The organism is Chitinophaga parva, from assembly GCF_003071345.1.
In the GTDB taxonomy this organism is placed as follows: domain Bacteria; phylum Bacteroidota; class Bacteroidia; order Chitinophagales; family Chitinophagaceae; genus Chitinophaga; species Chitinophaga parva.
This window is the reverse complement of record NZ_QCYK01000002.1, coordinates 1-115,343: the sequence shown is the minus strand read 5'-3', so window position 1 is coordinate 115,343 and position 115,343 is coordinate 1. Positions and strand designations below refer to the sequence as shown.

Genomic DNA, 115,343 nt, shown 5'->3' with positions numbered 1-115,343 from the left:
GCTAAGCGGCGGCAAATATATTCCCGATTTGGTTGAAAAATGTCGTTTCGATCGTTACGAAATCATTAATAAATGCTCACATACAGGGGAAGTAATAAAGTGCGAAAATAATGAGCCGGGTCTAATTGGTGAATGGTCAAAGCAAATTAATAGATATATATTTTATCACAATGTTTATTGGGAAATGACTGGAATTCCTATGAACAGGACGTCTTCCCACGTTTTTATTGAGAATAGCCGTTTAAGAACCTATCCAGTTAGGATTAAAAAGTATACATGTTAAAATATTTAAATAAAAAAGCGGCTGCCTTCGGCAACCGCTCATATGTTTTGTATTTTAAATATTATTACGCTACCACTACGAGGTAATAATTGCGTTTCCCTTTTTGTACAAGTATGTATTTACCATTTAACAAGTGCGCTTCCGTAACGGTGGTCTCAATGGCCTCCACCTTCTGTTTATTGATGCTCACGCCTCCGTTCTGCACCATCTTGCGCGCTTCTCCTTTGCTGGGAAAAATGCCGCTATCCGCCGCAAAACTTACAATGTCTTTACCCAGGTCTGCGCGGGCCACTTTTACCTGCTCCACACCTTCCAGTACCTCCAGCAGCTGCGCTTCGTCCAGGCTATTGAGCAGTTCAGCGGTATTGTTGCCAAACAGCATTTCACTGGCTTTCACTGCAAATTCATAGTCACCTTCTCCATGCACAAACACGGTGACCTGTTTGGCCAGTTCCTTCTGCAACAGGCGCTGGTGGGGCGCTTCCGCGTGTCGGGTGATCATATCGCTGATGGTGGCTTCATCCAGGAAAGTGAAGATCTTGATGAAGCGGGCCGCGTCCTCGTCTGTTACATTCAGCCAGAACTGGTAGAATTTATATGGGGAGGTTTTGTTGCGGTCCAGCCACACATTGCCGCCTTCAGATTTGCCAAACTTGGAGCCGTCTGATTTTGTAAGCAGCTTGCAGGTGAAGGCAAATGCTTCCCCCGCACCAGCTGTGCGGCGGCGGATCAGTTCCGTGCCGGTCACAATATTACCCCACTGGTCGGAGCCGCCCATTTGCAGCTTCACGTTCTTATGGGAAAACAGGTGGTAGAAGTCGTGCCCCTGGATCAGTTGGTAGGTAAATTCGGTAAAGGACATGCCATTGTCGCCCTCCAGGCGTTTCCGCACGGAATCCTTTGCCATCATATAATTCACGGTGATATGCTTACCCACCTCGCGGATAAAATCCAGGAAAGTGAAGTTCCGGAACCAGTCGTAATTGTTCACGATCTCTGCCGCATTGGGCCTGGAAACGTCAAAATCCAGGAAACGTTCCAGCTGGGCGCGGATGCCGGCCAGGTTATGGGCCAGGGTGGCTTCGTCCAGCATTTTGCGCTCTTCCGCTTTGAATGAGGGGTCGCCCACCATACCGGTGGCGCCGCCTACCAGGGCAATGGGCTTGTGCCCCGCCCTCTGCAGGTGCACTAACAGGAGAATAGGCACCAGGCTGCCGATGTGCAGGGAATCTGCCGTGGGGTCAAAACCAATATAACCGCTGGTCATTTCCTTTTGCAACTGCTCCTCGGTACCAGGCATGATGTCTTGCAGCATGCCCCGCCAGCGCAGTTCTTCTATCAGATTCATTTCTTTTTCAAATTTGTGCAAACCTAAGGAATAATGGGCAGGCTTCTATGATAAGCCCCAAAGGAATTTCCCGGTTTCAATTTGTTAATTCTCTGTTGTACATATCAGACTGCAGCCGCTATACCAGTTTTTTATTGTAAATTAATAGACCCAACCCATTTGTGTTGGTGTAAAGTTTGATGATCGTTCCACGGCCCTGCACCATTCTACGCAGCTGAGTTGAAGCAAGGCATTTGTTCCATTTTAGTAAACTTACCTTTTTATGCAACAGTCCCAGTCATCCGGTATTATGGCCATTGATTTTGGCAACGCTTTCTGCCGGGCCGCTATCCTCCAGAAAAACGGGCCTCCCGTGTGTGTTCCTACGGTGATGCCTTCCGTTGTATATATTCCTGAGCGCGGACCTGCCGTAGCCGGTGTAGCCGCACTGGCGGAAGCCGCACAGCATCCAGCCCGTACACTGTCGCACATCAAAAGGCTGCTGGGAGCTGATTTTAAAGCCCTGGGCGCGGAAGCAAACTGGTTCACTTTCCCCTTAAAAGCAGATGCCGCCGGGCATGCCAATTTCCTGGCGGACGATAAATTATATCATCCAGCGGCCATCATTTCCCTGCTGTTCCTCCGGCTGCGGGAAGAAATGGAGGCCGCCACCGGCCAGCCGGTTACACAAGCCGTAATTGCTGTACCGGCCCTCTTTGACGAGGCCGAACGCCGGGCCATCCGCCAGGCAGGGCGCCTGGCCGGACTGGAAGTGGTACGCCTGGTAAACGGGCCCGCTGTGGCAGCCCTCCCCTATGCCCGCAGCCTCCCTGCAGGCACCCGCAAGCAGGTGGCCGTGTACGACCTGGGCGCGGGCAGTTTTGAAATGGTAGTACTGCGCCTGGAACATGGCCAGGTAAAAGTACTGGGCAGCACCGGCAACCTCCACCTGGGTGGCTTCAACATCGATGAGCAGATCGTGCAGCACTGGGCCAAACAGAATGGGCTGGACAAACAGGCCATCTGGAGCAACAAAGCGGTACTGCAAGGCCTGCTCCAAAAAGCTGCCGCCGCCAAAGAATACCTTTCCACGAACGATATTTACAGCGGCCAGTTTGAGAACCTGCCGTTGCAGCTTTCCGCGGATGAATTGAACAACATGGTGCAGCCCATCATTGCCCAAACCCTCTCCCACTGCGCAGATGCGCTGCAGGACGCGGGCCTGCAACCCGCCGGCCTGGATGAGGTGTGGCTGATAGGTGGCACCTCCCAATTGCCCCTGGTTAAGGCCCAGGTGAGCAGTTATTTTAACCACCTGGTGAAGGATGAACTGCACCCGGACAATGCCACCATCCTGGGCGCCGCCCTGCTGGGCAGCCTCCTGGAAAGTGATACTGCCCACGAAGCGGTGCAGGATGTAACACCCCTTTCCCTCGGTGTGGAGACCATGGGTGGTGTGATGGACGTGCTGATAGCCCGCAATGCCCGCCTGCCGGTAACCGTAGGCCATCAGTACACCACGCAGAAAGACGGGCAACGCAGCATGAAAATAGCGGTGTACCAGGGCGAGCGTGACCTGGTGCGCGACAACCGCAGCCTGGGTTGCTTTACCCTGCACGGCATTCCCTGCATGCCTGCCGGCATGCCGGAAGTGATCGTATCTTTCCACCTGGACCAGGATGGACTGCTCACGGTAAAAGCAACAGAGCAGAACACCGGCGTGGAACAGGAAGTAGAGATCCATCCCGGCTATGGCCTTACCGCCGCGGAAGTAGCAGATATGGTGGAAAACTCCCGCCTGCACGCCCGCGAAGATGATGTAGCCCGCATGCTGGTGGTAGCCCAATCAGAAGCCCAGCAACTGATAGACGCTGTGCGCGATTTTATAGACAAACACCAGGACCAGCTTACCGCATCAGAGCAAGATGCCTTGCAATCCGCATCAGACGCGCTGGAACGGGTATCTCACACGGATAATACCAGCGAGATCAATACACATATTCATGCGTTGTCAAAAGTGTTCAAGCCTTTTTCAAGGCAGGTGTTACTGGGGTGAACTTAATTGTGCACGAAGGATAATAAATGAGTAATATAAAATGAAAAGGGCCGCATCGTTGTTGATGCGGCCCTTTTCCATGGGAGCTTTCGCTACCGGCTACTTCAAACCATATTTGTACTTGTACCGCTCATAGAGTTGTTTCTGTTTGTTATCCAGGTTCAATTCGCGGCCCTGGATGTAGGCGTGGGTGATGTTGTTGGTGCGCATGTCCAGGATGTCGCCGGCACTTACTACCATGTTAGCGTCCTTGCCCACTTCCAGGGAGCCGGTGATTTTATCCACGCCCAGGATCTTAGCGGCATTCAGGGTAATAGCACTGAGCGCTTCTTCTTTGGAAAGGCCGTAAGCCGCGGCGGTACCGGCGTTAAACGCCAGGTTGCGTTGCTGCCAGAAGCCTTCGTTGCCTATGCAGAACAACACGCCTGCTTTTTGCAGCATGGCCGGTGTTTTATAAGGCTGGTCCACGTCATCATCCTGTGAAACCGGCAGGCTATGTGGCTGGTTCAGGATCACGGGGATGTTCTTTTGTTTCAGCAGGTCAGCGATCTGCCAGGCATCTGTACCACCTACGATCACCACGTCAAATCCAAATTCGTCTGCAAACTCAGTAGCCACCAGCATTTCCTTTACCAGCTCACAGTGGATGAAGAGTTTTTCTTCTTTGGAAAACAGGCGGCGTACCGCTTCAAATTTCAGGTTGGTCTCTTCGTGCTTTTCTTCCGCCAGGTAAGCCTTGGCTTCCCGGAAGAATTTTTTCAGGCTCTCAATACGCTCCAGGGAAGATTTGATAGCGTCATCGCCAATGCCGGCCCCACGGCCAAACGGGTTGCTGCGCACCACGAGGCGGGGCAGGTACACATGCAGGCCATTGTCTGTTCTTACGGCCGCATCTTCCCAGTTCCATGCATCCAGCTGCACTACGGAAGAAGAGCCGGACAGGATGCCACCTTCCGGCACAATGTTCGCCAGCAGGACGCCATTCACGCGCAGCGTGTTGATCACTTTTGAATCCGTATTGTAAGAAACGATGGAACGCACACTGGGATTGATCTCCCCTACTTCATTATCATCCACCGTGGCACGCACAGCTTCTACCTCCACGAGGCCCAGGTTTGTATTGGGAGCAATGATGCCCGGGTACACGTGCTGGCCCTGCAGGTCAAACACTTTTATGTCTGCCGGAACAGGCGTACTTGCGCCACCCACCACGGTGATCTTGCCCTGGGAAAACCCAATGGTGCCATGTTCTATCACGTTCCCATTGCCCACGTGGATGGTGGCGTTTTTCAAAAATATTACGGATTGCTGGGCCGGGGCGGGATATACCGTTTCCTGCGCGTAGAGCGTGTTGCCGGCCAGCAGTATGCTTATTGCTATGAGAATTTTTTTCATGTTATGTTTCAGCATTCAATGAGGAAATTATTTGCCGGCCTGCGCTACGGCGTCGTCACCCAGGATGTCGCCCTGGTGGCCACCCTGCAGGTCTTCACAGTGATTGAAATCATCACGTGTGGGCACTGCTTTCTGGGTACTGCCGCCTTTCTTTTTCTCAGCCAGCATCTTTTGCACCAGGCGGTTCCTTTCTGCAGCCACCCGCTGGTGCAGCTGGGTATCCACATCGCGGTCAAAGTACACGATACCGTCTACAATGGTCTTTTCTGCCTTGGCGTAAATGCTCAACGGATCATCGCTCCAGAGCACCACGTCTGCGTCTTTGCCCACTTTGATGCTGCCCACGCGGTCTGCCACATGCAGCAATTTAGCCGGGTTGAGGGTTACCATTTTCCAGGCGTCGGCTTCTGTGTTGCCACCGTACTTCACGGTCTTGGCAGCTTCCTGGTTCAGGCGGCGGGCCATTTCCGCATCGTCTGAGTTGATGGCTACCGTAATGCCTTCCTGCTGCATCAACATGGCGTTGTAAGGAATAGCATCCTGCACTTCCATTTTATATGCCCACCAGTCTGCAAAAGTGCCTGCACCGGCGCCATGGGCCTTCATCTTGTCGGCCACCTTGTAGCCTTCCAGGATGTGGGTGAAGGTATTTACCGTAAAACCAAAATGATCCGCTGTATGCATCAGCATATTGATCTCGCTCTGCACATAAGAGTGGCAGGTAATAAAGCGCTTGTGGTGCAGGATTTCTACCAGCGCATCCAGTTCCAGGTCGCGGCGCTTGCCGGGGCCCTGCTTTTCGTAATCTTCCGCACGGGTAAAGGCATCCCACAGCACCTGTTCCACGCCCATACGGGTTTGCGGGAAACGCTCGCGCTGGCGCTCACCCCAGTTGGACTGCTTCACATTCTCACCCAGTGCAAACTTGATAAAGCCATCCCAGTTGGCAAACTTCATCTCCTCTGCATTGGCGCCCCAGCGCAGCTTCACGAGTTGCGACTGGCCTCCGATGGTATTGGCAGAACCGTGCAGCAGGTGGGATGCAGTAACGCCCCCGCTCAGCTGCCGGTAAATATTGATGTCTTCGGGATTGATCACATCTGCAATGCGCACTTCAGAAGTCACAGACTGGGTACCTTCATTTACACCGTGTGCAATGGCAATATGGGAGTGCTCGTCAATAATACCGGCGGTCAGGTATTTACCGGTACCGTCTATCACGCGGGCATTGCCGGCAGGCAGGCCTTTGCCCACCTGGGCTATCTTACCACTACGCAGCAGCACATCCGTATGTTCCAGCACGCCTTCGCTTTCGTTGGTCCACACCGTGGCATTGCGGATCAGGATATCCTCCTGTTTAGGCTGGGTCTCAAAACCATCGCCCACAAAAGGATAGTACAGTTTACCGAGGTCAGAGGCGGGATGTTTCTTTTTAGTGGTATCGGCCGGTGGCGTATAGGCGTTAGCGTAAGTAGCCGTCCAGCGCAGGGGATTGCCGCTGGTATCTACGCCTGTACCACTCCAGCCATTGGCCCCCGCCACGCCGGAAAGGCGCAGGGTGCGGGTGGCGTTTTTACCCGGCGGGAAGGCCAGCTTCACAAACGGCTCGTCCATGCTGAAGGTGCCATTGAGGCTGTCTTTCTGCAGCAATACCAATGAAGGTGCGCTGGCGCTGCCTTTGAGCAGTACGGTGTATTTGCTTACACCCTGCGCGTTGCTTACATTTACGATGTAAGTACCGCGGATATCTTTCCAGCCTTCGTCTTTCAGCACATAGCGGTTGCCCTGCACCCAGTTCTGGAACAACACGGTGTTCTCATTGAAAATGGGACCGGATGTAATGAGGAAATTAGCCAGCTTACCAGCATCCAGGGTGCCTACCTTATCATTGATCTTCAGCACAGCGGCTGGGGTGCGGGTAAGGGCATCCAGGGCTTTTTCCGGGGTAAGGCCATACTCCATGGCCTTACGCACATTAGCCAGGAAAGATTTTACGTCTTTCAGGTCGGCTGCGGTAAGGCAGAAAGGAATATTGGCTTTTTCAAAAGCGCCTGGCTCCGTGGGCGCCAGTTCCCAGTGCTTCATGTCACTGAGGGCCAGGAAGCGGGCGTCATTAGGATCTTCCACGTCATATGCCGCGGGGAAGTTTACCGGGATGATGAAAGTGCCTTTGGTGGCGGCCATTTCAGGCATGCGCTGGTATTCATTGCCGGAGGCCTTGAAGATATATTGTACACCAAATTCATCACCTACTTTGTCTGCCCGCAGCACGTTCCATTTATCTTCTGCTTCAAAGATCTGGGGCAGGTTCTGGTTGTCGTTCCAGGCCTGCAGGGTGAGGTTTTCGCCTTCTTTGGCAGGTTGGGTCCTGTACCACTGCGCATCCAGGTAAGTCTGGCGCAGCAGGGCAATGCAGCCCATGAGCGACCCCGGATAGTCCTGGGTGGAGCTGCCTTTCAGGAAAGAATAATGCGCGGAGGCACGGGGCTTCAGCATTACTTTATTTTCCCGTTCGGAAGCCAGGGTTACCACGGTGCCGGTGCCGCGTGCAATGCCGTCTTCCACGTGGGTGAGCACCGTGCCAAAACCCGCTTCCCGCAGGGTGCCGGCCTTGCCATTGTCTACCGCAAATACCTCGCTGGCATTCACTTCTGAGCGGATGGCCTGGTTCCAGTTGTACGCACCTTTGGTAGCGGAGATAAATTGTGGACCTGCGCCAAAGGAGCGCCCTGCACGGGGTGCGGCGCTGGTACCATAATCACTATAAATGTCGATGAAAGAAGGATAGATGTATTTTCCTTTACAATCCACTACCACCGCGTCTTTGGGCACAGGTGCACCCGGAGCGGCGGCCACGATCTTTCCATCACGGATCACCAGGGTGGCATCTGCGAGGGTGGTCTGTGGGTCCTTTACCAGGGTAGCATGGGTAAAGGCATAGCAATTGGTCCGCGGGTCAGCAACACCGTTGACGGGGAAAGTTTGCTGGGCCAGGAGGGCAGCCGGGAAAAGTAACCCGCACAAGGCCCCGATGGCGCCAGGCCGCAGCAATACAGGCTTCCGGCGGCGCGGCTGTGGGCCGGCCGGAGCAAAAAATGAAAACCCCTTCTTCATGAAGTGCAAATTTTTAAAGTAAAAGCGGTATTAGATTGAAGTTGATCGCCTAAAATTAGGGGTTTGCAGCGCGGTCCGCTAAAATTTCCTTGTTTTTTTTATGAATGGTTAAAAAGCGGGGGCGCAGTGTTTAGGCCACCTGTTTTTTACGAAAACGTTTTCACTACCGGCCAGCCCTTTTCCCCTGGGAGCTAATGGTTTTGCGGAGTGGATAACGGCGTTACTAACCAGTAGTCCGAATTATTTCTGCGCCGGGGTATCGTAAAATTTCTATTTTTGGCGTCTTAAAAAAATACGACTACTGATATGAATATGCTCCGTATGGAACAAACATGGCGCTGGTTTGGCCCTTCAGACCCCGTAAGCCTGGCCGATATACGGCAGGCCGGCGCCACGGGCATTGTAACCGCCTTGCACCACATTCCAAACGGCGCCGTGTGGCCGGTGGCTGAAATTGAAAAACGCAAACAGGAAATTGAAAACGCCGGCCTCACCTGGTCTGTAGTAGAAAGCCTGCCCGTGCATGAAGCCATTAAAACACAAAGTGGCCGCTTCCGCGAATACATTGCCAACTACCAGCAAAGCCTGCGCAACCTGGCTGCCTGCGGCGTCAAAACCGTTACCTATAACTTTATGCCGGTGCTGGACTGGACCCGCACGGACCTGGGCCATGCCCTGCCCGACGGGAGCAGGGTACTGCGCTTTGACAAGACCGCCTTCTCCGCTTTTGATCTTTTTATCCTGAGCCGGGAAAACGCGCATAACGATTATGCACCGGAAGAAATAGACCGTGCCAAGGAATATTTTGACAGCATGACGCCCGCAGAAAAAACACAGGTACAGCAAAACATCATGGCCGGCCTGCCCGGCGCAGAGGAAAGCTGGACCGTGGAACAACTGCGCGCGCAGCTGGCCACCTATAAAGATATTGACGCCACCCAGCTGAAACTGCACCTGTACTACTTCCTGCAGCAGGTAGCCCCCGTGGCGGACGAGGTGGGCGTGCGCCTGGCCATCCACCCGGACGATCCCCCCTTCCCCATCCTGGGCCTGCCCCGCATTGTGAGCACGGAACAGGATGTGCGGGAGCTGCTCACCGGCGCTCCCTATGCCTCCAATGGCCTCTGTTTCTGCACCGGCTCCTTTGGGGTAAACCCGGACAATGACCTGCCCGGCATGATAGCACGCCTGGGGCACCGTATTTACTTCCTGCACCTGCGCAGCACCAAGCGCGATGAGTGGGGCAATTTCTACGAAGCGCCCCACCTGGAAGGCGATGTGGATATGGCCTCCGTGGTACGCAACATCCTGGCCCTCATGATGAAGCGCAATGAAAGCATCCCCATGCGCCCGGACCATGGTGCGCAGATGCTGGACGACCTGGGAAAGAAAGTAAATCCCGGCTATAGCGCCATAGGCCGTTTAAAGGGCCTGGCAGAACTGAGAGGCCTGGAACTGGGCCTGAAGGAAGGGGTGAAATGGGAGGTGAAATAAACAAGCAACAGATCTTAAATAGAAAACGGAGGCCGTACAATACGGTCTCCGTTTTTATTTATACCATGCTCATCAATATAAGTACCCGCAAAAAAATATCCCCGATGCGAAAGCACCGGGGATCAAAACACACTACGAAAACAAATAAATCCTATCACTTAAACTTCTTGCTCCCAATCCTGGCAATTATGTGTTCCACCAGGTGCGGCTTTCGAATTTCAATCAGGGCAAATCTCTTTCACGGGGCTATCATTCATCACCGTCTGCGTTCATTTTGTTGATTCATTCATTCTTACCTATTGATCAACAGACTTTTACATCATCTCTAGCCATCAACTTCACTATCTTAACGGCAGCTTTGCAGCGCCTGGTTTGATGTGTTTTTCTTAATACAAAGGTAAACCAAGTTTACCAAAAAAAGTCACATTAGTTGACCTTTTTGCCTAAATTTAACTTTCAACAAAGAAAATGGTCTCAGTATAATAGAAACCTTACTTTTGAGCCCGTTTCCTTTCAAAAAAAGTAAAAAGGACATTTATTAATCTGCAAGATGAGCGCGCAATCAAATGACACTACTTTAGACCAGCAACTGGCCGACGTATGCCTGCTCCGCCCTAAAAGCCTTGCAAGGCTTACCAACCTGCTGAAAAAGGATATAGACCTGCGCCTGGGCGAGGCCCTGGAGCAGCGTGGCTATACCGATTTTAAACTGGGCGATATGGCCCTGGTGGCCAATATTGATGTACATGGCACTATCAACAATGAGCTGGCCCGCAAGGCCCGCATCACCAAACAGGCCATGAGCAAAGTGGTAAAAAGCCTGGAAACTGCCGGCTACATTTACACCAGCAAAGACGCTTCCGATGCCCGCGCCAGCATCGTGTACCTCACGGACAAAGGCAAACACCTCCTCCTAGATACTAATGCCTGCCTGGCGGAAATACGCCGCCACTACACCAGCCTGATGGGCGAAAAAGACATGGAGAAACTGGTAGCCCTGCTTTGCAAACTAAACAGTGCCCTGCATACTTTCTAAACAAACCATACCTTTGTAGCGCCACCTGTCCTTGGCGGCATTTTTGCAGCATTTTTCCCTGGAACCTATAACAGCCCATTGTATGCTACAAAAAGCAGACTACTTAGAAATAGACCGGTACCTGAATGGCCTGATGACAACTGACGAACTGATCGCTTTTGAGATCAGGGTAAAAGAGAGCGAAGCCTTGCGCGCAGCGCTGGCAAGGCAACAGGCCAAACAACTGGCACACCGTAGTGCTTTCGAAAAACGGACGATGCACCGCCCTAAAGAGCCCGACCGCCGCAATGACCGCCTCATGCCCCGTTTGATGCTCACCATTGCCGTCGGGGCCTGTGTTGTGGCCATGCTCCTGTTTATCAGCCCCTGGAAAAAAAATATTTACCTGCAGTTCTCTTCCAAGGAAATGCCCCTGCCGGATAGCGCTACTCCCCTGCAACAGCAAGCCGCCCACGCCTTTAACCGCCGCCATTTTGAAGCCGCCATCACCCTGCTGGACCAGCAACTGGCGCAGCAACCCACCGATACCCTCAGCATGCTGCACAAAGGCATCAGCCTGATGGAAGTGGGCAAGGTTACAGACGCACGCGCCGTATTGGAAAAGATAGCCAACGGCCAGTCCGACCAGCGGTATGAAGCAGCATTTTACGTGGCCCTCACCTATGAGCAGCAGCACGACCGGCCCAATGCCATGGTGTGGCTGGCAAAGATCCCCGAAGGCAGTTCCAGCTATGAAAAGGCCCAACAGATGATGCGGGAAATACGGTAAGGGTTAAGCATAAATGGTTACCCGTGAGTGAACGGGGTATGGGTTAATAAATAAGTGATCGTTAACGATTAACTATTAAAGGTTAACCACTAACGATCACAAAGGAAGTGCCTGCAGCCGCAGGGAACTTATAAGCAACGATTAATTCAGGTAGATCTGGTTTGCACCGTACCGGATGATGTTTTCTGCTTCCGGTTGTATGAGGGCATAGGCAGATGCCTTTTCCTTCTTAATCTTCAAAAGCTGCTGCAATACGAGAAAATATATTTCACCGCCACTGCAACCATTCAATTGTGCTTTAACGATCTCTTTTTTCACTTCGCGCCATTCACTGGCTTCTAATTTCTGGTAGATCACATACAGATCTTCAATCCAACGTTTCATAGGTCTAAATTTAACTTCAACCGCACTGGGTTCTATTGCAATATAAGCAATATATTATTCAATTCATAATATGTAACAATAGTTTAACAATAGCCCGCCGGGGGGAAAACGCACCGGCCAGGAGCCTTTACCATGGCTTATTCCGGATACATAACACATTCGTATTAGGTCGCATCTTCATGCACACATGGGAGGGTTTAGCCCAACCGGCAAGGGCTACACGCGGGCATCCAGCCCCGTCCCGGGAAAAAATTTTTTCTCTGCCTAAAATATCCGCGTTCCCCGTTCGTCTTCTTCCATAAGCCGGTATTCCAATTAAACCTTTTTCCGCGATCCGGGAACATCTTCCCACGATCCGCGATCATTTAAAAAAAAGCGGGATGCGCTTGCTTGCATCACGTAAGGGAAAACCGGCCGGAATACCGCTATTATAAACCATTTCCGACTGCACCCAGACCCTTGTCGCACGCGCGGCCGAACTGCTTATTTTACTCTCTAAACGCTTTGTTGAACATGCCCAATATTAAAGAAAGAGCTACCGCATTTTTGATGAACCGCATGGCCCAGCATGCATTGGTTACACAGGTTGAAAACCTCACCCCGGTGCTTACCCGTATCACTTTCACTACGGAAAACCACCTGGCGTGGCGCAGTGGTCAGCACCTCAAAGTGGAAGTAGCGCCTTACACGTTCCGCGACTACACCCTGGCTAGTTGGGACACCCTGGCGCAATCTGCCACCCTGCTGGTGCACACCGGCCACCAGGGCGCCGGTGCCGACTGGGCCAGCCAATTGCTGCCCGGTGACACCTTCCGCTTTGCAGGCCCTGCCGGCGGTCAGCACCAGCCCAGCACCGCGCCACACCTGGTATGCCTGGGCGACACCACCGCCCTGGGGCACTTCCACTCCCTCTTCCTGCATTGCGACCTGGAACAATACTTTACCGTAGCAATAGACGTTTCCAGGCAGGAAGCGCGGGAACTCACGGACACCCTGGAAATGCCCGTACTACCGGCGCCCGCTGCGGATAACTTACGGTCATGGCTAAACGAAAACAAGCTTTCCATCATGAACACCACCTTCTACCTGGCCGGCGAAACCACCATGGTACTGGACTACCGCAATAAACTCAGGAGCATGGGCGTGCAAGGCGCCAATGTAAAAGCTGTGGGTTTCTGGGATTGAACGCTACGAGATACATCCGCATAAAAAAGGCTGCCCCGTTTATGGAGACAGCCTTTTTGGTTTTTGGTACGCTTCGCGCAACATTATTTTTCCAGGAGGGTAAAATCAGCGCTGCTTACATCGCGGCTGTTGCCTCCTACAAACACCGTGAAATCGCCAGGCTCGCTGGTCCATTTCATGTCTTTGTCGTAGAATTTCAGGTCTTCCGGAGTGATGTTAAAGTGAAGGGTTTTGCTTTCCCCTTTGCGCAGCATCACTTTCTGGAAGCCTTTCAGTTCTTTTACCGGGCGGGTTACGCTGCCCACCAGGTCGCGGAGGTAGAGCTGTGCTACTTCTTCTCCATCGTAGCTGCCACTGTTAGTCACGGTAACGGTTACGCCTAAAGTCTTGCCAGGCGCCAGTTTGGTCGCATCCAACTGCAGGTTGCTGTACGTGAAGGTGGTGTAGCTCAGGCCATAGCCGAAGGGATATAGCGGGTCATTGGCAACGTCCAGGTATTTCGAAGAATATTTATTGGCCTCGTTGAACGGGCGGCCGGTGTTCTTGTGATTATAGTACACGGGGATCTGGCCTACCACACGGGGGAAGCTCATGGTGAGCTTTCCGGCGGGGTTGTAATCGCCAAAGAGCACGTCTGCGATGGCATTACCGGCTTCCGTGCCCAGGAACCAGGTTTCCAGGATGGCCGGTACATGCGCGTCTTCCCAGGTGAGGGTAAGTGGGTGGCCGTTGCTCAGCAGCAGTACTACCGGCTTACCGGTCTTCAGCATGGCTTCCAGCAGCGGGCGTTGGTTCTCCGGGATGTCCAGATCAGAACGGCTGGCGGCTTCCCCGCTCATGCCGCAGGTTTCGCCCAGGGCCACCACCACTACGTCTGCTTTACTGGCAGTGGCTATAGCTTCGTCTATCAACTGCTGGGGTGTCCTGGGGTCCAGTTCAATGTTGCCGCCAAATGCGTTCAATTTTTTGATCAGTACGGAATCCCCCAGGATGTTGCAGCCTTTTGCGTACAGCACCGTGGCATTGCCGGCCTGGGCCTTCACACCATCCAGGATGCTTACGGCTTTGTGCCAGTCGCCGGCGGCGCTCCAGGTGCCTATCATATCGCGCTGGTCATTGGCCAGGGGGCCTACCACTGCAATGGTGCCGCTCTTTTTCAGGGGCAGTACCTGCTGTTCATTTTTCAGCAGTACAATGGAACGTTTGGCAATATCGCGGGAGGCGGCACGGTTTTCCGCGTTCAAGATCTCTTTGGCCGCGCGGGCGCTGTCGGAAAATTTGAAGGGATCATCAAAGAGGCCCAGCTTGTACTTTGCTTCCAGCACGCGTGCTACGGCCGTGTTGATCTGTGCGATCGTGATCTTTTTATCGTCCAGTAATTTCTTTCCTTCGCTGATATACACACTGCCCTGCATATCCATGTCCACACCGGCATTGAGGGCCAGGTTGCCTACATCATAAGTATTGGCGCCCACGCCATGGTTGATCATTTCATTGATGGCGGTGTAATCTGTTACCACAAAGCCTTTGAAGCCCCACTCCTTGCGCAGCAGGTCTGTCATGAGCCATTTATTGGCCGTAGCGGGTATACCGTCCACTTCGTTGAAAGACGTCATTACAGATGCCACCCCTGCATCCACCGCGGCTTTGTAGGGAGGCAGGTAGAACTGGTACATCTGGCGGCGGCTCATGTCTACCGTGTTATAGTCACGGCCGGCTTCCACAGCGCCATACAGGGCAAAGTGCTTTACGCATGCCAGCACCGCGTTATTGGCCCCCAGCTGGGTGCCCTGGTAGCCTTTTACTTTTGCTTTGGCCACCTGCACGCCGTACCAGGTATCTTCACCCACACCTTCTGCGACCCGGCCCCAGCGCGGGTCACGGGCGATGTCCACCATGGGGGAATAGGTCCAGTGCAGGCCATCTGCCGCGGCTTCCGCAGCCGCTACGTGCGCACTTTTTTCCAGCAGGGCCATATCCCAGGTACAGGCTTCGCCCAGTGGAATGGGGAAGATGGTCTTATGCCCATGGATCACGTCAAAACCGAAGAGCAAGGGTATTTTCAGGCGGGTTTGCATGGCCAGTTCCTGCAGCTGGCGGGTGTATTGCGGCGTATAGGCGTTGAAGATATTGCCGCAGCGGCCAGCCAGGATGTCCTGCTTGTAACTGGCCCGGATGCTGGGGCCTGTTACATCCATATCGCTGGTAAGCAGGTTCAGTTGCCCCAGCTTTTCATCCAGGGTCATTTTTGCCAGCAGGCTGCTCACAAAGGCGTTCATCTTTGCATCAGCTGCCGTAGTGCTCATCCTGGCAGTGACATTGGTACTTTTCGTTTTCGGCAACTGGGCCAGGGCAGGCATGCTCAAACAAAGGCCCATGGCCAGTAAGCCGGCTCTCAACGTGGAAGAAAGTTTCATCATCTTTTAACGTGTTTTTTTTATTGCTGCGGTATAGCGGGGCTGGTAAAACCCAGCTTTTTAAGTCCCTGTTGTACTTCCGGGCACGACATAAATAATTTCCAGAGCAACCCACTGCGGTAGTTCTCTATCATCACCACGATAGGCCCCTGGTCTATGGCCAGGTACTGGTAGTCGTACCAATTGCGGCTTTCGTTGAAGGCATCGGTAAAACCATATTCTTTCCAGAGCTGGTCCTTTTTCTGCGTATAAAAGTAGTTCAAAGCCTGCATAGAATATGCGGGTGTGTATGGAAAGGCAGATAATGCGGCAGAAGGGGTAATGGTGCCATGATCATTGGTGGGTGAAAAGGCGTCGTAACCATTATCCGGTGCATCGCTGGCGGTGAGGCCCCAGCAATCCGGCCCGTAGTTAGGATAATGGTGAGGATTTTCAATGCAGTACTGCCGGTTAATGAGGGTATGATGCAGGTTCTGTTCCCAATAGTCTGCATATTGGTCCTTCAGTCCCCGCGGGTCCAGGCCCAGGAAAGAGTATTGCGAAAAGAACAGCGGCCCGCCGTAAGGGAAGCCCAGTGGCAGTTTGATGCCGTAATATTCATGCCCGTTCAGGAAAAAATTGCTCATAGCCCAGCCCAGGTGGTACACACGGGGCGTGATGGGATAGTTCTGGGAAGATGCCGCCAGCACGTAAGCAATGAGGCACTCGTTATAACCACGGATAGGATGGTTCATGCTCCACCCGTTGTTGGGCGACCAGTGCCAGTACAGCACATCCTGCCCGTCATGGGTGTACCAGTTCCATTCGGCATCGCCCCAGAGCCAGCCTATTTTGGTGCGCAGCTCCTGTTCCTTGCGGCTGTTGCCGGTGAAATACTGGCGCACGGCCAGCAGGCCCTGGAACATATAGGCCGTTTCCACCACATCGCCTCCATCATCTTTCCGGGAAAAGGGAATGGTCTTGCCGGTAGTACCATTGAGCCAATGCGCCCATATGCCGTGGTAATGGTCTGCCCGCACCAGGAAGTTCACGATCTTCAGTAAGCGGTCCAGGCCTTCTTCCCGGGTGATGAACCTGCGCTCAATGCCTACCAGGATGGCCATTACCCCAAAGCCGGAACCGCCTATGGTCACAGTGTCCGGCGTGGTGCTACGTTCCGGGGCCAGGCCGCTTACCGGGTGGCCAAATTTCCAGAAATAGTCAAACGTGCGGTGCTGCACCAGGGTAAGCAACGCAGTGTCTATTGCCACCTCCGTACCCTTCATTTTTTTCAGGCCGGTACTCCCCTTCTTACGGTTGATCTGTGCGGTGCCTGCGGTAATGCAGCAGGCCACCAACAGGATGGTGGCCATGCTTTTTTGAATGAATGCCTTCATAAGATTTATTGATAATTCGGGTTCTGCTCCAGGTTACCATTACTCAGCTGTATTTGCGCGGCGGGAATGGGGAACACCTCGTTCTTGTTGGCCGTCCACACTTTGTTGCCATCTGCCTTAAACGCGGCAGCAGCGCGGCCCGGCACAATGGCATTCTGGCGCACCAGGTCAAAATAACGATCATGCTCCATGGCCATTTCTACGCGGCGCTCATGCCAGATCTGTTCCTGCGTTACACCGGTGATGCCCGTAAGGCCGGCGCGGGTGCGCAGGCGCAGGATGTCTGCATCTGCCTCCGCCCCCTTACCTAGTGCCAGCGCGGCTTCTGCGTGAATGAGCAATATTTCTCCATAGCGCAGGATCTTCATGTTCTTGGGCAGGTAATCTGTGCTGCCGCAAAACTGCTCCTGGGTGCGGCTGTGGTAAGCCTTGTAATTGTACGTGCTGTTCTGCACAGAGTCCTGGCCGGGTATGCGGAAGCCGTCAAACAACACGGTGCCGGTTTTTGTAATGAAGATCACGGTACCGGCTTCGCGTTTATCACCTGGCTCGTATGCATTGAGCAGGCTTTGGGAAGGCGTGTTAAAGCCCCAACCCAGGTCTGCCCAGCCGCCTTTGCCTCCCTGGCGCGGCCCCTGGCACTGCACGTAATTGATGATGGTGGCCTGGCAGGCCGTGTTAATACCGGTTTGCACCTCAAAAATAGATTCCACGCTGTTGTTTCCTTTCTCCCGCCAGATGTCTGCATAATTATCCAGGAGATCGTAGCTGCCCACCAGCTGCTTTACAATAGAATCTGTAAGCTGATACGCCATCTGGTAGTTTTTCTGGTAGAGATATACCTTGGCCAAAAGTCCCATGGCAGCGGCTTTGGTGGCACGGCCCACATTGGTATTACCCTTGATGGGCAGGTGGTCTGCAGCGTAGCGCAGGTCTGTGATGATAGCGGTATATAACTGTGGTGCGGGTGTGCGGGTCTGGTATTTAGGATTGTTCAGTTCTTCATTGGGCGGCAGGGTATCGATGAGGGGCACGCCCCCAAACAGGCGCACCATGTTGAAATAAAGATAGCCGCGCAGGAAACGTACTTCCCCTTCCAGCTGCTGCTTCACCTGGTCTGTGGCAGGACTGAGCGGCAGCACCGCCAGCACCTGGTTGCCCCGCGCAATTACGCGGTAGTAGGCAGACCACACGTTGTTGATGCTGCCCACGTGCGAGTCCATGGTAAGCTGGTCCAGGGCGCCCTTATCGGGTTTGGAATCATCCGGGTTACTGCCTTTGTCTCCATCGTCTGATGCAATGTTGGTCATGCCGATATAATCAAATCCATGCAGACTTTCTGTCCAGAGGCCGTTGTAAAGGCCCGTCACCAGGTCTGTGGCGGCTTTCGGGTCTGACTCAATTTCATCCTTGGTGATAGCGCCTTGTGGCGGCACGTCCAGGAACTTTTTACAGGCCGGGAGCAGTGTGCAGGCCAGCAGGAAAATGAAGGCGCTGCGGTATGTGAATGTTACAAATTGTTTCATGATCAGGTGTATTAAAAGCTAAGGTTTACACCAAACGCATACGTGCGGGTGGTGGGGTACGCATTCAGGTCCACGCCGGCTTCCAGCGGGTTGGTACCAAACACTTCGGGGCTGAATCCTGTATACTTTTTAATAGTAAAGAGGTTCTGGGAAGTGAGGTACACGCGCAGGTTGTTAATGTGTGCACGTTGCAGCCATTCCTTCGGGAATGTATAGCCCAGGGTCAGGTTATTGAGCCGCAGGAAATTGCCTTTCTCTATAAAATAATCAGAGGCCGGTGTGCTTTGCGTGATCAGTGCCGGGTTGCTGTTTGACGGGTGGGCTGTGGTCCAGCGGTCGTTTGCAAAGGCCGATTCAATGTTGTCGCGCGTGTCTGCGCGGTTGGCTTTGCGGCCGTTATAGATCTTATTGCCGGCATTGCCATAAAAATTAGCTCCCAGGTCAAAGCCCATGTAGCCTAAGCCTACATTGAAACCATAATAACATTTGGGCTGGTAAGAGCCTGCGTAGTATTTATCATTGTCGTCAATGGTACCACTGCCATCCAGGTCGGCGTACTTAAAATCGCCGGGGGCGGCGCCAGGCTGTAACAGGTCTCCGTTCTTATTCACATACTGGTTTATCTCCTGTTGGTTCTGGAAAATGCCGATCACTTTTCGCACGTAGTAGCTGCCCACCGGCTGCCCGTTATCCGTGCGGGTTACGTATCCTTGCTGGCCTACACCGCCTGCCAGCAGGGCCTGTCCGCCGTTGAGCCCTACTACCTTGTTGGTATTGAAAGTGATGTTGCCGCCCACGCTGTAGGTAAAGTCTTTTCCTATTTTATCGCTCCAGTTGGCAGAAAATTCAAAGCCTTTATTCGTATAGGTGGCAGCGTTAGTTACATATTGATTATCCGGGTCGCCAAAGATGGCGGGAATGGTCACAAAGGTGATGGCATCCCTTGTCTTCTTGCTGTAGTAATCCAGCTCACCGTTCAGGCGGTTGTTGAGGAAGCCGTATTCAAAGCCCACGTCGTACTGGTCGGTGATCTCCCATTTCAGGTTGGCATCTTTGATATCCTGGATCACGGTACCCAGCTGCAGGTTGTTATCGAAGAAGTAGGGCACATTAATGCTACCTATCACCGTATACAGGTTACTGGCAATATTATCATTCCCCAGTTGTCCCCAGCTGGCGCGCAGTTTCAGGAAGTTAAGCACTTTGCTGTCGTGCAGGAAATCTTCTTCCGTGAGCACCCAGCCTACGCCCACCGTGGGGAAGTAGCCCCAGCGGCTGGCAAACTTGGAGCTGCCATCCGCGCGCAGGGATGCAGAAAGCAGGTAGCGGCCTGCATAGTCATAGCTCACGCGGCCTACAAAAGACTGGCGGGTAAATTTATCGCCCCCGTTGGTAATAGTGGACTGCCGGTCCGGGTCGCCCAGGTTCAGGTACCATTGATCTTTGGATGCCGGCACATTGATGCGGGAACCGGAGAGCGTGTCTGCCGTAAATTGTTCCGTAACAGTACCGGCCAGCACCGTGATATGATGCTTGTCGAAATGCTCTTCCCACGTTACGTTGTTATCCCACACCCAGCGCAGGGAATTGCCTTTGTACACCGTGAGTGAACTGTTTGGCTGCTGCTGTGTACCACCGCCGGGGGAGAAAGTATTGTTATCGTTGAGATATTGGTAATAGTACGCGCGGTTGTTGCCATAGTTAAGATCTGCGTTGAATGCCGTGTGAAAGCGCAGGGATTTGATGGGCGTAAAATCAATGGCCACGTTGCCCAGGAAGCGGTTATTCACCAGGCGGTTATCCCGTTTGTCCAGGCTCAGGATGGGATTACCCACGTTACCGAAGGAAGAGGTATTGCCATACAGGTTGCCCACTTTTGCGGGCACAATGGGCGCAGCGCGCGATGCGTTGGGCAGCACGGTAGCTACATCCACAGCCTGCTCCCCGCTGTGGGAGAAGGAAAGCTGGGAACTGAATTTCCACTGGTCGGAAATATTCACATCGTTGTTTGCACGGAACGTAAGGCGGTTAAAATCATTGGTCCGCACAACGCCATCCTCCTGGTTGTAACCCAGGCTATAGTAAAATGTACTTTTTTCTGTACCACCGCTCAGGGAAAGGTTGTGCCCCATCTGGAAGGCATTGCGCAGCACTTCGTTATACCAGTCTGTGCTTTGATTGCCGCTGTAGATCAGGCCATTGGCGCGGTCTTCATCGAGCTGTGCGTAGGTGCCAGGTGATGAGAGCTGGAGGTAGTCCGTGTATTGCTGCGCGTTAGCCAGCTTCACAATGTTTGCCGCCTGGCGGAAGCCCGCGTTGCCATCGTAGTTGATCTGCATTTTGCCCGCCTTGCCTTTTTTAGTGGTGATGATGATCACCCCGTTTGCGGCACGTACGCCGTAAATGGCCGCAGAGGCGTCTTTCAGCACATCCATGCTTACAATGTCCGCATTGTTGATATTGCGGATATCATCGGTCAGCACGCCATCCACCACGTACAGCGGGTTTACGCCGGCGAGGGCGGAGCCGGTGCCCCGCACCCTCACTTGTGGTAACTGGTTAGGCTGGCCGGAGCTGATCACCTGCACGCCGGCCACTTTACCCTGCACAGCCTGGGTAGCGGTTTGCACAGGTTGCTGGGCCAGTTCCGGTCCCTGTACTTTGGAAATGGCGCCGGTAAGATCGCGTTTGCGCTGGGTGCCATACCCGATCACCACCACTTCGTTGAGTTTATCCTGTGAATTTTTGAGAGAGATGTCTACCGTGGCGCGGCCGCCTACCGGTATTTCCTGTGGCTCGTACCCAATGTAGCTGACCTGGAGCACGGCACCCTGGCTGCCATTGGGCAGGTTGATAGCATAGGCGCCATCCGGGGCAGTTACGGCGCCCAGTGCGGTACCTTTTACGCGGACGGTGACCCCGGGCAGGGGGGCACCGGCGGCATCGGTCACGTGGCCGGTGATCTTTACTGCCTGGAAAAATGCAGTGGCCATGGCGGCGTGCATACCCGCCATGGTAGCACTTCCGGCGGCAAGGCGATGGCTTGCCAGCGGGCGGGCGGCAAGGGGCAAAGCGCCCGTTAGCGCTGCCAATAGCAGGAAGCAGCCAAAGCGTAGCGATTGTCTCATAAGCTTGTGTTTAAAGAAGTAAATAAGTACACGGGCTGGCGGCTACAGCGCAAGTTTTCCGTGGAGTCATGTTCTGTTGTACCCAGTAGCCGGCGCATGTTGTTTCAGGGGAACGGGCTATCGTTTTGCATAACAAACGCTGATCGGGTAGGTGTTATATGTGGAATCCCACAAGATGGATGCCGGAGATGTGGGGCAATGCATATGTACGAAGATTAAATGCAGGGTGGCGGCGGCACTTAACAAGCAATTAACCATCAAGAGATCAGCTCGCCTTATTTTTATAGCAGATTACTTTTTTCTCTCTTCATACTCATTTTTGTCCCCAAAGAAAACACCAAGCGATTGGGTCCCCGGCTATTGGGCCGGGGATTTTTTGTTTTCTCCCCAATGGAAACACCAGGCGATTAGGCCCCCGGCTATAGGATCGGGGATATTTTTTGTTTTCGCCCCAATGGAAACATCAAAGCGATTGAGGCCCCGGCTATGGGGCCGGGGATTTTTTTGTTTTGTCCCCAAAGAAAACACCAAGCGATTGGGTCCCCGGCTATTGGGCCGGGGATTTTTTTTGTTTTCTCCCCCCAAAGAAAACACCAAAGCGATTGAGGCCCCCGGCTATCGGGCCGGGGATTTTTTTCGGATGGAGCGAATGCCGTTTTTTTTTGGGGGGAAGAGAGCCGTGCGGGGTGTGGACGAAGGTCCTGCATTTTTCTGCGAAGAATGTGGGCTGCGGTTGCAATGTCCTGGGTGGGATGGCCGCCCCAGGCCCCCCCCGGGAGGGCAGCCCCCGGGTGTGGAGCAACCCTGCTGGCGCGGGTTCCCCGGCCATCATACGCATAAATCCACATTTATGCGCATCCACCCATGCCGTGTGGTGATCGCGCCCGGTTCCACCAGGCATAAAAAAGCAGGTAACTCAATAGAAACCTGCTATACGAATTTTCTAATCTAAACCGCAATATGAATTTCACAACGCTGGCGCGGAAAGGCGGCCGGCATTGGTCATTACATACTACTTAACTTTTTTCAAGTGGTAGGGAAAATAGGACGGATAAGACAATTAAGAACACCTGTTGCGCAGGCAGTTCACTTTCCGTGCGGCATGAAAGGCTGCAAATAGCGGGTAGGGATCCTGCGTACTTTCCAGTGTAAAAATAGTGAGGGAAAAGGGGATATGGGTTAACGCCCCGTTAATGCGGGGTTAAATAGGTGTTAAGCGGGAACGTAAAACGGCAGCACACAGCACCGGGCTGCGCACTGCCGGGTGTGGTCTATGAATTTACTTCGTCGAGCACGGACTGGGAAAAGCGCACATTGAAGCCGCCTTTTTCCGCATAAAAATAACTCTCCTTGTAGCGGTCGTACTCGATGGGGGCGCCAAGTTCACGCATCATTTTGAGGAATTCGAACAGCGTGCGTTCAGAGATGCGCATTCTTTTGGCGAGGGCGGCGGGCGTGCCGGTGCCCTTGATGCGGATAAGATGATCAATGGTCTGTAGCCGTTCAAAATAACGTTTAGGCATATACGCTTGCTTTGTGGTTAACAATAGATTTTACGAAAACAGGGGCCGGGGAATGGATATATTCCGCAGGCATACCGGCCGGGCGGGCATGCGGGTACGTAGTACTTACAATAGGTCCGTAGGCGCATTGGCAACTGGTGCGCGGGAATGGCAGCAGCAAGGTGTGTGTACTTTGCATATGCAGTCTTTTTGATATTTAGGCCCCGGTTCAAAACCGGTGCATCTCTCATGGGGATACTCTCTTTCGGTTATTAACTTCCTTTGAATATGCACTGGTCATGGACAACCAGGGTCAAATGTATTGATTACAACAAATAGTAGCGCCTGCTTTTGGGAATACGCTAAACTGGTAAATGTAGCAACACTCCTGTGGGTTAAATGGTGTTTGTTGATGTAGCAGATCATTCCTTAAGGCAGTCCCGGGTTTGTATTATCAAGTGTACCAACCTGGCGGTCATGTATCTCGAGCAGGTAAGTACTGCTATCTCCCTGCATGCAAGATAGCGCACACAAATGCAGGAATACTGCACTAAAGCCGTTACCGGCCCCGGCAGCAGGAATTAGCTAAATCGGAAGATCGCTGAAGTAAGTAACTGGTTTAGTGGAAATTATCTTTCTTCAAAATGTGCAATAATATCATTGGAGACCCGGTTGGCATCTTCATCATAGGTGTGGCCGCCAGGGAGGATGATGTATTTATAATTGTGGATGGACAGCAGCTTGAGGTCAAAGTCTTTTTCTTTATCGCCAAAAATGAGGAGCAAGGGTTTGTTACTGACCTTATTGATCTCCGCCGGCACATCCAGGCTGCGTTTTGCCGGCTTGCCGATCATGTCTGCCACATGCACCTGCAGGTCTGTACTGGTACTGGGAGAAAGCAATATCAGCTGCTTTACATTGGCTTGCAGCGCCGCCGGCAGGTGGGTGTAGATAAAAGGCATTACATCCGCACCGAAAGAGTAGCCCACCAGGATCACCGGCTGCCGGTCCCATACCTGCTGGTAATGGGTGATCAGTGCTGCCACTGCGGCGGCGGCTTCTTCATTGGACCGCTTGCTCCAGAAATATTTCAGGGAATTAAGCCCGATGGTGGGATAGTTATGCGCTGCAAAACTGGCCAGCAGGTTGCTGCTGAATTTTTTCATTCCTCCATCGCCAGTGAGGTAGAAGACAATGGGATGGCCGGCATCATGGGCCGCCGGCGTGATCTGGGCGGGCAGTTGGTCTATTTGCTGTGCCATCACCGGGGCAGCCGCCAGCAGGGCCCCCGTCATCATCAGTATTTGCAAGTATCTCATCAACGCGCTTTAAAAGATCGGTCTACAAATTTCACTCCATATTGCTAAGGCTGCATCACCTTACTCAGGGCCCCCGGCAATTGCAGGAGGTCAAAATCGTGCTCGTATACCAGGTATTTATTGAGCCAGCGGGTGGCATATTTCTCCTTGAAATCGCGCAGGCCCTGGTAATGGCGGAAAAGGCGCACATTCTCATATGCAAATTTCACTACCTTCTCGGCAGTGTTCTGCGGCTCTTCAATGCCGGACATGGGCACCATGCCCAGGTTCAGGAATTGCAGGCCCTTGTTCCTGGCGTCTTCTATAAGCGCTATCAGCAGGGCGTCCATTACGCCGCCGGGGGCATCGTTGGTCTTGCGGATCAGGTCGTAAGTGCACTCGCCGGGGGCATAGTCCGGGATGATGTTGAGGAAGGCCACTACCTGGCCTTCATTGTCCGTTACGGTGATAATGTCCTGCTGGCGCAGCACCGCCGCATCAAACAGGCCCTGGGAAAAGGTGAGCTCCTTTACATCATATTGCGCCAGCCATTCATCGCTTACCTGGCGCAAGGCCTGCAGCAGGCCCGATTTCTGGGGTGCCCGGTGGATGGTGGTCACAAAGCCTTTTGCCGCCAGGCTGTTCAGCCCATTGCGCAGGGATTTTTTATCCTTACCGGTCAGGGTAAATGTGTTGAGGTCCAGGATGGCTTCCTGGCCTATGAGTAGTTTTTTCTTCTTCAGCTGGTTGAAATAATAGGTACTGTCTTCATCTACCCGGTAGAAAGCAGGGCGGAGGCCCATTTTGCGGCATTGGGTGTCAAACTCGCGGAGCAGGTCCAGTTTATTGGCCTCTTTGCACACCGGCTCTTCCAGCACAATGGCAAACCCATTGGCAATGCGGTAAGCCAGGAAACCTTCCAGGGTATCGCTTACAAAAAGCAGCTTGTCTTCCCCTACCTTAAAATAATCCATCACGGAATCGCCGTACTGGCTCAGGTAGAACAGGGCTCTTTCCTGCGATACATTGGTACGCTCCGCCACCTTCAGGTAAGGGCGGATGATGGTGTAAAACAGGAAGGCCCAGGCGCTTACGCCCAGCACGTGTATGCCCATGAGAAACTCGTTCCCAAAGCGGGTGTATGCCCGCAGGCCGTCATTATCCAGCAGGAAAAAGGCGTGGAATGCGTAGAGTAAAGATTGCTGCCAGGTAAAATCAATGCGAAAATGCCGGTAGTTCAGGAAATAGAACCCGATGGACCCAAACACCGCCACTACGAAGAAGGTGGCCAGCGCCGTGATCACCCCAATATTCACCAGCTGCCGGTTGCTCTTTACCCGGTAGTGCCGGCTGGTGGCCAGCAGGGTTACCGCCGTGATCACCGCCAGCGAAGCTTCTTCATAATCCAGGGCCTTACTGATATGGCCTATGGCTGAGAGGATGGACACCAGCAATGCCACGATCCACGCGCTGCGCAGGCCGCGGAACAGGAAGGTGGCCGTGACCAGCAGTACCAGTCCCATAAAGATCACCAGCAGGTTAGACGCGTGAATGCTGTCACCGGGAATATAGGCCCGGAGAATGTGCATACGATTGGCCAGGGGTGGGGTAAGCACGGAAAAGATATTGACCATGCCCAGTAAAAAAATGAGCACTGGCGGCACCAGGCGCAGGATGAGGTTACGGCCTTTGAGCGCAAAGGCAACCAGCCCGCCCAGCAGGGGCAGCCAGAACTCAAACAGGCGGTAAAGCAGGGTGATCTCCAGGGCCTGCACATCCTTGAAACCGTAACTGCTCAGCAGGTAGGCCAATGAGAGCTCAATGGCGCCCAGCCCGCGGAGGAAGGGCGATACAATGAGGAAAATAGTAGCTACAATGTAGCCCACGCAGGCCGCCTCCAGGGAGGGCGTTACCCCGGAGGCCAGCATGGCGATATACAGGTGCCCGATGCCTGCCAGCTCAATGAGCACAGAGATCACCACCGTACCGGTGAAGGCCCCCTTCTGCAGGTTAAAGGAAGAAATCTCATTGACATATTGGGCAAAGGCCGGCACCTGTTTTTCCAGCCACAGATACAAAACACTTTTGGTACGGATGGCCCACACCAGGGCCACCACGGCAGACAAGATAAGGCAGATGCTCACCAGCCCTATTACAGACTGCCCGTGCTCCGAGGGGTGGCGCAGCACCGCAAAGAGCACCACGGGAATGCCCGCAATGAACACGGATAAAATGCCCACAAATCCATAAATACCGGAGGCCTGGTGTACCTCCTGTTTGTGCAGGTCGCCCTTGCGGAGGCTCTGGGGCAGATAAGCCAGGGAGCTTACCCCGCCGGCAGGCAGGAATACGGAAATGAGGTTACGTTTCAGGAAAAGCTCCAGGCTGCGCCAGATGTCCAGCCGCACGTTCACGGCGCGGAAACTGTACACATACATGAGTGCCTGCAACAGGATATAAATACCGGTAAGGGCTATGCCGGCCAGCATCCAGCTTTGGTTAGCACCGGAAATAGCAGGGATCAGGGATTGCAGTTCGTGGCGCTCCTGGCGGAAAAAGTAAATGGCCAGCAGGATAAACAACACAGCCAGCATTTCCTTCCAGTGCAGTTTCTTAAAAAAAGGGGACTTGAAAATATTCCAGTTTATGGGCATACAGGTACGTTTCTGCGCGCTAGCGGCAGGTGGAAAAACAGGATCTTCATTACAACACCACGCCGCTCGCACTTGAACGGACAAATCTACGTTTTTTGCCCTTACCGGAGGGCGGTTAAAATGTGATTAAAAGCCCGGCAGGCACTGCCTTTTTTCACTAAAATTCTGTAGGCTCCCGGCTATTGCTTATATAAAAATGAACATGTACATTGTGTAATTCCTAAACATCCATTTAATACCTGCTTATCATGAATGAAAATTACCTGAGCCCCGAAAATTCTGTACTGGGCGACCTGGGTGCGGAAAATGTACTCCCTGTGCGCAAACGCGTCCGTTTAGCCAATTTCCTGCTGGATCTCATCGTACTGGCATTTGTCGGCAACATGATCAATGGCCTTTTAGTGATGATAGGCCTCTACAATGCCACGTCGTACCCGGTTTACACGCCCGGCGGCGACCTGGGTGAGTTCTATGCCAGCTACATGCCAATGTTTTATGCGATGATGCTGAGAGGCACGATCATCAACATTGCCTACTACACCCTTACCGAGTGGCTGCTCAAGGGCCAGACCATCGGCAAGCTGATCACCGGCACACAGGCGGTGAACAACCGGGATTTTGCACCGGTAAACTTTACCCAGGCGCTGGTGCGCAGCCTGTGCCGGCACATTCCCCTGGAATTTATATTCTGCCTGTTCATGCAACCCTGGCACGATACCATTTCCGGCACCCTTGTTATTAAAAAGAAAAAATAATATGCAAGATCCCAATACTACTTATGACAACAGCCCATCCGTACTGGGCGAGCTGGAATTTGCCGATACGCCGGAAGAAGCCAGCAAAGGCATCCGTTTCCTGAACATGATCCTGGACCTCGTGTTCATGCTCCTGTTCTTTTTTATCATCTGCGGCATGGCAGGCGTGGTGATCGGGTTAACCGGCAACCGGGCCCTGCTCAACTTTATCCTCCCGCCGGAGAATTATCCCGGGCAGCTGCTTTGGGGCGCTGTGCTTACGGCTGTTTATTATACGCCGACCGAAGGCCTACTGAAAGGCCGCTCCCTGGCAAAACTCATTACCGGTACCCGTGCCGTGGACCGGAACACCTATCAACCGGTGTCTGTCGGGAAGGCGTTCCTGCGCAGCCTGTGCCGCTCCATTCCCTTTGCGCCATTAATAGCCCTTGCAAGCACGCCCTTGCATGACTCCATTACCGGAACGACCGTCGTAAAGACCAGGAAGTAAATACGCAACTGGTTCAAATACAACTTATCAAATGCCCGGGTCGCAAAACCCGGGCATTTTTGTGCGCCGGCGGTCCATGCCGGTGGCATTTTTTGCCCGTATTTTGCTTACATTGGGTTACCACCCCCGCGGTGGAATTGTTTCGCTTATGGCCAACAATCAGCACCTGACCGAACTACATCTCGAAGAAATTGAGCAAAGGCGCACGCTCACCGCAGCACCGCTCCTTGCACGGGCTGTCAGCTTCCTGGCAGACTGCTTTCTTTTTTATGCCACGCTGTTTGCAGCCAATTTTATCCTCCTGTACATCCCCACCCGCATATTCGGGTACAATTTCCCCTCTATCCTGCTTCGCCCCCTGGCAGGTGGGCCGGCGCTCTTCAACCTGGTATACATGGGCTGCTGCGTGCTGCTGTACGTGGCATACTACACCCTGCAGGAAACCTGGCTGGGCGGGCAAACCATGGGCAAGCGCCTTACCGGCACGGAAGCCGTACAGGCAGACGGCGCGCGCATCACATTTTCCAAAGCCCTTACCCGCAGCCTGTGCCGCCTTATTCCCCTGGATCTTATCTTTGCCTTTACGCCGGGCGGTCCGCTGCACGACCGGCTGTCCAACACCATTGTAGTAAGACTTTAATCCTTAAATAAAAACACATACATTTACATTAAACTATATTCTTATTCACCCCCTTAAACCACTGAACCCTTCTATGGATCAATTGGATCAAACACAATCCCTGGCACTTGCCGGCTTTATGATGACCTTTATGCTTTTTACACTGGTCCTGTCCGCCTTTTTTATCGTAGTAAGCTGGCGCATTTTTACCAAGGCCGGCCAGCCAGGCTGGGCTAGCCTCATTCCTATTTACAGCGCTGTGATACAGTTCCGCATCATTGGCAAGCCCTGGTGGTGGATCTTCCTTTGCTGCATTCCGCTGGTAAACATCTACTTTATCATCGTGGCGCTGAATGAACTGTCCAAGAGCTTTGGCAAGGATACCGGCTTCACCGTGGGCCTGTTTTTCCTGTCTTTCATTTTCTATCCCATCCTGGCCTTCGGCAACGCCGTGTACTTAGGCCCGGGCGGTGTTTCCGGGGAAAACGTGGATAACACCATACAGGGTATCGGTCAATCTGTTTAAGCACCGCAACAGCAAACATCATTATCCCGCCGGCTATTCCCGGCGGGATTTTTTTATGCCCGGAAACACATGTGCATTTATACACATAACTTATATTTTAATACCTTAACGATCTCAATTTTTGAATAAATTCGGTTCTGGAATTTCAGGACTCCGAATTAAACACCCCAATGATACGGACCCGTGTTGTGTGGATGCCCCACGCTCTGCATGTGCAATAACCATCAATCATAATCCTCAAAAAACGAAAAATCATGAATGAGTACTCCAATGGTACCTCCGGGATGGGGGCAGTTATGGGCTTTATGTCCTTCATTTATTTCCTTGCTATCATTGCGTCCATTGCCGGTATGTGGAAAATATTCCAAAAGGCCGGGGAAGAAGGCTGGAAAGCCATTATTCCTATTTACAACCTGATCATCCTGCTGAAGGTGATCGGCAAACCTTGGTGGTGGCTGTTCCTGTTCTGCATCCCGCTGGTGAACATTTACGCGGCCGTGATGGTATGTTACCTGCTGGCAAGAAGTTTCGGCAAGGACGCGGGGTTTGCGGTAGGTATCTTTTTCCTGGGCTTTATTTTTATTCCCATGCTGGGTTTTGGGAGCGCCCGTTATATCGGGCCTGGTGGCAATGCGCAGGACCTGGATCAGCGCATTGGCAGCATAGGGCTTAGTTAAGCGCTATTTTTCCCGACCGGTACGTACGTCCCGCCACATTTCCCGGCGGGACTTTTTTGCATAAAAAAGCCCCGCCTCCCGGCAGGGCCATTGCGCGCAGCGCTATAAAGAGCTATGCCCTTGTTACCAGGTAGTTATAATCATTGAGCAGGGTTTCGAGGAACATCATGTCGTTCATCTGTGTGTCAATTTTCAACACCGTTTTTACACGCTCCGCCACGCGGTGCGCCAGTACAAAATCCTGCTGTTTTACGGCCCTGTCCAGCAGTTCCTTCACCTTATTGAGGTCCTTGTCAGACAGTTTGAGGATCTGGAAGAACTGGGGCTGGTAGTCCACCGCTATGTTGCGGAAAATGGTCTGGTCCAGGCTGTGCTTAGCCTTGGTATCCACCACGATGGTGCCGGCTACCAGGTCGCCCACACGCTGGCTGTAGGGAGAGCGGGCAATGGCGATAAGGGCCACGGCGCCGCAGAACACCATGGGTGATTCTATGAAACGCATAAGAGAACGCAAGGCTACCTGGCCGGCGGTAGGCTGATTACCCATGAGGCTTACCACCTTAATGCCCACCGCGGCCTTGCCGGGGGTACGCCCCCCCATGAGCCACTCACACAGGAAAAAATAAAGGGTGAAGGGGATGGCCACCACGATGCCGTAGTAAATGCCATCCAAAGAGGCATTCTCTATGTGCAGCACCTGGCTGTCCAGGAAGATCAGCGCCAGCAGGAACACGATGCGCACAGCGGAATCGATAAGATAGGCTAACAAACGTTTGCCCGTATCGGCCGCTTCAAATTCGAGGTCAATGTTAAAGGCGGTAGGTATTTTAATAGAAGACATGAACGAATTTACTAAAATGATTATATCTTGTGCTGCTAAGAAAAATGTTTTTCATTTAACCCACAGTTTTTAAAGTGCCCCGTAAATTTAAGGAATGAGAGAGTCACTTTTCATAAAACGCAACCGTGAACGCTGGCAGAAGATCCAGGAGCAACCCGCGGAAGACCCGGATGAAATGGCCGCCGACTTTACCACCCTGCTCGACGATCTGGCCTATGCCAAGACCTTTTATGGCTTTAGCAAGGTGACGAATTATATCAACGGGCTTGCCTCCACTATTTTCCAGCGCATTTATAAAAACCGTAAGGAGGGCCAGGGCCGCATCCGCAATTTCTTTTTCCTGGAACTGCCCCTTACCTTCCGCCGCTACCAGCGCATCTTTTTATTTACCACGCTGTACTTCCTTTTTTTCTGCGTTATCGCCGTTTTGTCTGCCGCGCATGACGATACTTTTGTACGCAGCATCCTGGGCGATGAATATGTGAATATGACAGAGCGAAACATTGCCTCCGGCGACCCGTTTGGCGTGTATAACAATGGCAATGAAGTGACCATGTTCCTGGAGATAGCCTGGAACAATATTTCCATTGCCCTGCAAACATTTGCAGGCGGCATCATGGCCGGCCTGGGGCCTTTTTATACGCTCATTGTGAATGGCCTCATGCTGGGCTCATTCCAGTACATGTTCTTTGCCAAAGGCCTGGGTATGCCGTCTGTGCTGGTGATCTGGATCCATGGCACACTGGAGATCTCTGCATTGATCCTGTCTGGCACGGCGGGCTTCATCATGGCATCGCGCCTGTTGTTTCCCGGTACGCTGCGCCGCGTGGATTCCCTGAAGCAGGGCGCCCGGGACGGGCTGAAGGTCATGGTGATGGTAGTGCCCATGCTGGTGTGCGCCGGTATACTGGAAGGTTTTGTAACCCGGCATACGCATATGCCGCTGGCCATCAGCCTTTTCATTCTCCTGGCCTCCCTGGGCTTTGTACTGTTCTATTTTGTCTTTTATCCCATCTACCTGCAGCGCAAGGGCTATACCCTGGACGTGGATGGCAAAGTGCGCATACCTGAAAAACCGATTGAGTAAATGTTTCGTGACCGAAAAAAAATATGGACAATACTGGTAGCACTGTACACCGCGCTTACGGCCCTGCCGGCGGCGGCGCAGCAACAGGACACTGTTTATGGATACCAGGTGCCTACAGATACTACTTACGATGCCACCACTGTAGTGGACAGCGCCGCGGCGGAAGGTTATGAGCCGGATTCCGTCACCTCCGACGCAGCCACCAACTACACCGCGCTGGAAGACCGCGTGCGCAATGGGAACCATGCCCTGTACGATACTTCCAATGCTCCTGAAGGCGCCCGCGCAGACATAGACTACGCCAGCCGCTGGCCGCGCAACCTGGGGGAGGATGCCAGGGAAAAAATGCTGAAAGACAAAGCGCTTAATTACAACACGCGCGAAGGCAAGCCCTCCGCTTTCATAGTGGGCCTGCAGGCATTGCTGAATGTCATTTTCATGCCTACGCTCTACATCCTGCTTTCTGCCACGCTGGTGCTGGTGATCTTTTATATCCTGCAAAGCAATGAAGTACAGCTCTTCCGCCGCAAATCAAAGCCACTCGCGGAAGTGGCGGAAGTGCCTGCGCAGCAGGATGAGGATGTGGCCACCGCCAACTTTGAAGGCCTGCTGCAACAGGCCGTGGCGGCGGGCAACTGGACCGCTGCCACCCGCTACCTGTACCTCTACACCCTGCAGCAGATGCACCACAAAGGCCTGCTGCGGCTGGGACAGCATAAGACCAATTACGATTACCTGACGGATGTACGGAACACCCGTTGGTACAAACCGTTCTCCCTGCTTACGCTGGACTACGAATATGTGTGCTACGGCCACTTTGAGCTCTCGGGCGCTGATTTTGAAAAGATCCACGCTCAATTCAACGCATTTAAACAAGACCTGCAGCAATCGTGAAAGCAAAGTATATCCTGATCCCACTGGGGCTGCTCCTGCTGCTGGTGATCCTGCAGCTGGTAGCCGCCCTGTCTGCCACCACGGCCGGCCGGAACGAGGTAAATACCGCCCAGCCCCGGGACGTCACTTATTCTTACAAGGACAAAAGGCCTTACGGCGGCTACGTGGCGTACCACTGGCTGCAGCAACTCTGGGATGATAAGAAACCCAGTGTGATCACCCGCTCCTTTGCATCGGCATATAACAGGAACGCATCGATGAAGGACGGAGGCAATATATATGTGATCCTGGCAAACCATAACTACACCAGCCCCGGCGACCTGCGCGCCATGAAATCATTTGTGGAAGATGGCAACACCCTGGTACTGGGCATTTGCAGGCCAGACTCCGCGCTGGACGCCACTTTTGGCTTCAGGACCGCTTACTCAGACGGGCAATTCTTCGGCATGCAACGGACGCGGGAACAGGACACGGTCATTAACTTCCTCAGCCCCCTGCTGGACCAGCGTACTTTCCTGGGCGGCTCCCTGCACGCTGCCAACTACTTCACCAGCGTGGATACCGCGGTGACCACCATCCTGGCCACAGACCGTGACCATAAGGCCACCTTCATCACCATTGCCCAGGGCAGCGGCCGGGTGCTGGTCCTGCTGGATCCTGTGGCGCTGACCAACTACCCGCTCCTGAGCCACAACAACCACCGCTTTATGGAGAACGTGTTTGGGTATGTGCCCAATTACGTGAACAACAACACGCTGTACTGGGATGAATTTTACAAATACCAGACGGCGCCCCGTACAGATGCTGATGACAGCAACGGCCTGTTTGCACTCATGAAGCGTTACCCGCCCATCCGCTGGGCAGTGTGGCTTACACTGCTTACGGTGCTCTTCTACATTGTGTTTGAGAGCAAGCGCCGGCAGCGCATCATTCCCGAAATACCTCCGGTGGCCAATACTTCCGTGGAGTTTGTGAAGACCATGGGCAAACTGTATTTTGAACACCATAACAATACGAACCTGGCCGGTAAAATGGCCATGCAGTTATTAGAGTATATCCGTAACCGTTATAGCCTGAACACGCAGGAGCTGGATGAAGCCTTCATGGAAACCCTGTCGCGCAAATCGGGCTATCCCCCGGAAGACACCCGCGCCCTGGTGTACCAGGCGCTCCAGGCCCGCCAGGGATATAACTTTACGGACGAAGACCTTCACGCATTTTATACCGCAACCCATCAGTTTTATCAAAATAATTAGTCAATGGAAGAAATGGAATTTCAGGGTTTTCAGAACCGCACCAATTTCACCGTCCTGCAGGATGCCATCCTGGCCATCCGCGCGGAGATCGGTAAAGTGATCGTGGGACAGCACCAGATGGTGGACCTGCTGATCATAGGCCTGCTTTCCGAAGGCCATATCCTCGTGGAAGGGGTGCCCGGCGTGGCCAAGACCCTGGCCTCCAAGCTGCTGGCGCAATGCGTGGATGCACAGTTTGCCCGCATCCAGTTCACCCCGGACCTGATGCCGGCAGACGTATTGGGCACCTCGGTTTTCAACCCGAACAGCCGCGAATTTGAATACAAGAAAGGCCCCGTGTTTGCCAACATTGTGCTGACGGATGAGATCAACCGTGCCCCGGCCAAAACACAATCTGCCCTCTTTGAAGTAATGGAAGAGCAGCAGGTGACCAACGATGGTATCACCTACAAGATAGACCCGCCCTTCATGGTGATAGCCACCCAGAACCCCATTGAGCAGGAAGGAACTTACCGCCTGCCGGAGGCCCAGCTGGACCGCTTCCTGTTCAAAGTGATCGTGCAATATCCGACTGCCGCGGAAGAAGTGACCATGCTGCAGACAGCCCACCGTGAGCACCGCAAAGGCGGCTCTGCCCTGCAGGCCGCAAAAGTGGTGAGCGGACAGCAGATCACGGATTTCCAGCTCCAGATCCGCGGCGTGGTGATAGAAGACAAACTACTGCATTACATCTCCGAGATCATACAGGCTACCCGCCTCAATTCGTCGCTGTACATGGGCGCGTCGCCCCGCGCATCCCTGGCTATTATGAACTGCGCCAAAACGGTAGCGGCCATGAAGAACCGCGACTTTGTAACGCCGGATGACATCCAGTACATCGCGCCCCACATCCTGCGCCACCGCATTATGCTTACGCCGGAGCGGGAGATGGAAGGCATCAGCCCCGATGAAGTGATCCAGGAAATTTTGAAAAATGTAGAGGTGCCCAGGTAGGCGCTGACGCCCTAACAGCATACCATTATGCTTAAACAATTTTATAAAGCGCTTTTCTTCACCAGCCGGTTCTATCTCACGGCCCTGGCCATTATCCTGGGCCTGGTGGTGGCCTTTTTTGTGCCACCATTGTTCTTCATCGCCAGCTTTTGTGCACTGGCGCTTACGCTGCTGGTGATCATGGATATTTTCCTGCTGTTTGGCACCCGTGTGCCGGTGGCTGCGGCACGCCGCATGGCCCAGCGTTTCAGTAATGGTGACCAGAACAGTGTGAGCCTTACGGTGGACAACCCGCACCGCTTCCCCATCCGGGTAAAGGTGCTGGAGGAACTGCCCTTCCAGTTCCAGCGCCGCGATTTTGTGCTGCAGGCGCGCATTCCCGCGCAAAAAAGCCATGTATTCTCTTACAACGTGCGCCCCGTGGAGCGTGGAGAATACAGCTTTGGACATGCCAACCTGCTGGTAACATCTTTCTTCGGCCTGGCAGAGCGCCACTACCCTGCCGCCACACCGCAGGTGGTGAAGGTGTTCCCGTCCTACATGCAGCTGCGCCAGTATGAGTTCATGGGTTTCCAGAACAAAATGCAGGACCTGGGCGTGCATCGCCGCCGTACCATAGGCCACAGCATGGAGTTTGACCACATTAAGGAATACGTGCAGGGTGACGATGTGCGCACCCTCAACTGGAAAGCCACCGCCCGCCGGGGCGGCACGCTGATGGTGAATAACTACGTGGAAGAAAAGTCGCAACAGGTGATCTGCATCATTGACAAGAGCCGCATCATGAAAATGCCTTTTGACGGCCTTACCCTGCTGGACTACGCGATCAACTCCACCCTGGTGTTCAGCAATGTGGCCCTGCAGAAAGGTGATAAGACCGGACTGGCTACATTTGTAGAGCGCCAAACGGATTATCTCCCTCCTTCCAATAAAAAAGTGCAGCTGAACAAGATCCTGGAAATGCTGTATGCCCAGGAAACCCAGTGGCAGGAAGCGGACTTCCAGCGCCTCAGCGTGCTACTGCGCACATCGCTGACACAACGTTCCCTGCTGGTGTTCTTTACCAACTTTGAATCTCTTTCCGGCATGCAGCGCCAGCTCCCTTACCTGCGCAAGCTGGCCCGCTACCACCTGGTGATGGTGATCTTCTTTGAAAATACCGGCCTCCGCGCCCTTACCAGCGGCATGGCCCATACTACGGAAGATATTTACATACAGACCATTGCCCAGAAATTTGCAGACGAGAAAAGGCTGATCGCGAAGGAACTGAACCGCTATGGTATTATCACGGTGCTGAGCACACCGGAACAACTGACGGTAAATGCGGTGAATAAGTACCTGGAACTAAAGGCTAGTATGCAGATCTAACCAATGGCCCTACGCCGGGCAATGCAGGCCTGGCAAGGGCTTACCGGCTTTTCAACACGGCCAGGATCTTCTTTGCCGGCTCATTGCCGGGAAACATTGTCACAGATTTTTCGTACATGCGCACAGCGTTAGCAGTGTCTCCGCTTTGCAGCAGGGCCTTACCATAACTGTCATAGGTGTTCCAGCTCCCGGGGTACAGCAGGGTGGCCAGTTTCAGCGCTTCTGTGGCAGCCGCGTTATGCCCATCCTCCAGTAATTCCAACCCCAGTGCATTCAGCTCCCACTCCGTGGCAATATAGTGTGCAGTGTCTGCACGGTGCTCATTAAAAAATACGGTTGCCGTATTTATGCCCTCCCGGTAAAGCTTCTGGACATAAGGCAGAAAAAGCGACTGCCTGCCATGGTCTGCTTCCGGAAAATATGGACGACCGGAGAGCAGGTTTACACTGCCCCTACAGGCATCCCCAAAATCCGGGCTTTCATAATCATCCAGCAGCACCACCACCCGGCGGTGCGTAATATCCCTCCAGAAAAAACTGAATGCTCCCGGCTCTTTTCCCGTGTGCATGGCCACTTTGCCGGCGCTGGTGTCTACCGGTATAAACCATCCGTAACCGTAAGCGGCGGGCCCAAATTCGCCCGGCTGTGCGGCCGTGAGCGGAACGCAGGGATCGGCCCTGAGCAAGCGGTGCGTGGAAAGTGCCTGGTCATATTTCAACAGGTCCTGCGCTGTGCTCACTACGTTTGTAGGTCCCTGCAGCCAGCGCAGGTTGTATGTCCAGGGCCTTACCTTTTTACTCTGGTAAATGCTCTCCATATCGCCGAGGTAATGGTGGCGCACCAGGTAGCCCGGCACCATCCGGGTGCTATCCAACAGGTAAGTATGTGTCATGCCCGCGGGAGTAAAGACATAGCGGTGCAGGTATTGGCCAAAGGCCATACCACTTACCCGTGCTACCAGGGAAGCCAGTAACGCGTAGCCTACATTATTGTACCGCCAGTTGCTCCCGGGCGCAAAGGCAAGCTGGTGGCCCCTTAACGCAGGTATAATGTCTTCATTGTAAAAGCGGCGGGTGCTATCTTTTTCAATGAGGGGGAAAAATAATTCTTCCTTATCCGGCAGACCGGAGGTATGGGTGAGCAGGTGCCGTATGGTGATGCCGGGGAATGGGAAATCCGGGAAATACTTCACCAGGGGGTCCTGCACCGAGATTTGCCGGCGTGCCGCCAGTTGGAGCACTGCCAGTGCGGTAAAGGATTTGGATATGGAGCCGAGCTGGAAGGCATCTCCAACCTGGTGCCCAAACCCCTGCTGGACGATGATGTGCCCCTGTTCTGCAATGAGCACCACACCATGGATGGGGTGGCTGGCAAAGAGGTTGTAATACCCCTTCGCTGAAACGGCCCCCGCGTCAGGGGCAGGGAGGTTGTCCTGCCCCCGGGCATGGCCTGCGCATAGCTGCACGCAGCAGCAAACAAACAAGATGTATCTCATAACAGTAATCTACGAAACATTTCGTACATAATAGGTATTTTACCTTTTCATTAACTTCTGCCCCTTCCCCTGAAAAAGCAGTGCAGGTGTTTTACTTTGGCCGGCCAATGCCAAAACCGTATGCACAGCGTTACTGAGATCAGGAATGGAAATTATGCTGCTTTCGACGAGGCCTACCAGCTCCTGCACATCAAGGTGTTCCGCTTTTTTCTGAAGCGTGTGCAGTTACATAACACTGCGGAAGACCTTACTCAGCAATGTTTTATCCGCCTCTGGCAGTATAGGAGCACCTTGTCTGAAGAGCACTCTTTGGACAAGCAGCTTTTTGTGATGGCCCATAGCCTGCTCATTAATCATTTCCGCAAGCTGGCTACGGAAAAAGAATACAAGACCCACATTTCCCTGCAATATCCCCTGGAGCCGTATACAGACCCCGATGAACGTTTTGCCCGCAAAGATCAGCTGGAAGCGGCTTTGGTGCACCTGCCTCCCGTGCGGCAGCGGGTGCTCATCCTCCGCCTGGTACATGGCTATAGTAACAAAGAAATAGCTGACCAGCTTTCTGTATCTGTAAAAACCGTGGAGGACCATATCCTTAAAGCTATACGCGCCATGAAAAAGTTGATCCCCCTGGTATGGCTGCTGGGCGCCCTCAACGCGCAAATGCCCGCCACATGCGATGCCCGGCCCAATGATGCCATTTCCCATATTAACTAAATGTTAAGAGCAGGGGAAAGCCCATGACCAGTTGTATATAGTTTCAAAACCAGATCGTTTTTCCAAGTCACACACTTCATGCAGCAGATTCCAGACGAGCAGATTGAAAAGTTTTTACAGGGGCAATGTGATCCTGCAGAAGCAGCAGCCGTTGCGGAATACCTGCAGCAACACCCGGAACATCCCTTGCTCCGCGAAGCGTGGGCACAGACAGACGGTGAAACCGCCCTGGCGGGCAATGCATCCGCACGCATGCGGGCTTACGTGCACACACACACACGCCCCCGCAAAGCGTTCATGTATTATGTAAGCCGCGCCGCTATTGCCGCCTCGCTGGCTATTGTGGTGGCATTGGGGTACAACCGGTTTACCCAACCCGCCACACCGGTAGCACAGCAAGCCATAAAACCAGCCGTAAAGCCGGCACCTGCTATCCAGTGGGCCGGGCTTATCAACCGCAAGGGCACGCCGCAGCAATACACGCTGCCCGATAGCTCCGTGGCCATCCTGTATCCCGGCTCCTACATCCGTTATCCTTTGCACATGGGCCGCAGCACACCGGGTAGTAACACGCGCGATGTATACCTGGAAGGCAAAGGCCAGTTCAAAGTGGCGCGCAATGCAGGACTGCCCTTTACTGCTTATGCAAAAGGCATAGGCGTTACAGCGCTGGGCACCACGTTCACCCTCACCACGCAACAAAGCAGTACCACTGTGCGGGTACAACTGCTGGAAGGCCGGGTGGTAGTACGTTCCAGCCAGCGCAATGCAAGGCTCCAGGCCATTTACCTCCACCCCGGCCAGGAATGTGTGGTAGATGACCAGCTTAGCAACGTACAGGTAACGCGCAGCGCGGGCAGCAGCACCATCGAGGTACCAAAAGCTCCTTCCACCGGCAATGAAGGCATGGCGCTGCAGCCCCTGTCATTCTCCGGAGAGCGGCTGGACCAGGTGTTTGACCGCATTGGCAGGCGCTTTGGTGTGAAGATCGAATACGCGCAGGCGGGCGCAGACCAACTGGCATTTACCGGCACCTTCCTGCCCACAGACGACCTGGAAACCATCATTAACGTGATCTGCAACATTGACGACCTGACCTATCAATGGCAGGACAACCGGATCATCATCAAAAAATCAAACTAAAGTCCTGGGAACATAGATTGTCCAAACACCCGCCTGGAAAGGCGTGCAGGCTTTCTATTGCCTAAAACTTCACTTGTATGCATTACTTCTACAACGTCAAAAAGTACGGGGGCATAGCCGCCCTCCTGCTGGGTTTTGCCCTGCCACTGCACGCGCAGCAAAGTGCACAGGTAAAGGGCTCGGTGGTGACAGACAAGGGAGAAACCCTCCCTGGCGCCACCATCGTGGTAACCACCCCCTCCGGCCGTATGGTGCAAAATACCAGCACCAATGAAAAAGGCCTCTTCGTAGTGAGCAACCTTGCTGCCGACAGCAGCTACGATTTCTCCGCCCGCTACGTGGGCTTTGTCGCTGAGCCCATTCACCATTACCTGGTAAGGCCCGGCGACAAGAACGCACTGCTCATCCGCATGCACGCCACTGCGTCTAATATCAGTGACATCGTGGTAGTAGGTTACGGCACCCAGAAGAAAGTGAACCTTACCGGCGCCGTTACCCAGGTGGGCTCCGAAGTACTGCAGGACCGTCCTATGTCCAACATTGGTACCGGCCTGCAGGGCGTGATCCCCAACCTGAACATCACTTTCGCAGACGGCCACCCCGGCGCCACGCCCAAGTTCAACGTGCGCGGGTATGCTTCTGTGAATAACAACAGCGGTACACCCCTTATCCTCATTGACGGCGTACCGGGCAACACGGCCTACCTCAACCCCCGCGACGTGGAAAGCGTGTCTGTGCTGAAAGACGCCGCATCCTCCGCCATTTATGGTGCCCGTGGCGCATTTGGTGTGGTGCTCATTACCACCAAGCGCTCCCGCCAGGGAAAACTGCGGGTGAACTACGGTGCTAATTTTGGCATACAGCGCATGACCACCAGTGATGATTTTATCACGGACGGGTATGACGATATTACACTGGTAGACCAGGCCTTCAGCCGTCACAATGGTACATCGTACAGCGGGTATAACCAGGATGACTATGCCGCGCTGAAAGCGCGTCAGACAGATAAAAGCCTGCCATCTGTAACCATCCAGAACCGCAATGGCAAAGACCAGTACGTGTACTACGCCAGCACCGACTGGTGGCACTGGCTGTTCCGCAACAACCTGCCTTCCATGGAACACAGCCTGGATGTAAGCGGTGGTAACGAAAAAGTGGACTATTATGTGTCTGGCCGCTACTACCAGCAGAAAGGCATGTACAGCCGCAACGAGGATGTTTTCAATAACTATAACTTCCGCGCTAAGTTCAACGCCCACCTGACCGACTGGTTTACCCTGAGCAGCAACACCCAGTTTGCCGCACAGGACTACACGTACCCGGGCTGGGGCTACAACGCCAACTATTTTAACTTTTCGGTGCATGCACTGGCGGCTTATGCGCCTACTAACCCCGATGGTACTTACAGCTATCGCACGTACCTCAACAACTACGACATTGGCAACGGCATCTTTGCAGACCTGCAGCATGGCAAGACCAAAGGCGGCACCCGCAACTATGACCTGCAGCAAACCTTTGGCTTTGATGCACGCCTGGCCAAAGGCCTCCATTTGACGGGCAACTACAGCTATGAACTGACACCTTACTCCGACTACCAGCGCCGCACCATGATCCCATGGAGCATTTATCCCGGCGTGGTACAGTACCTGGGGTATGACCAGCTCAATGATAACAGCCACCTGGACCAGCACCACTCCCTGAACCTGTTTGCCACTTATGAAACAGGCTTCAACCTGCATCACTTCAAAGCAATAGGTGGTTATAACGTGGAGCTGCAACGGTACAAGACCAACACCGGCATGCGCCAGAACCTGCTCTCTGAAGACCTGAACCAGCTGGACCTGGGCACCGGCACACAACAGGCAGGCGGCAATGCCGCAGAATGGGCGCTGCTGGGCTATTTTGGCCGTATTAACTATGATTACAACGACAAATATTTACTGGAAGTGGACGGCCGCTATGATGGCAGCTCCCGCTTCCCGGCAGACCGCCGCTTTGGTTTCTTTCCCTCCGTATCTGCCGGCTGGCGCGTGAGTGAAGAGCCTTTCTTCAAGCGCGTAAAGCAGGTGGTCTCCTCGCTGAAAGTACGCGGTTCTTATGGCTCCCTGGGCAACCAGGCCCCCGGCGGTGCCACTTCTACGGCCCTGCTGTATCCGTACGTGCCGGTGCTGAGCAGCTCCCTGAGCAACTGGATCAACAATGGGGTGCAGGTGCAGACCCTCAGTTCCCCGGCGCCCATCTCTCCCAACTTTACCTGGGAAAAATCTGCCACCATTGACGGGGGCATTGACGCAGCCTTCCTGCAGGACCGCCTGCAGGCCAGTGTGGATGTGTATTCCCGCAAAACATCGGACATGCTGATCCCCGGTAAAACAGTGCCTGCCGTATTTGGCGCCACCGCCCCCACGCAGAACGCCGGCGACCTGGTGACCAAAGGCTGGGACCTGAGCCTGTCATGGGAAGATGGCGGCAAAATAGCCAGCAAGGCTTTCCGTTACAACTTTGGCGTAGTGCTTTCTGATTACACGGCAAAGATCACCAAGTTTGATAATCCCAATAAGCTGCTGAGCAATCATTACGTAGGTGAGCAACTGGGTGAGATCTGGGGCTTTGGCGTGGATGGCTTCTTTAAGGACGATGCAGATATTGCCAACTACCAGGTGAACCAGGCCTATGTGAACAAGCAGATCCAAAGCTCGCCCGGTGAGTGGGGCAAACTGCACCCCGGCGATATGAAGTTTGTAGACCAGCCAGACCCGGTCACCGGCAAACCTGACGGCATTATCAACCAGGGCCAGAACACCCTTGCCAATCATGGTGACCTGAAGCGCATTGGTAACAAGCTGCCCCGCTACTCTTTTGGGGTGCGCATGGGCTTTAGCTGGAACAATTTCGACATCGCCGCCATGTTCCAGGGCATTGGTAAGCAGAACTGGTATCCCGGTTCGGAAGCCGGTAAGTTCTGGGGCCCTTACACCCGTCCCTACTACTCCTTCATCCCGAAAGATTTTCAAAGCAAGATCTGGACACCGGAACACCCCGATTCCTACTTCCCCCTGCTGAGAGGTTATGAAGCGCTGAACTCCGGAGGAGAGCTCTACTTTGCCAATGACAAATACCTGCAGAACATTGCCTACGTGCGCCTGAAGAACCTGACGCTGGGTTATAACCTGCCCGAGGGCCTGGTGCGCCGCTGGAAGATGCAGCACCTGCGGGTGTATGCCACCGGCTCCAACCTGTTTACCTGGACCACACTTAAAACAAAATACATAGACCCGGAGCAGGTAACCCCGGATGCTGCAGACCAGAGCGGGCATGAGTATCCTTTCTTCAAATCCTACACCGTAGGCCTGAACGTCACCTTCTAATTCTTTCAATCGCATGTGTATGAAACATCAACTGAAAATAGCCGCCGGGCTGGTACTGCTGCTTTGCAGCTGTTCCAAATTCCTGGACCGGCAGCCCTTGTCGGCCATCTCACCGGCCAATGGTTTTAACACGGAGAATGAGTTGCAACTCTATGTGCATTCTTTCTATGATCCCATGTTCCCGAACGCGGACAATGATAACAACGGCTTTACCAGCCTGTATAACGAGGATATTGATAACATGGTGAAGAACTCTGTGGCAGACAATGTGTATGGTACGCGTACAGTGCCCAACTCCGCTGCGGATGGCAATTGGAAATGGACCAACCTGCGTAACATCAATTATTTCCTGGCCAATTATACCCGCGGCGGCATAGATACTTCCATTGCCAATAAATATGCGGGACAGGCCCATTTCTTCCGCGCCTATTTTTACACCAACATGGTGCAGCGTTTTGGAGATGTACCTTGGTACTCCACTTACCTCGACATCAGCGATACTACGCAAATGACGCGCCCCCGCGATCCACGCACCCTGGTGATGGATTCTGTGCTGGTAGATATTGATTATGCCATTGCCCACCTGCCTGCCACCAAAGACCCCGGCGAGGTGACCAAATACACGGCCCTGGCCCTGAAGGCAAGGCTCTGCCTGTTTGAGGGTACTTTCCGCAAGTACCACAGGGAGTTCAACCTGCCGGATGCAGACCGCTTCCTGAGCCAGGCAGCAGATGCCGCGCAAACGCTGATGAACCTGAATGTGTACAAGATATACCGCACCACTGCCGCTGTATCTTACCGCGATCTCTTTGCCTCCCTCACCCCGGTTACGGACGAGGTGATCCTCTACCGCCAGTACAGCAACAGCCTGCAGAAGTTTCATAACGTGAACTACTATACGCTGACGCCCTCTTATGGTAAACCGGGCATGGAAAAACGGCTGGTGAACAGTTACCTGATGAAAGATGGCAGCCGCTTTACGGACAAACCCGGCTACGCCACCATGCAGTTCTACGATGAATGCCAGAACCGCGATCCCCGCCTGGCCCAGACCATCCGTACACCGGGCTACAAGCGTATAAACAGTACGCTCACCGTACCGCCCATGTATAATGGCACCATGACTGGCTACCAGATCGTGAAATATGTGACCAGCACCGCAGACGATGCCTATACCCGCAACTACAATCCCCTGTCCATTTTCCGCTATGGGGAAGTGCTGCTGGTGTATGCAGAAGCCAAAGCAGAACTGGGCACCCTGACCCAGGATGATGTCAACAAGTCCATCAAGCTGCTGCGCGACCGCGTGGATATGCCAAACCTGGACCTGGCTGCCGCCAACGCCAATCCCGATCCCTACCTGGCCAGCCAGTACACGAACGTAACGGGCGCCAATAAAGGTGTGATCCTGGAGATCCGCCGGGAGCGCCGCATAGAGCTGGTAATGGAAGGCTTCCGCTGGAATGACCTCATGCGCTGGAAAGAAGGCCACCTGCTTACTGATGTATTCAAAGGCGCTTACTTCCCCGGTACCGGCAATTATGACCTGGACGGAGACGGTAAGGTAGACCTGGTGATCTACACCGGCACGCAGCCCAGCGGCAGCGGCCCACAGTACCTGAAACTGGGCACAGACATCGTGCTGGAAAACGGCGAGAGCGGCGGCAACATCACTGTGAACGCCAACATCCCCAAGAAGTTCAGGGAAGACCGGGATTATCTTTATCCCATCCCCACACAGGAACTGCTGCTTAACCAAAACCTAAAGCAGAACCCTAACTGGAACCAATAAGCAAAAGCCTTCCGGCTAAAACCGGAAGGCTTTTGAATTTCCAATATGAAAAACAATTTGAACCGCTGTACGATACCAACATTAAACGTGAAACCTGATGCAAACACCGATGAACAATAACAACAGCCGCCGCAAGTTCCTGGGGAACGTGGCCCTGGCTGGGCTGGCCAGCCTGTGGCCGGTGGAGAAAGCCATGGCCCGCGCGCGTGGTACACACACCACAGCGGATGATACCTACCGCTTTATTACGCCGCCTTACCTGCAGCGCATGACGCCGCGCAGCGTGAGCATCATGTGGATCACCAGCCGCAATTGTTACAGTTGGGTAGAGTATGGCACCAATGGGCAACTGGACCAGCACACCCACCACGAAACGGCAGGCCTCATTGATGCCAATGATCACGTGCACCGCATAGACCTGGTAAACCTGCAACCCAATACCACTTACCAGTACCGTGTATGCTCCAAAGAGATCACGGATTTTCATCCCTACAAGCTGCAGTATGGGGCCACCATCACCAGTGAAACTTATACTTTCAAAACCTTTGATGATAAGGCACAAAGCGTGTCCTGGCTGATGCTGAACGACATCCACGACCGGCCTGCATCCTTTGCCCCCCTGCTGGCACTGAATAACAATGCCCCGCAGGATTTTGTTTTTCTCAATGGTGATATGTTCGACTTCCAGACAGACGAACAGCAGATCATTGACCACCTGCTCACGCCCCTCACGCAAACATTTGCTTCGCAGCAACCGTTCTTTTATACACGTGGCAATCATGAAACCCGTGGCAAATTTGCGCGCCAGCATGCAGGGTACTTCGCCTGTCCCGGTGACCGTTATTATTTTTCCTTCACACAAGGCCCCGTGCACTTTGTGGTACTGGATACGGGGGAAGACAAACTGGATGACCATGTGGAATACAGCGGCCTCGTTGCGTTTGACAATTACCGCATAGAACAGGCCCGGTGGTTGGAGCAGGAGATCAACACGCCTGCCTTCCGCAAGGCAAAATACCGCGTGGTGCTCATGCACATCCCGCCTTTTAACTCCGGCGATGCCCACGGCACCCTGCATTGCCGTGAATTGTTCAATCCTTTGTTCAACAAAGGCAAGGTAGACCTCATGATCTGCGGGCACACGCACAAATACGGTGTATGGCCGCCTACAGATGAACATCACTATCCCATCATCATTGGCGGCGGCCCCAAGGAAGGCAACCGAACGCTGATCAGGGTGAACGCAAATGGTCACTCCCTGGACCTTTCCATGCTGCGCGATGATGGTGTGGAAGTGGGCACTTACAACATACAACGTTCTTAGGTTGTTTTGCCAGGTATAAAATTGAAAAAGGAGCAAACGGCCTTACGCCGCCTGCTCCTTTTTTCTTGCTTAGATACATCCTGGCTCACCAGTTTGGTTCCCCGAATATTAGATAGCGCCGGTATATCTCATTGCTCCTTGTAGAAGCAATAAAAACTAATTTCCTGGATGCCCAGGTTCCTGACTGAATTCTATTTGAAGACTCACGTCCAGCGTAGCATGATATCGGCGTAGAAGGATATAAACAAATGAGCTACCACAGGTACCTGTATACTCTACAATTGTGTCATCATTTTCGTTATGAGTGACCATGCTTGTTAAATTCAGGGGTACGGTTGTAGGAAATCCTACACCTACAGTGACAACATAATATTCTGGATGCATAGCCGCATCTGCTGTACCGGGAACAGTTACAATTGTATATGAATTCTCATCAGTTACAATTTGTAAAGGGTCATGTAATGGAGTTTCTCCATAGTTAAAATAATAACCTCCCTCGCCCTTGGGAGTGATGATCTGCGCACCAGCGGAGCAAAAAGCTCCAACAACAAACAAGGCTAACAGCGAAAAGAGTTTGGATAAATTCATCTCTTAAAGTTTAAAAATGAGGCAAAAAAGAGTTAAGTTAAGCTAACTAATAGGGGGTTACTGGCGCTATCTAATAGTTGCAAATTATGTAAGATATAGGACCGCGTATAATTAATAAATTGTTACTTTTCCCATGAAAGGACCACGAAACAAAATGGCGCTGGCTTCTACGATATAATTCCCAACGAAAAAGGAGCAAACGGCCTTACGCCGCCTGCTCCTTTTTTCTTGTTGATGTTTCCGCGTTATGAAAAACATTCCGCAACTGCCATCGCTGCCCTGGCAGGGCTTTCTCTTACTGCTTCACCGCCGGCATGCTCACCTGCGCCGGCGCCGGCAGGATCTTCAACGGCGCGTTCTCCAACTCCGTACGGCCATTGCTGCTAAACGCCCTGAACTGCAATTCCCCATTAGCCGGCAGCGGTGCGGTATACAAAGCACTCTTTGCCGTAGGCGTACTGCCATTAGTAGTGTACCGGATCTGCATGCCCGGGAACTGCACATTGGCACGGGTTTGCCCGTTTTCTGTGATCACACCCACCGGCGGTACGCGATAGTTATAACCCTTGTTATACACATCCAGGCGCGGCAGTTCCCGCTTGCCCAGCACATTGGTAAATACAGACCAGGCCTCCGCATACATAGCCTCACTACGTGCTGTATCCCGCTCCGTGGCCCAGGCAGGATTAGGCGCCCAGCTACGCTCTGCCAGCGCCAGCAACTTGGGTAGCAGCATATATTCCAGGCGCTTGTCATTGGTAATGGTTTCGCTCCACAGCAGGCCTTCCAGCCCTTCAATATTAGACGCCCCGTAAGCCGTGAGGCCATCCTTGCCTGTAAACGTGCCGGGAGCCACCGGGTTATTGCGCGCATCTACTTTCGTGTTCTTGTAATAGTCGAACGGGATGTAGTAAAATGGTTTGTCCACATCTACATAACCACCCCAGTAATAGCCCGGTTCTGCAAAGGTTTTGGCGTAGGCCATATCAAAATACAGGTTAGCCACCCCGCCCAGTACAACCTTGTAGCCGGCATTGGCCAGGCGGTACGCCAGGTCTTCCGCCCCGTTGCCTACCACGTTGTTCCACACCAGCAGGTGCATTTTACTGTTCACAAAATCAGGATTAGGTATGTTGATGTCCTGTCCATCCTGTTGATGGGTTTTGCGCATGCCTACTTCTTCCCATCCATATAGCTGCAAGCCGCGCTGGTGAAGCACTTCATTCACGTGGCCATAGAAATAATACCAGAGGTCCTGTACATTTTTCAAGCCTTCTTTTTGCATAAGTGCCTGGCACGCGGGCGATTTTTCCCACACACCGGCCGGCACCTCATCACCCCCCATGTGTACAGCAGTAAGTGTTGCGCCGGCATCCTGGTACATGGCCTTCAGTTCGTCCACTACTTTTCCGATAAACGTATAAGCAGAAGGCATGGCCACGTTGATCACGTTGTCATTCCAGTATTGTACGGAATGGTAAACGGATCTATCGTCCGGGTCTGCCAGCAGGTATTGATGGGCACCGGCTATGTCATCCTTTGCCAGCAGTTTTCTATACCGCTGGGTCATGGAGTATACCGCTGCGCGGGCATGGCCAGGGGTTTCAATTTCCGGTAGCACGCGGATGTGGCGGGCCTTTGCGTATTGCAATATTTCAATAAAATCCTTGCGTGTAAAATAACCGCTACCGGCTTCGTTCACCACATCAGGGCCGGAGCCGTAAGATGGTACCAGCATCTGCGCATCGGTAGGATCAGGGGCATAACCACGTCTTCCACCAATCTCGGTGAGCTCCGGCAGGCCGGGTATTTCCAGCCTCCAGCCTTCGTCATCGGTGAGGTGGAAATGGAATACATTGAGCTTGTACAGCGCCATTACATCCAGCACACGTTCCACTTCTGCCTTGCTGTGAAAGTTGCGGGCCACATCCAGCATAAAACCACGGTAAGCAAAGCGGGGCGTATCGCTTACGCTCACGTTCTGCAGTGCGATGCGCTGCTGCACGCCCTTCCAGGACGCAGCAGGCATGAGGCTTTTCAGGGATTGAATGCCGTAAAAGACACCTGCGTCATCCCCGGCGCTGATGGTTACACCACTGCTGGTCACCTCCAGGTTATAGGCTTCATGCGGCAGGTCATTTTTGCGCAGGGATATTGTTTTGGCAGCATTGCCATTGATAACAGGTGCCTTGCCCAGCAGGCCTGCCAGTTCTGCAGCCAGGGCCTTTGCAGTTTCATTGAAAGCCGCGTCCGTAGTAATGCCGGTGGTGGCGTCCAATATGAAGCTGCCGTTATTTTCCGTGTAATGCGCGGGCGTGGGGAAGATCTTGGGTAACTGCTCCGCGGGAATGTCTTTGATACCGGCATTCTGCTGGTACACCATGGCTGGCGTGAGCACGCCGGTTTTATCATTGGGGCCACTCAATAACTGCCTGGGCAATGTAGAGGGCCGGATGCCAAAGTCTTTGATCGTATACCCTTTTGCAGGTTCCTCGTCCCACACGATGAAGAAGCCGGTAGGTGCATCTGTAAAGTTGATAGACCAGGCGCCGGCCAGGAACTCCATACGCACGGAATCGCCGGGAGCTACCGGCTGGAAACCCGCATCTGGCTTCAGTTTATAGGCATCTCCATTCACATGTTCCGCAACGGTATGTGCGGTAGCGGAGCCGGGCAGGATGGGCCGGTCAAAGTTGAAATACAACTGCCACCCGCTGGCGGGCAAGGCTTGTTTGCTTTTATTGATCAGGGTAATGGCAGACAGTACCTGGTCCTGGCCGGCGTGGTGGTTTTCCACTACCTCCCAGCGCACTTGCAGGCGGGAGGCGTCTATGGGCGGGGTAGCCTGTGCAGCTCCGCTGCCGGCCGCGGCCAGCAGGGTTGTTAGTAATAGTCCGTGGCGAAACATAAGAAACATTAAGGTTGTGGGATCAAGATACCTGTTTTTGCGTGGAATGCGGAGGTAAATGCTACAATAAAAAAAGCCGTCCCGGGCGGGCCGGGACGGCATGTAAATACTTGCTATCAGAGGGCCTCTCCCAACAGCTTTTTAGCGTGTACGGCGCTGGAGAGCCAGATAAATTCTTTGAGAAAATCAGTCGCTTTGGTTTCAAAGCTTTCATCGGTAAATTCTGCCTTGTGGTTCACCTTATCCTGCACCACGGGTACCAGGAGCATTTGCGGCAGGGCAATGCCCCACACGGCCAGCACCAGCTGCTGCATGGACAGCGCGCCCCGCAGGCCGCCCAGTATACCGGAACTTACACTTACCACCCCGATCACCTTGCGGGCAAACTCACGCTTACCCAGTGAGTCTACGATATTCTTCAGGGCAGGTGTATAACTGCCATTGTATTCCGGCGATACGAAGATCATGGCGTCTGCTTCCCTCAGCAGGGTAGATACTTTTTGCAGGTCCGGGCAGGGCTCCGCCTGGCGTTGCAGCACTTCTTCAAAGAGGGGGATCTTATACTCGGCAAGATCTATCATTACCGGTACCTGGCCGGTGAGTAGCTGCAACCTGGCAGCCAGCACCAGCGATACGTTATGGGAAAGTCTGCCGGTTCGGGTACTCCCGGAGACGATAGCTATGGTCATTGGCTTGGGCTTGTTTTGATACACGATCCCACGGACCGCCGTGGTGTGAAACGGCCCGCAGGTAGTTACAAAACAATATTACGGATTATTTTCCGCCGCTTAGAACACTTTTATCACCTGGCCGCTACCCGCGCCCAGTATGCTTTTCAGGTAGGCAGCCACCACGCGGTCCATCGTTACAGGGATATGGCCGGGAAAGGTCGCATGGAAGCCGGGGGAGTCTTCTACTACGCCGGGGCTCACCGCGTTGATGCGCACATCGTTCTGCAGTTCTGTGGCAGCGGCAATGGCAAAACTGTTCACCGCGCCATTCACCGTAGATAAGTTAACACCACCCCGCACCGGGTCTTCAGACAGGATGCCGGAAGTGAGCGTGAAAGAACCTTTTGGATGAATGTGATGCTGCCCCAAGAGCACCAGGCCTACCTGGCCCAGTAGCTTGCTGGCGACACCCACCTTAAAATCCTCGATGGTCATGGACTGCAGCGGCCCGAAGTGGCCCGCACCAGCTACGCTCACCAGCGCATCGAAACGGCCGGTCTGCGCAAACAGTTTTTCGATAGAAGCAGGATCGGTGATGTCTACCTGCAGATCGCCGCTTTTGGAGCCTACCCTGATCAGCTCGTGGCCATAGGGCTTCAGGGACTCCGTTACTTTCTTGCCAAGGGTGCCCGTGGCACCTACAATGATGATCTTCATGATGGGTGTATTTTTTAGTAATTGCGCACAAAACTACGTGGAGAGCCTGGCGCCGGTTGGTATTTTCCTGGTATTAATTGGTAATTTTAGGGGGATGAAACGCTATATCCAACACGAGTACCTAAAGATATCGCATTTTGAAGTTACGGAATGGGAACATCCGGTACATAACCACAACCACTTTGAGATCATCTTTGTACACAGCGGGGAAGGCCAGCACCAACTGAATAACAACACCTATAACTTTGGCCCGCAACAACTCTTCCTGCTGGGCCCTTCCGACTTTCACTCCTTTACCCTGAAATCCCCTACCAGGTTTACTTTCCTGAAGTTCAACAATATCTATCTCCAGGGCGTGGGCGACATCCACCTGCAAAGTAAATGGAACCAGGCGATGGATGACCTGGTGCTGCATGCCTCCCAACACCCCGGCCAGCTGCTCTCCTGCCAGGGCGACGCCTCCCTGCTGGACCAGCTCATGCGCCTTATTGCACAGGAATGGCAGGCTTCCAAAAACGCTGCCAACGAGACCATTTTCTTCCTCATACAGGCCGTGATCTCCGTCGTGCGCCGCAACATAGCCCATCCCCTGCCCTACCTGCCGGAACAGCTGCCGGATGACAAGATCACCCAGCTGCTGCATTACATCCACCAGCATATTTACACGGCAGACAAACTGCAGATAGAGCACCTTGCCACCCGGTTTGGCTATTCCAAAAACTACCTGGGCGTGTATTTCCGGGAGCAGCTAAAAGTAACCCTGCGGGATTATGTGAGCCGGTATAAGCTGAGCCTCATTGAGAACCGCCTGCGCCACAGCACGCTTTCCATCAAAGAGATCTGCTACGAAATGGGCTTTACAGACCTCAGTCATTTCAATAAATTCTTTCACAAACACAAAGGCATGGGGCCCAAGGAATTCAGGGCGCAATCCCACGCTACCGCGTAGCGGCACGTGGTTTGTCTTACTTTTATACAAACACCGTTTAGTATCATGGATCCTTTTCTGCTGAAATTTGAATACGAGGGCACTCCACACATCATTACAGTAACGCCGCAGCTATCCGGCTATACCACTGCATTTAACATGACCGTATCCGGCGTGGAAGTACGCTACGAGGCGGATGAAGAAGGCTACCTGAGAGCCATTGCAAAAGATCCGCACCAGACCTTGCCGGAGGGATTGCTACACGAAGTAGGTATGCACCTGGTACAGCATTTTGATCCCCCGAAGCAACCGGAATAGTTTGCAACTTCAGGAAATTCCCAAAAAACAATCTCCGGTGCCAGGGAAGGCCCGCCGCGTGACAGGCGCAGGAATAAAAAAACAAAGGGGAAATCTCATAAGTAAAATGAAGGCTATGAAAATCGCCTGTATGAAAATTTTCTCCATCAGGTACCTGAAATAAAAAAGGGCTGTCTCGAAGTTTGAGACAGCCCTTTTTTATTATTACTTATTATCGTCCCTTCGTTTTAAAACCCAGGTTGATGTTGAAGCTCATTATTGCCTTACGCTGAATTCCGGCCTGCGTTGATGATCCCGAAAGAACACCTTACTACCAGTTTTTCCAGCACTTCCTTCTTCGCGGTGGAGGCCTTGTGCTCATCTATTTCCCGGATGCGGTTCAGGGCGTATTGCTGGATGGTGTTCAGCGGCAATACCACGCGTTCCCGCATCTGGATGGACAACTGATCCACCGGGCTGGCCACCATGAGGTCTGTACCGCCGGAGAGCTTGAGCACATATTTTTTAGTGAGCTCAAATTCTTCATGCATCACTTTCCATACGTCCCCAAAGTCCGGATGGCCGGCCAGGTAGGCAGTGAGCGGGAAGTAGCTTTTCTTCATCGCCATTTCACTGTTATCCAGCAGGGTGCGGAAAAACAGGGACTGTTCGTAGAGCGCCGCTATTTCATTCCAGCGGCCGGCATCGTGCAGCTTCTTCAGCGCTGTGCCTACGCCGTGATAGCCGGGCACATTCTGTTTCAACTGGCTCCAGGCGCCCACGTAGGGCACAGCGCGCAGGTCGTCCAGGTTCAGTTTTGACGCGTTACTGCGCTTGGACGGGCGGCTGCCAATGTTAGCCTCCGCATAGTAGCGCAGGGGGCTTACCCGCTGCAGGTAATCGAGGAACTGCGGGTGCGTTTTCAGCTCATTGAACGATTTGTAGCTTTCATCCGCCAGGGTTTGCAGCAGGCTTTCTTCTTCAGCCTTCAGCGTCACTTTATGGGCGGCAAACAGTTCGTTGGCTATGCCGGCATGCAGCAGTTGCTCCATATTGAACTGGGCCGTGTCAATGGTGCCAAAGTTGGAGCTTACTGTTTGCCCTTGTATGGTCAGTTGAATTTCTTTATTGGCTACATCCGCGCCCATGCTGGCGTAGAACTGGTGGGTTTTGCCACCACCGCGGCCGGGAGGGCCTCCCCTGCCATCAAAGAACACCACGTTCACTTCATATTTGCGGGAGATCCGGGTGAGTTCTTCTTTGGCTTTGTAGATGCTCCAGTTAGCCATCAGGTAGCCACCATCCTTGGTACCGTCCGAGAAGCCCAGCATGATGGTCTGCGTGTTACCGCGCTGCTGTATGTGGCGGCGGTACGTTTCATTTTCATAAAGAGCCGTCATCACATCAGCGGCGTTGCGCAGGTCATCGATGGTCTCAAACAGGGGCACAATGTCTACCGTAAGCGCCTCATTGCGCCAGCCACTCATACGCAGCAGGCCATACACTTCCATCACGCTCATCACGTTGGTGCTGTGACTGATAATGTAGCGGTGGCAGCCGGCCTCGCCATTGTTGTGCTGGATGGTTTTGATAGCCTGCATAGACAGCAGCGTGTCCCGCTGCAGGTCATTTTCCAGGGAGCGCGGGTCCACCGTTTTGTTGGTGTTGAGCAACGCTTTGATCTTATCATCCGGGGAGAGGTCTTTATAATTTTTAGGCAGCACATCGCCTTTGGCGGCGATGGATTCCAGTGTTTTGGTATGTACAGAGCTGTCCTGGCGCACATCCAGCGATGCGAAATAGAGACCAAACAGCTCCACTTTGCTGATCAGGGAATCTACCAGGTGCACAAACAGGCCATTGTGCTGGGACAGGATGATCTCCCGCACCTGGTGCAGGGTACCCAGTATTTCCTGTTTGGATAAGTGCGTGCGCTGGCCGGGGATGAACAGGTTATTGAACAACTTCACTTCCAGTGCAGACAGTAAATTTTCCACCCCCTTGAAGGTAAGGCGGCGTTTCAGGCGGCGCACATCCAGGTAGTAGCATTTAATGATGCCCCCCCGCAGCGCATCTGCCACCTGCAGCGTGGTATCTGCCTTAACAAACGGGTTGCCGTCACGGTCTCCACCAGGCCAGAAACCCATGCGGATCAAGGGATTCAGGGCATTGATCACACCGGGGAACTGCGACTTGAGAAAATTGATGATGCGGGCGGCGGACTGATAAAAAACATTTTCCAGGAACCAGAGCAGGCTGAGGGCCTCGTCATAAGGCGTAGGCTTTTCCTTTTTCAGGAAAGGCGTTTTACCCAACTGCTGCAGGTAGGTATTTACCAATGCGGTATTGTCCTGTTGTAAAGCTTTTGACAGGTCGTTGATAATGCCCAGCACCTCGCCCGGGTAAAACTGGGTGGGATGCGCGGTGAGCACCAGGCGCACGTTAAAGTCCTGCAGCTTCTGGGCCAGGGCTTCCTCGGTATGGGTGCGGATCACTTCAGATTGCAAATGCTTGAGAGAGCCCGTTCCGTTCACATCCTGGATATGCTTAAAGGCGGCATCTTCCAGCGCATCAAAAAGTACCACCTGGCGTTCCGTGTATTGCACAAAACGGAACAGCAGGTCCAGTTGCTCCTGTTCGGTGGCATAAGCGGTGTATTGCTTCAGGAAGGTGTCAATAATATTCATCGGGCTGTCATTCCGGCCAAATCCTTCTTCGCAGTGTAACAGGAATAATGACAACAGCACACCTGTCTTCTCAATCTTATGAAAAGGCAATGCGGTAAAAAGGCTGTTGTACAACTGGAACTTTACGCCTACCAGGTTCCTGAACTGCTGCAATGTGTTGTTAACGGGCACCTCCATAATTGATCTAGTTTAATCTCCGGACTAAAAATCCTCCAAAGCGGCAGAAAATTACAGCACCCACAGGTAAAATGCTAATGTTTTGCCATAAAATTAGAATTTATCAAATTATGAAAAAAACCAATAATGGCCCGGGTGGGGCGTTCTGGCGCTTTACGCGGTACTAAAATTACGTAAAGCAGGCCGCCAGCCCGCCTGTTTTACTAAACAAGGATGTGCTGCCTAAATCAGGTGATGCGCGCTGGTGCATTTGTTCCAGGGCCATCCCTTTTATTGAATATCGGCATCTCCCTTCAAGGAAGCGGTGTCCCAGCCTATATCCTCGCGCAGCATGTTCCGCTTGTCAGATTCCATCATCTGCTGCAGGTCTGCAATGCGCTCGCGCATGGTGTGCTCAAACTGGTTAGAGTCATCATGGATGGAGCTAAGCTCTTTCAGCAGGCGGTCGTCATGGCGCAGGAAGAGGCGGGCGGCCCGCTGCGTGTGGTAGGCCCGGTGGCCTAATGCCACCAGCACATCGGCCCCCAGGCGCAGGGAAGTATCGGCTGTTTCACGGTAGATGTGCAGTACACCGGCATCCATCAGCTCATAGGAATCGAGGTTGCCCACGGCCCGCACAAACATGCGCAGGTGGGGGAAGTGTTTCTTCACCACCTTTACCGCGTCCATATTTTTTTCCGCTGTATCCAGGGCCAGGATGATCACCTTGGCTGTTTCTGCGCCTGCGGCCAATAGCATGTCATGGCGGGTACCATCCCCGTAATATACTTTCATGCCCAGCTTGCGCAGCGTATCCACCCGGTCACTGTCCAGGTCCAGGATGGTGGCGCTGATGCCATTGGCCCGGATAAAACGCCCGGCCAGGTTGCCAAAACGGCCAAAGCCGCAAATGATCACATCAGAATGTTCATTGATCACATCAGATTCCCTTCTTTCCGTTACATCATCGCCGTCAGAGACCATGGGCCCCAGCCACTTTTCATACACCATGAGCACCAGGGGTGTGAACACCATGCTCACGGCCACCACCACGGTAATAAGGTTCGTGATGGCCGGTTCCAGCACGTACGTGGTGCGGATAAAGGAAATAAGCACAAAGGAAAATTCACCCACCTGGCAGAGGGAAAGTGCGAAGAGTAGATTTTGCCGGAAACTCAATTTAAAGAACCGGCCCAGCACGAGCAGCACCCCGGTTTTCACCACCATGATGCCTAGTACCAACCCCAGTATGATCCAGGGTTTGGTGGCCACCAGTTTAAAATCGATGGAAGCGCCTACCGCCATGAAAAAGAGGCCCAGCAGCAGCCCTTTGAAAGGCTCTATGTCTGCCTGCAGTTCATGCCGGTATTCACTGTTGGCCAGCACCACACCGCCCAGGAAGGCGCCCAGCGCAGGGCTCAGGCCCACCATGGTCATCAGCACCGTTACAGAGATCACCAGCAGCAAAGCGGTGGCGGTAAATAATTCGCGGATGCCCGTACGGGCCACGATATTGAGCAGGGGCCTTACAAAGAGATAGCCGGCTATGATAATGCCCATTACACCGCCCAGCGCTATGAGCGACTGCTCCCAGCCCGGCATTTTAGACAGCCAGGCGGTAGCTTCCCCGCCCCCATGCTCACCCGGCGCGGCACGGGGCGCCAGCAACGGGAAAATGGCCATCATGGGGATCACAGCAATGTCCTGGAACAGGAGCACGGCAAATGAATTGTGCCCCCCGCTGGTATCCAGCAGTCCTTTTTCTTTGAGCGATTGCAGCACAATAGCGGTGGAAGACAGGCACAAGGTCATGCCCACCATGGCCGCCACGCGGGCATCCAGCCCTAGCAGGAAGGCCGCTGCGCTGAGCACCAGGGCGCTCACTACCACCTGCAGGCTGCCCAGCCCCAGCACGGAAGCGCGCAGCTTCCAGAGCAGCTTGGGCTCCAGCTCCAGGCCCACGAGGAACAGCATCATCACCACGCCAAACTCCGCAAACTCCATGATGGCGTGCCTTTCTGTACCGATCATGTTAAATACGGATGGCCCGATGATAATGCCGGCCAGGAGGTAGCCCAGCACGGAGCCCATGCCAATGCGCTTGGCCAGCGGCACACAGACCACGGCTGCCGCCAGGAAAACCATGGCCTGGAAAAATATGGTATGTTGCTGCATAAGTGAAGCTTAAAAAGTCTTACAAAATGTCATTCAGGTAATGCGCTTTTTCCCAGGCCGGCAGCTTTTGTTGCTGCAGGAGGGTCAGCGCTTTTTTGTATTGCTCACCGGCGGCCTGCAGGTCTGCGGGTTGCTGGCGGTTCACGCCATGCACTACGAACGGTGGCAGGTATTGCATGTGGCATAGCTTCACCGTTTGTTCCACCGGGTACAGGAATTCCCGCAGGGTGCGGCCATGCAACGCTCCCGGCGCATAACTATGCTCCTGCGTGCCCGCAGAAAGTACCTGCAGCAGTTGCTTGCCCTCCAGTGCACGGCCGGTATGCCCGTAGGCCCAGCCGTGGGTGAGCACCAGGTCTATCCATTGCTTCATGAGCGCAGGCATGCTGTACCAGTACACCGGGTGCTGCATAATGATGATGTCGTGCACCTGCAACAGCTGCTGTTCTTTGGGCACATCCACATCAAAATCAGGATAGCGTTCATACAGGTCGCGGAAGGTAACGCCCTGCACCTGCTGGGCAGCGGCGGCCAGCGCTTTCTGGGCGCGGGAGCGCTCATACACCGGGTGTGCAAAAAGTATCAGGATCTTCTTCATGGCTACGGAAACGGCTAATAAAGCAAAAATTATCGCTTTGTCGGTATGTATGATCGATATGTATAAAGATTGAAAGGAAATCTGAAAATTCAATAACGCCCCGAAACATCCACCAGGATCTTCATGCCGGCACTGTCCAGTGTGCGTGTACTGTCCTGGGGTATAAAATGGCGCTTAAAGGCCAGCAGCGCGGTGGTGCTGTCTTTCACATCATATCCTATCAGGCGCAGGGCCTGCAGCGTATTGAAATTTTGCGGGATGGTCACGCGGCTGGTATCGCCATACCACTGGCCAAAACCCTTTGCGGCCAGGCGGTCCCACGGAAAGTAGGCACTGGGGTCCACCTTGCGGCCGGGGGCTATATCACCGTGCCCGATAAAGTTACTGGTAGGGATGTTGTATTTGTGTTTCAGCGTGTCCAGCAGCACCAGCAGGCCATGGAGCTGGGGTGCGGTAAAGGGCTCCGCCCCGTTGTTGTCCAGCTCTATGCCAATGGAGCAGGAGTTTACATCGCTCACGTTGCCCCACTTGGCAGCGCCGGCGTGCCAGGCGCGCAGGTAGTCATTGAGCATATGATGGATAGTACCATCTTTACAGATCACGTAATGGGCGCTTACCTGGGAAGCCACGGTGGTAAAGGTTTGCAACGTTTTATCACAGGCATTTTGCGCCGTGTGGTGAATGATCACGAAGTTGGGCTTACGCAGGTTAAAATTCACGGTGCCCACCCAGGAATCGGCCGCCGGCACGGAGTCTGCCGGGATCGGAGCGGGTGTGGCGCGCAGCGTTCTGGCCAGGGCCTTCACCTGTTGCTGATACGATCTATTGCTGGCGCGGTAAGGGTTGCGGGCGCAGGCGGCCAGCAGGCATATGCCGGTGATGATGTACAAGACGCTTTTCATGCAGACAGTATTTAAAGTGGCGCCTGTGGCGGATGCAGGTGATGGAATAAATGCAAGTAACCTGCCAGCTTTGTGCAGGCCGCCGCACGAAGGTAAGGCGTTTATGCGGCACTAAAAATGCGAACGCCTTCCCCGGAAGCAGTTCGTGGAAGGCGTTCGCTTATGGCATTGTAAAAAGTCCTTAATCCATGGCGGAAGCCGCGGCTTCATCCACAAACCAGTGCAGTTCCCCGCCTTTGGGACGGATCTGCTGGGAGGGATAAACGTCCGGGTTGAACTCGCCTTCAATCACGTTCTTCAGCGTGAGGGCCTTGGCGTCGCCGGTGGCCATGAACACAATACAGGCCGCCTTGTTCACCACGGGAGCGGTGAGGGTAATGCGGTACATATCCTGCGCGGGCAGCCAGAAGGCAGTGACCCATTTGTTCTGCTCATGCACTACTTCCGTGCCGGGGAACAGGGACAGGGTGTGCCCGTCATCGCCCATGCCCAGCAGCACCAGGTCAAAGGTCCTGGACTGGCCGCGGAAATAATGCTCCAGTTGTTTCTCATACTGGGCGGCACTTTCCACGGGATCAATGTCGGTTTTCATTACAAAGATCTGTTCCGGTTTTACGGGCACATGGTCCAGCAGGGTGTTGTAGGCCATCAGCGCGTTGTTACGGCTGTCTTCAAAAGGCACGGCACGCTCGTCGCCCCAGAAGAAGTCAATTCTTTCCCAGGGGATGATCGTGTTGTAGGGCGCCTTGGCCAGCAGCAGGTACAGGGCCTTGGGCGTGCTGCCACCGGAGAGCACGAAAGAAAAACGGGGCTGGTCCTGCAGCACTTCCAGGATGTAGTTACTGATCCATGCGGCCAGGTTTTCACTCAGTTGGGCCGGATCTTTTGCGATATGTAATTCCATTAGCGGAGAATTTCAAATGAACGGTTTCCAGTTTTTTCCTTGCTGACATTGGATCTTCCCGGGGCCTGTCCTGCAATGGCGGCTTCAAGGTCCGCGATCGGCCGGGGCAAGCAGCATGCGAAAAATTTCGCGCCAGCAGCAGAATAATTTCCGGTTAAAGATGGACTAACCGGTAAATAATTCCTGGTTCAATTTCCAAAAAATTAATCAATTCCATCCATTGGCCGCGGGCCTAAAAAATAATTTCCAATACCCAAATCAAACGCCAGGCGTTTGGAAATTGTTTATTGGAAATTACTTGAAGTTGGAAATTGTTATTTGAAGGTTATCCCTTGGCGGTTGTCAGGTTGGTCCAGGCATGGCCATCGCTGGTGATCAGCTTGTCTGCAGCCTCGGGGCCCCAGGTGTCCGGCGCATAGTTCGGGAAGTCCGGGGTGGTTTGCTCCCAGTGTTCCTGGATGGGCATTACCACTTTCCATGCAGCTTCTACCTGGTCTGCACGCATAAACAGGGTGGCATCGCCTTCCATGACGTCCAGCAGCAGGGTTTCGTATGCTTCAGGCGCATCGTCGCGGCCGTAGGCTTCATCGTAGTTGAAGGTCATGCTTACCGGGTCCAGCGTCATGGTCTGACCGGGGCGTTTGCTCTGGAAGCGGATACGGATATCCATTTCCGGCTGAATGCTGATGGTCAGTTGGTTAGAACGCCAGGAGCGGGTGCTTTCCGGGGGAAAGGCAAAGCGCGGTGCCTCGCGGAAGGTGATCACGATATTGGTAGACTTCTGTTTCAGGTATTTGCCGGTGCGCACGTAGAAGGGAACCCCCTGCCAGCGCCAGTTGTCAATATAGAATTTCACCGCGGCAAAGGTGTTGGTCGTGGAATTTTCGGCCACGCCTTTTTCCTGGCGGTAGCCTACTACGTCCTTGCCCTTGATCACGCCGGGGCCATACTGGCCGCGCACGGCCACCTGGTCTACGGTTTCCTTGGTGATGGGGCGGATGGCATTGAGCACATCTACCTTTTTGTTTCTTACTTCATTGGCATCAAACGATACCGGGGCTTCCATAGCCACCATGCAAAGCAGCTGCAGGATGTGGTTCTGTACCATGTCGCGCAGGGCGCCGCTCTGGTCGTAGTAACCGGCGCGTCCTTCCAGGCCCACGGTTTCTGCCGCGGTGATCTGCACGCTTTCAATGTAGGTGCGGTTCCAAACCGGTTCAAACATGGCATTGGCAAAGCGCAGCGCCAGGATGTTCTGCACGGTTTCCTTACCCAGGTAGTGGTCTATGCGGTAGATCTGCTCTTCGGTAAACATGCTGGCCAGCAGCGCATTCAGTTCATGCGCGCTTTTCAGGTCGTGCCCAAAGGGTTTTTCTACTACGATGCGGGTATTGGATTTTTCCTTGGTGAGGGTGAGCTTACCCAGTTTGGTGGCGATGTCCGGCACCAGCTGGGGCGCCACGGCCAGGTAAAATACCACATTGGGCTCTTCTCCCCATTCTGCACCCTTTGCCTTTACCAGGTTGGTAATTTTCTGGAAGTCGGCTTCCTGTTCAGCATCGAGGGTGAGGTATTGTACGTGGCTGATAAATTCATCGAATTTAGCCTTATCCACATCTTTGCGGCGGGAAAACTTGCTGATACCGTCCAGCAGGCGTTCGTGGAAGGTTTCATCGTTATACGGGCTCCGGCCCAGGCCTGCGATCTGGAATTTTTCCGGCATCCACTGGTCCAGGAAAAGATTGTATAAGGCAGGTGTAAGTTTCCGGAGGTTCAGGTCTCCACTGCCACCGAAGATAAAGAGTACGGTGGAAGCAGGACGTTTGTGTTGTTCCATATTCAAGGTTTGATATGATCTCTTGTCAGTCCTTTATTATTGCCATTCTGTGTGGAAAGTGCCTTCCATATCAATGCGCTGGTAAGTGTGTGCGCCAAAGTAATCGCGCTGGGCTTGCACCAGGTTAGTGGGCAGGCGTTCGGTGCGGTAAGCATCGAAGTAGCTCAGGGCGGATGCAATAGCGGCTACGGGGATACCGGCTTTCGCGGCTTCTGCCACGATGGTGCGGGTATTGGCCAGTTTGGATTTGATCAGGCCTGCAATAGTTTCATCCAGCAGCAGGTTGCTCAGGTTGGGGTTTTTCACGTACACCTGGTAGAAGGTTTCCAGCAGGCCGGAACGGATGATACAACCACCTCTCCAGATGCGTACCACGTTCTGCAGGGGAATTTCCATATTCAGGGCAGCAGATGCGGATTGCAGCATGGCCAGGCCCTGGATGTAGCTGATCAGGGTAGCAAAGTACAGGGCGTCATGTACCTGCTCCACCATAGCTTCCTGGGCAACGTTGATCTTTTCCACACCGGGGTAGATCTTCGCGATCTCTACGCGGTCTTCCTTGAAAGAAGAGATGTTGCGCAGGGCCACCGCTGTATCTATCACCGTGATGGGCACGGGCAGGTCCAGGGCGTCCTGGGAGGTCCATTTACCGGTGCCTTTGGAGCCCGCCTTATCTGAGATCAGGTCTACCAGGTCTTTGCCGGTCTTATCATCTTTTTTCAGGAAAATATCGCGGGTGATCTCGATCAGGAAAGAGTGCATGTCGCCATCGTCCCATTTTGCAAACACGTCGTGCAGCTGGGCGTTGGTGAGGCCTGCGTGTTGCAGCAGGGAATAGCTTTCGCTGATGAGCTGCATGATGCCGTATTCAATACCGTTGTGCACCATTTTCACATAGTGACCGGCTGCATCATGGCCCATATAATCTACGCAGGGGCTACCGTTCACTTTGGCAGAAACGGCTTCCAGCATGGGTTTTACGTTGTTGTAGGCTTGCACGTCGCCACCAGGCATAATGCTGGGGCCAAAACGGGCGCCCTTTTCGCCGCCGGATACACCCATACCCATGAAGTGAAATCCTTTGGACTTAACATATTTCACACGGCGCAGGGTATCTGTGTAGTGTGAGTTACCCCCGTCAATGATCACATCCCCTTCATCCAGCAGGGGCATGAGGGAGTCGATCACATCGTCTACCGGCTTACCGGCAGGTACCAGCATCATAATGCGGCGCGGACGTGCGAGGCCCTGCACCAGTTCTTCCAGCGAACCTGTTCCCTTCACCGTAGTGCCAGCCGTGGCGGAGGTTTCGAGCGCCTGGGTCTTAGCCGCATCTCGGTCGAATCCCAACACGGGGAATCCATGATCGGCCATGTTCAGCAGCAAGTTCCGTCCCATCACTCCCAGCCCGATCATGCCAAAATCAAATAGTCTGTTTGCCATAAAATTGATCGCTTATAGAAGTTATAAAATTAAAAATTAAAGCGGGAACCAGCCCGCGGAAATATTAATTTCCGGTCCCTATTACAAAAGATAGTTCCGTTTGTACAAGTTAATCACATGAGCAGGCATTTTGCCGCAATGGTTATGCCATTTCGGGGAAAATACGTCAATATGGTTAAATATACGTTTTGTGCTCTCCATTTAAAAAATCCGGGTACAAAGGTAGTCGCCCGTCCGGAATTATACTATGTTTTTCCTTTATATGGCGCATCATCCCGCTCTATATGCCTTGAAATGCAAGCGGGCAGGCCTTTTGGGCCCACCCGCCGTTCAATTTAGTCTTCAATTTTTTTGATCCCGGTCTGGGTAAATTCTATTTTCTGCTGTTTGTAGAGGGCGCCTGTGGTCATCTTAAAGGTCTTTTTACTCATCCCAAAGAAGTCGCGGATCGCCTCCGGGTCGCTCTTATCATTATAAGGCAGGTAGCCGTTGTGCTCGTCCAGCAGCGCCATAATATGGCTGCTCTCATCTTCCACCTTGGCATATCCGGCCTTGCCCACGCCCACGTCTATTTTATTGCCTTCCTTAATGGCTTTGATAAAGCCTTTCAGCTTATCGCCCGGCTCCAGCTCCCGGAATACATCGCTGTAATGTAACAGGCCACTGTGCACATTGTTGATGATCACCACGTAGCCCAGTTCCGAGCGGCGGTACACCTGCAGGTCCACCTCGTCTTTTTCCTGCACCGTGAGGTTATCATTGCTCAATGCGGGAAACAGCTTCTCCGTAGCCGCCACGCGGCCGGTCTGCTCGTCAATGTAAATGCGCACCAGGTATTCCCCGCCGGCCACCATCTTGCTCACCTGCTGGGAAAGCGGGACAAACAGGTCCTTCATCAGGCCCCAGTCCAGGAAAGCCCCCTGCTTTGTGGCGGCTACCGCCTTCAGTCTTACAATATCCCCTACCACGCCGTAAGGCTTTTGGGTAGTGGCAATGAGGCGATTCTCTGAATCGTGGTAAATGAATACATCTACGGGATCTCCCACCTTTAATCCCTCGGGAACAAAGCGTTTCGGGAGTAATATTTCCACTTCGCCAAACCCGTCCAGGTAGAGGCCAAAATCCGCGGTTTTCTTTACACTGAGGCGGTTAAATCTGCCTACCTGTATCATGTGTGTTAAATTTATATGAAGTGCTGAACGGCAAAGGTACGCCGTTTTAGTGGGTTGAGGACCGGGATGTGGAAGGGATATGCGTTTGGGGGGATATGGGGTGGGAGCCTAGTCGCGGCGCAACACGCCTATTAACAGCAATACCTGAAAACCTGCTTCATTTTTGTTAAAATTGTATTCAATAGTTTTGCTAAATCGATTTAAATTTACCTTTCCGGCGATCAACTCCGTGAATCCCGCCACCAGACTAAAAAAACAAAACCAACAAAATCACTACAACTACATGCGTAAAACTGCTTTCCTGTTGTACTGTTGCCTGCCACTCGGCCTTATGGCCCAGCAAAAAGGTGAGTCACTGGTACCTTATGTGAAACCCATTATCGGCACCCAGAAAATGGGCCACACCTTCCCCGGCGCCACCGTTCCCTTTGGCAGTGTACAACTCAGCCCGGACACAGACACCATCCCGTATGAAATGAACGGGCATTACAACGGGGATGTATATAAGTACTGCGCCGGCTACCAATACGATGACAAGACCATCGTAGGTTTCAGTCACACACACTTCAGCGGCACCGGCCACAGTGACCTGGGCGACTTCCTCATTATGCCCACCACCGGCGCGTTGCAGCTGAACCCCGGCACGGCAGACAATCCCGCCAGCGGCTTCCGCTCTGCTTACTCCCACGCCAGTGAAGTAGCAGAAGCAGATTACTACAAAGTAAAACTGGACGATAACAATATCACCGCAGAACTGACCGCCACTACCCGCGTGGGCTTCCACCAGTACACCTTTCCCAAGGCAGATGATGCCCACATTATCCTGGACCTGATGAGCGGCATTTATAACTACCCGGACAAGAACGTATGGACGGTGGTGCGCGTGGTGAATGATACACTGGTAACCGGCTACCGCCAGACCAATGGCTGGGCGCGTACCCGCACCGTGTACTTTGCCATGACCTTTTCCAAACCGTTCAAATCCTACGGCAGCGCCAATTACTCCAAGCGCGAAGTGTACCATGGTTTCTGGGGCAAATTTGACCAGCGCAATAACTTCCCCGACATGGCCGGCACCCAGCTGCGTGCCCACTTTGACTTTGCCACCAATGATGGGGAAAAGATCAAAATAAAATTTGCCCTCTCCCCCGTAAGCCAGGAAGGCGCGCTGAACAACCTGCGCACCGAGACCCCGGGCTGGGACTTTGACCAGGTGAAGGCCGAAGGCCAGGCCCTGTGGGAAAAGGAACTGCGCAAGATCACCATTGCCAGCAACAGCGTGGAAGAAAAACAAAACTTCTACACCGCCATGTACCACGCCTTCATCAACCCTACTGTGTACATGGATGTGGATGGCCGCTACAAAGGCCTGGACCAGGAGATCCATAAAGCAGACGGCTTTACCAACTATACCACTTTCTCCCTGTGGGATACCTACCGCGCCCTGCACCCGTTCTTCAACCTCATTCAGCCCAAACGCAATGCTGATATGGTACAGAGCATGCTGGCCCACTATGACCAGAGCGTACTGCACATGCTGCCGGTATGGAGCCATTATGCCAATGACAACTGGTGCATGAGCGGTTACCACGCCGTGGCCGTACTGGCCGATGCCGTAGTGAAAGGCAACACCCCGTTTGATGCCAACCGTGCCCTGGATGCCGCCATTGCCACCAGCAACCACCGTAACTATGAAGGCATTGGGGATTACATAGACCACGGCTACATTGCCGCAGAACGCAATGGTGTGTCTGTATCCACCACGCTGGAATATGCATATGATGACTGGGCCATTGCTCAAATGGCCAAAAAACTGGGCCGCAATGATGTGTATGAAACCTACATGAAGCGCTCCCGGAATTATAAAAATGTATGGGACGCCAGCATTGGTTACATGCGCCCCCGCATGGCAGATGGCTCTTTCCGCAAGGACTTTGACCTGCTGAAAACAGACGGCCAGGGCTTCATTGAAGGCAACACCTGGAACTTCAGCCTCTACGTACCGCACGATCCTGCTGGCCTCATTGAGATGATGGGCGGTAAGAAACGCTTCACCCAGCACCTGGATTCTTTGTTCACCATGCACCTGCCGGATAAGTTCTTTGAAGAAACAGAGGACATTACCCGCGATGGCATCATTGGCAACTACGTGCATGGCAACGAGCCCTCCCATCACGTGGCCTACCTGTATAACTGGGCCGGATACCCGTGGAAAACGCAGGAGCGCATCCGCATGATCTTAAAGAAAATGTATGCGCCCCGCCCCGATGGCCTGGGTGGCAACGATGACTGCGGGCAAATGAGCGCATGGTATATTTTCAGCACCCTGGGCTTCTACCCGGTAGCTCCCGGCAGCGACCAGTATTCCCTGGGCAGCCCTGCCGTGGACGGCGCGGTGCTCACCCTGGAAAACGGTAACACCTTTACCGTGGAAGTAAAAAACCAAAGCGACAAGAATGTGTACGTGCAGAAAGTACTGCTGAACGGCAAGCCGCTGGACCGCCTTTACATTACGCATGAGGAGATCATGCAGGGCGGTACGATCACGTTTGTAATGAGCAGCAAACACGCCTAAAATAAACGGAAGGCCTGGCGGCAATACTACCTCCTGGCCTTTTTCCATAACCTTTTCTTTTCAACCTAACAGTTACTATGAACCAACGCTTAAAAAAAATGGCCATGGCCGGTGCAATGACGCTCTGCCTGGCCCCTTCCCTGCTCCATGCACAGGACGAACGGACACCTGCCGACAAGTTTTACCAACGGGACACCACGGTAAAGAACGGCTTTACGCTGATCGTGATCAACAAGGCCGAAAACTTTGACCTGCACGAAAAACAACGCCTGGTAGATGCCTTCTTCAAAGTGTACCCCGAAGAAGTGGCCCACTACAACAGGAAGAGCCTGAAAAAGATCTTCTTCGTGATTGACCCGGCCTACCACGGCGTGGCCGAAACCGGCGGCGGCGTGGCCCGCTACAATCCCGAGTGGCTCACCAAGAACCCGGAAGACATTGACGTGGTGACCCACGAAATGATGCACGTAGTGCAGGCCTACCCGGATGGCAGCGGCCCCGGATGGCTCACAGAAGGCATTGCAGACTATGTGCGGGCACAATACGGCATCAACAACGAGGCCGCCCGCTGGTCACTACCGGCATTCAAAGCCACGCAGTCTTATGAGAACAGCTACCGCGTTACCGCCCGCTTCCTCCAATGGCTGGTGAAAAACAAGAACCCGAAAATGGTGGACAAACTGGATAAAGCCATGCGGGAAAAAACCTACACGGATGGTATCTGGAAACAACTGGCCGGCGCCGACCTGGACAGCCTCTGGAAAGAATATGCCGCTAACCCGGTAGTATAAAAACAAGCAAGCAGTAAGAGATACAAAAGGGCCTTCGCAATCACGCGAAGGCCCTTTTGTTGTAAAACATTTTATCAGCACGCTATCTGCCATAAAAAAATGGAAGGGCGAACCTTCCATCTGTTTTGCGCTGAAACCACAATATAAAAAAACAGTACACAAGGGCCGGGTCATGACAGCCCCCGTGCACACTGCAATTATTTCCTTTCCCAGCCAGTGTTCTGGTCCAGGTTCTTGTTGTTGTCTTTCTCGCGCTGCGGCACCCCGAAGTAGTAGTACTTCTCAGAGAGCACGGAGTTGCCACCGTTGTACGTGAACCTGTGGCCTGCAAAGTTGTCAAAGCCACCGGTGGTGAGGTTGTACACCTTGCGGGTGCGCACCATGTCAAACCAGGTCTTATTCTCAAAGCACAGCTCATGGTAACGTTCTTTCCAAATGGCCTGCTGTACGGCATCCTGGCTGGTAATGCCCTGGGCTTCCAGGGTGGGCAGCTGGGCGCGGGACCGTACGGCATCCACGGCGGCAAATACCGCTGCATTGGGGCCACCGGCGGCATTCTGTGCTTCTGCAAAGATCAGCAGCACTTCTGCATAGCGCAGGAAGGTCCAGTTGATGTCACTCTGCGGTGTGCCCAATACGGCGCTTTCATCAAAGTATTTGTAAATGTAGTTATGGCCCAGCGGCAGGGAATCCTTGCTACGCACCCCATTCACGATCTTGGAATATTTGGAATAGAAGAACTGGTATTCCTGGGTGCGTTTATCGTTCTTTTCAAAAGAAGCGTAAAATTCATCCACAGGATAGATGGAACCATATTCATCAGAAAAGCCGGACACGTGCTGGCTGCGGGGCAGGAACCATGCCGTGAGGGTGTTGTTGAAAACACCCAGCAGGTACTGGTTCTGGAAGATCTGCTCACCGGTGTTCTTTACCAGGCGGTCATGCAGTGATTTGTATTCAGGGAAGAGGCTGTACCATTTGGCATCGATCACTTCCCTGGCCTTGTCTGCAGCTTTCTGGTAGTAAGCCTGGCCTTTCTGCAAGGGGAAGCCTGCCATGGTCAGGTATACGCTGGAGAGCAGGCTTTTGGTAGCGCCCAGGGATGCACGGCCGGCCGGGTCTGTGTTGGGCAGGCCCGCCTGCTCCGCCTGTTGCAGGTCGCTCACGATCTGGTTGTACACTTCTTCTTCCGTGTTACGCTTCACGTAGATGGAATCGGAAGTTCCATCCGTAGTGGGGGTGGTGATCAATGGCACTTTACCGAACATGCGCACCAGGTTGTAGTAATGAAATGCACGGTTGAAGTACGCTTCCCCCAGCAATTCTTTCTGGCGCGCCGCGTCCATTTTCACCGCGGGAATGCGGGCAATGGACAGGTTCGCATTGGCAATGGCCTTATAGCTGTTTCTCCACCAGTTGTAGAAATACGCGTTCTCTGCATCCGCAGTGAGATTGCGCAGGTCATTGTTGTACTGGCTCTGGCCCACTTCCGTGTTGCACAGGCCCGTGGGAAATTCCAGCATCATGAAAGGGCTTTCGCCGTAGGTGCCGGAACCATCGCTGACAAAACGCAGGTTAGCGTAGAGGGTATTGATGGAAGCCTCTGCCTGGTCTGCGGTCTGGAAATAGTTATCCTGTGTGTAGTGTGATTTATCCTGTTCGTCCAGGAACTTGGAGCAGCCGGTAGCCAGCAGCAGTGCGCCGCCCAGGAGGCCCAGTTTACCAATGGAAGGAATAATATGTTTCATACAATTGTTGCTTTGTGGTTTAGAATGTTACGTTCATACCCAGGGTGTACGTGCGGGGCTTGGGATAAGAGAAGAACTCAATACCCTGTGCAAAAGCATCGCCATAGGTAGTTACTTCCGGATCGTAGCCGCTGTATTTAGTGGATACGAAGAAGTTCTGTGCAGAAGCGTAAACGCGCAGGCGGGTCAGGTGCAGGCGGCGCAGGGTTTCTTCCCCGAAGCTGTACGCCAGCAGCAGGTTCTTACCGCGGATGTAATCTGCCGGTTCTACCATGTGGCTGTCAATGGTGGTCGTGTAACCAGCCTTGGACGGGCGGTTCTGCGCGATCATGGTGTGCTGGTGATCGGGGGTCCAGCCATTCAGCACGGTGGCATAGCTGTTTGCCTGGCCGGTACGGTCTTCCCCGGAGTGGCGGCTCAGGTTCAGGATATCTGCACCATAAGCGTAAGCCAGTTCCACGCTCAAATCCCAGCGACCATAATGGAAGGTGTTCTGGAAGGTGCCAAAACCATCGGGCACGCCCTTGCCAATGATCTCGCGGGTATCGCTGCGTTTTACGTCACCCGGGTGCAGGTTGTGCGCGGCGGCTTCCACTGCTTCATCAGATCCGTAAGTGCCCAGGCGGCGCAGGCCGTAGAAGGAACCCACGGGCTGGCCTACACGAAGAATATTGGTGTTGCTCAGGAAGTACGGACCGGGGAAGATGTCGTCATTGGCGCTGCCCAGGGTCAGTACTTTATTTTTGTTGATGGCAATGTTAAACGCAGTGTTCCAGGAGAACTTACCGGTTTCAATGTTCACCGTGTTCAGGGTTACTTCCACACCACGGTTTTCCATGGAGCCAATGTTCTTGTAGATGGTCTCATAACCGGTAGAAGACGGTACGGGCGCATCCAGCAGCATATCGGATGTTTTCTTGTAGTAACCATCCACTTCCAGGTTCACGCGGTTCTTCCACAGGCCCAGTTCAATGCCTGCATCATACTGCGCAGTCTTTTCCCATTTCAGGTTGGGATTGCCCAGGCGGTCTATGCCTACACCCGGGGCACGCTTACCACCAAGTACCGCGGTTTCAGAACCAAGGCTGGCCAGTGACTGGTACACCCCGATCTCGGAGTTGCCGGTAAGGCCCGCGCTGGCGCGGAACTTCAGATTGGAGATGGTAGTATTGTTCTTCAGGAAGTCTTCTTCACTCACACGCCATGCAAAGGCAGCGGATGGGAAAAATGCATATTTCTCGTTTGCACCAAACTTGGAGGAACCGTCTATACGGCCGGTAACGGTGAAGAGATAGCGGTCCTTATAGCTATAGTTCACACGGCCAAAGTAAGAGTTCATCGCCCATTTGTAAATGTTGGACTCCGGTGTTTCAGGATTGGCGGCTACGCTCAGGTTGTAGTATTGGTAGAAGTCGTCATTGAAACCTTTACCGCCGGCACGGCTGTAGAAGTTGTCGTACTGCTGCCAGCTCAGGCCTGCCAGGGCGGTGATGCTGTGGTACTTGTTGAAACGCTTGTTATACGTCAGGTAGTTTTCAAACTGCCAGTAGTTATTGCGCTCCTGGCGTACCCAGGCTTCCCCCTGGTCGTCTGCGCTCAACTGGCGCAAAGTACGGCTGGAGTAGAAGTTCTCGTCAATGTTATTCACATTGAAACCCACGCTGCTGCGCAGTTCCAGGCCAGGCAGGATGTTCAGGTTCGCATACACATTGCCAATGGTGCTCTGTGTTTTGAAGAGATCCTTACGGTTCTTCAGGATGTTCACCGGGTTTTCACCACCTTCCATGTCGGGGTAATCATTGTTACTGCCGTAGTGGCCGTCTGCGTACGTTACGGGGATGATGGGCAGGGTCTCGATCATCATACGGGTAGCGTTCAGGCCACCTACAGCGCCATCCACGCGGTTTTCATCCACGTTGGAGAAGCTGATGCTACCGCCTACTTTCAGGTATTTCTTCACCTGGCTGTCAAACACAAAACGGGCAGCGTAGCGTTTCAGGTAAGATTCGCGCACGATACCGTTTTCATTGGAGTAGTTCAGGAACAGGCCATACGTGTTATCCTGGTTGCCGCCGGTCACGCTCAGGTTATGCGCGTGGCTGAAGGCCGTCTGCGTAGCTTCTTTCTGCCAGTCGGTATTGTACAGCGGGTTGCCGCTCTCGTCAAACAGGTTGCGGTCTTTGGCTTTCACACGCGGGTCTGTGTAGTTACCGTTGGCAAAGCCGGTAGAATCGTACTTGGGTGCATTGGCATATGAATTTTGCTCTACCTGCATAAATTGTTTGGAGTCCAGTACGTCCAGTTTTTTAGCCATTACACCAGCGCTCAGGTAAGCGTCGTATGCTACCTGGGCAGCACCGCTCCTGCCACGCTTGGTGGTCACGATGATCACGCCGTTTGCACCACGCGCACCATAGATAGCGGTAGCAGAAGCGTCTTTCAGTACGTCCATGGATTCAATGTCGTTCGGGTTCAGGTAAGTGATAGGGCCTGCGCCGATCACACCGTCCACCACGTACAGCGGGCTGTTGCTCGCGTTGATGGTGTTGTAACCGCGGATGTGCACATTGGTGTTACCACCGGGACGGCCGGAGTTGGTAGACACGTTCACACCGGCTACTTTACCCGCCAGCTCCTGCTCAATGTTGGTAGCGGGGCGCTCATTCAACACGGCAGATTTAATGGAAGACACCGCACCGGTGGCATCAGATTTTTTCTGCACGCCATAACCGATCACCACTACATCCTGCAGGGCTTTCACGGCAGTGCCCAGTTTCACATCCTGCACATTGCCACTGGCTGTAATGTCCTGCGGGTCATAGCCTACAAAGGAGAATACGAGGTGGGCATCCGCACCGGGTACCGTAATGCTGTACGTACCATCGGGTTGGGTCTGCGTGCCCGTGGCCGTACCTTTCACCTGTACGGTCACACCGGGGAGGGGGGAGTTGTCTTTTGCATCTGTTACCTTGCCCGTGATAACGTGGCTTTGGGCAAATGCCAATACGGACAGCAGCAGCAGCAAAATAGTCTGCACGCCGGTCCGCATGAACAACAGGTTCTGTTTTTTCATGTGGATTTGTTTGATATTATAAATGTGGGTATCCTTTACTGCTTACAGTACACAGGTACTCCATCCGGGCGACGGCAAAAGCCCGCCCGTTGCGCACGCGGGACGTGCACAATCATTTAACGTGCGGAAACAGGCTACCCTCGCGCAAAGCTGCACGGGCAGTGGTTTTTTCCGGGCTAAATGTTTACAGGAGATACATGCAATAAGTACTGCAGAATATAATCCCTAATGTTGCTACTGTTTTGTTTGACCTTTTCTTTTTTTCGGTTCCGTGAAAACTGCTGTTGTTGTTAGTGAATAAAATGCTACTACTGTGTTGTTTTAGATCGTATTGTGATTTATCACATGGACTGGTACGTTCATGCTGCAAAATGCTAAGAACGCGTTAAAAATAGGCCTTTTTTTCTTTAACTAAAACGATTTTGCAAAAGGCAGCAATACTTTGCGTCAAATATACATTTTCCCATTGCCGCGTAAGTGGCAACGGTTGGCGCTTTCATCGTTTTAAGGGATGAAAATATTTTTGAAAAAAAATTAAGGAATGATGTTTTTATCAACGGGGGAAAAACAATGGCGGCCTGTTAAAGAGAACCACGCTGGATGAACTTGCCCGGCAGCCTTACCTGCGTTTTACGGATACGCACATCGGCTTTGCCCAGTTGCTTCATGAGCAGTTGTATGGCCGTTTTGGCAATTTCCTCCACCGGCTGTTCCATCACGGTGATGCCCGGCTCCAGGAGGCGGAAAATGTCATGGTCGTCAAAGCTCATCATCGCAATGTCTTTGGGCACCTGCCAGTTCAGCTGGCGCAGGGCCTCCAGGCCCAGTAAGCCCAGGTAGTTCGTGGAGAAATACACGGCATCCAGGCGGGGCGATGTATGCTGGAGGAAGTCCGCTATCATTTTAATGGCAGCGGGGCGGGGATGGTTGTAAGGTATTTTGAGGATGCGTTTTTTCTGTACCGGTATGTTATTGGCCTCCAGGGTTTCCCGGTAGCCGCTCAGGCGCTCTTCCAGCTGCACCAGGTCTACATCCGCGGTGACAAAAGCAATACGCTGGTAGCCTCTTTTAATGAACTGCTGTACCCCCGTCTTCACCCCTGCATAGTTGTCCACCAGCACAAAAGGCGCTTTGATACCGGGGAAGAACCCATCCATCAGCACCACCGGGCGTTTCTTGTCCAGCAGTTCCTGGATGTCCCTTTCCATACCGGGTGCGGGCGTGATCAGGTAGCCATCCACGTGCCAGTGGGACAGCATATGGATCATGGCCCGGCCCTTGGCCGCATCGTTTTCCGTGCTGGTATACACCACGCGGTAGCCATAGCGGCTGGCCTCCTCCTCTATCACCCGGGCCAGTGCAGCAAAGAAGCTGCCGGAAATACTTTCCACCACCAGCCCCAGGATGCGCGACTGGCCGGTGCGCAGACTCACCGCCACCTGGTGGGGCGTATAGCCGGCCTTGCGGGCCACTTCCTTTACCTTGTTCGCCACCTCTTCGCGGATACGCATTTCCTGGGCCTTGCCATTGAGGATAAATGAAACGGTAGACGGCGCCACACCTGCCAGGCGGGCTACTTCCTTAAGTGATACGCGGCCACCGTTGCCGGCGCGTGGAGTGGATGGTTGTTGCGAACTTTTCTTCGTCATTCAATAGTGCTTGGTGCGGGCCCGGGGAACTGGCGGCGCAGATTTGGTTGTGTTGATCAGGGACCATGGCCCAAACCGGAAATTTAGGCAAACTTTCTTGTTTCCGGCCAAGATTTTCGGGCCAATGCGGCATTTAGGGGGTCAAACCATACAAATTGCCCGTTAAAACCGGTTTCCCACTTTAGGGTGCTGATAATCGGGCGGAAAGTGGTAAACTTGTAACCTCGTTTAACAAGAGAATGATCCAAAGGCATATGCAACGCATTTATCAACACCTCCTGGCTGCCGCCCTGCTGGCCGCACCGATGGCCACCTTTGCCCAGAAAGCCGATGCCACCAACGGCTGGGCCGCCCAGCCCTACAAGGCAGACGGCAAACTCGATGAATGGAAAAACCCCCTGCCTCATTACAATGGCGACACCCGCCTGTTTTATGATATTGCCAACGACGGCACCAATCTTTACATCGCCATCGCCTCCCGCGATGAGATCTCCCAGTACCGCATTATCAATGCAGGCCTGCACATCACCATCAATACCAGCGGCAAAACCAAGAACGGGCCCGGCATCACCTTCCCTAACATTGACCAGGACGCGCTGTACGACTACCGCCACACGCCCCAGCTCAATTATACGCCCAGCCCGGCAGAGAAATCCGCCAAGCAGAAACTGCTTTTCCTCCACACCGGCGACCTGTTGGTGAACGGCCTGAAAGACATCAAGGAAAGCGCCATTCCCCTGAATAATAACTATGGTATCACGGCCGGCATCAGCAATGATAATACCGGCATGCTCACCATGGAGATCACCATTCCCCTGGCCCGGCTGGACATCCCCGCGGAAAATGCAGACAGTGTGCTGGCCTTCAACTTCAAGATCAATAAGATCGATAAAAAAGAAGCCGAAAAACTGAAGGCAGAAGCTGACAAGGCTGCCCAGTCCGGCGGTGGTGGCGGCGGCACACCCGGTCCCGGCTCCGCATACTTCAATTATGTGCTGGGCTATGAGAACGGTTTCTGGACCCGCCAGGGACTGGCTAAAAAAATATAACACATTTCTAACCCCTCCCACCCAACCTTTCCGGCGATTCATCGTATATTAATAGTGTGATGATCGCCGGAACGGGATTCACCGCTAAAAACCGGAGTTTGGCCGAATATGCCGACAAATCCGCATTATTTTTTCTGTGTCCCGTTTTACTTATGCCGGGTCTTCCAGTCTAAAAATGCGATTTGATCCACCTCTTTCTAATTCGCTTTTTATATGAATATGTTCTACCGTAAAGCGGTATCCCCGCTATGCCTGGGCGCAGTGCTGCTAGGCCTCGTGGCCACCAGCGCCTGCAGCAAGAAAGACAAAGGCAGTAATAGCAATACCGGCGGCAACACCACCGGCACCGTCAACACCGAGGACTCCCTCAAGTACCGCATGTACCGCAATATGCAGGTAGACTTTTTTGATGTAAACGGCGCTGAAGATGCTCCCGGTTATTTCTGGTACAAATCCGTACCCTCCCTCAATCCCTACAGCAGCAGCTACGCCAAGGCAGACGATCTCCTGGAGGCCATGAAGGGATACGCCATTAACCCGGCCACCAACTCCGCCTACGACCGTTACAGCTTCCTGGACCGCGACAGCACCATCAGCACCCAGCTGCAGGATGGCCAGGTGGAAACTACCCAGGCGGTGACCGGTGATTTTGGGCTGGAAATAGCCTTTGCAGCGGATAAAAGCGGCGGTGTGCACACCCTGGTACTTTATGCAGATAAGAACTCCCCCGCCGGCAAGGCAAACCTGACCCGCGGCGTGGAGCTTACGTCCATCAATAACATCACGGACTTCAGCTCCACAACCAACCGCCAGAGCGTGATAGATGCCATCTATTCCTCTACCACCGGGGTACTGACCTTGAAGACCAAGATCGTGTCTACCGCCAGTGGCAATGGCCTTGGTACCACCGGCAGCGTGACCCTCAATGCGGCCGCCTATGCCATCAATCCGATCCTGTTCGATACCATTTACAACAGCAACCAGGGTAAAGTAGGCTACTTCGTGTTCTACACATTTACCAACACGTACAACAGCGCCGGCCAGCCTTCCCTCACCAAGCAGCTGCTGGATGCTGAAGTGACCAAGCTGAAAACAGCCAATGTGACCAACGTGATCGTGGACCTGCGCAACAACGGTGGCGGCTCCGTAGCCACTGCGGAATACCTGGACAGCGTGCTGGCACCGGCTTCCGCGGCCGGTAAGGTGATGTACTACACCACTTACAACGATAAGCTGAATGCAAACCAGGGCCTGGGCAGCCAGGGCGAAGCCACTAACTTCAGCACTACCAATATGGGCGTGCTTCCCTCCCTGAAAAATGTGTTCTTCGTGGCCAATGAATACACTGCCTCCGCCGCAGAACTTACCATCAACAACCTGAAGCCCTACTACGCCAATATGAAACTGGTGGCCGATACCAATACGTATGGCAAGCCCGTAGGCTTCATCGGCACCCGCCTGCAGGCGAATATTAACAACAAGCAAACTTACCTGGCGGACCTCTACGCCATCAACTTTGCCACGCACAATGCACTGGGCAACGGCGACTACTACACCGGCCTGGTACCGGACCAGAAAGCCATTGACTACGTAGACATTGCCTGGGGCGACCCAGAAGACCCGGCCCTGGCAGGTATCATGAATTATATCAACAACGGCTCCTTCTCCGGCGGGCGCCTGAAAACGAGCACGGATATAGGCACCCACCGCGTACGTACCGCCGTGCTCAAAGCCCAGAGCCGCAACCTGCGCTTCAACGGCATGGTGGATTTCCGGGGTGCGCAAAAGAAATAACACTATCCAACCCACATAAAAAAAGGCGGCTGCTCACCTGGCAGCCGCCTTTTTTGCGGGTATTTTATTTTCGTATATCCTTTACCGTTATTTGGCCAGCGTTACCGGCACGGTGGCTTCCATAAAGCCATTGCCTTTCTTATCCCAGATGCGGAATTTCCAGGTGCTGCTGGTACCCGCCAGCTGCCCGTTCAGCGTTACGGTAATGCGCAGGCCTTCTTTTACCTGGCTCTCTGTAAAACCATCCAGCTGGCGCTCAAACGCATCGCCGGTGTTAAACATTTCCTTACCATCTGCTCCATACACGGTAAGGCTACCGCCGGGGAATACATGCCCATCTACCGCGGTAAAGCCTTTAAGGCCCTGGAAGTTAATACCCACGCGGCCTGTAGCCGGCACCATGCCCTTGTCTACCCGGCCGGAATCCGCAATGAGGAACGTGCGGGTGGCGCTGATGCCCTGTGAATTTGTTTGCAGCCCGGTAGTATCAGGGTATTGCAGGTTCAATGGCAGGGTGGCGTCAATGGTGCCTTTACCCTGCTTGTCCCACACGTGTACCAGCATCGTGTATTTATGACCGGGGGCCACGTCCGGGGGGCCGCTCTGGTAGGCAGCGCGCAGCACGCGGGCCGCTTCCGGTTTTACACCACTCTTGGCCACATCTGCCAGCATATCCGTGTAGCTCGATACCACTTTGCCTTGCTCATCTTTCACGTCCAGTTGCATGCCGGGGTAGATCAGGCCGTCTTTTTCCGTGAAGCCGTGCACACCTTCCAGCAGCAGGACCACATCTTCACCAAAGCGGATGTCCTGGTCCTTCAATGGCTGCCCATTGCGCTCCAGCGCAAAGCTTTCGCACGAAAGCCCGTTGTAGGAAACAGAAAGCCCGGTGACCAGGTCTTTCCGGACGCCTGCACTGAAGTTACAGGCACTGAGCAGGCAGGTCACAGCTGCCAGCAGGAATAAGCGTTGCTGCATAAGTGGGGTGGCCCGGGAATGAGGACGGGCCAGTGCCCAAAGATAAAAATATACCCTTAAAATGCTATTAAATCAGTGGATTACGAAGTAATTTGTATTTTATATTTGAGCAGGCTGTCTAAATTTACAGCCACCCGCAAGGGATCTTATCAATTTTGTAGCGCATAGAAATCTTACCTGCATGTCCTCTTACGCACTGATCACCGGCGCCAGCAAAGGCCTGGGAGAAGCCATGGCCGTGGAACTGGCCAAACGCCATTACAACCTGTTACTGGTAGCCCGCTCCGGCGATGCACTGCGTGCCCTGGCAGACCGCCTGTCTGTCACGTACAACGTTCAGGCGTCCTGGTTAGCCCTGGACCTCTCTGCCCCGGAAGCCCCGGCAAAGGTGGAAGCCTGGTGCAGGCAGGAGGCCTTTCCCATTACAGTGCTGGTCAATAATGCCGGTTACGCGGTGTGGGGCCCCTTCCTGCAAAAGCCCCTGGCAGACCATTTGAACATGCTGCAGCTGAATATGCAAACCGTCGTGGAGCTCACCTACCGGCTGCTGCCCATCATGCAGCAGCAACCTAAATGTTACCTCCTGAATGTGGCCAGTACCGCGGCCTACCAGGCCGTGCCCACCCTGAGCGGCTACGCGGCTTCCAAGTCCTTTGTGCTCACCTTTACGCGGGGGCTCCGCCAGGAGCTGAAGGCAAAGAACGTATCTGTAACCTGCCTGTGCCCCGGCCCGGTAAATACTAATTTCCTGGACCGTGCCGGTATGGATGCCATCCGTGCCACAGCGGAAAAATTTGGCACCCCGCCGGAACCCGTGGCGAAAGCCGCCATCAAAGCCCTCTTCCGCGGCAAGGCGGAGGTGATACCCGGCGCCGTGAACTGGCTCAGCGCCAGCGCCACCCGCATTGTACCCAAAGCCCTGGTAGAAAAGATAGCGGGCAGCCTTTATAATAAGTTTTATTGACAAAAAAAAGGTCACAGCGCCACCCTGGCCTGCCAGGACGCCATATACCGGCAGCTTTGTGTACCCTGTACACGCGTAAATCATGAACATCACACGAAAATCATAGCAGAACTTTTTGCCGAACGGGAAAAACTCCATAGATTTATTCTACTGAACAAGTAGACTAATAGATGTGCAACCTGTTTCATATCAACCATTTTATCTATCCGCACCTGCAGCCCCGCTGTGGTTGCACCCTTTCCCGTTATTGTTGTCTCTAATGAATTTCTAATAACAATTCGCTAAATGCGTATTATTTTTTCATTACCTTTTCATTCTTAAAATTTTACGCAAAGATTTTACGCATTTACCGCTCCCTATTGCAAGAACACCCAGCATTTTTTAAACGCATTTAAACCTACATGATCATGGACGCTGCTTATCCCAGGTTCACTTTATCGGACGTACTGACTGCCGAACAACGCGCTTTTTTTGACCAACATGGTTTTATACATTTCAGCAACTTCATCACCCCGGAACAGGTCCAGGAAGTGGTGAACGCTTCCAAAACAGTAGAAAAAGACTGGATAGCACGCGGGGTAGAAAAAGTGAACGGCGTGCCCATCAAATATGGCAAAGACCTTGACGGGTCCCCGATTGTACAACGGTTTGCATTTACCAATCAACATCATCCTTACCTGGCCGCCCTCCTGGAAGATCCGCGCCTCCAGGCTTTACTGGGCTTTGTGGGACCGGGCGCCCGCATTGGTAAAGACGAAAAAGACGGCATGGTGTTTAACCACTACGTAAATGGGCCCCTGAGCAAGTTCACGAAAATGGGCTGGCACACCGATGGCCTGCGCGATATTTTCATGGGTGGCCGTCTGAATCCCATGCTGAATGTAGGCATCCACCTGAGTAACCTGAAACCGGAAAACGGTGGCCTGCGCATCATTCCGGGCACGCACCGCCAGAGCCTTTACCAGTTCCTGTTCCGCAAAAAATACTTCATCAGCCACGATGAAGACCCTAATGAACTGGCCGTGCGCCCCGCTGCCGGCGACCTTACCGTGCACGACGGCCGCCTGTGGCACCGTGTGGCGCAATCATCTGTGATCGGCGAAGAAAGCCGCCGCCGCGTGATCTACGTACCCATCATCGCCGGTAAATTCCAACCCAAGAATGAGCACAGCGCCACGCAGTTTTACCAGCGCTTTGCCGGTATTGTGAAATAAACGAATTGCTACCATACTACCGCTTACACGCCGCATCCCCTCCCGGGATGCGGCTTTTGTGTGTATGGCCTGTTTATAACTGTTACGGATATACGCATAAAAAGCGGCTGCACCAATATGCAACCGCCCGGTTATAAGTGTTTTTTACTAGAGTGATTTCAGGAAAATGATCAGCGCCTGCCGGTCGCCGCTGGGCAGGTGTACAAATGCCTGTTTTGATTTTTCCGCTTCCCCGCTGTGCCACAGGATAGCCTCTTCCAGGGAACGCGCACGCCCGTCGTGCAGGTAGTAAGGAATGCCGTTTGTTTTCTCAAACAGGCCCACGCCCCACAGGGCAGGCGTTTTCCACTCGTTTCCATTGGCCACAAAGTCCGGGCGCCCGTCTGCCAGGCCATCGCCCAGGTCGTGCAGCAGCAGGTCTGTGTAAGGATGGATGCGCTGGTTGCTCACCACGGGCAGTGTTTCATTGATGCCGGTATACAGCGTGGGCTTGTGGCAGGAGGCGCAACCTACCTGTGTAAAGAGGGCTTCACCATTCTTCACATTGGGCAGGGTTACATCGCGGCGGGCCGGTACGCACAGGGTGCGCAGGTAGTACACTACTGCATTGAGAATGCTATCCGGCAGCTCGGGATCGTCATTGCGCCCGTCAAACTGCTGCTGGCCGGTGCTGCTTTCCTGCGGGAACACGTAGCTGGTAACGCCCATGTCCTGCTGGTAAGCGCTGGCGGTCTGTGTGAGCAGGGTGGCGGTATTGGCTTTCATACCAAAACGGCCCAGCATCATTTTTTGCTGCACGGGGTCCCATACGTAATTGGGCCGGCCGCTGATGCCATCACCGTCTGCATCGTTTTCATCTGCAAAGCTTTTGATGGTGCTTTCCGGGATGTTCTCCAACAGGCCCAGGCCAAAGAAAGGCGGTGCCATGCGGGGGGAGCGCATTACGTTGCCGGGCAATGGCATGTATTGATGGAGGATGGTGTAAGTGGGCTTGTGCAGGGTGGCAATGTTACCATCGGGGTAGGTGAAGGGAATGTCCACGTACGTGAGGCTCACTTTGCCTTCGGGTTGCTTGCCTACATTGGCCAGGTCCTGCAACTGCAGGCCAAAGCCGGGCACTGCTACCGGGCCTCCATGTTCATCTGTGCCGGGGAGGCTCAGGCGCGTAAGCATGGAGGAAGTCACTGTACCAAAAGTGGGGCTGCCCTTGCCATCGTTATGGTGGCAGCTTTTGCAGCTCACGTTATTAAAGATGGGGCCCAGGCCGGGATGTACGGCCGCCGGCGGGGCTACAAAGGTAGCTTCAGAAGCCGCATCGCCCAGGCTGTGGATATGGTTGTCCCACTCGCTCAGCCCTGTTACGCAATCGCCAAAGGCCTTGCTGCTGGCGTTGAAAGTGGTGGCGGCACCACCGCTCAGGCGCGGATCGTACTGATCTTCGCCGAACGTGCCCGCCTTACGGCACATCACCAGCACTGCCGGCGCCACGGCCAGCAACGATGCCAGGTATATTTTCCGGATCCTCATCATTCGTTTTCGGTATAGCGAATACCCACGCAGGACACGCGCCCTGCACCGGCATCCTATTTAGTCTTTAATATTGGCTTTCAGGTAGTCCACCACGTCATTCTCCATCAGGTCACGGGCGGCCATCACCAGGTTCATGGTGGTTACGCACTTTGGCTTTTCGCTCAGGATGGCCTTTTCATAAGGCAGGGTAAAGGTGTCAAAGCTGCTGATGGCGGCATTGAAGGCATCCTGTACCTTTTTATCCAGGGAAGTGTTCTTTGCAAACACCAGTGCGTGCAGGCTGGTGGCGCTGCTGCCCTGGAAAGTGCCCATGTACACGGCGTATGCACCCATGATGTTATTCTTAAAATCGGGCAGGGAGTTGCTGCTGAAAGGTGATTCCACGGTGAGCGGGGTACCGGCATCGTAGGGGTCTTTCATTTTACCATCGCCTACTTCATTACAGATGTCGCCTACCACGGTGGCCAGGTCCACGAAGAACTGTTGTTTGGTGGGGAATGGCTGGTTGCCTTTGCCGGCGTCCAGTACCTTCTGGGCATAGTTGCCGCTGGTGGGGATCCAGGAATTATATACGTTGGTACAGGTGTTCACCACGTCCTGGGTGAGGCTTTTCAGGTACAGCATTTCACGGTCTGTAATGGCTGCGGCTTTCTTTTTCCCGTCCACGCCCCACATGATGTACTCCGCGGGGTGGAAGCCGTGCAGTGCATCATCTTCCAGGTTGGTCACGGTGCTCAGGTCCAGGGTAATGCTGTTGTCAGCGATCAGTTTATTGAGGCTGGAAGTATCTACCGGCCAGGTGTCCATGTGGGGGTCGTAGTTATTGTCTTCCACGGGGCCCAGCAGGTAACCTTCACATTGTTCCCAAACAGTGCGCAGGCTGCGCCAGGACTGCTTTGCATTTTCCAGGTCCGCATCCGTCCTGGTGCGGGAGAATACTACTACCGCACTGTCAAACAGGACAGCCTTTGCCTGCAAGGAAGCATAGCCAGGGATGGCGGTTTTATTGACAAAGTCTGCGATGACGGTATTTTCCAGGGTGGTGAAGCTTTCAGAGCCCCCGCCGTTGTTGGCGTCTTTCTTACAGGACGCGAAGCCAATGGCTGCCGCCGCTACAAAGAGTATCGCTTTTTTTCTCATGCTTTTTGGTTTGTATGGATTACTAAATGGTCTTGCACAATCTCGGTGCGCAAGCGGGGAAGCGGCCTTTCGGCGGGACCTTTTTTCACATTGCCATCCTGGTCGAACTGGCTGCCATGGAGGCTGCAGTAAAACCCTGAGCCGGTACGCACCACCTGGTTATGCTGGTGGGTGCACTGCATGAGCAATGCCTCGTACTGGTCGTTCTTTTTGCGCACGGCAATTTCATACTCGAAATGTTGCACGCTGATGATCTGCGTGTCTTCCGTGGCAAAGCGGGAAAGCGGCACATTCACCTGGTTGTTGTTCATGGTCGTAGAAAACACCTTAGCCGGTGTACCACAGGCGCTGAGCAGGTCTCCAAGCGTCAGCGAGGCTGCGCCCAGTAAACAAATCCTGCAACCGGTCTTTAAAAAGTCTCTTCTTTCCAGCTTTTGCATAGCATTTTGGTTTGTGCTTCCTTATTTAGTAATTGCTTCAGGGGGTACCTGGCCCTGGGCGCCAATGCCCACATCCAGGAACATATTATTTAGAACGAGTAGCCAATGCCCACGTTCAGGAAAGTATCGTTCTGGCTATATGGAATGCGGGTGGGGCTGGGGTTGATCACCAGCTCCGGGTTTTCCGGCCCCGTGTGCAGCAGGCGTACATCCGCCTTGAGGGCTACATTCGGGATGGGGAGGTAAGTGATACCGGCAATGAGGTGTTGTTGTTTCAGCTTACCATCATAAATAGCATTGTCCGGGATCGTTGCGTTCATATCCAGCATTTCATAGCGGGCAAACACATTGAATTGCTGCATTTTCAGTTTTTCGTTGCGGGTGTGCTCAAACAGGTTGTAAGCCACTTCACCATAAGCGCCGTACAGGAAGCTGGCCATGTTGTTGGCATAAGCGCGGTTCATATCCGCCGCGCCCTGGTAGCTGATCACCGTACCCAGGGCCTTGACGGCCCAGCCATTGCGGGCGTATTGCACATCGCCTTCACCCAGGTATACGGTTTCTGCAAAGGGGCCGCTCTTCAGCAGCAGGCTGTCTGATTTACGTTTAGCCGCACCGTTTGCACCACCTGCATAGCCGGAAAGCTGGAACTTGAAGTCCTGCAGGTAGTACTGCACAGAAGCCGTTACTGCAATGTTGTTGGCAAAAGCACCCTGGCCTTCTGCACGGCCGTCTATCAGGCCGGTACCATGTTCAAAGGCCGCTCCATTCAGCCCGTTGAGCAGGGCTACGGTATAGTTGAGCGGCGCGTAGCGGGAGTGGCCATAGAAGCCAATGCCCAGTTCACGCCAGGTAGCGGGGATGATGAGCTGCTCTACCATGGGACGCTCTACCCCGTTGAAATTCACCGGCAGGTGATTTTCATTCAGGATCCCGATGCGCGGTACAAAAAGACCGGCCACCAGGTATTGATGGGAGTTCAGGTTGAATTTCAGGTAAGCCTGCTCCATGGCTATTTCGCCTTCAAAGCCGCCTACGCCATCTGTACCGGGACCTACCTTGGCATTTTCCAGTTCCAGCTCCGTAAACAGGGAGATCTTTGCATTGAACTGGTGGCCTACAAAGAGCACCGCCCTTTCCAGGGTGGCGCGTGACATCTGCTGGTTAAAGTCGCGCTGGAAGAACGCTGATCCGTAGCCGGAAACAACGGTCTTGGAAGTGTTCATTCCTTGGTTCAGGGAATCTTCGTTGGTCATCACCAGCTTCTGGGCGGCGGTGACAGTCGGCTTCAGGGTTTGGGCCGTAAGTAATTGCGCAGTCAGCGTGCATCCGATGGAGAGTAGCACTAATTTTTTCATGGCGCAAAGTTGTGGGGAATAATGGGGTTTCCGGTTACGCAAAACGGAAATTCTTTTCAGGGGAAACGGGAAAGGCGCTGCGCTCCTCAGGGCCTTTTCCCTTGCCGGGCACAAAGTCCTTTAAACACGCCATGGTGGCCCATTACGGCAGATCACCATACTGAAAAACACAATAGAATCAGTGCGTCAGAAATACACTTTGCGCGTTGTGGAAAACACGAAACAGGGGTATAAACCTGCCTGGGTTAGCCCCTATAGTAATTTTGCAGATCGAAACGGGAAAAATCCGGACAGTGCTCCAGGGGTTGGTATCCCCGGAGCGCTGGTCAATGCCTTCCTGCTTAGCGGTGTGATTCATAGAACCTGGCAGGCATTACACTGGCCAGGGATTGCATTTCACCAGGCGTAAGTTCCGGTGTGTCACTAAGGGCCAGGGCTTGCTGCAGTTGGGCCTCCGTGCGGATGCCTACTACCACGCTGGTAATGGCCGGGTGCTGCAATACATAGCGCATGGCGGTTTGCCCCATGGTACGCCTGGGGCCGGAGATGGCTTTTACCGCATCGCTTTGGGCCTGCACGAGGTCCGTGGTGAAATCTGAATATTCCGTAGCGGGCTTCCCGGCCAGCAGGCCTTTGGCCACGCTACCCCGGGCCAGTACGCCAATATTGTTGGCTTCCAGCAGGCCAAGGACCGTTTCTTCCGGGCGGCGGTCCAGCAGGCTGTATTGCATCATTACACTCACTATGTTGGAGCGCTCTATCCAGGTGCGGATCACATTAGGACGGATGGAAGAAATGCCGTAGTAGCGGATCTTGCCCTGCTGTTGCAACTGCTCAAAGGCGCTGATGGTCTCATCCGTAGGATCGTCCAGGGTGCCGCCATGCAGCTGGTAGAGGTCCAGGTAGTCTATTTGCAGGCGGCGCAGGCTGTCTTCCACCGCTTTCAGGATGTATTCTTTGCGCGGGTTCCAGTCCCAGCCGCTGCCATCAGCGCGTAGCTGGTTCCCCACTTTGGAGGCGATCACCACCTGGTCCCGCCGGTCGTGGAAGGCTTTGCCAAAAAGGGACTCATTGGCGCCCTTGTCATACAGGTCTGCCGTATCAAAAAAGTTGATGCCACCGGCCAGGGCCTGTTGCAGCAGGCGGATATTATTGCTTTCATCGCCCTGGAGCGACATACCCCCGAAAGCCACTTCACTGACCCGGAGGCTTGATTTTCCCAGCGTGTGATATAACATGCGAATGGATTTTATGCCAGGATGAAGGTAGCACATTACATGCCAGGGCTGTTGTAAAAAGGGCTTGACATTCTGCGCATTCCCCTGTAATTTGTTGGCATGAGAAACTTATTCTTCACCGGCCTGCTCACCATTGCAGGCCTCACCGGACAAACCATGACGGCCGCTGCACAGCAACATTCCACGCCACAGCTCAATCATGTAGCTGTTTATGTGTACAACCTGGCAAAGAGCACAGATTTCTACACCCGCATCGTGGGCCTGGATACCATTCCGGAGCCCTTCCACGATGGGCGCCACACCTGGTTGCGCATTGGCGCCCACAGCCAGTTACACCTCATCAAGGGCGCCGCGTCCATCACGGAGCACGACAAGAACAGCCACCTCTGTTTTTCTGTAGCGGACATCAATGCCTTCATGAAGCGCCTTGATGAAAACCACATTGAGTATGGCAACTGGGCCCAGAACGCCCACGCCCCTACCGTGCGCCCCGATGGTGTAAAGCAGATCTACTTCAAAGACCCGGATGGATACTGGTTGGAGGTGAATGATGACAGGTTTTAAATTGTCTTAAGTCCCAGGTCTTAAGTCTTAGGTACCAGGCCCTGGGTAGCGGATAATGTAAAAAGCCGGCAGTGATGATCTGCCGGCTTTTTGTTTTATCGTATGCAACGTTTAAGACCTAAGACTTAAGACTTAAGACTTAAGACTTAAGACTTAAGACCTAAGACCTAAGACCTAAGACCTTCTGTTCACTCAAAAGAAAGATCAATAATATTATCATACGCTACATCGCCCAGGCCATCCAGGTAAAGGAGCACGCCTTTATCTACCAGGGTGTACTTCACCGTTACTTCGCTGCCATAGATGGTGGCCTTTCTCAGGTGGCCGGGGATGTTGGGCAGGAAGAGCGGGTTAGTACCGGGGGTTTGTAAAATATGCACGTACTGGTGCCCGGCACGCTGGGTGGTAACGCCCCAGGACTGCGGTGCCAGGAAGCCGGCGCGGGTACCGTAAATAGCGCCACCGTATTGTTTCATCCATTTACCTGCGGCGCGCAGGGTATCTGCAAATTCGGGCTGGATCACGCCATCGGCCATCGGCCCTACATTGAGCAGCAGGTTGGCATTGCGGCCGGCAGCGCTTACCAGCAGTTGTATGACCTGGCGTACCGTTTTGTAATGATGATCTGTGATGGTGAAGCCCCAGCTGCCGTTCATGGTCTCACACGTTTCCAGGGGCAGCGCCTGTGAAATGGTGGCGCCACCGCTGAAGCCTGCTTTGTTTTCACCCGGCAGGTCGCGCTCAAACATCTGGAAATCTTCCCCGTCGCGGGCGGCATGGTGGTGGTTATTGCCGATCAATGCATCTGGTTTCAGTTTATGGATGAGGGCATAGATCTCGTTAAAACGCCAGTCCACGTCCTCGCGCTCCCATTCCCCGTCAAACCAGATACCGGCAATATCCGGGTAGTTGGTGAGCAGCTCTGTAAGCTGGGCTTTCATGAACGCTATGTAGTGATCCCAGTCGCCTTTTGTGGGCTTGCCGTTCACGATGGGCGAGCCATACCCGTAATCAGCGCGGCCCCAGTCCAGCAGGGAATAGTAGAAGAACAGTTTAATGCCCTGGGCCTTACATTCCTTCGCCAGTTCTGCCAGCGGATCCTTTTTGTAAGGGGTGTTCATGATGTTGTATTCAGATGCCTTGGTATTGAACATGCTGAAACCGTCATGGTGTCGGGAGGTGATGGTGATATATTTCATACCTGCGTCCTTGGCCATTTTTACCCAGGTCTTTGCATCAAAGTTGTGGGGGTAAAAGGCATCCGGCAGGCGACTGTAATCCGTGTACGGGATCCGCTTGTTGTGCATCACCCATTCTCCATCGCCCAGGAGGCTGTACACACCCCAGTGAATGAAGAGGCCAAAACGCATGTCACTGAAATTGTCGCGGGCCGTAAGGCGGGCCTGGGGCACAGCGGCCTGCTGCGCGCGCAGGGAGCCGGTTTGCAGTAGAGCCAGCAAGAGCAGCACTGGCAAAAAACGGTGGGAAGTTTTCATCATTTTATTCCTGGGTATTATTTGGTGATCGCTAACATGGAATCCGGCAGCACAATGCCCAAGTTAAAGCATAGACCACAAAAATGCATATTTTTTCATATCATTTTGTGCGCCGCCACACCCGCACCAGCTGCCACATGGCCTCCGCGCTTACCAATGACAAGCCGGCAAAAAGCAAAGGCCTGTTATTGCCTCCCTCCTGCAGCGCGCCCACCAGCGCTACTACAAACACGGCCAGGGGCAGCAGCGTCATCAGGCAAAGGCCCGGGATGCCCAGCGGGATGCGGAACGGGCGCTCCAGGTCCGGCGCTTTTTTACGCAGGAGGATGAGCGCTATAAACTCCAGGAACAAGGCGGTGCCATACAACGTAATATCAATAATAAGCAGGTCTTCAAAGGTCCAGATCACCAGCAGGCTTACAGTCACCGCGCAGCAAAGGATAGACACCCAGGGTGTTTCAAAACGCGGGTGCTCCTTGCTCAGCACCGCCGGCAGCAACCGGTCGTCTGCCATTACTTTGGGCATGCGCGATACGGATAACATCACGGCAGAGAAAAGCCCCACCGCACTGGCCATGCCGCCTACGGAAAGCAATGTCCCCAGCCAGCGCCCGCCTATCACCTGGCCCAGCACGGGGAAGCCCTGGTCCTGCAGTGCTGCCACATCAATGCCGCTGTGCAGGGCTACCAGCACAGTGGCAAAGTACAGCACAAAAATGAGCAGGAAGGCCACGCCCAGCGACCAGAGATAACTCCGCACCGGGTGGTCTACTTCTTCCGCGTAGGTGGTGGCATTGTCCCACCCAAGGAAGTTCCACATCACCGTGTACAGGCCCATGCCCAGTGCGGGCAGGGTCATATGCCGCGTGGGATGGGGCAGTTCCCATACATGCCCCACGGGCACATGCCACAGCGCCATGCCGGCCATTACCAGGAAAGGCAGCACCACCAGGCCTCCCAGGGCCAGGGCCGTCTTGCCCACCGGTACAATGCCGCGGTAGTTCAGGTAGGCACATCCCCAGATAATAGCCCAGCAGATGGGCAGCTTGTAATGTGCTATTGCCGGGAAAAAGAAAGCGGCATATTCCACAAACAACACCGGGTAAATGGCCAGGTCTACAAAGGTGTACAGCCAGGTCCACCAGCCTTCATAAAAGGCCCAGCGCAGGCCCAGGCCCTGCTTCACCCATTGGTAATAGCCCCCGTTGAGGGGCATCATGCTATTGAGCTCCATCACGGTGAAAATGGTAGGGATGTCCCAGAGAATGGGCACCGCCAGCAGTAACAGGATGGCATTATTGCCCCCGTAGAAAAGCAGTGGCTCCAGGCCATAGGGCCCGCCGGAAACGGTAAGGAATATAACGGCCGCCAGCTGCGCGGGGCGCAGCATTTTGCGTTTGCTGTGTTTCAAATTGGAAAATTTCTGAACGCTGCAAAATAACGAAGCCTTCTGAGGAATACAATGCAGGTGTGCTTTGGGAAGACAGGATATTGTATTGGGCAGGAATGTCCTTCCGGCAAGGAAGCACCGTAAGGGTGGCAACAGGCCCTGGCAGCCATTATGCCGGCAGCAGCACTGTAAAGGTGGCCCCGACGCCCTCCTGCCCCGTGGCGGCAATATGCCCGCCGTGGTTCTCCACGATCTTACGGCAAAGCGCCAGGCCAATGCCTGTGCCGCCAAACGTATCGCGGCTGTTCAGGCGCTGGAAGATCACGAAGATCTGCTCTGCATAAGCCGGGTCAAAGCCAATGCCGTTGTCTGTAAAAGAAAGTTCATAATAGGTGCGGGCCGGCAGTGCGGGCGTGATGGGGAGTGCATCACCTTCCACCTGGCGGCAGCTGATCTCCAGCAAGGGCTCCTGGGTAGAGAACTTCAGCGCATTGCCTACCAGGTTGGCAAACAGTTGATGCAGCTGTGGCGCAAAACCGCGTACCACGGGCAGTTTCACGGTTTTTATCAACGCATGCTTCTGTGCAATGAGCAATTCAAAGTCCGATAGCACCGCCTCCAGCGTGTGGGAGAGATCCACGGCTTCCATTGCATCGGCGGACTTTGCCAGGCGGGAGTAATTCAGCACATCCTGGATCAGGTTAGACATGCGGGCGGCGCTGGAGCATATCTTCTCCAGGTATTTACCCGCTGCTTCCCCATCGCGGAGGTTGCGGCCCAGCAGGTCTGCAAAGGTCTGGATCTTGCGCAGGGGCTCCTGCAGGTCATGGCTGGCAATGTAGGCAAACTGTGCCAGCGCACTGTTGGATTTTTCCAGCAGTTCATTGGATTCCTGCAATGCCTTGGTACGTGCCTGCACCAGCGATTCCAGTTCCCGCCTGGCCCTGCGCTGCTCCGTTACATTCATCACTGTACCAATAATGCGTACGGCTTCATGCTGCTCATTATAAGTAGTAACACCATTCACCTTGATCCAGCGCAGGTGCCCGTCCGGGCGGATGAGGCGCACCTCAAAATCCAGGCGGCCTTCCTGCACCGCAGTTTGTGTGGCCTGGTATACTACCTGGCGGTCGTTTACATGAATGAGGGCCAGCAGGTCGTCCAGGTGCCAGCCGCTGCTCACATCGGTGCCCAGGATATCGCGGTAACGTTCGGATGGGTGCAGGCGGCTGGTTTGCAGGTCCAGCACCCAGGTACCCATTTCCGCGGCGTCTATGGCCTGGCGCAGGTGGCCTGCTTCCGTGGCGTGTTGCAGCAGCGCTTCCTTTTCCGCCAGGGCCGCTTCAGAACTGCGCTGGGCCGTTACATCCATCATCATGTTGATGGCTCCCTGCACGCTGCCATCCGGGTGTACCAGGGGCACCATATGCGGTATGATCCGGCGGCGGCTGCCATCAGGGCGGATGACCACGCATTCCTCGTTGACCAGTGGCTCACCGGTGTGCAGTACACGCTTAAGGGGCAGCGCATCTTCCGGGTAAGGCAGGCCGGTGTCTGCACGCAGCAAACCCGCGGCCCCGCACCAGTGCTCGCCTGGCTGGGGGCGGCGGCCCCACAGGGCTATGGCTTTTTCGTTGTAAAAGGTAATTAACCCAGACGCATCTACGGTGTAAATGGCTACGGGCAGGATGGTGAGTATTTGCCGGAAGTAAGGTTCATCCGCGAGGGCAAGGCGTTGAAGGTCCTGGTCCGCCAGCAGGGCGCTGGCCGGCTTGTTCTTCCCTTCGTTTGTTATAAATGACGTTGGCTCCATGATCCCTTACTTCCCAATTGCTGATTGTCTATAAAGCTGATAAAATTAGGAAAAAAACATGGCAACTTATATTAGGATAGGATTAAGAGCGGGCGGGCGATAATATGTACAATGATTGCAAGGCTCCCTGGAAGGGAAGACCATTATTCCACCAGGAAGATCTTATTGCGGATGGCGTACAATACAAGCCCCACACGGCTTTTCACCTGCAGCTTCTCAAACAGGGCATCCCGGTAGCCATCTACGGTATGTACGCTTACATTCATGCGCGCTGCAATGTCTTTGTATGTCAGCTCAGAACACACGAGCTTGAGGAATTCCAGCTCCCGCGGGTTCAGCCCTGGCATAGCGCGGATGGAAGTGGCGGGTTGTAGTTCATCCAGGTTATTGATGGCGTGAATGAGTTTACCGGTCACCATTTCGGTGTAATAGTAACCCTTCTGCACCAGGGAAGTAAGCGCCTGTTCCAGCTCCTGTTTTTTAATGTCTTTGAGCACATAGCCCTTTACGCCCAGAAAAGGGGATGTTTCACCATGTTGAGACATCCCCTTACTGCGTTTATACAGTACCGCTGGCGCAGGTAGCCATTTTCATCCAACTCGCCCAGGGCTCATTGCCATAACTGTGGTACTACTGGGAGGAATGGGCCATCTCGTTTCCAGGAGCGTTGTTCATTAAAATGACCGGGCAAAATTCCGGCGATGCACGCGGCTGGTGAACGGATAAAGCTGGCCGGAACATGGATAATTTGGAAAAGGGGCAGCAATACCCCGGCACCGGCCCGCGTTATAACCAGGGACGCCTGCACGTTCAATGGGGAATTATCCCTATTTTAGCCGTTGTCCGCCCTGCCTTTGTTACGCTAAGAAACGAACCTTCATACATGAAACGACTTGCTTTTTTGATCGCAATGTTGCTGCCCCTGCTGGCAGGCGCCCAGGTAAAACTGGAAGAAAAGATCGCCTCCAGCTTCTCTGCTAAAATGGGAGAGCATTACCAGCTTATGAATGATACCATAAGCGACTACATTGCCTCTGCCATGACCAGGGCCGGCACTGGTGGCCTGGATATAGACACCACCATGATGAACCTCCAGAAAGATCCCGCAGCCCTGGATAACGCCCTGAAATATTTTTACCAATACAGCAACGTAAACCGCCAGCAGCTCATTGCCAACCTCCGGAACTTTGGCTTTAGTACCAACGATGCCTTTGCCCTGGCCACCTACACCGAAAAGAAATTTAAATCAGACAGCAAGAATATCCTGGAGGATAAACATCCCTACGAGCGCTCCGGTAACCGGCCAGCCGATGTAGCCGCCCAGGCAGCCCGTGATGCGGCAGCCCTTAAAGCCGCGGAAGAAGCGCGCGCCCAGGCCGCGGCGGCCGCAGCAAAACCTATTGTAACGAAAGACAGCGCCGGCAATACCATCACCATTGCCCCGCCTCCTCCCCCGCCGCCCGCGCCGGTGTACAATATGGACGCCCGCAACCTCATGAAGATCCATGATCCCAAAACCCTCTATGATCTTTATGGCAAAGAAAATATCACCATCCGCAACACTACCGATGTAGCAGGTAATGATGTGGGCGAAGCTTATGTGCTTTTCCCCAATACCGCCAATGAACTGGAACTGCTCATGCATGCAGACAGCAGCAATGTGCTCACCTTCACGCAGGAAAACTCTTCCTGGAAATTCCCTTACGGCATTAAAGTGGGTGACGACCTGCAGAAGGTGGTAAAGCTCAATGGGCGCAATTTCCGCATCCATGGCTTTGAGTGGGAAGATGGCGGCACCGTGGCAGATTGGGAAGGCGGCGCCCTGGAGGGCAAAGGTGTGGAAGTGCTCTTTAAAGTAGTGAACTCCGGCGATCCTAAATTATATGACGCCGTAACCGGCGAGAAGAAAGTTGACTCCGATAGTGGTGCGCTGAAGAAAATGGGCGTGGTGGTAGAGAAAGTGTCATTTACCAGCAACCCGGAAAAATAATTACTCACTGATCCATGAAACGTGGGGCCATCCTCGGACAGGGGTGGTCCTATTTTTTAGCTACCCTTATCCCTAAAACGTACCCGCCCATGACCCAAGCCTCCTTTAAACTCCGCTTCTGGCGCCTGTTTCGCTGGTTACTGTACCTCTTCCTCCTGCTGTTTCTGCTCCGCCTGGTTTACGGCTATCTCTCGCCAGGCAATATCCCGGACGACTTCACCCAACAGGATTTTTTCAGCGGTATAGGCGACTTGCGCAGCAACTATGCTTCTGAAAAAGTAAAACAGGTGACGATGAATGCGCCGCCACCGTCCATGCAGCAGGACCAGAAGTATGAAAAAACAGCCACCATCAGTTCTTCCACCGCCAGCTTTGATAAAGATGAGCAGGATGTCCGTAAAAAAACAGTGCAGTTCAATGCCGTGATCCAGTACGAGCGCAGCATGGGCAACAAGGGCAACCGCCAGTTGCACCTGCTCATTGGCGTGGTGCCGGAAAAGTTCGACAGCTTTTACGTGGCCATGCAGCAGTACGGGCATGTGCAACAGATTTCCGTGGTAAAAGTGGACAAGACCAATGAATACCGCCAGCTCAATGCCAAAAAGATATCACTGGAAAAAACGCTGGCCTCCCTCAATGAGCTGAAATCCAATGGCAGCCGCAATCTCAGTGATCTCATTACCCTGCATGACAAGATCCTGGATATTGAATCACAACTGCAGGACCTGGGTGTATCCCTGGGTAATTTCAATTCGGAAAATGAATTTTGCACCATCCGCCTGTCCCTGTACGAAGGCGCCCGCAAGATCACGGGCATTACCTTCCCACAGCGCCTGAAAGTGGCCCTGCAATGGACTATCCGCTACTATGCCCTGCTGATGACAGGCCTGGCTGCTGCCAGCATACTGGTCTTCTTTATGCTGCTCATCCTGGACAAGCTGCACGTGATCCAAAACACTTTAAAGAAAATCGGGGAATAACGGCGGAAGCCCTGCTCCATGCAGGGCTTTTTTATGCATACACATTTTGGGTCAACAGGAAGTTAAGCCGGTACTAACTAAATAAATATTGCCAAGGGTTGTAGGTCATTTTTTAATTTCAATAAGTTACCCGTTTTGATCCTTCACCCAAAAAATGTTAAACGATGAAATACAACCTGCTTGGCAATACCGGCCTGAAAGTATCTGAGCTTTGCCTGGGCACCATGACCTTTGGGGGCAACAAAGGCATCTGGGCGGCCATTGGTAACCTGGACCAGCCACCGGTAGATGCATTGATAAAACGTGCCGTAGACGCCGGCATCAATTTTATAGACACCGCCAATGTGTACTCAGAAGGCCTCTCCGAAGAAATGACCGGCAAGGCTATCCGCAACCTGGGCCTGCACCGCGATGACCTGGTACTGGCCACCAAAGTGCGTGGCAAAATGGGCGAAGGCCCTAATGACAGCGGCCTTACCCGTAAACACATCCTCCGCCAGGTGGAAGACAGCCTGCGCCGCCTGCAAACAGACTATATAGACCTCTACCAGATCCACGGCTACGATCCGCTGACGCCCCTGGGTGAAACCCTGGAAGCCCTGGATACCCTGGTGCGCAGTGGCAAGGTGCGCTACATTGGCGCCAGCAATCTGGCCGCGTGGCACCTCATGAAGGCCCTGGACTATTCCCACTACAACCGGGTGGCCCGCTTTGAATCATTGCAAGCCTACTACACCGTAGCCGGGCGCGACCTGGAGCGGGAACTGGTGCCTTTGCTCAAAGACCAGCAGGTAGGCCTCATGGTTTGGAGCCCGCTGGCAGGCGGCCTTCTTTCCGGTAAGTTCACCCGCAACAACCAGCAGGCGGAAGGCGCCCGCCGCACCAACTTTGATTTTCCGCCGGTGAATAAAGAACGCGCATTCGATATCGTGGAACTGCTGGCAGCAATGGCGCCTGCAAAAGGCGCATCGGTAGCCCAGCTGGCCCTGGCCTGGCTGCTGCACCAACCGGTGGTGAGCACCGTGATCATTGGCGCCAAGCGCACGGAACAACTGGAAGACAATCTTAAATCCGTAGATGTGACCTTCACCCCGGAAGAGCTGGAACGCATTAACGCCATCAGCCAGTTGCCCGGCGAATATCCCGGCTGGATGGTGGAACGCCAGGGAGCAGACCGCAAAGCGGAATAAAATTTTTCTCCCGGAAGAAAGGGCTGTTTCAAACTTTGGAACAGCCTTTCTTATTCGGATGCGTATTGGTACGATGCCCGGCGCCTTCCTTTTACCTGTGAGATTTCCCCTTTTTTCATGCCGGCACTCCCTCCCAATTACTTTTTTACCTATCTTTTAAACCTGATTTTCTAGCTGACGGAAACTACCACGCCTCGTTTGCATTTCCACGTGTACCATAAACCATTCACTTATGAAGCATTGCTATGCCCTGTTGCCACTGCTTTTGCTGCCATACCTGCTGCATGCACAGCACAGTCATGTAACCTTTAACCCGGCTAAAACACAGGCTGCTATTGAAGTGCGCCTGGACGGCAAATATTTCTGCAATTTCATTTACCCGGAAAACCTGGAGAAACCTACCCTGTGGCCTATCTTCTCACCGGGTGGACATATGATCACGCGGGGCTGGCCTCCAAAGGCCGGCGAGCGCACGGACCATCCCCACCATGTAGGCCTGTGGTTCAATTATGAAAGTGTGAACGGCCTGGATTTCTGGAACAACTCATCCGCCATTCCCACAGATAAAAAGATGCATTATGGATGGATACGTCATGTGGTGCCCACTACGCACGACAGCACCTTGTCTTATACTGCCAACTGGGAGAACCAGGCCGGCCACGTACTGCTGAAAGAGGCTACCAGTCTCACTTTCAGCGGTAATAAAACGATGCGCATCATTGACCGCACTACCACCCTCACCGCGCAGGGCGACACTGTGCACTTCCCCGATACCAAAGATGGCCTGCTGGGCCTGCGCGTAGTAAGATCACTGGAGCTGCCGGATAGTGCCAAAACATTTACCGACGTACATGGCAATGTGACCACCACCGCCGCTACAGGAGCAGACGCTACCGGCAACTACCTGACCAGCATGGGCAAAACCGGCAATGATGCCTGGGGCACACGTGGTGAATGGTGCATGCTTTATGGCAAAGTGCAGGGAGAAAATGTGGCCATTGTGATCATTGACCAGAAAGACAATCCCGGGTTCCCCACCTACTGGCATGCGCGCAACTACGGCCTGTTTGCCGCCAATCCATTGGGACAGAAGGTATTCAGCAACGGGGCCCGCTCCCTTAATTTCAGCCTGGCACCCGGCGCCTCCGCCACCTTCCGCTACCGGGTAATCATTTTCAGCGGACCGGTACCTACAGCGGAAGCCATCAATGCACAGGCAGCACGTTTCAACACGCCGTACAAACCTTAAACATCATATTTCCTTCCAACAAAACTCCACTGTAATGGAAAACTCAAGACGTGAATTTTTAAAGACATCCACCCTGGCGGCAGCCGGTGCTTACCTGGGCGCCATTGGCTTCTCCGCCAAAAGTTATGGCCGCATCCTGGGGGCCAATGACCGCGTGAGAATGGGCGTAGTAGGCTTCTCAGACCGCTTCCGCAACTCCCACTTCCCCAGCTTTGTACAGCATTATAAAGAACTGAACTTCGATATCGTAGCCGTATCCGACCTGTGGAAACTGCGCCGCGAAGAAGGCCAGGATTTCCTGAAATCCAAACTGGGCAATGATATTACCGCCTGCCGCAACAATGACGAACTGTATGCGCTCAAAGATATTGACGGCGTGTTCCTCAGCACTGCCGATTTCCAGCACGCACTGCTCTGCGCAGAAGCTGTAAAGGCAGGTTGCGACGTGTATTGTGAAAAGCCCTTCGCAGAAACGATGGACGATGCTATCTATGCACTGAAGACGGTGAAGGCATCAGACCGCATTGTGCAGATAGGCTCCCAGCGCCGCTCCGGGGCTAACTATAAAGCCGCGGAACAATTCATCAAATCCGGCCAGTTTGGCCCCATCACCATGGTGGAACTGACCTGGAATGTGAACCAGCCCGGCCGCTGGCGCCGCCCCGACCTGGTGGCCAAGTGCAAGGAAGAAGACCTGGACTGGAAACGCTTCCTGCTCAACCGGCCTTACGAACACTTTGATCCCCGTAAATATCTGGAGTACCGCCTGTTCTGGCCCTACTCTTCCGGCCAGCCCGGCCAGTGGATGTCTCACCAGATAGACACCGTGCACTGGTTCACCGACCTGAAACACCCCCGCAGTGTGGTAGCCAATGGCGGCATCTACACCTGGAAAGACGGGCGCCGTAACTGGGATACCACAACCGCTGTATTTGATTACGGCCCCAGCGATGATCCTGCGACCGGCTTCCAGGTAGTGTTCATGTCGCGCATGAACAATGGGGATGAAAATCCCAAGGAGATCTATTACAGCAACGGTGGCACGCTCAATCTCAATACCAACAAGATCACGCCCGAAGGTGGCCTCCGCGAAAGGGAAGCAAAGCAAATGGGCCTGCACGCCAACTTGCTACCGGTAAAAGATCTCAGCGAAATGGCCATCAAAGTGGAAGCAGGCGCCAACACCGGCGGAGACCAGCTCACATCCGCGCACGTGCGCAATTTCATGGAGTGCATGCGCAGCCGCAAGCAGCCAAACGCACCCGTGGAAGCCGGCTACTACCACTCCATTGCCAACATCATGACCAATGCAGCCGTGCACACCGGCGGCAAGGCCACCTTTGATGAAAAAACACAACAGGTAATGGTGAACGGGAAGGTGTTTAAATATTAAATTGTACAAGGCTCTTCATACCGTACGCGCAAAGCACAAAACGGCCGCCTGCAAGGATTTGCAGGCGGCCGTTGTTTTTCTCTCCATGACCGGAATACGGAAAAGTTACTGGCTGGTCCAGGGTTGTGAGCAACCGGCCGGTGCCACTACGCTATCGTTATACAGTGCTTTCGACGTGCCTTGCAAATAACTGGCAATGCTCGTTTGCGTAAGGTTATAAAACAACATCACCCCATAACCATCGCTCACGGTGCGCTGGGCAAAGGAAGTGGATGTGCTGCTGCTGGTGGAAGTTACATCCACAGCGGCCGGACCCTTCTGGGCTTTGGTGAGGCCCGGCGTGGCCGGCACGGAGTAGCTGCCGTAATACGGGTTCCACGCATAGTTGGCATATTCCCCGATGGTGTGCCCGCCGTAGCTGCCATAACTGGCGGCTACACCAATGTTGTAAATAGAAATGGTCTTGCCAGGCAGGCGGGAACGCAGCTCACTGAGCAGTAGGATCAGGGAGCTGTCGTTTGGCTGGGGCAGGCCGTTGTTGCCATAGTCTGCATATTCATCATCGAAGTCAATGCCATCCAGGCCGTACGTGTTTACAGCATCGGCCAGTTGCTGCGCAAAATCAGCCGCGGCGGCCCTGCTTGTAAAATTGCCAATGCCGGCGCCCTGGTGATTGCCCAGGATAGACAAGGTTACTTTAATGCCCTTGGCCTGCAGGGGCTGGATGTAAGTGGCCTTGTTGGTGAGCACCTTTGTCACATTGGGATTGTTGTACAGCACCGCTTTGTGTGCAGTGGCGTCGTAGTTGATGTTTGCAGCAAAGATGATGGCGTAGTCGAAGAACGGGGCGCCGCTTTTCTTCAGGGAATAGCAGCCCACGTTGAGCAGGTTGTTGTTGTTCACCTCTACGTACATTACGCTGATGGGGCCGGACTTGGCCGTGACGGCGCGGGGTGAGGTCTGGTCAGCATTGGATGGAGCGTCCTGTTTTGTACAGGCTGTGTAGAACAGGGTTGCGCAGGCCGCAGCCATGAGCGCAAAGCGGGTTGTTTGTTTCATAACCGGGTAACAATTTTGTTGAAGAGTGATGGTTTAGATACGGTTTCCGGCAAATAACATGGAGAAAAAAAATGGATACTGTTCTTTTAATGTACGATTATTTCATGGCATAAAAAAACGGGCGCTTGCTGGAAGCGCCCGTTTGTACCGTATTGTTACTGCCCGGAGCCAACGATAATTTGCTGGCGTTCCTTCTGTTTATTATTGTATTCAATTTCAACCGTGTAGTATCCCAGGCGCAGGCCAGACACATTGATCTGTACCGTGCTGGTACCGGCTACCTTCTGCTGTCTCACGCGGTTGCCCATCTGGTCATATACATTCACCTGCGTGATCTGCGGCGTTACTGCGAGTTTCTCCGCCATCACATCCGTGCTGGAACGGGGCTGGATATTTACGGTGCTCACTGCAGGATTGGGAGAAAGGGAGAATGCGAACGACTGCGGGCAGGGCGCATACACCGTAACGCCGTCCTGGACGTTTTCATTGCAGGCATCCTTTGCGGTGATAGTGATACCGCCGCCACCTCTCACACTTACGTACGATGAAGACCCGCTTGGGTTGTAAATATTAATGCTGGAATTAGTGCCGGAGGGTTGGGCCGTCCACACGTAGTTGCTCAGCGGCATATTGGGGCTGGCAGAGATCAGCCAATCCTGGTAAGAGCCGTTGCAGCTGCCGTTCATAGCGCTGCTCAGGTTCATCAGCGGCTGCGTGCTCACACTTTTGGAAGCAGTGATACAATATGGCAGGGAAGCCGTCAGTACCATGGGGCCCTGCGCCGTCTTGGTGAGCGTAACAGCGTTGCCGGAAGCCGCCAGGCTGGCATAGCTGGTAGTATTCAACGACCAGGTAACCGTCTGGCCGGCAGGTACACCAGAGATGGTGTAGGCAGCCGTGGAACAGAAGGCATTTGCACCGGATATCAACATATTGGCATCCGGGGGCGCGGTGCCTACCCCTACCGCATACCATGCGTAAGTAACGTCCCTTACCTGGCAGCTTTGGGCGCCATACAATGCAGTAGCGGCATTGATGGTGGCATTGCGCATGTCTGCATAGCTGGTCACAGTGGACATATAACCGGTTTGCGCAGCCCAGACAATGTCTGCGGCACCATTCACACCCTGGCCGGTCACATTATAGTGATTGCCTGCTTCATTATTGGCATTGCCCCCGTTCGCCAGCAGGTAAAACCAGTGACTGAACACGGTGCTGTTCTTATGCGGCTCGTTGGAGTAGTCCCAATAGGTACCATGATAATATTCAGGATAGCTGTTTGCCTTGGGGTTTTGCAGGGAACGCAGGTAAGGCTGCCCGTTTTTCATGATCTCTTCCCCAATGGTCCAGTACTGCTTATAGGTACCGCTGTTGTACTCGATCACGCTGGCCCAGATATCGCTCAGGCCTTCATTCAGCGCGGCGTCCTCCGAGCTGCTGTTCAACCCGGCGGTGTACTGTGTAACCCCATGCCCGATCTCATGCGCAATAACATCCAGCGCTACCACCGCCTTAAACTGCGTGGTGCCGTCGCCGTAATACATAGCATGTACGGTAGGATTCCAGAAAGCATTGTCATTGTCCGGATATCCCAGTGCGGTGAGGCTGGTATGCACATAGCCATTCAGCGTACTACCGGCATTATCATAGCTGTTGCGACTTCTTACTGAAGCCCAGTAGTCAAACACTTTTTCCGTGCCCCAGTGTACGTCCAATCCCGCGTCCGTAGGCCAGGTAGTGGATGTCTGGCTGAATTCTGCCCCGCTGCCGGACGCGTTGTTATAAGTATGGATCGTAGCAGTGCGACTGTTCGTGCTACGGCTTTCCATCAGGCGATACTGGCCGGTACCGTATGAATCAGAAGTGAAATATACGTACCCACTGTAGAGCGATTGGCCGGAAGCAGCGGTATTGGTAAAACAGATCAGGTTCCGTTTTGCCAATACCCGGCCTGTTTGCGCATCGATAAAGACATTGTAATCCTGCAAAGGCAATGCGGCATATACATGGAACTGGTAAGCCAGGCGGAATGCATGCAGGATACTGTCGTCCCGGAAGAGGATCAATTCACCCTTGGGATATAAACTTGCCTGTGGATCGCGGACCGCCTCCCGGTAACTTTTCATGGTGGCCTCGTCCTGCCAGCCATACACCTTGGCGGGAACCGCCGCCAGGGCTAGCTTTAAGGCAGTACTTTCATCCACCATTACCTGCAGCGAGGGGTCACCCACGTCCTGGATAGTTCCATTGGCGGTTTCAATAACGCCATCGTGAATGTGCACGGAATATCCGCCGGTGGGAACGCGGAATCCCTTGTAATACTGTTCGTACACCTGGTGCGTACGCCCGCTGGATTCCAGGACCGTTTTCAAACGCAGGCTGTCATGTCCCTGCAATTTCAATGCGGATCTTAAGAACTCAGCCGACCGGGCGGCGGGCACCGGATGTTGTTTTACATCCAGGATCATGTTACGGTATTTCCCGTTTGCAGCCGTATCGCTGTCCAGGAATGTGTGCTGGGCGTACAAACGCGCGTGCAAAAAAAACAGCACGGTGATGCATGTAAAAATGTACTTCATAAGGGAACTTATCGTTTTGGGTTAAAAAAACGTAGTTAACGGGGGCAGCTCATGGACCGGCCTAACAAACACAATAACGCGGGCTACGTCTTTAAATTAAGACAAATAATGAGATTTTGCAAACAAAAAAATACACTGCAATATCACTGCAGTACAGCGCTGGAGTGGGCTTATCGGGGATCGGGTAAGTGTATTCAAACACAGTAATTTACGCAGGACGGTTGGCAAGCCTGCCTTTTTTCCCGTTACGCGGCAGCGGTTTATTATTCCACCAGCTTCGTGGAAGAAACAGGTTGCACCATGCCGTTCAGTATATCCAGCACTGCATTTTTCAGATCCGCATATTTATATCCTTCGTTAAAGCCGGTGGCGTACACGTAATGCGTGCTACCCTGGTTACCGCACAACACATACATAGGCCCTCCCTGCTGGATGGACAAAGCAGAGTATTCCAGCTGCACGGTGCGTTCCGCCCGGTCGCCATTGTTTACATAGAAGACCACTTTATTAAAGAAAGACCGGCTGGGCCCTTGCTGGTAGCGCTCTGCAGCCTGTACTTCCCTCCCGTTCCAGTCAAATACATCTATGCAAAATCCATCATCCAGGGCACCATGCAACTTGCCGGCGTTATGTGCTTCGTAGAGTTTTGTTTTATAATTCTTTGCTTTATCGGGATTGTCCTGCAGGTAAGCCACGCGCACCAGTTTCTGGTAGACTTCATAATCGCCCGGATCTGCGAGCAGCAGGTTTTTGAAAGCAGTCTCTGACCGGTCGTAGCGGTGGAAATCCATTTCCAGTAATCCGATGTTATACAGCGCGCGTTTCACCGGCGGTGTAACGGTGGTCATGTTTGCCTTTACGTTGTAATAGGCTTCCAGGGCCTTTTCGGATTGGTTTCGGTCCATGTAGATGTTTGCCATCATCATGTAGGCATGTTCCGGCGTTTTCATTTTGCGGGCGGCGCGCTCAAAGGCGTCCAGGGCGAGGTCGGGCTGTTGTTTTTCGAGATAGGCATCTCCCAGTTCGCTATAAAACTCTCCTACCGTAGAATCCAGTGCGATGGCGGTTTTGAAGTCTGTAATAGCCGTATCGTTCTGGTGCTGGTTAAAGGCTACAATGCCTTTGATATAGTGGGGGCGCGCGTTCTTAGGGTCCCGGGCAATCACTTTGTCCATGAACTTTATGCAATTTGCATCATCTTCCAGGAGATAATAGGCCATGCCCACATAGTACAGGGAGCGGGCCGAGAGCATTTCCGGGTGCTGGCCGTAGCCGGTGGTGAGTGTTTCATACTCCTGGGCTTCGTACATTTTTTTCACTTTACCATCCTGGGCTTTGGCGGGCAGGCAGGCGCAGGCCATGCCGGCGATGAGCAGCAGATACCGCATAGGGGAATTGATTTGCGGTCAAAGAACGGGAAAATGGGTTTAAGGAAATGCTAATTTTTTTTGGGGAGAGGGCGGTTTGGGGAGGCTTCAGTCAAAGGAAGGCATCTGCTGGTAGCCAAAGATATATATTATAAAATATTTTATATATTTGAATCAGCAATTTCAAAAATGTAACCCTCCTATGACTTCAAAACAAATAACCTTTACCGCACTGGTGGGACTGGCAGTGCTTTTCGGCTGTAAAAAAGACGATGCCCCACATGTTCCCATCGACATCTCCAAATTTGTAGACAAGCAATGGTACCTGGACGGCGTAACGGATTCTGTGAATAACACGGATATGTTCCGGACTATATTCAGTGGCGATCACAGCGGAAGCTATAGCTACTGCACCTGGATTGTGGCGCCCTATCAGTATGGGCAAGTAGAGTGGACATGGGAAAGGCAGGGCGAAGATACTATCGTTATAAATGGTGGGTATAAGCTCAAAATTCGCTCAGTCAATGATTCCGTGTTGGTAACAAATGGCCTTGGGATCAGTACAGGTATTGAACCCGGTGTTCCGGATACCACGAGTGTCAGGTTCAGAAGTTTTTAGTATCTGTGCGGGGACAAATGAGCGATAATATAGCCAGGGAATTGACTAAAAATCCAAATCAAAAATGCGGCAAACTTCGCCATTAATGCATTTGTCGTTTTTCAGATAATTGTCTGTTCCCGATACGGCAAGAGGGTGTGTGACCTGTTATTTCACAGATTTAAAGGCAAAACATTATTGACCTATTTCCAGACGATCGCAATGTCCCGGAATTCAATTTCTACCGAATTGCCAGGAGCTCCATTAAAATAAGACAACGGGATCAACTTCAACATCTTTATTGATGGCAGGACTTTCGTGAATTTAATCACGGCCTTAATCGGCGTGTCCGTGTAAATGGTATTCCCGCTAGTCTCACTACCGACTTTAACATCACTTGTTTCATATTCGTTTGCCTCTATATCAATAGCTTTGGTCCGGTAGAATTGAAACGACCGGTTGGCATCATGATCTACCAATGTAAGTGTTATCTCAACCGTTTGTTCTTTCGCGTTTCCCTCGCATTTTATAAAATTGAAATCTATTTTGGAAGAGGTAATTGTCTTTACAGGCGTAGTGATCTGCAATGCCTTTTTGAGGGATTCATTTTCCTTCTTTAATTCATCACAGTTGGTTTGTGCCATTGAAGTTTGACCAAGGGCTAACAGGAAAAAAATGCCTGTTTGGAGGATAACATTTTTCATAAAAGGGTAGTTGTAATTGAATGGGATTATTCCGGGTTATTAACTATATCAATTTAAGGAAAATATGTTGCAATTAAGCGCATCACATCCTGCGCTGCAATAGAACTGCGGCGGTTACCATCCGGTATGAAGGTGTGAGCCTTCCCACTTCCCGATACAGAAAATAAAATATTCACTATCAATATTTTATATGAAAATAAAGGCAAAAATTCAAGGGAATTAGTAGAAGATAGGGATGGGAAAATGTCAGCGCGGGCAATTCTTCCTTAAGAGCTGATTTCAAGTTTATATCTTTTGCCACGAATCACAACAATGGAAATATTGGGATCAGGTTCCAGTTTTTTTCTGAGTTTTGATATGAACATATCAAGGCTGCGGCCTACGATAACACTTTATCTTCCCATATCTCTTTTTGTAGCCTGCTTCGCTCTATTGTCTCGTTAGGAGAAGATGCAAAGATGTGCAACACACGGGTTTCAGTTTCGGTAAGATCAATGGTCTCTCCATTTATTATGAGCTTACGATTTTTTTATCGAACAACATTGAGCTTAAAGTGACTGTATCAGTAGTGACTTATAAAAAGATACACAAGAAGCCTCAACTTCGGCAAAATCAGTCTTGATTCTGACGAGGTTCAAATTCCAGGAATCTGATATGCCCGAGAAGCAGGAAGGCAACAAAAACACGGTCAGCCTTCCGGGAATCAAAACTGTCCGTTTTCATCATACCGTGGCAAACTTTATTCCGGAGATTCCATCCCCGCTGGTCGGTAAACAAAACCCTGAAATATAAAGATTCGTCTTCCCCAAAAGCTTCTATGAATTTCCCATCCCGCAAAACATCATCTAAAATTCTAATATTATCGCCACCATTCTTACCCTCCCTCCAAATACTTCCGCCGTTCAATTCTACTAATTTTAAACAGGCCGATTCAAATTGTGGGATTAAAATATGAAGAGCAGTCACGAAGTCTCCTTCAAGGTAAGCCGCGATCCCCTTTTCAACCAGCCCATACCGATCTGGAGCAATTAAACAGGAATGTTTTAAATATTCCATGATATTTTCCAAGGTTAGCAATAACTGTTCCTTTCCTGCCTTCATGCAGAAATGAAGCAATACCGACCCAAAAGACATGTTTGTCGATATATTCGTAACTTCATTACCGGAAATGTCAGTGCTCAAAGGCCCTACTTTAGCCACTGTTCTACCGGTGCCATCATGTAGACTTCTAGTCAGTAATGCTGAAATACCGGTGCCTCCAAATACTGAAAGGTTCGCATCCTTTGTAGGAATAAATACAACACCCAACCGTGTTAAAACTTCAGCAATATCTCCCGACAAACACTTTGCAACAAATTCGTCGATAACATCTTTAGACATTTTGAACTCCGTACCTATGGGTACCATTGCATCAAGCACCGCAGGACTCAACGATTGTATTCTTTTGTAACACTCAGTTGCTTCTGCGAAAAAATTGTTGGATTTATAATATTCCTGCATTTTGCCTAACAAATGAATCGCTTGTATGGGAGGCGATGATGATATTACAGTTTCATATGCCGCTGCTAGTTTATCAAGAAGGCGTTTAATATTTGATTTGTCATTTAATCTTTTATAATAGTCCAAAAGCCTGTCCATGGCTACATGTGTACTATTTAATTCTGGCAGTCCGTTGCTGTTTGAAGTGAGACTTATGGACAATTTTTGCTCCAGATCATCAACAATCTCTTTTATAACTGACGCATCAACTTCTTTAAAGTTCTCTTTGACAATTAAATCGTAATTGTAACGCCAGATGCCTGGCTTATCTCCATGGTCATTCACATATTTTCTTATACTTTCAATTGCCTGATTCTTGAAAGCATCATTTTTAAACCCAATAGCAAGGGAAAGCCCTCTTGATAATTTCTTAAGAACAGTTTGTGAATACACATAGCGACCGGCTTGGCCAGCTTGAAGTAAACTGCTGATATAAGCAACGCCCACTTTATTGAAGTCCGCTTTAGTATTTCTTATTTTTTTTGAGAACTCCCAAACTACTCCAGCATATCTGCTCTTCAGAATAGGATTGGAACATTGCTCTGTACGCCTTTCCCAATAATCAACCACCTCTTTGGTAATCTTATCCAACGAAATCGCTTCAAACGTTTGCCCATCCACCGTAAATTTCAATTCGGGGCCGAAATACGTCTGCCAGTTCGACTTGCCGTATTCGTTATCCTCTAATAAAGAAAATACGTACAGCTCGGCGAGAACCAAGGGCTCAAATTCTTCATTTTCCGGCAATGCGGCTCTGATCATCCTGGCAATTTCCAGGTCATCCCTGATGGGATTTAGCTGGTTAGCGTCAAACTCCGCCAGCATTTTTAAGACGGTATCATGTTGTGCCATAGGTGGATATGTACACTAAAGTAAATATAATGAATCCTTGTTAAGGTAGTCGTCTGCGCATTGTAACGTTAACGAGCAGCTATATATTCCCTAAATCAGCCTCCGAGTTGTTTTCCTGTAATTGAGATAATCCTGGCCGTGTTGCTGCGTCCTCCCAAACTCAATACTGAGAAGTATTACGTTAGGTAAATAAATAAAAGAAGATGCAATTGAAAGAAAGGTGTTATTTCCCGATACAAAACTTAGAAAATATATAATCCAACCTGTCCTCATTCGTCACCTCCCCGGTAATCTCCCCAAGCCAATGCAAACAAAGCCGTATATCCAGCGCCAGCAGATCCCCCGGCAATTGGCGGTCCATCCCCGCCTTCACATCCCGCAAGGCCTTCATTACCTCCTGGAGCGCCGCATAGTGCCGCGCATTGGTCACAATGGTATCGCCGGTGCGCACATCCCCGCTCATGACTTTGTGCAACAGTGCATCCTTCACTTCCTGGATATGGGTATGCGTCTTGGCAGAAATAAATAGAACGCCCGGAATAGCCGCAAATTTCGATGCATAGAATTCCTCGCCCCTGATATCCGCCTTGTTCCCGATCAACAGGTAATTGACCCCGGAGGCCACAAAGACGTCCACCTGCTCCTGCACCTCCTCCACGCTCATTTCATTCACATCAAAAAGGTACACTACAATACCGGCTTCCCGGATCTTTTCCATGGTCTTCTGTACCCCGATGCTTTCAATGGTGTCATCGCTTTCACGGATACCGGCGGTATCGATCAGGCGGAAGAGGATGCCGCCTATGTTCAGCACTTCTTCAATCGTATCGCGGGTAGTGCCGGCAATGTCGCTCACAATGGCACGGTTCTCATTGAGCAGGGTATTGAGCAGGGTGGATTTACCGGCGTTGGGTTTACCTACAATAGCGGTGCTCACCCCGTTCTTGATCACGTTACCCATCTGGAAAGAATCGATCAGTTGCTGCACCTGGGTCATGGCGGCAGACACCAATGTGTATAGACGGGTACGGTCTGCAAACGCTACATCTTCTTCACTGAAATCCAGTTCCAGTTCTATGAGCGATGAAAAAGTGATCAATTGTTCCCGCAGATCTTTCAGCGCGTGGGAAAACCCGCCCCGCATCTGTTGCATGGCCGTTTGGTGCGATGCGGCGGAGTTGCTGGCAATCAGGTCGGCTACAGATTCCGCCTGGGTGAGGTCCAGTTTCCCATTCAGGAAAGCGCGTTGGGTAAACTCGCCCGGTTTGGCCAGCCGCGCGCCGCATGCCACACAGGCATCAATGATCTGCTGCTGGATGTAGGGCGATCCGTGGCAGGATATCTCCACCACTTCTTCCCCAGTATAGGATTTGGGGCCGCGGTACAGGCTCACCACTACCTCATCGAGGATGCGCCCCTGGTACACGATGCTCCCAAAATGCAGGGTATGGGTGGGCTGCGCCTCCAGGTTTTTAGACGGGAACAATTCGTTGGTAATGCGCACAGCGTCCTTACCACTCAGGCGTATCACCGCGATGGCGCCTATGCCCGGCGCGGTGGCCAGCGCCACGATCGTATCATCAAATCCTGCCAGTTTACCTAACATCTGTTTTTATTTAGCCAGTGCAAAAATAACAAATCCCCCACGGTTTACGGGCCGTGGGGGATGCAACACTAACACTACTGGAATACTCACTGATCCTGCATCACAAACCGTATGGGTAAGGTGAAGTACACCGCTACGTCTCTCCCATTCTGCCTGCCCGGTCTCCATTTCGGCATTTTCCGCACCACGCGCAGGGCTTCATCCTCCAGGCCTCCGCCATGGGTGGCGCCTATCACTTTCACGCCCTGGATCGTTCCATCCGTGGTCACTACAAACTGCACGGAAACAATACCCTGTATGCCATTTTCCTGTGCTACAGACGGATAGCGCACATTATTGCGCAGGAACTTAGCCAGTGCATCCTCCCCACCGGGAAAGCTGGGCATCAGCTCTACAAACGTAAAAGGATGATTATTGGTGCCTTCTGTAGTGGCAGGCGCCTCTACTACGCCATTGCCGCCACCACCAGCCAGGTCTACCGGGGCGTCAATATCGGCACCGTTCACATCCCCTGGTGTTGTTATGCTGCCGATCACTTTGCCCTCCATTTCCTTCTGTGTGGGTGGCGGGGTAATGTCCTTGGTATCATCGGGTACCACCGCAGGCGGTGTGTTCTGGATCATGGGCTTCAGGGCGCGGGGGGCTGCTGCTGCAGCAGGCGGTGGGGGCGCTGTTAATTTTTCCGCAGGGTCAATGGGTATTTCCGTCAAAGTGGTCACCTTGGGTCTTACCGCCGCCAACTCAGCGGGGTGGCTCTTTGCCATGATATTGCTTACCACATAAGCGCCCGTCATTGCCAGCAATATACCAGCAGTGATGCCCACTGCGTTGCGCATGCGGCGTTCATAATACCGGCGCAGGTTATAGGCACCATAGTCTTTGTTCCGGTTGTCAAACAATACGTCGAGGAAGTCGTTTTGGGTAATGTTGATAGCGTCCATAGATGTAAGTTTTATTGTACCAATAGGACGCCATGCACCATACATTCCACACGTTTCTATAAAATATTTTATAACGTTAACGAATAAACGAAAACAGCATTCACACACATCAAAACAGGCTACAGTACAGCGTTTCAATGTATGTGAATGCTATTGTTATGAATGATCTTCTCTTCACTAAAGATGCAGGTGCCTGCATTTTGCACACGCGGCCTGCGTAAATTTTCCGGGACAAATGCGCATAAAAAAAAACATCCCGGAATTGCTTCCGGGATGCTCATTATTTGAGATGGTTCATCTGCTATTCTGCGAGGGTGAAGCGGATGGGCAGGTTGAACTGCACAGATACCTGGCGTCCATTCTGTCTACCGGCTTTCCACTTCGGCATGGTTTTCACCACGCGGATCGCTTCCTCTTCCAGGCCACCACCTTTAGCGGCACCTACGGTTTTTACATCCTTGATGTTACCTTCAGAGTCTACGATAAACTGAACGAATACGGTGCCCTGGATACCGTTTTCCTGCGCAACGTGCGGGTAACGGATATTTTTGGAGAGGTACTTGTTCAGCGCGTCCTCACCACCGGGGAAGGTGGGCGGCTGCTCTACGAAAGTGAAGATCTCTTCTTTAGCGGGAGCAGCAGGTGCTTCTACCACACCAGAACCTTTACTGTCTTCCAGCAACCCGGGGTCTACACCGTTCGGGTCACCTTCTACGGTTTTGGTACTTACCGCTTTATCTTTGATCTCTTCCTGTTTCGGGGGCTCCTCATCGGGCTTCACCTCGTTGTCTTTCTTGATCACCGGGGGGGTGAACTGTACGGACGGTTTAACGGGGGGTGGCGGTGCGGGAGGCGGAGGGGGGGGCGGTGGCTTGTTAGGCTCATCCGGTATTTTGAGATCCTCCATCTTAATCGTTTCTACGACTGGTTTCTTTGCTTTGCTTAAGTCTTCAGCGCTCAGCACGTTGTACAAAAGATAAGCACCAGCCAGAAGTACGAAAAGACCCAGGGTACCCAAGATCGCGTTACGAACGCGCTTGTCGTATTTTTTCCTTAATTCATATGCCCCATATTCTTTATTCCTGCCCTCAAACAGGATGTCAAGAAAATCGGACTGTAAGGCTTTGGCTGAATCCATTGTTTACTGTTTTCTTTGGATGCAAAAATTACATTCCTTATTTATTACCGTTTGCATTTTCGGTCTGCTTGATCCATGTCTTATCCTGGTCGGTAATATCCACGGTAGCATAACGGGAGATGCGGTTGATTGCCATTTCATCCAGAATACCTACAAAGTTCTTGTAAGTAGATTCGTCAGATGCTTTGATGATCACCACTACGTCTTCGGGCTCGCCTTTTGCGTTGCGAAGCTTGGCTACTTCTTCTTTCTTCTTGATGATCTCATCACGAATGCCGCCTTTTGCAGCGAAAGTAGTTGCCTTGAAGAAGTCGGGATTTGCCGCAGCATTGGGATCCTGGGCCAGACCTTCGTAATAATAAACGCGGTCCTTTCCACCCAGTAATATGGTCAACGCGGTACTTTCTTTTACCTTGTTTTGTTCTTCTTCGTTCTTCGTGTCTTTCGGCATGATCAGGTCCATCGTTTTAGGTTTGGACATGGTCGTGGTCAACATGAAGAAAGTAATGAGCAGGAACCCGAGGTCCACCATTGGTGTCATATCCACACGGGTAGAGTGTTTTTTGGATTTCGTCCCACCGTGTTTCTTACCTTTCCCGCCACTACTGCTGGTATCCATTTCTGCCATGGTACGCTCTTTTTTACAGTTTGGTAATCAGCAAATTACTTTGCCGGTTTGGTTTCTTCCTGTGCCAGCGCAGCAGCGGTTCCCGGGGGGATAGCTTCCAGGTTGGTAACCAGGTTGAGTTTCTGTATGTGCTTCTTCTTAAACGTATCCAGGATGTCTTTGATCACCGGATAAGGCGTCTGGTTGTCAGCTTTGATACAGTAAGACAGTTTGTTAAGACCGGAGCTGCCTGCCTGCGCAGTAGTACCGTACTCGATCCACTGTCCCAACTCGCCGTTCACTGAGTCAGTAGGAATGCCTTTTTCAAGGCCGGAGGCTTTACGCTGGTCTGCGTTCATCCCCAGGTAGGCTTTCAGATTTTTGATATCTGTACCTACAGAACCCCCTACAGCAAAGTTGTTCATTTCTTTATCGTCCAGACCCAAATGATATTGTGTGTTCAGGTCCTCGATTAACTTTCTTCTCTTGGGCTGTCCGTCCATGCTGAAGAATACACGACCGTCTTTGTCAACCGTGAATAACATCACGTCGGAATCCGGTAAAAGCTGTGTATTAATAGAAGACGGTGTGATTACCGTCACCGGCTCGTCCGGCTTGAACTTCGTAGCCAACATAAAGAAAGTTAAAAGCAGAAAAGCTACGTCACACATCGCCGTCATGTCGATGGCCGTGCTTTTTCTTGGCATTTTTACTTTTGGCATCTTTACGTGTTTTAGTATTTACTCATTAGATTCAGAACTGTGCGTATTCCACACAACCACACAAAAAAATTATTTGTGGTTAGCGGCGAAGCTCTGAGTCAGAGTAAAGCCAGACTCATCGATAGCGTAAGTGATACCGTCGATGTTGGTAGTGAAGTAGTTGTAAGAGATGATAGCCAGTGCAGAAGTACCGATACCCAGTGCGGTGTTGATCAACGCTTCTGAGATACCGAGTGCCAGCTGGGAAGAATCGGGTGCGCCACCGGCAGACATAGCGGTAAACGCCTTGATCATACCCAATACAGTACCGAACAGACCGAGCAGGGTAGCTACGGAAGCGATAGTGGACAGGAACACCAGGTTCTTTTCCATCATGGGCAGTTCCAGGGCAGTCGTTTCTTCGATTTCGTTTTTGATCTGCAGCAGTTTCTGTTCTGTGTCCAGCTCAGTGTTGCCGATCATTTCCTTGTATTTTTTCAGGCCGGCTTTCAGTACGTTACCTACAGAACCTTTCTGTTTGTCGCACTCAGCCAGTGCAGCGTCTACGTTTTTGTTAGCCAGGTGGTACTGTACTTTTCTTACCAGTTCAGCGCCGCTGAATTTACCTTTAGCTTTGCTCAGGTACAGTGCACGCTCAATTACGAAAGTCAAGCAAGTCAGCAGAACTGACAACAGGATGGGTACCACGACACCACCGTGATAAACAGTGCCAAACCATTTTCCAATGCCCGCTTCAACTGGTTTGCCCTCAACGTTGCCACCCTGGAAGTTAGCGGGGTTGCCCAGTACAAAGTAGTACAGGCAGAAGCCGATCACCAGGCAGATGGGCACAGCCAGCGAGGAGAACAGGTTAGATGATTTCGCTGGTTGATGAGAAGCCGTCTTTGCATTAGCTGCAGTCACAGTTGTTTTAGTCTCAGCCATTTTGAGTTGAATTTTTAGTTGTTAAAGATTAAACTGTTGTTGTTAGTAATTATTTGGATTTAGATATTTTCAAATAACGGTAGTTCGCAAAGTTATACGGTTGCCTCAAAAAAACAAGTGTAGCAACAAAAAACTCACAAAATTTAATCCGTCGCGAAAAGTCGCAACTGTAGCCCCTCTCCGGGATTTTATGCATTTGGTCGAACTGACACTTAATGATGATGGAAGCCGGTGTTTAAAATGCTCCCTCACAAGCTTGGTTTTACGCTACTGGTCTCAATAAGCAATTGATAATTTTCAAAGTTGGACGCACAATGTAAGAAAATTTCCAACAGTTCCAACAGTTTTTTTTTACCTGATAAATGCGGGCAACACTGTGTTTTATAGGGTCCCCCGGCATAGGGCACACTCTTTGGCCTACAATGTTAGATTTTTGCTATTACAGAACTATCAAATTCTTATAAAACTGCAATTTTCCCCATATATCATTTGCCCTGCACCGCGTTCCATCACTGCCCTTACCCGAAAGTTGTACAACAATTAATGTTCCAGCAGATTTTCTAACACGTTAATCATCCCTGAAGGGACTTTACGCATAAGAATTTTTATTAATAAAATGCGGATTCCCGCTCCAAAAGTTAAGCGATATTCCGGGCATTTACAACAACGTTGGCAAGAAAATTACAGCTCATTCATTAATATATTAACAATCAATATTTTATAGTCTATTTTAGTGCCCTGTGAACCCGTTTACATCCCCTCTTTTTCGCCTGCATTTATGGTATCCCGGGTACCTACCTGTTCATCACTTCGTGTCGTTTTTACACATCGATTAGGAACCCTATTAATTCCACGATAACAATTGCGAAGGATTTTTATGACCGAAATTGATTAATATGCCCTCTTTAAACCTCATTTAAATATTCCACCGTGAAACAACGCAGCCGTACAACTATTTACGACATTGCGCACGCCCTCAATCTATCACCCTCTACCGTCTCCCGGGCTTTGCAACATCATCCACTTATTAATGCCCAAACCCGTGAACGGGTACAGCAGCTTGCGGAGGAGATGGGCTATGTGCCTAACTGGATCGCCTCCAGCCTGCGCAAACGCCGGTCTAACATCATTGGCCTGATCGTACCCCGCACCTCTGTTTACTTTCAATCCACTGCCATCAGCGGCGTACAACACATTGCCCACAAACACGGCTACAGCGTTGTGATCGGGCAATCCGAAGAAGACATTGAAATGGAAAAGGAACTTGCTAAAACCTTCTTCTCCCTGCGCGTGGACGGGCTGTTGTCTGTGGCCTCCATGCACACGCCCAATGCAGACTATCTTTCCCCTTATCAAAAGAACAATATACCCGTAGTGCTTTATGACCGCATCCCACCTGGCTTTGAAGGCCATTCCATCACCGGTGATGACTTCCAGGGCGGCTTTCTTGCTACAGAGCACCTCATTGAAAATGGATGTAAGAATATTGTGCATATCACCGGGGCGCTTACCTGCAACCTTTACCAGCAAAGACTGGAAGGCTACAAAGCTGCTTTACAAAAACATCAGTTACCGTTCTATGAGCACCATGTGCAGGTGTGTCACCTCACGCTGGAATCTGCAACAGCTGTAGCGGAGCAGGTGCTTACCAGCCGTACGTTGCCGGACGGTATTTTTACGGCAAATGATACTGCAGCCATCGCCGTAATACAGACGGCTCAAAAGCTACATATCCCTATTCCCGGCCAAATAAAAGTGGTGGGATACTCCAATGACCTGTCTTCTCGCATTATATCGCCTTCCCTTACCACCATTGAACAATCGGGTTATAAGATGGGGGAAAAAGCAGCGGAAACACTGATCCGGTTGTTGAACAATGAAATGGAAACAGAAACGCCCATCAAATATATTTTTGATGTGGAATTGATCCCGCGGTGTTCATCCATGTCTGATGTGAAATACAATGAAATGATAGTGGGTTAATGGCTGGGGAGCATAGCGTCAATCCCTTTGCTGAGTGCCGTGAGCAGTAGCGTGGCTTCATCCGCTGCATTACCTTCTTCCACGATCCAGTCCAGTATCCGCTGGTATTCCTTCAATGCCACTATTGCGGCCGAGACCCATTCCTGTTTTGACACCAGCACATCGCTAAAGAACATGTTGCTGCGGGGCGTTACCGGTATCCTGGTATTGAGCCGGTCGTAGCTGATGGCAATGGTATCATCGTCAACTTTGGTGAGCCGTATTATGTCGCCGTTCGTCATGTAAAGTGTTACCCCGTCAGGAATTGACGGTGCTGCTTCCTGTTGGTGATCATCCAGCCAGGAAACAGACTGCAGCAGGAAATATACAATGTCTGATGCCGCCTTGAAATCCGTGGAGCGGTATAAAGTGAGGTAGTTGTTCAATACAATGCTGATGCCGCCTCCGGCTTCCTTAAACCGTGCAGGCGCATAATCGGCTTCGTCCATTGCATCCAGGTGCCTGTCAATATCGTGAAACGTAGCCTCGCGCCCCCGTGCTGCGCGGTGCAAAATGAAGATCTTTAAAGTGGATGCATGGCTCATGTGGAAAGATGCTGTGAATGGTAAAGGTATTCATTAGCCGGGGTAAAACAAATCCATCGTATGACAGCATAGTAAAACAAAAAAGGCCATACCGCATGTACGATATGGCCTAAAACAAAAAAGTCTCACAAGTTACCCTGTGAGACTTTCTGAATAAATATGGCAGCTACCTACTCTCCCGCATGATTGCGCAGTACCATCGGCCATGAGGGGCTTAACTTCTCTGTTCGGAATGGGAAGAGGTGAACACCCTCGGCAAAAC

The 115,343-nt window shown here is 52.7% G+C and carries 87 protein-coding genes and 1 rRNA gene; 36 read left to right on the top strand and 52 right to left on the bottom strand.

All coding sequences use genetic code 11. The annotated features are described in order from the left end of the window. Positions 1-347 precede the first annotated feature (347 nt). Positions 348-1,631, bottom strand: coding sequence for a tyrosine--tRNA ligase (tyrS, locus tag DCC81_RS10600; RefSeq protein WP_108688213.1), 1,284 nt, complete (start codon positions 1,629-1,631; stop codon positions 348-350). Between the two features lie 262 nt (positions 1,632-1,893). On the opposite strand from tyrS, the gene DCC81_RS10595 reads away from it, so the two are divergent. Continuing rightward, a complete protein-coding gene (locus DCC81_RS10595) occupies positions 1,894-3,666 on the top strand; it encodes an Hsp70 family protein (RefSeq protein ID WP_108686616.1) in 1,773 nt (590 codons plus the stop codon). 99 nt (positions 3,667-3,765) lie between these two features. Here the strand turns inward: DCC81_RS10595 and DCC81_RS10590 are convergent, their stop codons facing one another. Beyond that, positions 3,766-5,061, bottom strand: coding sequence for an amidohydrolase family protein (locus tag DCC81_RS10590; protein ID WP_108688212.1), 1,296 nt, complete (start codon positions 5,059-5,061; stop codon positions 3,766-3,768). Positions 5,062-5,088: 27 nt separating this feature from the next. Then, positions 5,089-8,175: an amidohydrolase family protein gene (locus DCC81_RS10585; protein ID WP_108686615.1), complete on the bottom strand. Its 3,087-nt coding sequence runs from the start codon at positions 8,173-8,175 to the stop codon at positions 5,089-5,091. 321 nt (positions 8,176-8,496) lie between these two features. Here DCC81_RS10585 and uxuA point away from each other — a divergent pair, with 321 nt between their 5' ends. From uxuA to DCC81_RS10570, 3 genes are all read left to right on the top strand, one after another. Beyond that, complete coding sequence (uxuA, locus tag DCC81_RS10580; protein ID WP_240612962.1) at positions 8,497-9,669, top strand: mannonate dehydratase; 1,173 nt, start codon at positions 8,497-8,499, stop codon at positions 9,667-9,669. Between the two features lie 550 nt (positions 9,670-10,219). Further along, complete coding sequence (locus DCC81_RS10575) at positions 10,220-10,705, top strand: MarR family winged helix-turn-helix transcriptional regulator (RefSeq protein WP_108686614.1); 486 nt, start codon at positions 10,220-10,222, stop codon at positions 10,703-10,705. Between the two features lie 82 nt (positions 10,706-10,787). Next, the gene (locus DCC81_RS10570; protein WP_108686613.1) at positions 10,788-11,474 is read left to right on the top strand and encodes a tetratricopeptide repeat protein; all 687 of its coding nucleotides are present in this window, start codon (positions 10,788-10,790) and stop codon (positions 11,472-11,474) included. 141 nt (positions 11,475-11,615) lie between these two features. Here the strand turns inward: DCC81_RS10570 and DCC81_RS10565 are convergent, their stop codons facing one another. Then, complete coding sequence (locus DCC81_RS10565; protein ID WP_108686612.1) at positions 11,616-11,858, bottom strand: hypothetical protein; 243 nt, start codon at positions 11,856-11,858, stop codon at positions 11,616-11,618. A 513-nt stretch (positions 11,859-12,371) separates the two neighbouring features. Here DCC81_RS10565 and DCC81_RS10560 point away from each other — a divergent pair. Next, positions 12,372-13,043, top strand: coding sequence for a siderophore-interacting protein (locus DCC81_RS10560; RefSeq protein ID WP_108686611.1), 672 nt, complete (start codon positions 12,372-12,374; stop codon positions 13,041-13,043). Between the two features lie 83 nt (positions 13,044-13,126). Here the strand turns inward: DCC81_RS10560 and bglX are convergent, their stop codons facing one another. The 7 genes from bglX to DCC81_RS10515 form a co-directional block, all read right to left on the bottom strand. Next, positions 13,127-15,463 carry a beta-glucosidase BglX gene (gene bglX / locus DCC81_RS10555; protein ID WP_240612961.1) on the bottom strand — a complete coding sequence of 779 codons (2,337 nt, stop codon included), beginning with the start codon at positions 15,461-15,463 and terminating at the stop codon, positions 13,127-13,129. A gap of 17 nt (positions 15,464-15,480) precedes the next feature. After that, the gene (locus DCC81_RS10550; RefSeq protein WP_240612960.1) at positions 15,481-16,836 is read right to left on the bottom strand and encodes a glucoamylase family protein; all 1,356 of its coding nucleotides are present in this window, start codon (positions 16,834-16,836) and stop codon (positions 15,481-15,483) included. Between the two features lie 5 nt (positions 16,837-16,841). Beyond that, a complete protein-coding gene (locus DCC81_RS10545) occupies positions 16,842-18,362 on the bottom strand; it encodes a RagB/SusD family nutrient uptake outer membrane protein (RefSeq protein ID WP_108686610.1) in 1,521 nt (506 codons plus the stop codon). 11 nt (positions 18,363-18,373) lie between these two features. Beyond that, positions 18,374-21,490: a SusC/RagA family TonB-linked outer membrane protein gene (locus tag DCC81_RS10540; RefSeq protein ID WP_240612959.1), complete on the bottom strand. Its 3,117-nt coding sequence runs from the start codon at positions 21,488-21,490 to the stop codon at positions 18,374-18,376. A gap of 1,271 nt (positions 21,491-22,761) precedes the next feature. Then, a complete protein-coding gene (locus DCC81_RS10530; RefSeq protein ID WP_108686608.1) occupies positions 22,762-23,013 on the bottom strand; it encodes a hypothetical protein in 252 nt (83 codons plus the stop codon). Between the two features lie 608 nt (positions 23,014-23,621). Then, on the bottom strand, positions 23,622-24,311 hold the full coding sequence (locus DCC81_RS10520; protein ID WP_108686606.1) for an AcvB/VirJ family lysyl-phosphatidylglycerol hydrolase: 690 nt from the start codon (positions 24,309-24,311) through the stop codon (positions 23,622-23,624). Between the two features lie 44 nt (positions 24,312-24,355). Then, complete coding sequence (locus DCC81_RS10515) at positions 24,356-26,944, bottom strand: phosphatidylglycerol lysyltransferase domain-containing protein (protein ID WP_108686605.1); 2,589 nt, start codon at positions 26,942-26,944, stop codon at positions 24,356-24,358. Between the two features lie 248 nt (positions 26,945-27,192). Between DCC81_RS10515 and DCC81_RS10510 the strand changes: the two genes are divergently transcribed. From DCC81_RS10510 to DCC81_RS10490, 5 genes are all read left to right on the top strand, one after another. Next, a complete protein-coding gene (locus DCC81_RS10510) occupies positions 27,193-27,699 on the top strand; it encodes an RDD family protein (RefSeq protein ID WP_108686604.1) in 507 nt (168 codons plus the stop codon). Between the two features lies 1 nt (position 27,700). Next, on the top strand, positions 27,701-28,189 hold the full coding sequence (locus DCC81_RS10505) for an RDD family protein (RefSeq protein WP_108686603.1): 489 nt from the start codon (positions 27,701-27,703) through the stop codon (positions 28,187-28,189). Positions 28,190-28,337: 148 nt separating this feature from the next. After that, entirely contained in the window at positions 28,338-28,829 is a 492-nt protein-coding gene (locus DCC81_RS10500; protein WP_165806544.1) for an RDD family protein, read from the top strand. Between the two features lie 73 nt (positions 28,830-28,902). Continuing rightward, a complete protein-coding gene (locus DCC81_RS10495; RefSeq protein WP_108686601.1) occupies positions 28,903-29,334 on the top strand; it encodes a DUF5684 domain-containing protein in 432 nt (143 codons plus the stop codon). 254 nt (positions 29,335-29,588) lie between these two features. Next, entirely contained in the window at positions 29,589-30,011 is a 423-nt protein-coding gene (locus tag DCC81_RS10490; protein ID WP_108686600.1) for a DUF5684 domain-containing protein, read from the top strand. 112 nt (positions 30,012-30,123) lie between these two features. On the opposite strand, the gene DCC81_RS10485 is transcribed toward DCC81_RS10490, so the two are convergent. Further along, positions 30,124-30,852, bottom strand: coding sequence for an RDD family protein (locus DCC81_RS10485; RefSeq protein WP_108686599.1), 729 nt, complete (start codon positions 30,850-30,852; stop codon positions 30,124-30,126). A gap of 94 nt (positions 30,853-30,946) precedes the next feature. On the opposite strand from DCC81_RS10485, the gene DCC81_RS10480 reads away from it, so the two are divergent. Genes DCC81_RS10480 through DCC81_RS10460 form a run of 5 tightly spaced genes read left to right on the top strand, consistent with a single transcriptional unit; the run spans position 30,947 to position 36,450 of the window. Next, positions 30,947-31,939 (top strand): stage II sporulation protein M, encoded by a 993-nt coding sequence (locus tag DCC81_RS10480; RefSeq protein WP_108686598.1) that lies wholly within the window; start codon positions 30,947-30,949, stop codon positions 31,937-31,939. Next, entirely contained in the window at positions 31,940-32,833 is an 894-nt protein-coding gene (locus tag DCC81_RS10475) for a hypothetical protein (protein WP_108686597.1), read from the top strand. Next, complete coding sequence (locus tag DCC81_RS10470) at positions 32,830-34,089, top strand: DUF4350 domain-containing protein (protein ID WP_165806543.1); 1,260 nt, start codon at positions 32,830-32,832, stop codon at positions 34,087-34,089. Before DCC81_RS10475 ends, DCC81_RS10470 begins: the two co-directional genes overlap by 4 nt. Before the next feature lie 3 nt (positions 34,090-34,092). Next, the gene (locus DCC81_RS10465; RefSeq protein ID WP_240612958.1) at positions 34,093-35,082 is read left to right on the top strand and encodes an AAA family ATPase; all 990 of its coding nucleotides are present in this window, start codon (positions 34,093-34,095) and stop codon (positions 35,080-35,082) included. Between the two features lie 27 nt (positions 35,083-35,109). Beyond that, a complete protein-coding gene (locus DCC81_RS10460; protein ID WP_108686595.1) occupies positions 35,110-36,450 on the top strand; it encodes a DUF58 domain-containing protein in 1,341 nt (446 codons plus the stop codon). A 40-nt stretch (positions 36,451-36,490) separates the two neighbouring features. On the opposite strand, the gene DCC81_RS10455 is transcribed toward DCC81_RS10460, so the two are convergent. Then, complete coding sequence (locus DCC81_RS10455; RefSeq protein WP_108686594.1) at positions 36,491-37,945, bottom strand: serine hydrolase domain-containing protein; 1,455 nt, start codon at positions 37,943-37,945, stop codon at positions 36,491-36,493. A gap of 120 nt (positions 37,946-38,065) precedes the next feature. On the opposite strand from DCC81_RS10455, the gene DCC81_RS10450 reads away from it, so the two are divergent. From DCC81_RS10450 to DCC81_RS10430, 5 genes are all read left to right on the top strand, one after another. After that, complete coding sequence (locus tag DCC81_RS10450) at positions 38,066-38,662, top strand: RNA polymerase sigma factor (protein ID WP_108686593.1); 597 nt, start codon at positions 38,066-38,068, stop codon at positions 38,660-38,662. A 78-nt stretch (positions 38,663-38,740) separates the two neighbouring features. Beyond that, complete coding sequence (locus DCC81_RS10445; protein ID WP_108686592.1) at positions 38,741-39,805, top strand: FecR family protein; 1,065 nt, start codon at positions 38,741-38,743, stop codon at positions 39,803-39,805. Positions 39,806-39,882: 77 nt separating this feature from the next. Further along, positions 39,883-43,173 carry a SusC/RagA family TonB-linked outer membrane protein gene (locus tag DCC81_RS10440; protein WP_108686591.1) on the top strand — a complete coding sequence of 1,097 codons (3,291 nt, stop codon included), beginning with the start codon at positions 39,883-39,885 and terminating at the stop codon, positions 43,171-43,173. A gap of 19 nt (positions 43,174-43,192) precedes the next feature. Then, positions 43,193-44,965 (top strand): RagB/SusD family nutrient uptake outer membrane protein, encoded by a 1,773-nt coding sequence (locus DCC81_RS10435; protein WP_108686590.1) that lies wholly within the window; start codon positions 43,193-43,195, stop codon positions 44,963-44,965. Between the two features lie 97 nt (positions 44,966-45,062). Beyond that, positions 45,063-46,289 carry a metallophosphoesterase gene (locus DCC81_RS10430; protein WP_240612957.1) on the top strand — a complete coding sequence of 409 codons (1,227 nt, stop codon included), beginning with the start codon at positions 45,063-45,065 and terminating at the stop codon, positions 46,287-46,289. A 156-nt stretch (positions 46,290-46,445) separates the two neighbouring features. On the opposite strand, the gene DCC81_RS10425 is transcribed toward DCC81_RS10430, so the two are convergent. The 4 genes from DCC81_RS10425 to DCC81_RS10410 form a co-directional block, all read right to left on the bottom strand. Next, a complete protein-coding gene (locus DCC81_RS10425) occupies positions 46,446-46,877 on the bottom strand; it encodes a hypothetical protein (RefSeq protein ID WP_108686588.1) in 432 nt (143 codons plus the stop codon). Positions 46,878-47,172: 295 nt separating this feature from the next. Next, positions 47,173-49,785, bottom strand: coding sequence for a family 20 glycosylhydrolase (locus DCC81_RS10420; protein WP_165806542.1), 2,613 nt, complete (start codon positions 49,783-49,785; stop codon positions 47,173-47,175). Between the two features lie 116 nt (positions 49,786-49,901). Further along, the gene (locus tag DCC81_RS10415; RefSeq protein WP_133177628.1) at positions 49,902-50,474 is read right to left on the bottom strand and encodes an NADPH-dependent FMN reductase; all 573 of its coding nucleotides are present in this window, start codon (positions 50,472-50,474) and stop codon (positions 49,902-49,904) included. A gap of 99 nt (positions 50,475-50,573) precedes the next feature. Beyond that, a complete protein-coding gene (locus DCC81_RS10410; RefSeq protein ID WP_108686585.1) occupies positions 50,574-51,173 on the bottom strand; it encodes a short chain dehydrogenase in 600 nt (199 codons plus the stop codon). A gap of 94 nt (positions 51,174-51,267) precedes the next feature. Between DCC81_RS10410 and DCC81_RS10405 the strand changes: the two genes are divergently transcribed. Together DCC81_RS10405 and DCC81_RS10400 are read left to right on the top strand one after the other, a co-directional pair. Further along, positions 51,268-52,122 carry an AraC family transcriptional regulator gene (locus DCC81_RS10405; RefSeq protein ID WP_108686584.1) on the top strand — a complete coding sequence of 285 codons (855 nt, stop codon included), beginning with the start codon at positions 51,268-51,270 and terminating at the stop codon, positions 52,120-52,122. Between the two features lie 45 nt (positions 52,123-52,167). Continuing rightward, positions 52,168-52,419 carry a hypothetical protein gene (locus tag DCC81_RS10400; protein ID WP_108686583.1) on the top strand — a complete coding sequence of 84 codons (252 nt, stop codon included), beginning with the start codon at positions 52,168-52,170 and terminating at the stop codon, positions 52,417-52,419. 263 nt (positions 52,420-52,682) lie between these two features. Here DCC81_RS10400 and DCC81_RS10395 read toward each other — a convergent pair whose 3' ends face one another. The 8 genes from DCC81_RS10395 to DCC81_RS10360 form a co-directional block, all read right to left on the bottom strand. After that, positions 52,683-55,262: a phosphoenolpyruvate carboxylase gene (locus DCC81_RS10395; RefSeq protein ID WP_108686582.1), complete on the bottom strand. Its 2,580-nt coding sequence runs from the start codon at positions 55,260-55,262 to the stop codon at positions 52,683-52,685. A gap of 270 nt (positions 55,263-55,532) precedes the next feature. Further along, on the bottom strand, positions 55,533-57,416 hold the full coding sequence (locus DCC81_RS10390) for a monovalent cation:proton antiporter-2 (CPA2) family protein (protein ID WP_108686581.1): 1,884 nt from the start codon (positions 57,414-57,416) through the stop codon (positions 55,533-55,535). 19 nt (positions 57,417-57,435) lie between these two features. Beyond that, entirely contained in the window at positions 57,436-58,014 is a 579-nt protein-coding gene (gene kefF / locus DCC81_RS10385; protein WP_108686580.1) for a glutathione-regulated potassium-efflux system oxidoreductase KefF, read from the bottom strand. Between the two features lie 89 nt (positions 58,015-58,103). Then, the gene (locus DCC81_RS10380) at positions 58,104-58,916 is read right to left on the bottom strand and encodes an N-acetylmuramoyl-L-alanine amidase (RefSeq protein WP_108686579.1); all 813 of its coding nucleotides are present in this window, start codon (positions 58,914-58,916) and stop codon (positions 58,104-58,106) included. Between the two features lie 181 nt (positions 58,917-59,097). Continuing rightward, positions 59,098-59,820 carry a 6-phosphogluconolactonase gene (gene pgl, locus DCC81_RS10375; protein ID WP_108686578.1) on the bottom strand — a complete coding sequence of 241 codons (723 nt, stop codon included), beginning with the start codon at positions 59,818-59,820 and terminating at the stop codon, positions 59,098-59,100. 325 nt (positions 59,821-60,145) lie between these two features. Further along, positions 60,146-61,657: a glucose-6-phosphate dehydrogenase gene (gene zwf, locus DCC81_RS10370; protein WP_108686577.1), complete on the bottom strand. Its 1,512-nt coding sequence runs from the start codon at positions 61,655-61,657 to the stop codon at positions 60,146-60,148. 36 nt (positions 61,658-61,693) lie between these two features. Beyond that, complete coding sequence (gndA, locus tag DCC81_RS10365) at positions 61,694-63,100, bottom strand: NADP-dependent phosphogluconate dehydrogenase (RefSeq protein ID WP_108686576.1); 1,407 nt, start codon at positions 63,098-63,100, stop codon at positions 61,694-61,696. 335 nt (positions 63,101-63,435) lie between these two features. Further along, a complete protein-coding gene (locus DCC81_RS10360) occupies positions 63,436-64,272 on the bottom strand; it encodes a CvfB family protein (RefSeq protein ID WP_108686575.1) in 837 nt (278 codons plus the stop codon). A gap of 283 nt (positions 64,273-64,555) precedes the next feature. On the opposite strand from DCC81_RS10360, the gene DCC81_RS10355 reads away from it, so the two are divergent. Together DCC81_RS10355 and DCC81_RS10350 are read left to right on the top strand one after the other, a co-directional pair. Next, on the top strand, positions 64,556-66,847 hold the full coding sequence (locus DCC81_RS10355; protein WP_108688206.1) for a GH92 family glycosyl hydrolase: 2,292 nt from the start codon (positions 64,556-64,558) through the stop codon (positions 66,845-66,847). A gap of 77 nt (positions 66,848-66,924) precedes the next feature. Then, positions 66,925-67,638, top strand: a complete 714-nt coding sequence (locus DCC81_RS10350) for a basic secretory family protein (RefSeq protein WP_240612956.1) — start codon at positions 66,925-66,927, stop codon at positions 67,636-67,638. Between the two features lie 197 nt (positions 67,639-67,835). On the opposite strand, the gene DCC81_RS10345 is transcribed toward DCC81_RS10350, so the two are convergent. From DCC81_RS10345 to DCC81_RS10330, 3 genes are all read right to left on the bottom strand, one after another. Next, a complete protein-coding gene (locus DCC81_RS10345; RefSeq protein ID WP_108686574.1) occupies positions 67,836-69,386 on the bottom strand; it encodes a RagB/SusD family nutrient uptake outer membrane protein in 1,551 nt (516 codons plus the stop codon). Between the two features lie 19 nt (positions 69,387-69,405). Beyond that, positions 69,406-72,459 carry a SusC/RagA family TonB-linked outer membrane protein gene (locus DCC81_RS10340; RefSeq protein ID WP_205686309.1) on the bottom strand — a complete coding sequence of 1,018 codons (3,054 nt, stop codon included), beginning with the start codon at positions 72,457-72,459 and terminating at the stop codon, positions 69,406-69,408. Between the two features lie 581 nt (positions 72,460-73,040). After that, the gene (locus DCC81_RS10330) at positions 73,041-74,108 is read right to left on the bottom strand and encodes a LacI family DNA-binding transcriptional regulator (RefSeq protein WP_108686572.1); all 1,068 of its coding nucleotides are present in this window, start codon (positions 74,106-74,108) and stop codon (positions 73,041-73,043) included. 254 nt (positions 74,109-74,362) lie between these two features. Between DCC81_RS10330 and DCC81_RS10325 the strand changes: the two genes are divergently transcribed. Continuing rightward, the gene (locus DCC81_RS10325; RefSeq protein WP_108686571.1) at positions 74,363-75,157 is read left to right on the top strand and encodes a hypothetical protein; all 795 of its coding nucleotides are present in this window, start codon (positions 74,363-74,365) and stop codon (positions 75,155-75,157) included. 213 nt (positions 75,158-75,370) lie between these two features. Further along, positions 75,371-76,951: a S41 family peptidase gene (locus tag DCC81_RS10320; RefSeq protein ID WP_108686570.1), complete on the top strand. Its 1,581-nt coding sequence runs from the start codon at positions 75,371-75,373 to the stop codon at positions 76,949-76,951. 87 nt (positions 76,952-77,038) lie between these two features. Here DCC81_RS10320 and DCC81_RS10315 read toward each other — a convergent pair whose 3' ends face one another. Then, positions 77,039-77,929 (bottom strand): hypothetical protein, encoded by an 891-nt coding sequence (locus DCC81_RS10315; RefSeq protein WP_108686569.1) that lies wholly within the window; start codon positions 77,927-77,929, stop codon positions 77,039-77,041. Positions 77,930-78,110: 181 nt separating this feature from the next. On the opposite strand from DCC81_RS10315, the gene DCC81_RS10310 reads away from it, so the two are divergent. After that, positions 78,111-78,893 carry an SDR family NAD(P)-dependent oxidoreductase gene (locus DCC81_RS10310; RefSeq protein WP_108686568.1) on the top strand — a complete coding sequence of 261 codons (783 nt, stop codon included), beginning with the start codon at positions 78,111-78,113 and terminating at the stop codon, positions 78,891-78,893. 407 nt (positions 78,894-79,300) lie between these two features. Beyond that, the gene (locus DCC81_RS10305) at positions 79,301-80,107 is read left to right on the top strand and encodes a phytanoyl-CoA dioxygenase family protein (protein WP_108688203.1); all 807 of its coding nucleotides are present in this window, start codon (positions 79,301-79,303) and stop codon (positions 80,105-80,107) included. A 147-nt stretch (positions 80,108-80,254) separates the two neighbouring features. On the opposite strand, the gene DCC81_RS10300 is transcribed toward DCC81_RS10305, so the two are convergent. The 5 genes from DCC81_RS10300 to DCC81_RS10280 form a co-directional block, all read right to left on the bottom strand. Further along, the gene (locus DCC81_RS10300) at positions 80,255-81,637 is read right to left on the bottom strand and encodes a di-heme oxidoreductase family protein (protein ID WP_205686308.1); all 1,383 of its coding nucleotides are present in this window, start codon (positions 81,635-81,637) and stop codon (positions 80,255-80,257) included. Between the two features lie 57 nt (positions 81,638-81,694). Then, positions 81,695-82,777, bottom strand: a complete 1,083-nt coding sequence (locus tag DCC81_RS10295) for an imelysin family protein (protein WP_108686567.1) — start codon at positions 82,775-82,777, stop codon at positions 81,695-81,697. Continuing rightward, positions 82,774-83,217 carry a QcrA and Rieske domain-containing protein gene (locus DCC81_RS10290; protein WP_108686566.1) on the bottom strand — a complete coding sequence of 148 codons (444 nt, stop codon included), beginning with the start codon at positions 83,215-83,217 and terminating at the stop codon, positions 82,774-82,776. Before DCC81_RS10290 ends, DCC81_RS10295 begins: the two co-directional genes overlap by 4 nt. Positions 83,218-83,306: 89 nt before the next feature. Further along, on the bottom strand, positions 83,307-84,575 hold the full coding sequence (locus DCC81_RS10285) for a hypothetical protein (RefSeq protein ID WP_108686565.1): 1,269 nt from the start codon (positions 84,573-84,575) through the stop codon (positions 83,307-83,309). A gap of 341 nt (positions 84,576-84,916) precedes the next feature. Further along, complete coding sequence (locus DCC81_RS10280) at positions 84,917-85,813, bottom strand: aldo/keto reductase (protein WP_108688201.1); 897 nt, start codon at positions 85,811-85,813, stop codon at positions 84,917-84,919. Between the two features lie 99 nt (positions 85,814-85,912). Between DCC81_RS10280 and DCC81_RS10275 the strand changes: the two genes are divergently transcribed. Next, complete coding sequence (locus DCC81_RS10275; protein WP_108686564.1) at positions 85,913-86,377, top strand: VOC family protein; 465 nt, start codon at positions 85,913-85,915, stop codon at positions 86,375-86,377. Positions 86,378-86,565: 188 nt separating this feature from the next. Here DCC81_RS10275 and DCC81_RS10270 read toward each other — a convergent pair whose 3' ends face one another. The 4 genes from DCC81_RS10270 to DCC81_RS10255 all read right to left on the bottom strand — a co-directional run bounded on the left by DCC81_RS10270 (position 86,566) and on the right by DCC81_RS10255 (position 91,621). After that, positions 86,566-87,876, bottom strand: coding sequence for an alpha-L-fucosidase (locus DCC81_RS10270; protein ID WP_205686307.1), 1,311 nt, complete (start codon positions 87,874-87,876; stop codon positions 86,566-86,568). Between the two features lie 97 nt (positions 87,877-87,973). Next, a complete protein-coding gene (locus tag DCC81_RS10265; protein ID WP_108686563.1) occupies positions 87,974-89,284 on the bottom strand; it encodes an APC family permease in 1,311 nt (436 codons plus the stop codon). Positions 89,285-89,432: 148 nt separating this feature from the next. After that, positions 89,433-91,076 (bottom strand): sensor histidine kinase, encoded by a 1,644-nt coding sequence (locus DCC81_RS10260; RefSeq protein WP_108686562.1) that lies wholly within the window; start codon positions 91,074-91,076, stop codon positions 89,433-89,435. Positions 91,077-91,219: 143 nt separating this feature from the next. Further along, entirely contained in the window at positions 91,220-91,621 is a 402-nt protein-coding gene (locus DCC81_RS10255) for a response regulator transcription factor (protein ID WP_108686561.1), read from the bottom strand. A 338-nt stretch (positions 91,622-91,959) separates the two neighbouring features. Here DCC81_RS10255 and DCC81_RS10250 point away from each other — a divergent pair, with 338 nt between their 5' ends. The 5 genes from DCC81_RS10250 to DCC81_RS10230 all read left to right on the top strand — a co-directional run bounded on the left by DCC81_RS10250 (position 91,960) and on the right by DCC81_RS10230 (position 97,878). Beyond that, positions 91,960-93,066: a hypothetical protein gene (locus tag DCC81_RS10250; protein ID WP_133177627.1), complete on the top strand. Its 1,107-nt coding sequence runs from the start codon at positions 91,960-91,962 to the stop codon at positions 93,064-93,066. An 89-nt stretch (positions 93,067-93,155) separates the two neighbouring features. Further along, positions 93,156-94,046: a DUF4349 domain-containing protein gene (locus DCC81_RS10245; protein ID WP_108686559.1), complete on the top strand. Its 891-nt coding sequence runs from the start codon at positions 93,156-93,158 to the stop codon at positions 94,044-94,046. Between the two features lie 164 nt (positions 94,047-94,210). Further along, a complete protein-coding gene (locus DCC81_RS10240) occupies positions 94,211-95,236 on the top strand; it encodes an aldo/keto reductase (protein WP_108686558.1) in 1,026 nt (341 codons plus the stop codon). Between the two features lie 232 nt (positions 95,237-95,468). Then, the gene (locus tag DCC81_RS10235; RefSeq protein WP_108686557.1) at positions 95,469-96,485 is read left to right on the top strand and encodes a DUF6807 domain-containing protein; all 1,017 of its coding nucleotides are present in this window, start codon (positions 95,469-95,471) and stop codon (positions 96,483-96,485) included. A 34-nt stretch (positions 96,486-96,519) separates the two neighbouring features. After that, positions 96,520-97,878, top strand: a complete 1,359-nt coding sequence (locus DCC81_RS10230) for a Gfo/Idh/MocA family protein (protein ID WP_108686556.1) — start codon at positions 96,520-96,522, stop codon at positions 97,876-97,878. A gap of 105 nt (positions 97,879-97,983) precedes the next feature. Here DCC81_RS10230 and DCC81_RS10225 read toward each other — a convergent pair whose 3' ends face one another. The 3 genes from DCC81_RS10225 to DCC81_RS10215 form a co-directional block, all read right to left on the bottom strand. Next, complete coding sequence (locus DCC81_RS10225) at positions 97,984-98,937, bottom strand: endo-beta-N-acetylglucosaminidase H (protein ID WP_205686306.1); 954 nt, start codon at positions 98,935-98,937, stop codon at positions 97,984-97,986. Positions 98,938-99,092: 155 nt separating this feature from the next. Next, positions 99,093-101,516, bottom strand: coding sequence for a M4 family metallopeptidase (locus DCC81_RS10220; protein WP_108686555.1), 2,424 nt, complete (start codon positions 101,514-101,516; stop codon positions 99,093-99,095). Positions 101,517-101,779: 263 nt separating this feature from the next. After that, a complete protein-coding gene (locus DCC81_RS10215; RefSeq protein ID WP_108686554.1) occupies positions 101,780-102,904 on the bottom strand; it encodes a tetratricopeptide repeat protein in 1,125 nt (374 codons plus the stop codon). A gap of 181 nt (positions 102,905-103,085) precedes the next feature. Between DCC81_RS10215 and DCC81_RS10210 the strand changes: the two genes are divergently transcribed. Further along, complete coding sequence (locus DCC81_RS10210; RefSeq protein WP_108686553.1) at positions 103,086-103,502, top strand: hypothetical protein; 417 nt, start codon at positions 103,086-103,088, stop codon at positions 103,500-103,502. A gap of 182 nt (positions 103,503-103,684) precedes the next feature. Here DCC81_RS10210 and DCC81_RS10205 read toward each other — a convergent pair whose 3' ends face one another. The 9 genes from DCC81_RS10205 to DCC81_RS10165 form a co-directional block, all read right to left on the bottom strand. Further along, positions 103,685-104,185 (bottom strand): hypothetical protein, encoded by a 501-nt coding sequence (locus DCC81_RS10205; RefSeq protein WP_108686552.1) that lies wholly within the window; start codon positions 104,183-104,185, stop codon positions 103,685-103,687. Between the two features lie 379 nt (positions 104,186-104,564). Then, positions 104,565-104,654, bottom strand: coding sequence for a hypothetical protein (locus tag DCC81_RS26045; protein WP_205686305.1), 90 nt, complete (start codon positions 104,652-104,654; stop codon positions 104,565-104,567). A 143-nt stretch (positions 104,655-104,797) separates the two neighbouring features. Next, positions 104,798-106,576: a DUF4209 domain-containing protein gene (locus tag DCC81_RS10195; RefSeq protein WP_108686551.1), complete on the bottom strand. Its 1,779-nt coding sequence runs from the start codon at positions 106,574-106,576 to the stop codon at positions 104,798-104,800. A 223-nt stretch (positions 106,577-106,799) separates the two neighbouring features. After that, positions 106,800-108,182 carry a tRNA uridine-5-carboxymethylaminomethyl(34) synthesis GTPase MnmE gene (gene mnmE, locus DCC81_RS10190; RefSeq protein ID WP_108686550.1) on the bottom strand — a complete coding sequence of 461 codons (1,383 nt, stop codon included), beginning with the start codon at positions 108,180-108,182 and terminating at the stop codon, positions 106,800-106,802. Between the two features lie 86 nt (positions 108,183-108,268). Beyond that, on the bottom strand, positions 108,269-109,123 hold the full coding sequence (locus DCC81_RS10185) for an energy transducer TonB (RefSeq protein ID WP_165806541.1): 855 nt from the start codon (positions 109,121-109,123) through the stop codon (positions 108,269-108,271). Between the two features lie 301 nt (positions 109,124-109,424). Next, complete coding sequence (locus DCC81_RS10180; RefSeq protein WP_108686548.1) at positions 109,425-110,261, bottom strand: energy transducer TonB; 837 nt, start codon at positions 110,259-110,261, stop codon at positions 109,425-109,427. Positions 110,262-110,298: 37 nt separating this feature from the next. After that, positions 110,299-110,889, bottom strand: a complete 591-nt coding sequence (locus DCC81_RS10175) for an ExbD/TolR family protein (RefSeq protein WP_108686547.1) — start codon at positions 110,887-110,889, stop codon at positions 110,299-110,301. A 35-nt stretch (positions 110,890-110,924) separates the two neighbouring features. Further along, positions 110,925-111,590, bottom strand: coding sequence for an ExbD/TolR family protein (locus tag DCC81_RS10170; RefSeq protein WP_108686546.1), 666 nt, complete (start codon positions 111,588-111,590; stop codon positions 110,925-110,927). A 69-nt stretch (positions 111,591-111,659) separates the two neighbouring features. Next, a complete protein-coding gene (locus DCC81_RS10165) occupies positions 111,660-112,514 on the bottom strand; it encodes a MotA/TolQ/ExbB proton channel family protein (protein WP_108686545.1) in 855 nt (284 codons plus the stop codon). 930 nt (positions 112,515-113,444) lie between these two features. Here DCC81_RS10165 and DCC81_RS10160 point away from each other — a divergent pair. After that, on the top strand, positions 113,445-114,497 hold the full coding sequence (locus DCC81_RS10160; protein WP_108686544.1) for a LacI family DNA-binding transcriptional regulator: 1,053 nt from the start codon (positions 113,445-113,447) through the stop codon (positions 114,495-114,497). On the opposite strand, the gene DCC81_RS10155 is transcribed toward DCC81_RS10160, so the two are convergent. Further along, complete coding sequence (locus tag DCC81_RS10155; protein ID WP_108686543.1) at positions 114,494-115,081, bottom strand: hypothetical protein; 588 nt, start codon at positions 115,079-115,081, stop codon at positions 114,494-114,496. The genes DCC81_RS10160 and DCC81_RS10155 overlap by 4 nt on opposite strands. A 157-nt stretch (positions 115,082-115,238) precedes the next feature. Further along, a 5S ribosomal RNA gene (gene rrf / locus DCC81_RS10150) occupies positions 115,239-115,343 on the bottom strand; the annotation flags it as partial.

Bases quoted from the DNA above. Each gene is read 5' to 3' on its own strand.
- zwf (WP_108686577.1), bottom strand. From the start codon at position 61,657: ATGGAACAACACAAACGTCCTGCTTCCACCGTACTCTTTATCTTCGGT.
- DCC81_RS10565 (WP_108686612.1), bottom strand. From the start codon at position 11,858: ATGAAACGTTGGATTGAAGATCTGTATGTGATCTACCAGAAATTAGAA.
- DCC81_RS10495 (WP_108686601.1), top strand. From the start codon at position 28,903: ATGGATCAATTGGATCAAACACAATCCCTGGCACTTGCCGGCTTTATG.
- mnmE (WP_108686550.1), bottom strand. From the start codon at position 108,182: ATGTTAGGTAAACTGGCAGGATTTGATGATACGATCGTGGCGCTGGCC.
- DCC81_RS10340 (WP_205686309.1), bottom strand. From the start codon at position 72,459: ATGAAAAAACAGAACCTGTTGTTCATGCGGACCGGCGTGCAGACTATT.
- DCC81_RS10510 (WP_108686604.1), top strand. From the start codon at position 27,193: ATGAATGAAAATTACCTGAGCCCCGAAAATTCTGTACTGGGCGACCTG.
- DCC81_RS10290 (WP_108686566.1), bottom strand. From the start codon at position 83,217: ATGCAAAAGCTGGAAAGAAGAGACTTTTTAAAGACCGGTTGCAGGATT.
- DCC81_RS10310 (WP_108686568.1), top strand. From the start codon at position 78,111: ATGTCCTCTTACGCACTGATCACCGGCGCCAGCAAAGGCCTGGGAGAA.
- DCC81_RS10570 (WP_108686613.1), top strand. From the start codon at position 10,788: ATGCTACAAAAAGCAGACTACTTAGAAATAGACCGGTACCTGAATGGC.
- DCC81_RS10165 (WP_108686545.1), bottom strand. From the start codon at position 112,514: ATGGCTGAGACTAAAACAACTGTGACTGCAGCTAATGCAAAGACGGCT.
- DCC81_RS10235 (WP_108686557.1), top strand. From the start codon at position 95,469: ATGAAGCATTGCTATGCCCTGTTGCCACTGCTTTTGCTGCCATACCTG.
- DCC81_RS10320 (WP_108686570.1), top strand. From the start codon at position 75,371: ATGAATATGTTCTACCGTAAAGCGGTATCCCCGCTATGCCTGGGCGCA.
- DCC81_RS10585 (WP_108686615.1), bottom strand. From the start codon at position 8,175: ATGAAGAAGGGGTTTTCATTTTTTGCTCCGGCCGGCCCACAGCCGCGC.
- DCC81_RS10155 (WP_108686543.1), bottom strand. From the start codon at position 115,081: ATGAGCCATGCATCCACTTTAAAGATCTTCATTTTGCACCGCGCAGCA.
- DCC81_RS10270 (WP_205686307.1), bottom strand. From the start codon at position 87,876: ATGATGAAAACTTCCCACCGTTTTTTGCCAGTGCTGCTCTTGCTGGCT.
- kefF (WP_108686580.1), bottom strand. From the start codon at position 58,014: ATGAAGAAGATCCTGATACTTTTTGCACACCCGGTGTATGAGCGCTCC.
- DCC81_RS10455 (WP_108686594.1), bottom strand. From the start codon at position 37,945: ATGAGATACATCTTGTTTGTTTGCTGCTGCGTGCAGCTATGCGCAGGC.
- DCC81_RS10395 (WP_108686582.1), bottom strand. From the start codon at position 55,262: ATGGAGGTGCCCGTTAACAACACATTGCAGCAGTTCAGGAACCTGGTA.
- DCC81_RS10435 (WP_108686590.1), top strand. From the start codon at position 43,193: ATGAAACATCAACTGAAAATAGCCGCCGGGCTGGTACTGCTGCTTTGC.
- DCC81_RS10575 (WP_108686614.1), top strand. From the start codon at position 10,220: ATGAGCGCGCAATCAAATGACACTACTTTAGACCAGCAACTGGCCGAC.
- DCC81_RS10410 (WP_108686585.1), bottom strand. From the start codon at position 51,173: ATGAAGATCATCATTGTAGGTGCCACGGGCACCCTTGGCAAGAAAGTA.
- DCC81_RS10345 (WP_108686574.1), bottom strand. From the start codon at position 69,386: ATGAAACATATTATTCCTTCCATTGGTAAACTGGGCCTCCTGGGCGGC.
- DCC81_RS10560 (WP_108686611.1), top strand. From the start codon at position 12,372: ATGCCCAATATTAAAGAAAGAGCTACCGCATTTTTGATGAACCGCATG.
- DCC81_RS10390 (WP_108686581.1), bottom strand. From the start codon at position 57,416: ATGCAGCAACATACCATATTTTTCCAGGCCATGGTTTTCCTGGCGGCA.
- DCC81_RS10415 (WP_133177628.1), bottom strand. From the start codon at position 50,474: ATGACCATAGCTATCGTCTCCGGGAGTACCCGAACCGGCAGACTTTCC.
- DCC81_RS10220 (WP_108686555.1), bottom strand. From the start codon at position 101,516: ATGAAGTACATTTTTACATGCATCACCGTGCTGTTTTTTTTGCACGCG.
- DCC81_RS10350 (WP_240612956.1), top strand. From the start codon at position 66,925: ATGAACCAACGCTTAAAAAAAATGGCCATGGCCGGTGCAATGACGCTC.
- DCC81_RS10430 (WP_240612957.1), top strand. From the start codon at position 45,063: ATGCAAACACCGATGAACAATAACAACAGCCGCCGCAAGTTCCTGGGG.
- DCC81_RS10360 (WP_108686575.1), bottom strand. From the start codon at position 64,272: ATGATACAGGTAGGCAGATTTAACCGCCTCAGTGTAAAGAAAACCGCG.
- DCC81_RS10330 (WP_108686572.1), bottom strand. From the start codon at position 74,108: ATGACGAAGAAAAGTTCGCAACAACCATCCACTCCACGCGCCGGCAAC.
- DCC81_RS10225 (WP_205686306.1), bottom strand. From the start codon at position 98,937: ATGAAACAAACAACCCGCTTTGCGCTCATGGCTGCGGCCTGCGCAACC.
- DCC81_RS10540 (WP_240612959.1), bottom strand. From the start codon at position 21,490: ATGAGACAATCGCTACGCTTTGGCTGCTTCCTGCTATTGGCAGCGCTA.
- DCC81_RS10250 (WP_133177627.1), top strand. From the start codon at position 91,960: ATGAAACGACTTGCTTTTTTGATCGCAATGTTGCTGCCCCTGCTGGCA.
- DCC81_RS10515 (WP_108686605.1), bottom strand. From the start codon at position 26,944: ATGCCCATAAACTGGAATATTTTCAAGTCCCCTTTTTTTAAGAAACTG.
- DCC81_RS10425 (WP_108686588.1), bottom strand. From the start codon at position 46,877: ATGAATTTATCCAAACTCTTTTCGCTGTTAGCCTTGTTTGTTGTTGGA.
- DCC81_RS10280 (WP_108688201.1), bottom strand. From the start codon at position 85,813: ATGTTATATCACACGCTGGGAAAATCAAGCCTCCGGGTCAGTGAAGTG.
- DCC81_RS10530 (WP_108686608.1), bottom strand. From the start codon at position 23,013: ATGCCTAAACGTTATTTTGAACGGCTACAGACCATTGATCATCTTATC.
- DCC81_RS10230 (WP_108686556.1), top strand. From the start codon at position 96,520: ATGGAAAACTCAAGACGTGAATTTTTAAAGACATCCACCCTGGCGGCA.
- DCC81_RS10405 (WP_108686584.1), top strand. From the start codon at position 51,268: ATGAAACGCTATATCCAACACGAGTACCTAAAGATATCGCATTTTGAA.
- DCC81_RS10355 (WP_108688206.1), top strand. From the start codon at position 64,556: ATGCGTAAAACTGCTTTCCTGTTGTACTGTTGCCTGCCACTCGGCCTT.
- DCC81_RS10180 (WP_108686548.1), bottom strand. From the start codon at position 110,261: ATGGATTCAGCCAAAGCCTTACAGTCCGATTTTCTTGACATCCTGTTT.
- uxuA (WP_240612962.1), top strand. From the start codon at position 8,497: ATGGAACAAACATGGCGCTGGTTTGGCCCTTCAGACCCCGTAAGCCTG.
- DCC81_RS10440 (WP_108686591.1), top strand. From the start codon at position 39,883: ATGCATTACTTCTACAACGTCAAAAAGTACGGGGGCATAGCCGCCCTC.
- DCC81_RS10545 (WP_108686610.1), bottom strand. From the start codon at position 18,362: ATGAAACAATTTGTAACATTCACATACCGCAGCGCCTTCATTTTCCTG.
- DCC81_RS10500 (WP_165806544.1), top strand. From the start codon at position 28,338: ATGGCCAACAATCAGCACCTGACCGAACTACATCTCGAAGAAATTGAG.
- DCC81_RS10420 (WP_165806542.1), bottom strand. From the start codon at position 49,785: ATGTTTCGCCACGGACTATTACTAACAACCCTGCTGGCCGCGGCCGGC.
- DCC81_RS10490 (WP_108686600.1), top strand. From the start codon at position 29,589: ATGAATGAGTACTCCAATGGTACCTCCGGGATGGGGGCAGTTATGGGC.
- DCC81_RS10210 (WP_108686553.1), top strand. From the start codon at position 103,086: ATGACTTCAAAACAAATAACCTTTACCGCACTGGTGGGACTGGCAGTG.
- DCC81_RS10240 (WP_108686558.1), top strand. From the start codon at position 94,211: ATGAAATACAACCTGCTTGGCAATACCGGCCTGAAAGTATCTGAGCTT.
- DCC81_RS10255 (WP_108686561.1), bottom strand. From the start codon at position 91,621: ATGTCTCAACATGGTGAAACATCCCCTTTTCTGGGCGTAAAGGGCTAT.
- gndA (WP_108686576.1), bottom strand. From the start codon at position 63,100: ATGGCAAACAGACTATTTGATTTTGGCATGATCGGGCTGGGAGTGATG.
- DCC81_RS10205 (WP_108686552.1), bottom strand. From the start codon at position 104,185: ATGAAAAATGTTATCCTCCAAACAGGCATTTTTTTCCTGTTAGCCCTT.
- DCC81_RS10480 (WP_108686598.1), top strand. From the start codon at position 30,947: ATGAGAGAGTCACTTTTCATAAAACGCAACCGTGAACGCTGGCAGAAG.
- DCC81_RS10285 (WP_108686565.1), bottom strand. From the start codon at position 84,575: ATGAAAAAATTAGTGCTACTCTCCATCGGATGCACGCTGACTGCGCAA.
- DCC81_RS10170 (WP_108686546.1), bottom strand. From the start codon at position 111,590: ATGCCAAAAGTAAAAATGCCAAGAAAAAGCACGGCCATCGACATGACG.
- DCC81_RS10185 (WP_165806541.1), bottom strand. From the start codon at position 109,123: ATGGACGCTATCAACATTACCCAAAACGACTTCCTCGACGTATTGTTT.
- DCC81_RS10195 (WP_108686551.1), bottom strand. From the start codon at position 106,576: ATGGCACAACATGATACCGTCTTAAAAATGCTGGCGGAGTTTGACGCT.
- DCC81_RS10450 (WP_108686593.1), top strand. From the start codon at position 38,066: ATGCACAGCGTTACTGAGATCAGGAATGGAAATTATGCTGCTTTCGAC.
- DCC81_RS10275 (WP_108686564.1), top strand. From the start codon at position 85,913: ATGAGAAACTTATTCTTCACCGGCCTGCTCACCATTGCAGGCCTCACC.
- bglX (WP_240612961.1), bottom strand. From the start codon at position 15,463: ATGATGAAACTTTCTTCCACGTTGAGAGCCGGCTTACTGGCCATGGGC.
- DCC81_RS10550 (WP_240612960.1), bottom strand. From the start codon at position 16,836: ATGAAGGCATTCATTCAAAAAAGCATGGCCACCATCCTGTTGGTGGCC.
- DCC81_RS10465 (WP_240612958.1), top strand. From the start codon at position 34,093: ATGGAAGAAATGGAATTTCAGGGTTTTCAGAACCGCACCAATTTCACC.
- DCC81_RS10315 (WP_108686569.1), bottom strand. From the start codon at position 77,929: ATGCAGCAACGCTTATTCCTGCTGGCAGCTGTGACCTGCCTGCTCAGT.
- pgl (WP_108686578.1), bottom strand. From the start codon at position 59,820: ATGGAATTACATATCGCAAAAGATCCGGCCCAACTGAGTGAAAACCTG.
- DCC81_RS10175 (WP_108686547.1), bottom strand. From the start codon at position 110,889: ATGGCAGAAATGGATACCAGCAGTAGTGGCGGGAAAGGTAAGAAACAC.
- DCC81_RS10590 (WP_108688212.1), bottom strand. From the start codon at position 5,061: ATGAAAAAAATTCTCATAGCAATAAGCATACTGCTGGCCGGCAACACG.
- DCC81_RS10475 (WP_108686597.1), top strand. From the start codon at position 31,940: ATGTTTCGTGACCGAAAAAAAATATGGACAATACTGGTAGCACTGTAC.
- DCC81_RS10245 (WP_108686559.1), top strand. From the start codon at position 93,156: ATGACCCAAGCCTCCTTTAAACTCCGCTTCTGGCGCCTGTTTCGCTGG.
- DCC81_RS10445 (WP_108686592.1), top strand. From the start codon at position 38,741: ATGCAGCAGATTCCAGACGAGCAGATTGAAAAGTTTTTACAGGGGCAA.
- DCC81_RS10460 (WP_108686595.1), top strand. From the start codon at position 35,110: ATGCTTAAACAATTTTATAAAGCGCTTTTCTTCACCAGCCGGTTCTAT.
- DCC81_RS10300 (WP_205686308.1), bottom strand. From the start codon at position 81,637: ATGATGAGGATCCGGAAAATATACCTGGCATCGTTGCTGGCCGTGGCG.
- DCC81_RS10215 (WP_108686554.1), bottom strand. From the start codon at position 102,904: ATGCGGTATCTGCTGCTCATCGCCGGCATGGCCTGCGCCTGCCTGCCC.
- tyrS (WP_108688213.1), bottom strand. From the start codon at position 1,631: ATGAATCTGATAGAAGAACTGCGCTGGCGGGGCATGCTGCAAGACATC.
- DCC81_RS10380 (WP_108686579.1), bottom strand. From the start codon at position 58,916: ATGAAAAGCGTCTTGTACATCATCACCGGCATATGCCTGCTGGCCGCC.
- DCC81_RS10400 (WP_108686583.1), top strand. From the start codon at position 52,168: ATGGATCCTTTTCTGCTGAAATTTGAATACGAGGGCACTCCACACATC.
- DCC81_RS10295 (WP_108686567.1), bottom strand. From the start codon at position 82,777: ATGAGAAAAAAAGCGATACTCTTTGTAGCGGCGGCAGCCATTGGCTTC.
- DCC81_RS10325 (WP_108686571.1), top strand. From the start codon at position 74,363: ATGCAACGCATTTATCAACACCTCCTGGCTGCCGCCCTGCTGGCCGCA.
- DCC81_RS10520 (WP_108686606.1), bottom strand. From the start codon at position 24,311: ATGAGATACTTGCAAATACTGATGATGACGGGGGCCCTGCTGGCGGCT.
- DCC81_RS10305 (WP_108688203.1), top strand. From the start codon at position 79,301: ATGGACGCTGCTTATCCCAGGTTCACTTTATCGGACGTACTGACTGCC.
- DCC81_RS10505 (WP_108686603.1), top strand. From the start codon at position 27,701: ATGCAAGATCCCAATACTACTTATGACAACAGCCCATCCGTACTGGGC.
- DCC81_RS10595 (WP_108686616.1), top strand. From the start codon at position 1,894: ATGCAACAGTCCCAGTCATCCGGTATTATGGCCATTGATTTTGGCAAC.
- DCC81_RS10485 (WP_108686599.1), bottom strand. From the start codon at position 30,852: ATGTCTTCTATTAAAATACCTACCGCCTTTAACATTGACCTCGAATTT.
- DCC81_RS10260 (WP_108686562.1), bottom strand. From the start codon at position 91,076: ATGGAGCCAACGTCATTTATAACAAACGAAGGGAAGAACAAGCCGGCC.